Genomic DNA, 115343 nt, shown 5'->3' with positions numbered 1-115343 from the left:
GAAATAATTATAATCTAACGATGAGTTGTAAAGTCAATGGTATAGAAGTATCTCGTGGTAATATGGCTGATATGGATTGGACTTTTGCAGAAATTATAGAGCGATGTGCCTATGGAGTAGATATATATCCTGGAGATGTAATTGGATCCGGAACAGTGGGTACTGGATGCTTTTTAGAACTTAATGGAACCGGATTACTAAATGACCCTAGTTTTAAACCACAATGGCTACAAGACGGAGATACTGTAGACATGGAGATTACTGGTCTTGGTGTATTGAACAATACAATTAAAAAAGTGGATACCAATTTTTCTATTTTAGCATTAAAAAAAATATAACCAATTAGTACTATACTACTAAAAAAGTAAACATATGATTACGCTTAAATGTGAAGACCTTTCAACGGTAGAGCTGCAAAATTATTTACAGTACGCTATAGCTCCTAGACCAATTTGCTTTGCCTCAACAATTGATTTAGAGGACAATATCAATCTTAGTCCATTTAGCTTTTTCAATATGTTTAGCACAAACCCACCCGTTTGTATTTTTTCGCCTGCAAGAAGAGTTCGTGACAACACGATAAAACATACGCTTGAAAACGTAATGGAGGTCAAAGAGTGTGTGATCAATATTGTCAATTACGATATGGTACAACAAATGAGTTTAGCAAGTTCTGAGTATGCCAAAGGCATAAATGAATTTGAAAAATCGGGATTCACAATGTTACCTTCGGAAGTTGTTCGTCCGCCAAGAGTAGCAGAAGCTCCTGTACAATTTGAATGTGTTGTTAATCAGATAATTCCTCTTGGAGATCAAAATGGAGCAGGTAATTTAATTTTAGCTGAAATAAAATTAATTCACATTTCTGAAGCTGTACTTGGTGACGATGGAAAAATTGATCAAAACAAAATGGATTTAGTAGCACGTCTTGGAGGCGACTGGTATTGCAGAATAACAGAAGACAATTTATTCAAAATTCCAAAACCAATAACCACTAACGGCATTGGTGTTGATTCGTTGCCAGAATCAATTCGAAATTCTAAAATTTTAACCGGAAATGAATTAGGTTTACTAGGCAATATGCCCAATATTCCAAATCCAGTTGCAATTGAAAACAAAAGAGAATGGCCTCAACTAAAAGCCATTTTAAATACTTCAGATACTGATGTAGATGCAAAACAACTTCAAATTCACCAATTAATTAGTTCACTTTTGAAAAATTCTGAATTTGAAGCTGCTTTAGAAATTGCTTTTTTAACTATTTAGAAAAGCAATTTCTATTTCTTAACTTAAAGTTTCGATTACCATTAATCCATCAGAAATTAACTTACTAAAGTTAGGATTTTCTTTGATTTTTGTATTTAAATGATTTCGCAAATCAGTACTAAATGAGTGATCGAAATTAGCCGTTTTAGCAATTTCATATATTTCGAACAAGCTCAACCAATCTTGCGGATAATCTTCCTTAATTTCCTGAACCAACTCAGGTAGTTTTGTAAATTCTTCTTGTTTCTCTCTAATCTGACGAATTGTTGCATAAATAGCTTGTAATCTTAGCTCTTCAGCAGAGAAGCAAAGATTCTTGCTTTTTTGAGTGGCAACAGATTCTTGAATAATGCATTTTGACTTATCTGCAACTCCATTAAATACAGATACAATCTTCTCCCCCACTGCCATATCATATATCCCCCATTCTGGTAAAAACAATACTTTCAAATCTTGATCAAGGACAGTACAATTTTCAAAACTAATGAGAATAATTTTATCACCATTCTTAAGAATATTAAGCACGGTTCCACTAACTTGAATCCCACTTTCAAAAACCAATTGGGTAAAACTACCCATTGCAATATGGAGCTTTTCTAAATCTTCCGGAGAGGCGTCTTCTAATGAAACCTCTAAAGAATTCAACTTACCAACAGGAGACGAAAATCCAGCAGCATGATAATCACTTCCTTGATTGGGTAATTCTGTATCATTACACGCTAAAGAAGTAGGACCCTCTGTTTTAATAAAAGACAAATTATTGTTATGATCTGTATAGAACAAACTAAATACTCCCGTAACTTGAAGTCCTGAACTATATACTGCAGTGCAAGTATTTTGGCACTCAATAGCCTTTGAAATTCCCGACCAACCACCTGTTCTAAAAGCCATACTATTAGCAAAATCTTCCAGAACATCCATCAAATTTTGAAAATTAGGGGTCACAAATAATTGAGGTTGCGGTTTTGTAATATCGTATGAATAATGAATTGCATTAGAATCATATAGCAATTTTGGAACATCTTTGCTCATACAAGTAGCACTTTCGCCAATAGAGGACAACAAACCTGCTCCGTAAATTTTAGGATCGTCTAAAGTCCCAATTAAACCATATTCTACTGTCCACCAATGCAAACGACTTAACAATGCCATTTCTGAGGGTTCACCCATATTCTGTGAAATGGCCTTAAGTTTATTTTCTACAAGCTCAATTTCTTCTGGAGTAGAATCTAAAGCTTCTTTCAAAATAGACAACTCTCTAATTGCTTCATACAATTCAAAATCTTTTTTGGAAAACATAGCCTTGGAACCAATAGAACCAAAATAACTTAAATATGAACTGTATTCTGCATCAGCAATAATTGGAGCATGTCCAGCGCTTTCGTGAATAATATCGGGTGCTGGAGTATATTCAATATGATTAATCTGTCTAATATCTGCAGCAATAACTAAAACATGATAAGCTTGAAATTCCATAAAGGCCGCTGGAGGAATAAATCCGTCAACAGTAACAGCACCCCATCCAATCTTGCCCAAATTGTCATTCATTTTTTGCAAATCAGGAATAGACTCTATACTTAATCCAGCAATTTCAAGACCTTTAATGTATGGATAATAAGCAACATTTTTTAAATAACTGTAGTTTTGACGCATTACATAACGCCATACAGCATGATCTATCGAAGTATACGTATCGTAATTTTGATCAACAATAAATTGCTTCAAATGTGAGGGCAAACCCGCCACCTGAATATTATTAAAATCATTAAAGCTTTTCATATTTCAAAAATTAGCATTGCTAAATTAGTAATTTGAACTGATTTTTAATTGCTTTTTTTAAATAATCAATTAAATAATATGTTAAAAAATAATTATAATACAATTACTTCATAACAAAATTAAATTGGCACAGTAATTGGAAATATTTAAAAGCAATTTAAAACTAACGAATTATGAAAACGAAACTATTTTTTTGGAGCTTAGTTGGAATCTTAACTTTTCAAAATATTGAGGCTCAAAATAGAGCGAATATAAACGCTGTAAACTCTCAAATCAGTGCTGATTTAGATTTAAAATCAATTGCTAGAATTTTTGGAGAAGCACAAAATTTAGAAGATTTTGAAATACGATTGAATGATCCAGAATACCAAATATCCAATTTAGATTTAAATGAGGATAACGAAGTAGACTATCTTAGAGTTGTTGAATCTATAGAAAACAGATCTCATTCAATCGTAATCCAAGCTGTTTTAGACCATACACTTTTCCAAGATGTGGCAACTATTACTTTAGAAAAGAATAATTTGAATTCAGCACCAATTACTATTATCGGAAATCAAAGTTTGTTTGGTTCTAACTACTATTACAGACCTGTTCTTCATAGGAATCCAATTATTTTAAATCTAATATGGAAATCGAATTACAGACCCTATTATTCAAATTGGAGATGGAAGAAGTATCCAAATAGTTTTTGTTCAAGAAAACCTTTTGGCGCTATTAAATTCAGACACAACAAGAGGGCACCCTTCAATTTATATCATTATAGATCTATTCCAAAACAAAATAGAAACTACTATCCTGTAAGCAATCAGAGCAATTTCAACAAACGAATTGAAAAAACAAAACAGAACAATCGCAGAGCAAACTATCACACCAATTCGAGACCGATAGTACCTATACCGGAGCAAGAAAACAAGGTAGCATTAGAACTAAATGAAATAGAAATACATAAAAGAAGAACACAGTATGTAGACATCCCGAAAAACTCTGAAAACTCTAGACAAATTAGTCGACGAAATTAAAAATAACATCGCATCAATAAAAACACGATAAATCAATCGTGTTTTTTTTATATTTTTTGAACTCATATATGTAAAAAGAGTAAATTTGCCCTCTTTATAATTGAATATCATGAGCGTAGCGCACAAAGATCTGCACAGTAAATTAACACTTGGCGGATTATTAGTTTCATTGGGAATTATTTATGGTGACATTGGAACTTCCCCATTATATGTAATGAAAGCCATTCTTGGAAATCATATTATTGATGCCAACATTGTTTTAGGTGGAATATCTTGTGTTTTCTGGACACTTACCTTACAAACTACAATCAAATACGTACTAATCACTTTAAGCGCTGATAATCATGGCGAGGGTGGAATTTTTGCTTTGTACGCTTTGGTCAAAAAAACAAAAATCAGATGGCTCATAGTCCCTGCTATAATTGGGGGAAGCGCATTATTAGCTGATGGAATTATCACACCTCCTATCTCGGTATCATCTGCAGTTGAAGGAGTTAGAACATTTTACCCAGAAATCAATACAATCCCAATTGTTATTGGAATTTTATTTATTCTTTTTACCATACAACAATTTGGAACTAAATTAGTTGGAAAGTTTTTTGCACCAATGATGTTAATTTGGTTTAGCATGTTAGCTATTTTGGGAGGAATTCAAATTTTCAAGCACGTTGAAGTTCTTCAAGCCATTAATCCTTACTATGCTTATAAGTTATTATCCATTCACCCAGACGGTTTTTTTGTTCTTGGGTTTGTATTTCTATGTACAACTGGAGCTGAAGCATTGTATTCAGACATGGGGCATTGCGGAAGAAAGAATATCCGAATCAGTTGGATTTTTGTTAAAACTGCTTTAGTTCTTAATTATTTTGGTCAAGGGGCTTATTTAATTCATCACGAAGGAGAAACTCTTCAAAGTCTGGGTGGAAAAAATGGAAATCCTTTCTACTTAATTATGGCTGATTGGTTCCAACCCATAGGAATTGTAGTTGCTACATTGGCAGCTGTAATTGCATCACAAGCTTTAATTAGTGGTTCGTTTACCTTAATTAACGAAGCCATGCGTTTGAACTTCTGGCCTAAAGTGAAGATCAAATACCCTACAGAATTGAAAGGACAACTCTACATTCCTTCTATCAACTGGTTGTTGTTTGTAGGTTGTGTTGGAATTGTGTTGCATTTTGAGGAATCAAGTAATATGGAACATGCCTATGGATTAGCTATTATTTTATGCATGATAATGACGACATTACTTTTAAATTATTTCTTAATAATGAAAAGGGTGAAATGGTATTTATATGTTCCATTAATTGCGATTTATTTAGCAATTGAATTCAGTTTTCTATCGGCTAACATAACAAAATTTGCAGAAGGAGGTTATGTAACACTATTAATTGCAATTACTCTTATTTCAATTATGACGATCTGGTATGTGGCTAAAAAAATTAATAAAGCCTATACTAAAATTGTGAAAATTGAAGATTATAAAAAAGTGCTTAGTGAGTTAAGTGCTGATTTATCTATCCCGAAATACGCAACTCATTTAGTATATATGACTAATGCGGGAAGAATCGATGAAATAGAAGAAAAAGTAATGTATTCTATTCTTCAAAAAAGACCAAAAAGAGCTGATTTGTATTGGTTTGTTCATGTCAATATACTTACAGAACCGTACAAAACTGAATACAAGGTAACCGAAATTTTAAAAGATGATATCTATCGAGTTGATTTCAACTTAGGTTTTAGAGAACCAACTAAGATCAATTTAATGTTCCGAGAGGTTTTGAAGGATATGGTTAAAAATGGAGAAGTAGATATTACTAGCCGTTACGAATCATTGAATAAAAACAATATCCTCGGAGACTTTAAGTTTGTATTGTCTGAGAAATTCTTATCTAATGATAGCGATTTATTGTGGCATGAAAAATTAGTAATGAATTCCTATTTCTTTATCAAAAAACTAAGTTTATCTGAAGAAAGAGCATTTGGATTAGATAGTAGTTCTGTGAAAATTGAAAAATTCCCATTAGTACTTCATGCACCAGAAAATATAGGATTAACAAGACTAAAATAAAAACACTCTATTTATAGTAAACTTAAGACACTGTTTCACCACAGTGTCTTTTTATTTAAAGGATTAAATTTAGCTTTCCAATCAATAAATAGTACCTTTGCATTTCAATTTTTTACAATGAGATTACACAGAAATTTAGTTTATACTACCATTGACGCTTTAAATGCTATCTTCAATGAAGGAGAATATGCAGACAAAGTGGTAGCACGTTCCTTAAAAAAAGACAAACGTTGGGGAAGTTCCGACAGAAAGTTTGTTGCCGAAACCATATACGAAATAGTCCGCTGGAAGCGATTGTATTCTGAAATTGCCGAAGTTAAAGAACCTTTTGACAGAGACAATTTATGGAGAATTTTTGCGGTTTGGGCAGTTTTAAGAGGATATCCAATTCCTGATTGGCGCCAATTAGATGGCACTCCTGAACGAAAAATTAAAGGTCGTTTTGATGAATTGTCTAAAATTAGAACCTTCAAAGAGTCTATTCCTGATTGGATGGACGAAATCGGCGTGAAAGAATTAGGAGAAAAAGTTTGGTCAAAAGAAATTGCAGCTCAAAATCAACCAGCAAAAGTTATTCTTCGTGTCAATACCCTTAAAACTACCAAAGAGAAGTTAAAAGCTATCTTGATGGATTTGAATATTGAAACCGACTATTTGAAAGACCAGCCTGATGCTTTGGTTTTAAAAGAAAGAGCCAATGTCTTTTTAACAGACGCTTTTAAGCAAGGTTTCTTTGAAGTGCAAGATGCCAACTCACAATTAGTGGCTGCTTTCCTTGATGTAAAACCTGGAATGCGTGTAGTGGACACTTGTGCTGGTGCGGGAGGAAAAACATTACACATTGCCTCCTTAATGGAAAATAAAGGACAATTGATTGCTATGGATTTATACGAAAGTAAACTAAAGCAATTAAAACTGAGAGCGAAAAGAAATAGCGCTTTCAATATCGAATACCGTATAATTGACTCAACTAAAGTCATTAAAAAATTACACGAAAAAGCAGATCGCGTATTGATCGATGCTCCCTGTAGCGGTTTGGGAGTTTTAAAAAGAAATCCTGACGCTAAGTGGAAATTGCAACCTGAGTTTATTGATAACATTCGTAAAGTGCAATCTGAAGTTTTAGAAAACTATTCTAAAATTGTAAAACCAGGCGGCAAATTAGTCTACGCTACTTGCTCTATTTTACCTTCGGAAAACCAAGAACAAGTACAACGTTTCTTGACAACCGAAATCGGAAAACAATTTCAGTTTATTGAAGATCGAAAAATATTGGCTTCAGAATCAGGTTTTGATGGATTTTATATGGCGTTGTTAGAACGTAAAAACGCATAACCAATTTATATTAATCATAAAAAAAGTCCCAATTGGGACTTTTTTTATGCAATTATAGTTCAGAATTAATCATTCATTGAAATCAAAAATTCCTCGTTATTCTTAGTTTTTTTGAATCGGTCATTGATGAAATCCATTGCTTCCACAGGATTCATATCCGAAAGGTATTTACGCATAATCCACATACGTTGTAAGGTTTGTGGATCCAACAATAAATCATCTCTTCTCGTACTAGAAGATGTTAAATCAATTGCAGGGAAGATACGCTTGTTAGCAATTTTTCTATCCAATTGTAATTCCATATTTCCAGTTCCTTTGAATTCTTCAAAAATCACCTCATCCATTTTAGAACCCGTTTCGGTTAACGCTGTAGCAATAATACTCAACGAACCTCCATTTTCTACATTACGAGCTGCTCCAAAGAAACGTTTTGGTTTTTGTAAAGCATTGGCATCTACACCACCACTTAATACTTTACCAGAAGCGGGTTGAACTGTATTGTAGGCTCTTGCTAAACGAGTAATCGAATCCAAAAGGATTACTACATCGTGACCACACTCTACTAATCTTTTGGCTTTCTCTAAAACAATGTTGGCAATTTTAACGTGTTCTTGTGGTTCTCTATCAAAAGTAGAAGCGATAACTTCTCCACGAACACTGCGTTGCATATCCGTAACCTCTTCTGGACGTTCGTCAATCAAAAGAACAATTAAATAAACCTCAGGATGATTAGCAGCAATAGCATTAGCAATGTCTTTTAACAACATTGTTTTACCTGTTTTAGGTTGTGCTACAATCATACCACGTTGTCCTTTTCCTATTGGAGAAAACAAATCAATAATTCGCGTGGAAATAGTACTTTGCTTTTCAGCTAATTTGAATTTTTCTTTTGGAAAAACAGGCGTTAAATGTTCAAATGAAACTCTATCGCGAACCACTTGTGGATCATGACCATTAATTTTTAATACGCGTACTAATGGAAAGAATTTCTCTCCTTCTTTTGGAGGGCGTACCACTCCTTTTACAGTATCTCCAGTTTTTAAACCAAATAGACGAATTTGAGAAGTTGATAAATAAATATCATCTGGCGAAGCCAAATAATTATAATCAGAGGAACGCAAGAAACCGTAACCATCAGGCATCATTTCTAATACACCTTCACTTTCAATGATTCCATCAAACTCATAATCCGAGTGACCAAAATTACTTTTCTTGTTCTTTTGGTTCGGATTCTGATTCTGGTTTCCGTTTTGATTTGGATTCTGGTTTTGTTTATTTAATTGATTTGGATTTACTTTTTTAACAACCGCTGGAGTTTCTCCAGATTCATTAGTAGCAGTTTCCAATGGCAATTCAGGTGCTCCTGTAGTAACTTTTGTGGTTACTTTTTCTTTTTTTGCTATCTTTTGTTCGTAAGCCAATTTATTGAACTTAACTATTTTAGGAGCCTCACTTTCTGAAGTCTCAGAGGCAATTTCAGCTCCATTAGATGTTGTATTGAAAACCTCTTCGGTATCCTGAGTCGCTTGAATTGATTCTTTTTTTGAAGGAAGTATTCTTGCTCTTTTAGGTTTTTCAGTACCTACTTCAACTGATGTATTGTCTTCTTTTGAAGTTGCAAGTTGTTGCTCTACAATTTGAGCAATTAAATCTTCTTTTTTAACCCCAGCAAACTTTATGGTTTTAGCTAATTTAGCAATGTCTTGAAGCTCAGAAAGCTTCATGTTTTTTAATGCAGAAATATCAAACATGAATGTTCTTGTTTTAATTTATTTTTTTTTAGGAAAACTGTTGTGAAAGATAAGCAGTAAAGTTTATTGGATTGTCCGCAAGATGAAGTGCTTACGATATAACTATGCAATAATACGAATATTTTTTAATCATACAATAGTATTTATAAAAAAGAAAACTTTATTTTTGTTGTTCATTTAATTACAATGATACAAAGAATACAAACCTTATATCTTTTAATAGCTTTTATAGTTACAGGCGTACTCCCATTTGTTTTTCCATTATGGACATTAGCAAATGGCAATGACTTTTTATTTATGCAAAATCAGTTGTACGTTATCCTTTTTGGTTTGAGTACCACTATGAGTTTGTTAAGTATTATTTCGTATAAAAAAAGACAACATCAGTTTGTTATTGGCAGACTGAATATCATATTAAATTTAATTTTATTAGGATTATTTGTTTATCATTCACTAAATCTATCCGGAGAGACTCCAGCAGTTTCAGAGAAGGGTATTGGGATGTTTCTACCTATCTTGGCTATCGTATTATTAGGTTTTGCTAATAAGGCCATCAAGAAGGATGAAGATCTTGTAAAATCTGTGGATCGATTGAGATAAACCTATAAACTTAGTTTATTAGTGCGAGAAAAACCCGAATGTAACAATTCGGGTTTTTTATTTTTATTAAATTTCGAGCCAAAGAAGTTATATTCGTCAAATTTTCTTACATTTGAAATTGAGACACCCCCAGAACGAATGGAAAACAAAATAAAAATCTATCTCGCTGATGATCATCAAGTCCTTCTTGATGGACTTCTTATTTTGCTTAAAACAGTCGCTAATTTTGAAGTAGTAGGATTTTCTCTTAATGGATACAATCTGTATGAAGAAGTAGAAAAAACAAATGCAGATGTATTAATTCTTGATTTAAATATGCCAGAAAAAGATGGTATTGAAGTAATTAAAGAATTTGCCCAAAAAGGAATTCCCTGTAAAGTGATCATTTTATCTAGTTACGACGATTTAAAATTAATCAAGGAGGTGATGCGATTAGGAGCTAATGGTTATCTAACAAAACAATGTGCTGGAGAAAATATAGTTGAAGCCATACAAGCCGTTAGTAATGGAGAGGACTATTTTTGTAGATCTGTTAGAGAAAAAATATTTAATCTAGTTACTAAAGACAATCAAAAAGTAAACCCCAATTTTACTCTTGCCAATACAATTTTAACAGAAAGGGAATTGGAAGTAATCACCCTTATTTCACTTGAATTAAGCGGGAAAGAAATTAGTAATAAATTATTCATAAGTACTAATACCGTAGAAACCCATCGGAAAAATATTATGAAAAAAATTGGTGCTAAAAACACGATTGGATTGGTCAAATATGCCATTAAAAATAACCTTATTAAAGATTAATTTTTTTCTAAAATTTATGGCTTTTAATCGTATTTCATACCTTTTTATTCTTGTTTTACTTTTATGGAACTGTTCTGTTATATCTCAGAACAAAATAGTTTCTAAAAAAGAAACAGAGAAAGAATTGAAAGAGGCTATTCGATTAATGCGTAAAGGGAGCTATGATAAATCCCTTGTAAAATGCCGAACCATTCTTCGTAATGCAATAACACTAAAAGACAATGATATTATTGCGTCCACTTATAATACTATTGGAGGTAATTTTGATTTATTCTCAAATCCAGAAAAAGCCTTTTTTTACTATAAAAAAGGACTAATTTATGCAGATCGCACTAATAATTTAAAATTAAAAAATTTACTACATAACAATCTAGGAAATATCTACTGTTTCGATAAAAAGGAATATCAAAAAGGTATTGAACATTATAAACAATCTCTCGAATACAGTGAACAAATTAAAGATTCTGCTCGACTTGTTTTAACCAATTTAAATGTTGCGTGGGCTTACTTTGATATCAACGAGTTTGACAAAGGTATTCCCCATTTACAGTTTACTAAACTTCATCATGAAAAGCATGGAAGCGACTTAACTATTGTTGCTCTAAAAATGCTTAACGGTATCTACTATGGAGTAAAAAAAGAGCATTCTAAAGCTGAAAGTAATTTTAACGAAGCGATTCAGCTTGGCAATGCAGGTGATGAAAAATTTGACTTAGCTCTAACACATCAAGAGTATGCTAAATATCTAAATTCAGTTCAAAAACACAAAGAGGCTTTTGACCATCTAGCTACTTACAATACAATTACTGATGAGTTAAATGCAGAGGACAAATTAAACAAAGCAAAAAATGAAGGTCTTAATTTAGAAATTGAAGAATACAAGAGAGAGGTCGAAAAAATTGAATCTGAATTTAAAACACAACAAGACGTTTTAAATCAGGAAAAATTGATGACAAGACGAAAACTTATTGCTATAATTACGCTTTTCTTAATAAGTATAGTATTGTTTTATTTTTACTTACAAAATTCAAGACTTATCCAGAAAAATAGATTAAGTGGTTTGCGAAATAAAATCCAACAAAACATTATAAACGCAACTATTTCTGGCCAAGAAACGGAACGAAAAAAAATCGCATCCTTTTTACACGACAATATTAGTGCCCTGTTATCCTCAGCAGGATTGCATCTTAGTGTTATTAAAAAAAATAACAGTAACTCTAATGAAGATGAAATCACAAAAACGATTCATCTTTTAGAAGAAGCTCACAATAAAGTGAGAGATTTGTCTCACGAATTAATTCCTGCTCTCTTAGTTCGATTTGGACTTCTTTTTGCTTTAGAAGATTTATGCGAAAAGAATTCTAACTCTACTTTACAATTTCAGTTTGAATGTAATATCAATAATAGCCAGCGGTATACAGAAGATTTTGAAATTAAAGTTTACTTTATAATTTCTGAACTTATCAATAATATTGTCAAACATAGTAAAGCGACTACAGCTAAAATCATAATTAAAGAAAACGCAAATTACTTTAAAATTCAAGTTATTGATAATGGAATCGGTTTTGATACCAATCAATTTCAAATAATTGAGGGATTTGGTCTCAACCAGATTAGAGCTAGAATTAATGTGATGAGGGGAAATTTAAATATCGACTCAAAAATAGAAAAAGGAACAACAATTAAGATTGATATTCCAAATTCCAAAGCGTAATAGATTTACCGCTTGTCTATTTCGATAATTTCTAATTCTTTAATTGCATCCCCGTCAATTATAAATCGTAGCATCGTTCTCACTTGATGGAAACCACTTTTGCCCGCTGCACCCGGATTCATAAATAACAAATTATTCTTCTTATCAAATTGTACTTTTAGAATGTGCGAATGTCCGCAAATAAATAATTGAGGTGGATTTTGTTCTAATTCGGAACGAACAGCTTGATTGTATTTTCCAGGATAACCACCAATGTGGGTAATCCAAACCGAGACTCCTTCACAAAAAAACCGATGATGCAATGGAAATTCTAAACGAGCTTGTGCATCATCAATATTACCATAAACAGCGCGAAGTGATTTTAATTTTTTAATTGTATCCGTTACAACAAGGTCCCCAATATCTCCTGCATGCCAAACCTCGTCTGCTTGAGCGACATATTTAAGAATCGTATCGTCAATATGACTATGAGTATCTGAGAGTAAAAGAATTTTTTTCATTGTAAGCGAACTTAGTTCGTCAAAGTTACAAACTAAAAAGACGAAATAAAAAGCCAAGAATAACTTACATATTTGGCTTTGCCCAACCTAAAAACTTTGTACATTTGAAGCTTGAACTTTTTGACGAATCAACTTGAGATATTTCATACATTTAGCCTATAACGGTACCCGTTTTCATGGCTGGCAAATACAGCCAAATGCAACTTCTGTTCAGGAAAACCTGAACAAAGCATTTTCTGTTTTATTGCAAACTGAAATCAATTTGATGGGGGCCGGACGAACCGATACTGGAGTTCATGCAAGAGAAATGTATGCCCATTTTGATTCGGATACCTCTTTTGACATACCGACCTTAGTTCACAAACTCAATTCTTTTTTACCAAAAGACATTGTGATTTATGATATCATTCCAGTTCATGATGACGCACATTCTCGATTTGACGCCTTAAAAAGAACCTATGAATACCACATTCATCAATTCAAGAATCCATTTATAGACGAACTGAGTTGGTATTTTCATCAGCCTTTGGACATCGACTTGATGAACCAAGCTTCGCAATTATTATTTAATTATACCGATTTCGAATGTTTTTCTAAAGTCAATACCGATGTAAATACATTTGATTGTACTATTTTTGAAGCGTATTGGAAACGAGGTAAGAACGATCAACTTGTTTTTACAATTTCAGCAAATCGTTTTTTGAGAAATATGGTGCGTTCCATTGTCGGGACGCTTATCAATGTAGGGTTGCATAAGATTACATTAGATGATTTTACTAAAATTATTGAAAGTAAAAGCAGGGAAAAAGCAGGATTCTCTGTTCCAGCACATGGTTTATATTTAACGAAAATAGAATACGATTACATCAACCCATAGCCCTGATAGAAGCGGCATCCTTTTTATAGGAGGACTGAGGCTCTCGAAGTCCACACATAAAAAGATACAGCGGATAGCAGGAAATAGCTCCAAATAAAATGAAGGCAAAAGCATTCGATACACGATTATTCAAACGAATATTAAAATACACTAAACCCTATCAATTACGATTTAGAGGAGTGATTGTATTTGCCATATCATTATCTGTTTTTGCGGCTTTGCGTCCTTATTTGTTAAAACAAACTGTTGATGGTTACATCAAAACTCATGATCAACAAGGTTTATTATTCTATATAACTTTAATGGGAATTGTTCTTTTAGCCGAGGTTTTTTCACAATATTATTTTGTGTTTTGGGCCAATTGGCTAGGACAAGATATAGTAAAAGATATTCGAACTAAATTATTCAAGCATATTTTAAGTTTCAGAATGAAGTATTTTGACCACGTACCTGTTGGACAATTAGTCACACGTTCTGTTTCGGATATTGAAGCTATTGCCCGAATCTTCAGTCAAGGCCTTTTTATGATCATCAGTGATTTGATGAAGATGGTGGTAGTACTATTTTTCATGTTTTACATGAACTGGAAACTAACATGGATTGTCATTGTAGCTATGCCTGTTTTAGTATTTTTTACTCGTATTTTTCAACGCAAAATGCAAATTGCTTTTGAAGAAGTGCGAACAGAAATTGCCAACATGAATTCCTTTGTTCAGGAACGTGTTACTGGGATGAAAATTGTGCAATTGTTCAATCGTGAAGATATTGAATTGGACAAGTTTAAAAACATCAACGAAAAACATAGAAAAGCATGGATTAAAACAATCTTGTACAACTCCATCTTCTTTCCTATTGCTGATATAATTTCGTCGTTAACCCTAGGTTTTATTGTCTTATATGGCGGATTTAAAATTCTGAATGGTGATATGTTTACCACTTTTGGGGATTTATTTTCGTATACTATGTTTATTGGAATGTTATTCAATCCACTGCGCCAAATTGCGGATAAATTCAACGAAATGCAATTAGGGATGATTGCTGCCAATCGTGTTTTTGATATTTTAGATACCCAAGACCAAATTCAAGATACTGGAACTATTGAGGCTCCCGTTTTTAAAGGTGATATTGAATTTAAGGGTGTGCGATTTGGATATATACCTGATGAAGAAGTGATCAAAGGAATTGATTTAGAAGTTAAAGCAGGACAAACCATAGCTATTGTGGGTTCTACAGGTGCTGGAAAGTCAACGATTATTAATTTGTTAAATCGTTTTTATGAGATCAATAGCGGAACCATTTGTATAGACCACAATTCAATTGAAAATTACACATTGGACTCGTTACGAAAGCAAATTGCGGTGGTTTTACAAGACGTTTTCTTATTTGCAGATACCATTTACAACAACATAACCTTGAATAATCCAGCTATTTCTCGTGAAGAAGTTTTGGCTGCAGCACAAAAGATTGGCGTACATGATTTTATTATGAGTTTGCCTGATAATTATGACTTTGATGTAAAAGAACGAGGCGTAATGCTATCGTCTGGGCAACGCCAATTGATTGCTTTTTTACGTGCCTTTGTAAGTAATCCGAGTATTTTGATTCTAGATGAAGCTACTTCTTCTATAGATACCTATTCAGAAGAATTAATTCAACGAGCAACAGAAACAATCACACAAGGGCGAACTTCTATTGTAATTGCGCACCGTTTGGCTACAATTGTTAATGCAGATAAAATTGTAGTTATGGATAAAGGTTTGGTTGTGGAAGAAGGAACCCATCAAGAGTTAATTAATAAAGAAAGTGGTTATTATAAAAATTTATACGATTCCCAATTTTCGGTGGCCAATTAATAAATCAAATCATCCTTACATTTATAAGCTTATTTTGATATTTTGTTAGTTTTTTACTTTATGCAAATGAAAATTTCACAAAACAGAATAAATCCTTAAATTCGCACCATCAATTAATTTAGATAAAATTATACACATGAAATACGATATTATTGTTTTAGGAAGTGGACCTGGAGGATATGTAACTGCTATTAGAGCTTCGCAATTAGGTTTTAAAGTAGCCGTTATCGAAAAAGAAAATTTAGGTGGAGTATGTTTGAACTGGGGATGTATTCCAACAAAAGCTTTGTTGAAATCTGCACAAGTTTTTGACTACTTAAAACACGCTTCTGACTACGGATTGACTGTTTCATCATTTGATAAAGATTTCTCTGCGGTAGTAAACCGTTCAAGAGGAGTCGCTGACGGAATGAGCAAAGGCGTTCAATTCTTGATGAAAAAGAATAAAATCGACGTTATTGATGGTTTTGGTAAAATTAAACCAGGAAAAAAAGTAGATGTAACTGATAAAGACGGTAAAGTAACTGAATACAGTGCTGACCATATCATTTTAGCTACTGGAGCACGTTCTCGTGAATTGCCTAACTTACCTCAAGATGGTGTAAAAGTTATTGGATACCGTCAAGCAATGACCTTACCAAAACAACCAAAATCGATGATCATTGTGGGTTCTGGTGCTATTGGTATTGAATTTGCCCATTTTTACAACTCAATGGGAACGGAAGTTACTATTGTAGAATTTATGCCTAATATAGTTCCAGTTGAAGACGAAGATATTTCGAAACAAATGGAACGTTCTATGAAAAAAGCAGGTGTCAATATTATGACTAACGCTTCAGTGGAAAAAATTGATACTTCAGGAAAAGGAGTAAAAGCATTTGTTAAAACGGCAAAAGGAGAAGAAGTTTTAGAAGCTGATATGTTACTTTCTGCTGTTGGGATCAAAACCAACATTGAAAACATCGGATTAGAAGAAGTAGGAATCGCTACTGATAAAGATAAAATCTTAGTAAACGCATACAACCAAACGAATATCCCAGGTTATTACGCAATTGGAGATATTACTCCAGGACAAGCTTTGGCTCACGTAGCTTCTGCTGAAGGAATTAATTGTGTGGAAAAAATCGCTGGATTACATGTAGAACCTATTGATTACGGAAACGTACCAGGTTGTACCTATGCTACTCCTGAAATTGCTTCAGTTGGATTAACTGAAAAAGCAGCGAAAGAAAAAGGATACGAATTGAAAATTGGTAAATTCCCATTCTCAGCTTCAGGAAAAGCAAAAGCTTCAGGAGCTTCTGATGGTTTCGTAAAAGTAATTTTTGATGCTAAATACGGAGAATGGTTAGGATGCCACATGATTGGTGCTGGTGTAACCGATATGATTGCTGAAGCAGTTGTAGCGCGTAAACTAGAAACTACTGGACACGAAATCTTAAAGGCAATCCACCCACACCCTACTATGAGTGAGGCAGTAATGGAAGCGGTAGCAGATGCATACGGGGAAGTAATTCACTTGTAAAATAGCAATTGCATATTCAATTGCAAAGACAAAATTCAAAAATCCGATTGGCCAATGCTAATCGGATTTTTTTGTGCCAATTCTTAATTTTAATAAGCAAGTAGCATAATTTCAGTATCTTTATTTCAATTACCAATTAAATCACACAATTATGAAATGGAAAGCTACTTTGATATTGTTTATTTGTATTGTCTCTTTTGCTCATTGCCAGAAAATGGATGAAGAAACAGCCATAAAAAAACTATTAGAAAAAGAATCCGCTACCTGGAGAGCCAAAGATGTCAAAGGTCATGCAGATTGTTGGCACATTCAACCCTATAGTAGAATCTTAGTTTCTTTACCCGATGGACAAACCATAGACGTACCTCCTACTGTAATGAAGAATCAAAAACCAGAAACCATGGGCAATGGTGGATTTGCAGTGAATTCGAATTATAAAATGAGTATTGCTAAAAACAATGCTTGGGTAAGCCATGACGAATTATCTACAGATGTTGAAGGGAAACGCACTTGGTCTTATGAAATTCGATTATTAGTAAAAGTGAACGAACAATGGAAATTAGTAGGACAATCACTCCACATTTACAAACGAGAAAATTAAATATACAATAGCGTTTCAAAAGAAAAATTCAACCTAACTGTTGGATTTTTCCATTTTTATACGGTCTTAAAATGTTTATCTTTGTTTAAAATAAAATATCATGCAACATATTATAGATAGATTCATTAGTTATGTCACAATAGACACCGAATCTGATCCCAATTCAACAACAACCCCAAGTACTAAAAAACAATGGAATTTGGCAAACAAACTTGTCGAAGAATTAAAAACAATTGGACTTCAAGACGTAAGTATTGATGACAAAGCCTACATCATGGCAACACTTCCAAGTAATGTGGAACATAAAGTTCCTACTATAGGATTCATTTCGCATTTTGATACTTCTCCTGATTTTACGGGTGCCAATGTTAAGCCTCAAGTAATTCCAGATTACGATGGTGGTGATATTGTATTGAATGCTGATAAAAATATTGTTTTGTCTCCAAAATACTTTAAGGATTTATTGCAATACAAAGGACAAACGCTAATTACTACAGACGGAACTACATTATTAGGAGCCGATGACAAAGCTGGAATTACCGAAATTGTTACGGCCATGGAATACCTTATACAACATCCAGAAATCAAACACGGCAAGATTCGAATCGGATTCACTCCCGATGAAGAAATTGGACGTGGAGCGCATCATTTTGACGTTGCTAAATTTGGAGCCGATTGGGCGTACACTATGGACGGAAGTCAAGTAGGTGAATTGGAATATGAAAACTTTAATGCAGCTGGCGCCAAAATTACGTTCAAAGGAAAAAGTGTGCATCCAGGCTATGCTAAAGGTAAAATGATAAATTCAATGCTGATTGCTAATGAATTTATCAATGCCTTACCAAAAGGAGAAACTCCAGAGGAAACGAAAGGTTATGAAGGTTTTTTCCATGTACATCATGTCAACGGAAGTATTGAAGAAAGCGTAGTCGAGTTGATTATTCGCGATCATAACAAAAAGAAGTTTGAAAAACGCAAGGCCTTAATTCATAAGATTACTCAAAAAATCAATAAAAAGTTTGCCAAACAATTTGGAGAAGATATTGCTATTGCTGAAATCAATGACCAGTACTACAATATGAAAGAAAAAGTATTACCTGTCAAACACATTGTCGACATAGCTGAGAAAGCAATGAAAGAAGTAGGCATTAAACCTTTGATAAAACCTATTCGCGGGGGAACAGATGGTTCTCAATTGTCTTATATGGGATTGCCTTGTCCTAATATTTTTGCTGGCGGACATAACTTTCATGGAAAATATGAATATGTACCGGTTGAAAGTATTCAAAAAGCAATTGAAGTAATCATCAAGATTGCAGAATTAACTGCTGTTAAATAGTGGTTACAAAAAAAGCTCCCAATTGGGAGCTTTTTTTGTAAGTATCTATCTTTTATTTTTTGTTCAAAGCGGCACTCATTTCCATTGAAATAGCAGAACGCTCCATTTTCAATTTACCTGACATCGTTTCAACAACTACTGTAGTCTCAGCTAATTCAGCAATTTTACCGTGTAGCCCACTTTTAGTAATGATTTTATCACTTACTTTCAAGTTACTTTCGAATTCTTTTTCAGCTTTAGCTCTTTTTTGTTGCGGTCTAATCATAAAGAAATAGATCACTACAAACATTAATAAGAACGGCGCAAATTGACTTAATTGTTCCATAATTGTATTATATTATTAATTTAACATTACATCAAGCCTCTACCAGCTTTGATCATTTTTTTATTGGTTTGAAATTCCTTCACTAAGTTATCTAAAATTCCGTTGATAAAAATACTACTTTTTGGAGTAGAATATTCCTTAGCTAATTCTAAATATTCGTTAAGAGTTACTTTAACAGGAATTGATGGAAATTTCAATAATTCACAAATTGCCATTTTTAAAATAATCGTATCCATTTCTGCAATACGATCCATGTCCCAATTGGGTGTTTTCGAATCAAATTCTTTGGCTAATTCTTTTTCGTTCAAAACAGTTTTTCGGAACAAATCTTTTGCAAAATCTTTGTCGTCAGCATCTTTAAATAGTTTAGGAACTCTAAAACTGTCATCTTCAGCCGACTTCAGACTTTTTAATTGTTTAACAATGTTCGTGTTTACCACCGGAATATCGTCAATCCAAGTTAATTTATCATCTTCCAAATATTCGTATAGTTTCTCATTTGGAACAATTATCTCTGTAAAAAGATCGATTACAAACTGTTTGTCTTCTTCAAAAGATACAGTTGGATTACTCATGTATTTATCATACAATTTACTCTCTTTCAATGATGTTAGCAGCAATTGAATATAATCATCATGAATATTCCAATTATTAATTTTTCTATTCTCTAAAGCAATGCTCAAAGAATTATTATCTTCTAATAATTTGAAAATTGAATTGTTGATAAATTTAGTATTGGGATTTCGCTCTTCAGAAGTAGCTAAATGTTTCTGACTTGATAAATGCAAAAAAACTTTTTCTTTCTTGGCTAACTCAATTAAGGAAGAAACCATAACTAAGTATAAATCTTGTATCGAATCGATACTGTAAAATAGAAATTTCTCTTGACCTTCTAAATTATCCGAACCGTTTTGATGCATAGCATAAATCGTTTGCATGACCTTAACGCGAATGTGTCTTCTATTTACCACTGGGAAAGAACTTTTAATGAATTAGGCTGCAAAAATAGGTATTTCATACCTTAAAAGAAAATTTAAACCTCTTTTTTAATTCAAAAAAAACAGAGTCGGAATTAAAGTCCGCTTACTTTTACATTCAATTATTCCTTTTATTACTTTATATTTGCGAAGCTAAAAGTGCAGCGAAACAATGAGAGAATTAAGTTATTTAAATAAGTACTTCGTCAAATACAAATTCAGTTTTTTACTAGGAATAGTAATTACCATTGTAGCACAAATCTTTTCATTGTTCACACCAAAACTGATTAGTCAATCATTAGAAGCCATTGAAAAATTTGATCGCTTATCCATTCAAGAAAAATCCTCTGAATCTGTTCTATCGCATTTCAAAAGCGATTTGGTTGACAATATACTACTTATCATTGGAACCACTATTATTGCCGGTTTTTTGACCTTTTTAATGCGACAAACATTAATCGTAATGTCACGTCATATTGAATTTGATTTGAAAAATGAAGTCTTTAGACAATATGAAAACCTTTCCCAACAATTCTACAAACAAAATAGAACTGGTGATTTAATGAACCGAATTAGCGAGGACGTTTCCAAAGTCAGAATGTATGTTGGTCCCGCCGTAATGTACACTATCAACACTTTTATTCGCTTTGCAATTGTAATTGCTTACATGTACAATGTATCGCCAAGATTGACTTTATATACTATTTTACCCTTACCTATTTTATCTTATACAATTTTTAAATTAAGTACTGAAATCAACAAACGAAGTACGGTATTCCAACAATATTTATCGAAAGTCTCTAGTTTTTCTCAAGAAATTTTTTCTGGAATTCGAGTTATCAAAGCCTATTCCTTAGAAAATCAGCATCAAGATAATATGATTGCTTTAGCCAATGAAAGTAAAAGCAAAAGCTTGGATTTAGCACGAGTACAATCTTTGTTTGGGCCGTTAATGTTAGCGTTAATTGGTATTAGTAACCTTGTAGTGATTTATTTTGGCGGACTGATGTACATGGACGGAACTATTAAGAGTATTGGTACCATTGCAGAATTTATCTTATATGTAAATATGTTGACATGGCCAGTGGCTTCTTTAGGTTGGGTTTCTTCTATGGTGCAGGAGGCAGAAGCTTCTCAAAAACGTTTGAATGAATTTTTAAAAATCGAACCTGAAATTAAAAATGCAAATCCAAATCGTTCATCTATTGAAGGAAGCATTGTGTTTAATAACGTAAGCTTCACCTATGAAGATACCAATATCAATGCCATTCAAAATATTTCGTTTACTGTAAATAAAGGAGAGACTTTAGCTATTTTAGGAAAGACTGGTTCAGGAAAATCAACTATTTTATCTTTAATTTCCAGATTATATGATGTTAACGAAGGTGAAATTAATATTGACAACAGACCAATTGACACCCTTAACTTATTTGATTTACGAAATAGTATCGGAATTGTTCCACAAGATGCTTTTTTGTTTTCAGACAGTATAAAAAACAACATTAAATTTGGGAAAGAAGATGCCGCCGATGAAGAAATTGAATTAGCAGCAAAAAATGCGGTTGTTCATGACAACATCATGGGATTCAATAAAAAATACGATACTGTTTTAGGCGAAAGAGGAATTACACTATCTGGAGGCCAAAAACAACGTGTGTCAATAGCTAGAGCTATTATTAAAAATCCGCCTATCTTACTTTTTGACGATTGTTTATCTGCGGTTGACACCGAAACAGAAGAAACCATTTTAAACAATTTGTACGAAATTTGTAAAGATAAAACTACCATCATCGTCAGTCATCGTGTTTCCTCTGCAAAAAATGCAGACCAAATTATTATCATTGATGAAGGAAAAATCATCCAACAAGGTTCTCATAATCAATTACTAAATGAGAAAGGGTACTATGCCGACTTGTATTTGAAACAATTATCGGAAAAAGAATTAACATAATTTTTGGTTAATCAATTTTTTTTTATCATTTTTGAATGTCAATAAACCAATAAATGAAGAACGGATTATGAGAGAAAATGATATGTTAGAAAAAGAGGAAATATTTTCTAAAATTTTAAGAGCCGGAAGAAGAACGTATTTTTTTGATGTAAGGGCTACTAAAGCAGATGATTATTACATCACAATAACCGAAAGTAAGAAGTTTACTGAAGAGGATGGTTCTTTCCACTTTAAAAAGCATAAAATCTATTTGTACAAAGAAGATTTTGCAGCCTTTACTGAAATTCTTGGAGATATGACGTCTTACGTTTTAAATCATAAAGGAGAAGAAGTAATTTCAGAAAGACACCAAAAAGACTTTAAGAAAGAATACACATCTGAAAATACAGAAGACGAGGTTACTCCTCAAGTATCAAGCTTTACAGATATTGATTTTGATGATATTTAATCAAAATTGGAATTAATAAAAAAGCCCAAAATCAAAATGATTTTGGGCTTTTTTATTTCTAGTATTTAGCGGGAACACCTGGCTTTGGTAATGATTTTTGAATAAATATTCTTAAGTCTTCATTTCCTTTAATTAAATCTTCTTTACGAAGGTACATCATATGACCGCTTCGGTATCCTTCAAATGACATTCTATCTTTCAGTTTACCACTTGGATCCATTTGCCACATATTGTATTTGGCATTAAAATAATCACAAGCACCATCATAATATCCAGATTGAACTAAAACGTGTAAATAAGGATTCTGCGCCATAGCTTGTCTCAAATTCTCTCCAGTTTTGTCTCCTGAATTATCCCAAGGATAAACTGGTCCAAACATATTGTACTTTAAATCAGTTTTGTATCCTAAATTATTTCGTAAGTAAATATTAATTGCTGGCGTAAACGAATGCAACCAAGACGTCAACTCTGAATTAAAGTCAGGATTATCACCAGCATCTTTGCGATCAATTCCTTTATAACGAGAATCCAAACGACCTACAGTATATCCTTGATCTCTCAATAATTCTTTCCAAAAATAATCCAAAGGAACATCTAGGTTGTTTTGCAAAATCACTTTTTCTGACATTCCTGAATAACGGGCTATTTTAGCCGCTATAGCATTTCTTTGAGATGCTTCTAGAGAACCTCCTTTACTCAATGCCGGTATCAATTCGTTTAATGTGAAATTTTCTACTTCAGGCAACATAGCTGTTAAATCTTTGGATTGTAAGTCAGATGGCAGCATTTTGTGAAACCAAGCTGTAGCAGCATAATAAGGCAAACGTAAAGCGGCTTTAGAAACCACACCTCTCTCTATTCCTAAAGTAGTTGGTGATACCAAAACAACCCCATTCAAATACATCCATTGACTATTTTGTAATTCCAGAGCCAAGCCAGAAACTCTTGTTGTTCCATAACTTTCGCCAATAAGATATTTGGGAGAAGCCCAACGATTAGAACGCGTAACAAATGTTTTGATCCATTCAGCTAAATATTTCACATCTGCATTCACACCAAAGAAAGTAGATTTAGGAGTTTCTTTATTGGTAATTCTTGAATACGCTGTGTTTACCGGATTAACAAAAACAATATCTGCTACATCCAAAATAGAATACGGGTTTTCTTTAATTCCGTACGGTTGAACAGGATATCCTTCGTCATCTATATTCAATAAAGTAGGACCAGTATACGCTATTTGCATCCAAACAGAAGCTGAACCCGGACCTCCGTTAAAGGAGATTACCAAAGGACGACTAGCGCGATCTTTTACATCAGAACGCTCATAATAGGTATAAAAAATTCCTGCAATAGTTTTTCCATCTTCATCCCAAACAGGCATAGTTCCTGTTGTGGCTTGGTAAGGCACTTTTTGCCCTTTAATAGTCGTTAGATGTTGGGTAATTACTTTTTCGTCTGGATTGAATTTTATATTGGAAACTAAATTTTCTACTTTTTCAGCTGGAGTAGCAGCTGAACCCTCTGATTTTTTAGAAGGTGATTGTGCAGTAACAAATAAGAAAGAACCTGTTAACGCAAAAGAAAACAACATTTTTTTCATAATAATAGTATTTGTGTGGTTACATATATTTGATTAGATAAACAAATGTAAAATAAATTGAGAATAAATCACGCTACACAAACAAGTTAAATACAAACACAAAAAAATCCCAAAGCAAGGCTTTGGGATTCTAGTACATACTATAAAGATGGATTATTTTACATCCATTAATTCTACATCAAAGATTAAAGTAGCATTTGGCGGAATAACCCCTCCAGCACCACGAGAACCATATCCTAAGTGAGACGGAATTACAAAACGCGCTTTATCTCCTACTTGTAACAACGCAATCCCTTCGTCCCAACCTTCGATCACATTACCTCTTCCTAATGGAAATTCAATTGGTTTTTTACGTGCATACGAACTATCAAAAACTTTTCCGTCAGGTAATTGACCTGAATAATGAACAGAAACTGTCTTACCATCTTCTGCTTTTTTACCAGAACCTCTTTGGATAAATTGGTAACGCAAACCGCTTTCTGTTTTTTCAAAACCAGCTGCTAATTTTTCCATTTCAGCTTCAGCAGCAGCGCGTTCTGCCTCAATACGTTTTGCACGTGAACCTTCAAAAGTTCTAAACGCTTCTACCGCATTCCATTGCTCAGCCTCTGCACCCACTCTTAAAATTTCTAAAGTTTCCAAAACATCCCCTTGAGCAACAGCATCTACAACATCCTGTCCTTCAACTACATGTCCAAAAACTGTATGTTTCCCATCTAACCAAGATGTAGGAACGTGAGTAATGTAAAATTGAGAACCATTAGTTCCAGGACCCGCATTAGCCATAGCCAAAACTCCTGGACGATCGTGCTTTAAATTGGGATGAAATTCATCGTCAAATTTATATCCAGCGTCTCCAGTTCCAGTTCCTTGAGGACAACCTCCTTGTATCATAAAATCAGGAATCACACGGTGAAATGTTAATCCGTCATAATATTTTGTTCCTTGTGGTTTTACCTTGTTCTCTAAGTTTCCTTCAGCCAAAGCCACAAAGTTCCCAACCGTTCCAGGTGTTAAATCGTGTGTTAATTTTACTGTAATTGAACCCTTAGCGGTGTTGAATTTAGCGTATATTCCGTTTTCCATTTTTGTTGATTTTTATTGAAGTGCAAAATTACAACAATAATATAGAAATGACAAAAACTTCTTGGGCGTGCCCTCCGCAAACGCTTCGGTCGGGCTGTACGTTCTATCTTTTTAGGCGGTCTCGAATGCCTAGACCACCTAAAAAGGATGCCACTTCCATCCCTCACGCTAATGCAGACTTCGTAAAACAAATTCGTTATTAAAAGTACTTTAAACTTTGTACCTTTGTCGCTTTACAACTTTGCACACTTCACAATGCGTATAGATATTATTACTGTTCTTCCTGAATTATTACGAAGCCCTTTTGAAGCCTCTATTATGAAACGAGCTATCGACAAAGGCTTGGTAGAAGTTCACTTCCATAATTTACGTGATTATACAACAAACAAACAAAAAAGTGTCGATGATTATCCTTTTGGAGGTGGCGCTGGAATGGTGATGACTGTACAACCTATTGACGCTTGCATTACGCATTTAAAAAGTGAGCGAGAATACGACGAAATCATTTATATGTCGCCAGATGGTGAAACGCTGAATCAAAAAATGGCGAATACCATGTCCATGTACGAAAACATTATTATTTTGTGCGGGCATTATAAAGGAGTCGATCAACGAGTGCGTGATCATTTTATTACCAAAGAAATTTCCATTGGCGATTATGTTTTAAGTGGAGGAGAATTAGGCGCATTAGTTTTATCAGATGCTTTAATACGTTTAATTCCTGGGGTCTTAAGTGATGAAACCTCTGCCCTTACCGACAGTTTTCAAGATGGATTATTGTCAGGACCTATTTATACTCGTCCCGCAGATTACAAAGGATGGAAAGTTCCCGAAGTATTAACTAGCGGTAACTTTGCTAAGATTGATCAATGGAGAGAGGATAAAGCCTACGAGCATACAAAAAACCGTCGTCCCGATTTATTAGAAGAGTAATTGAATATTTTTTACTTTTTTTCTTTAATATTCAAAATTTATAATTAATTTCGCAGCCGCATTAGACCAACCTCTGGCGAGAACCGTGAATGTTGCTCTATATTAAACCATAATTAAAATTATCATGGCAGATTTAATGAAATTCGTTAAAGACGAATTTGTAACAAGAAAAGATTTCCCTGAATTCGGAGCTGGAGATACAATCACAGTTTTCTACGAAATTAAAGAGGGTGAAAAAACAAGAACTCAGTTCTTTAAAGGAGTAGTGATTCAAAGAAGAGGTTCTGGTAACACAGAAACTTTCACTATCCGTAAAATGTCTGGAGCTATTGGAGTAGAGCGTATCTTCCCAGTTAATTTACCAGCTTTACAAAAAATTGAAATCAACAAGAAGGGTGCTGTACGTAGAGCTAGAATTTTCTACTTCAGAGAACTTACTGGTAAAAAAGCGAAAATTAAAGATAAGAGAAGATTCTAAAATAATTTTCAAAATAGTTAAAGTCCCACAATGTTGGGACTTTTTTTTGTCAATAATTTAACTTAAAATTTTCAAATTAGGAATTTTACCCCTCTAAAAATAGCAATTAAGTAATTAGGTGTTAAAACCTCTAAAATATTCATTTTTAACAACTAACTCGAATCATTTTTACATCTGATTTTCCTATATTTGCCGCACTAAAAAAATTAACGCAAACGTTTTAGTTAATTATACATTAATTAAAGATTTATTTAATCATTATACAATGGCACAGAAATCCAAAATTTTTTACACGCTTACAGATGAAGCCCCTTTGTTAGCAACTTATTCTTTTTTACCTATCGTTCAAGCCTTCACTGGCACCTCTGACATTGAAATTGAAACAAGAGATATTTCATTGGCTGGTAGAATTTTAGCAAATTTCTCAGAGTATTTGACAGATAGTCAGAAAACAGGAGATGCATTAGCAGAATTAGGTCAGTTAGCAACAACTCCTGAAGCGAATATTATAAAACTACCTAACGTTTCTGCTTCTGTGCCGCAATTAAAAGCTGCCATTGCTGAACTGCAATCTCATGGATATGCATTACCTAGCTTTCCAGAAGATCCTCAGAATGAAGAAGAAAAAAACGTAAAAGCAAAATACGCTAAAATATTAGGATCAGCTGTAAATCCAGTTTTACGTGAAGGTAACTCGGATCGTAGAGCGCCAAAAGCAGTAAAAAATTACGCCAAAGCCAATCCACATTCTATGGGAGCTTGGTCGCCAACATCAAAAACCTATGTTGCCTCAATGGAATCGGGTGATTTTTACGGAAGTGAACAATCGGTTACCATTGCTGAAGCAACCGATGTAAAAATAGAATTTGTAGCTAAAGACGGAACAACTACCGTTTTAAAAGCTAGTACTCCATTAAAAGCTGGCGAAATTATCGATTCGTCAGTAATGAATGTAAACGCTTTAAAATCTTTTGTAAACAAAACAATAAACGAAGCTAAAGAACAAGGTCTATTACTTTCAGTTCACTTGAAAGCAACTATGATGAAAGTTTCTGACCCAATCATTTTTGGTGCTATAGTTGAAGTGTATTTCAAAGATGTTTTTGAAAAATATGCCGCTTTATTTGCTGAATTAAATATCGATACCAGAAATGGTCTTGGGGATGTTTATGCTAAAATTGCTGGTCATGCGAAACAAGCTGAAGTAGAAACTGCAATCAATAATGCTATTGCAAATGGCCCTGCTATTGCTATGGTAAATTCTGAAAAAGGAATCACAAATCTTCATGTTCCATCGGATGTAATTGTAGATGCTTCGATGCCAGCTATGATTCGTACTTCAGGCCAAATGTGGAACGCAGCAGGCAAACAACAAGATACTGTAGCCATTATTCCAGACCGTTGTTATGCTGGTGTATACACTGCTACAATTGATTTTTGTAAACAAAATGGTGCTTTTGATCCAACTACAATGGGAAGTGTTCCGAACGTAGGTTTAATGGCTCAAAAAGCAGAAGAATATGGGTCTCATGATAAAACATTCCAAATGCAAGCAGATGGGGTGGTACGTGTTGTGGATACTAATGGAAATGTTTTGATGGAACAAGCTGTTGAAGCGAAAGATATTTTTAGAATGTGTCAAGCAAAAGATGCTCCAATTCAAGACTGGGTTAAACTAGCTGTAAATAGAGCTCGTTTGTCTAACACACCAGCTATATTCTGGCTAGATGAAAATAGAGCTCACGATAGAGAATTAATTGTGAAAGTTCAAAAATATTTGAAAGACCACGATACAACTGGTTTAGATATTCAAATCCTTTCTCCAATTGCAGCTACTAAAGCAACTTTGGAAAGAATTATTAAAGGACTAGATACTATCTCTGTAACTGGAAACGTATTACGTGATTACTTAACTGATTTGTTTCCAATTTTAGAAGTGGGAACTTCAGCTAAAATGTTATCTATTGTTCCTTTGATGAATGGTGGAGGCTTATTTGAAACAGGTGCTGGTGGATCAGCTCCAAAACACGTGGAGCAATTTACTGAAGAAAGTTATTTACGTTGGGATTCACTTGGTGAGTTTTTAGCTTTAGGTGCTTCTTTAGAACATTTGAGCCAAACATTAAACAATCCTAAAGCTATGGTTTTAGCTGAAACATTAGACGTTGCAACTGAAAAATTCTTAGCGAATGATAAATCTCCAGCGCGTAAAGTAGGTCAAATTGACAACCGTGGTTCTCATTTCTACTTAACAATGTATTGGGCAGAAGCATTAGCAGCACAAGATAAAGACGCAGAATTAAAAGCAACTTTTACTCCTGTTGCGAAAGCATTTATTGATAATGAAGCTACTATTAATTTAGAATTAATTGGCGCGCAAGGAAAATCACAAAATATTGGTGGGTATTACCAACCAAATCCAGATTTAACATCAAAGGCTATGCGACCAAGCGCAACTTTTAATGCAATTCTAGCCACAATAAAGTAAAACTTGTAACTTATTTAAAAAAGGCAACTAACACAGTTGCCTTTTTTTATGTAACTTTATGTCTTCAATAATTAAATTGGGTTGATACAAAATAGTAACTATGAAATTGGAAAAATTGAAAAGAATTATTAAAAGTAAGCTAGTAATTTTTTTATTTTTATTTAGCTGTTTTTACACATCGGCTCAAGAAAAATATACTTTGAGTGGAACTATTAGCGATAGTAATAGTAATGAAACCCTAATTGGCGTTACTGTATTTATCCCTGAATTAAAAACAGGAGTTCTAACAAATGAATATGGATTTTATTCCATTACACTTCCTAAAGGAAAGTATTCTATTCGAATCAACTATTCTGATTATCAAAATCTTGATGAAGTACTAGAACTAAATCAAAATCTAAAAATAAATTACAAACTTATTCCGAAAGAAAACGTTTTACGAGAAGTAATCGTAACCAGTAGTAAAAACATTACTGATATTCGAAAGCCCGAAATGAGTGTAAACAAGCTTTCAATATCAACAATAAAAAAAATGCCTGTTGTATTGGGCGAAGTGGATATACTAAAATCAATCTTATTACTTCCTGGTGTAACCAATGCAGGCGAAGGTGCTTCGGGATTTAATGTTCGTGGTGGTGGAGCTGATCAAAATTTAATCCTTTTAGACGAAGCAATGATTTTTAATTCGTCTCATGTATTCGGTTTTTTCTCAGTCTTTAATCCAGATGCAATCAAAGATTTAAAATTATATAAAGGGGGGATTCCTGCTCGATATGGCGGAAGAGCCTCTTCTGTTTTAGATATTTATCAAAAAGACGGAAGTAGTAAAGGTTTTCATGCCAATGGCGGAATTGGTCTAATCTCCAGTCGTTTACTTCTTGAAGGACCAATTATAAAAGACAAAGGTTCGTTTTTAATAGGAGGTCGAAGTTCGTACGCACATCTTTTTCTTAAATTATCAGAAGACCAAAAAGATAACGCAGCTTATTTTTATGATTTAAATACAAAATTGAGTTACAAAATCAATCCTAACAATAATATTTTCTTATCCGGTTATTTTGGTCGTGATGTATTTAGTTTAGCAAATAGTTTTACTAATATTTACGGAAATTCAACACTAAACCTGAGATGGAACCATTTATTTTCTGACAAACTTTTTTCTAATTTGTCATTGATTTATTCCGATTACTATTATGGATTAGATTTGGATTTCGTAGGATTTAAATGGGATTCTGGAATAAAGAATTACAATATCAAGTACGATTTAAAAAATTATATTTCTGATAAATTCAAATTGAATTATGGAATAAACGCCATTTATTATGATTTTAATCCTGGAATTATTAGACCTTCAGATCCAAATTCAGGCATCAACTTTGCTCAACTTGACAAAAAATATGCTTTTGAACCAGCCGCTTATTTAGATGCTGAGCAAGAAATATCTGATAAAATTGCTATTTCTTATGGTTTACGATACAGTTTATTTTATCGTTTAGGTAATTCAAAAATAAATATTTATGAAAATAACAACCCTGTTTTATTTAATTCTGAAATGCAGATTTATGAAAAAGCAACTCCAATAGGGGTTCAGAATTATAGAAAAAATGAAACCATCACAAATTTCGGAAATCTAGAACCTCGTTTTTCACTAGCTTACCAAGTAAATGACTCTCAATCTATTAAAACGAGTTACAATAGAATGGTTCAATATCTTCAGTTAGTTTCCAATACCGCTTCTCCTACTCCATTAGATGTATGGACTCCAAGTGACTCATTCATAAAACCTCAAATTGCAGACCAAGTAGCGGTTGGATATTTTACGAATTTTTCAGAGAACAAGTATTCCTTAGAAATTGAAAGTTATTATAAAAAAATCCAAAACCGTATCGATTATATTGATGGAGCTGATTTAATTGCAAATAACGCATTAGAGCAAGTAATTTTAAACGGAAGAATGAGGGCTTATGGTTTAGAAATCATGTTAAAGAAAAATGAAGGGAAATTCAACGGTTGGATTTCATACACATTATCTAGATCTGAACAACAAACCCCTGGAAGAACAATTTTAGAAACAGGTATTAATAATGGAGAATGGTACAAATCAGCTTTCGATAAAACCCATAACTTAGCCATTACAAGTGCCTATGAGTTAAATAAAAAATGGTCTTTTGGTGCGAATTTCGCATTACAATCTGGACAACCTGTGACCTTTCCTAATGGACAATATCAATATTTAGGAATCACTGTACCAAGTTATGGATTACGAAATGAAAACAGGTTACCGGCATACCACCATTTAGATATATCTGCTACATTATCACCAAGTAAAAATAGTTCGCGAAGTACAAAAAGTGAATGGGTGTTTAGTATTTATAATTTGTACAACAGAAAAAATGCAGCTGCTATCAATTTTAGACAAAATAGTGACACAGGAAACAATGAGGCCATAAAAACCTCAATTTTCGGAATAGTTCCAGCTGTCAGTTATAATTTTAAATTTTAGAAAGTATGAAAAACATATATTATTTATCGTTCATAATATGGAGCTTCTTACTTGTTAGTTGCGAAGAAGTAATTCAGTTAGATTTAGACACTGCAGCCCCAAAATTAGTTATTGAAGCGGCTATCACATGGAAAAAAGGAAGTGCTGGAAATGTTCAAAAAATTAAACTTAGTACTACAACTAGCTTTTATAGCACTTCGCCTAATATAGCAAAGGGTGCAATTGTAAGTGTTGAAAATAGTAAAAATCAAAAATTTAATTTTGTTGAAGCTCCTAACACTGGTGAATACAGATGTTCGAATTTTGTTCCTGTAATTGGTGAAACTTATCGTTTGACAATACAATACAACGGGGATACATATACAGCAGAAGAAATAATGCAGCCAGTGGCAGAAATTACTAAAGTGGTACAAAATAATAACGGTGGCTTTGGAGGGAATAGTATAGAGCTTAAAGCACATTATATAGATCCCGCAGTTGTAAAAAATTTCTACCTCTACAGATTTACCTATGCGACTCAAGTTACTTCTAACTTTTATACAGATGAAGATGTGTTTTTTAATGGTAATGAATTCTTTAGCATTTCCCAAAATGACGACATTAAACCTGGAGACAAAGTAGAAATCAATCACTATGGAATTTCCAGAACCTATTTTAATTATATGTCTGTTTTGGTAAGTATTGCAGGTAATAGCGGAGGCGGCCCTTTTCAATCTCCACCAGCAACAGTTCGTGGTAATGTTATAAATACTACAAAAAAAGAGAATTTCCCATTAGGCTATTTTTCATTAAGTGAATACGATTCTGTTAATTATATTGTAAAATAATTTAATAGTAATTATTTTTTTAAATTCGCATTATTATTATCAACCCTAAATCTTTACAAAATGAAATTACAAATTTTGTCAATTGCCCTATATACATCAATTGTTTTTTACTCATGTGATTCTTCATTGATACAAAGTAGTAATGCTAAAAATGTAACCGAACAATCCATTACTAACAAAAAATGGAAAATTACACTTTTAAATTCCGAGAAAATTCAAGGAGACGAAAAAGACTTTTATCTTAAACTCAATTCTAATTCAAATCAATTAGAAGCCAAAGCAGGATGTAATCAACTATTTGGTGAGTTTCAAATAAAAGACAATTTTATCTCATTTTCAAAAATTGGATCAACAAAAATGTATTGCGGAGATACCATGGCTATTGAAAATTCTTTTATTGCAATTTTATCTCAAACTAGTAAAGTGGTAGTCATAGATTCATCCAAGTTCATATTACTTAAAGATGATATAGTTATTGCACAATTTGAACTAGTTAAATAAATTATCTTATTTAAATCCTGTAAGTTAAAATCTTACAGGATTTAATTCTTATTTAGTACTTTAAAAACAGATAATTTAATACATTTACGGTACTAAAAAACATCCAATGTCTTCACATCATATCGTTAGAGACGACCAAGAACCGGCTTTAATTATTGCTAATGGCGCCTCGTGCCAACCTGAATTAATAGGGCAATTACTAGAGTGGTCTCCGCTCGTAGTGGTATTAGATTCAGCTATGGAACGCGTTATGGAATTGGATATCAAAGTAGATGTTTTAATAGGTGATTTTGATCGTAATTTTGATCCAGAAAAGTACCAAGAAGAACAATTTCCAATTGAAATCATTCATACACCCGATCAAAACAAAACCGATTTAGAAAAGGCATTTGATTATTTGATAGCGCGAAATATCCCTGCAGTAAATGTCGTTTGGGCAACTGGTAAAAGAGCCGATCATACTATAACTAATATAACGACTATTTCTAAATACCGTAATGTTTTAAAAATTGTCCTTCTAGATGACCATTCCAAAATATTTTTATTACCCAAAAAGTTTGAAAAATGGTACACCGCTAACACTCCCATTTCTTTAATACCGATAGGAAATGTGACAGGAATTCGTTCTTCCAATTTATTTTACCCACTTCAAAATGATACCCTCACTTTAGGTTATCGAACTGGAAGTAGCAATCATGTAACTCAAGACGGCATTGTAACGATAGAGCATGAAGATGGTGATTTACTCTTGATGGAATGTATTGATTAATATAATACCGTCGAGATTGCTTACTTTTGTAACGAAATGGAAAAACAACAAGTACTAGCACCGATACTAAAACAAAAATTACACCCTCGAAATCTTGATAATTCAGGTTATCATTTTGACCAATTAATTAATTCCTGTTCTGAACTTGCTAATTTTGTTTTTACCAATCCGCATAACATTCAAACCATTGATTTTGCTAATCCTGAAGCTGTAAAAACTCTAAACAAGGCGTTATTAGCTTTCCATTATGGAATTCAAAATTGGAATATCCCTAAAAACTACCTCTGCCCTCCTATTCCAGGTCGTGCTGATTATATTCATTACATAGCTGATTTATTAGCTGCAAGTAACAACGGTAGTATTCCACAAGGTGAAACAGTTCAAGGTTTAGATATTGGAATTGGAGCCAATTGTATCTATCCAATTATAGGAAATGGATCTTACGGATGGAGTTTTGTTGGGACAGATATCGATGAAAATGCCATTCAAAATTGCAAAAAAATCATTCAAAATAACTCTAAACTAATTGATGCAATTAGTTTGCAACTACAAACCGAGTCTCGTTTTATTTTTAAAAACATCATTACTCCTGAAGATAAATTTGCCTTTACGATTTGTAATCCGCCCTTTCATAAATCGGAAGAAGAAGCAAACAAAGGAACGCTTCGGAAAATATCAAATTTAAAACAGCAAAAGACCAAAAAAGTGGCACTCAACTTTGGTGGTCAAAATGGGGAGTTGTGGTGTGATGGTGGCGAACTGCGATTCATCACTCAAATGATTTACGAAAGTGTAAAATATACTATGAATTGTATGTGGTTTACTACTTTGGTATCCAAAAAAGAAAATCTTGCTAGCATTTATAAAACTTTAAATATAGTAAATGCCGTCGAAATAAAAACTATCGATATGGCTCAAGGCCAAAAAACAAGTCGTTTTGTAGCATGGACTTTTATGACTTTGGAACAACGAAAAAATTGGCAATTTTAGATTGAGATAAACACTAATTTCACAAATTACACTAATAAATTGGATGAGTTGTAATTACAATTAGGTGATTACACCTCTTTTGTCTCTTGATTTGAATTAAGTATCTTTACCAAATGAATTTCCAAGTAGTATCTGATTACCAACCTAAAGGCGACCAACCACAAGCGATTGAAAAATTAGCTCGTGGCATCATTGAGGGCGAACAATTTCAAACATTATTAGGAGTAACGGGATCCGGAAAAACATTTACAGTAGCCAATGTCATTCAGGAAGTACAACGACCTACTTTGGTTTTGGCACACAATAAAACTTTGGCAGCGCAATTGTATTCTGAATTCAAACAATTTTTCCCCAACAATGCTGTAGAGTACTTTGTTTCCTACTACGATTACTATCAGCCTGAAGCTTTTATGCCAGTTACAGGAGTTTTTATTGAAAAGGATTTATCCATCAATGAAGAACTAGAAAAAATGCGTTTAAGCACGACCTCTTCCCTTCTTTCAGGCCGAAGAGATATTCTAGTAGTAGCTTCAGTTTCCTGTTTGTACGGTATTGGAAATCCGGTAGAATTTCAAAAAAATGTAATTGCCCTGGAACGCGACCAGGTGATTTCGAGAACCAAATTATTGCATAGTTTAGTTCAAAGTTTATACGCGCGTACCGAAGCTGATTTTAATCCAGGAACTTTCCGAATTAAAGGCGACACAGTCGAAGTTTTTCCAAGTTATGCCGATGATGCTTTTCGCATTCACTTCTTTGGTGACGAAATTGAAGAAATAGAAAGTTTCGATGTCAAAAATGCGCAGGTGCTAGAAAAGTTTGAAAAACTGACCATCTACCCCGCCAATATGTTTGTGACTTCGCCAGATGTATTGCAAAATGCTATTTGGGAAATCCAACAAGATTTAGTCAAGCAAGTTGATTATTTCAAAGAAATAGGCAAACATTTGGAAGCCAAGCGTCTTGAAGAGCGCACTAATTTCGATCTAGAAATGATTCGGGAATTAGGGTATTGTTCGGGTATCGAAAATTATTCCCGTTACCTTGACGGACGAGCAGCTGGAACACGACCGTTCTGTTTATTGGATTATTTTCCAAAAGATTTTTTAATGGTGGTCGACGAAAGTCACGTAACCCTATCTCAAGTTCACGCTATGTATGGCGGTGACCGAAGCCGAAAAGAAAACTTAGTCGAATACGGTTTTCGATTACCAGCAGCTATGGACAACCGTCCGTTGAAATTTGAAGAGTTTGAAGCAATGCAAAATCAAGTCATTTATGTCTCAGCAACACCTGCCGACTATGAATTGCAAAAAACTGATGGAGTTGTTGTAGAACAAGTTATTCGCCCTACGGGTCTTTTGGATCCAATTATAGAAGTGCGACCAAGCTTAAACCAGATTGACGATTTGATTGAAGAAATTCAGCAACGTTGTGAACTGGACGAAAGAGTTTTGGTGACCACCTTGACCAAAAGAATGGCAGAAGAATTGGCCAAATACTTGACCAAAGTGTCTATTCGTTGTCGTTATATTCACTCCGATGTCGATACTTTAGAGCGCATTGAAATTATGCAAGATTTACGAAAAGGCCTATTTGATGTGTTGATTGGCGTCAACTTATTACGAGAAGGATTGGATTTACCCGAAGTTTCTTTGGTGGCCATTTTGGATGCCGACAAAGAAGGTTTTTTGAGAAGTCATCGTTCGTTAACACAAACTATTGGACGTGCTGCCCGAAACCTGAATGGAAAAGCCATTATGTATGCTGACAAAATCACGGATAGTATGCAAAAAACGATTGATGAAACCAATTACCGAAGAACAAAGCAGATTAATTTCAATATCGAAAATAATCAAGTTCCTCAAGCTTTGAATAAGAAAATAGATTCGGCATTCACTAAAAATCCTTTGGTCGAATACGAATTAGGACATACTTTAAATGTAGCGGCTGAAGCTGAAACTGCTTATTTATCTAAATCAGAAATTGACAAATTAATTCGCGAAAAGCGCAAATCAATGGAAAAAGCTGCCAAAGAACTGGACTTTATGCAAGCCGCAAAATTGCGTGATGAAATCAAAAAATTACAAGAACAAGCCGACTAATAGTATTGCTGATGGAACTGATTTTAAAAGCCTACGACCTCAAATTGAAACATACTTTTACCATTTCCAGAAAGTCAATTGATGTACAACCTTGTGTAATTGTAACTTTAAGAGACGGTAAATTTGCCGGATTTGGCGAAGCTTCTTCCAATCCCTATTATAATATTACGGTACCTATGATGATAGCTGATTTAGAAAAAATCAGATCGATTATTGAATCCTCAGGAACTGAAACCCCAGAAGTATTTTGGACCAAAATATTTCCCTATTTAAAAGACAACTTATTTGCTTTGTGCGCTTTAGACAATGCATACAACGATTTATACGCGCGCAAAAAAGGAAAGAAGTTATATGAATTATGGGGATATACCACTGAAAAAAATCCATTGACAGATTATACTATCGGCATAGCACCTATTGAAAAAATGGTAGCCAAAATGGAAGAATTGCCTTGGCCGATTTATAAAATTAAATTAGGAACACAAGAAGACATAGCCATTGTAAAAGCACTTCGACAACACAGCAACGCCATTTTTAGAATTGATGCCAATTGCGGTTGGGGAATCGATGAAACAATTCGTAATTCAATTGAATTGAAAAAGCTTGGTGTAGAATTTTTAGAGCAACCCTTAAAAGCTGATGATTGGGACGGACATAAAAAAGTTTTTAAACATTCCGCTTTACCTATTATAGCAGATGAAAGTTGTATCAAAGAAGAAGATGTAGCGAAATGCTTTCAGCATTTTCATGGAGTCAATATTAAATTAGCCAAATGTGGTGGAATTACTCCTGGAAGACGCATGATTCAAGAAGCTAAACACTTAGGATTACGAACCATGGCAGGTTGTATGACCGAATCTACCGTTGGTATTTCTGCTATTGCGCATATATTACCTGAATTGGATTATGTTGATATGGATGGTCCTTTACTATTGAGTGAAGATATTGCTAGTGGAGTTACTATGGAATTCGGAAAAATTAGTTATGCAGAAGGTAACGGAACCGGAGTGCATTTATTCTAAATTAAATACTATTTAAATGTACCTTTGTAAAAAATAAAAACATGACCAATAACGATATCTTTAAAAAATTACGTGTCGCTTTGATGCTTCGTGATGACCAAATAGTTGAGATTTTAGAATTAGTTGATTTTAGAATTTCGAAATCAGAGTTAGGCGCTTTCTTCCGTGATGAAAAACACGAAAACTATATGGAATGTGGCGATCAAGTGTTGCGTAATTTCTTGAATGGTTTAGTGATTCATTTGAGAGGAACCAAAGAAAACCCAAAAAATCCTAATGAGGTTTTAGCCAAACACAAAGCTGAAATTCCAAAGAAAGAAAATTCAAAAGATCGACCTGAATTTAAAGCCAGTACTAAAGATCCAGAAAAAGCAAGAGGAGATCAAAAACCTAAATCATTTACTGGAGCAAAAAAACCGTTTAAAAAGAACAACAGTAAAGCTACTCCCAAAGGACAAGTGGTAGAAAAAGTACAATTCAAAAACGGTAAGAAAAATTCATAAAACAAAAAAATCCTGAGCTTTCACTCAGGATTTTTTTTTATAAATTGGTTTTCTAATTAAGAAAGTGCCGCTTGAACTTGGTCAGCTGCTTCTTGGAATTCAACAGCAGATAAGATTGGCATTCCTGAATTATCAATTAATTCTTTTGCAATGGCAGCATTAGTCCCTTGTAAACGAACAATGATTGGCACTTTAATTGCATCACCCATATTTTTGTATGCATCAACTACTCCTTGTGCCACACGGTCACAACGAACAATTCCGCCAAAAATATTGATTAAGATAGCTTTTACGTTAGGATCTTTTAATATAATACGGAAAGCAGTCTCAACACGTTTTGCATCAGCAGTACCACCTACGTCAAGGAAGTTAGCTGGTTCAAAACCTGCATATTTAATTAAATCCATAGTAGCCATCGCTAATCCAGCTCCGTTTACCATACATCCTACTGTTCCGTCAAGATCAACATAGTTTAATCCAACTTCTTTTGCTTCTACTTCAATTGGATTTTCCTCACGGATATCACGCATGTCAGCATATGCTTTTTGTCTGTATAAAGCGTTATCATCAATATTTACTTTAGCATCAACTGCTAAAATTTTATCATCAGATGTTTTTAATACAGGGTTGATTTCAAACATAGACGCATCTGAACCGATATATGCATTGTATAAAGAATCAATGAATTTTACCATTTCTTTAAACGCATTTCCAGAAAGACCTAAATTAAAAGCAATTCGTCGCGCTTGGAATCCTTGTAATCCAACAGCTGGATCAATTTCTTCTGTAAAGATTAAATGTGGAGTGTGTTCAGCCACTTCTTCGATATCCATTCCTCCTTCAGTAGAATACATTATCATATTGCGTCCCGTAGCTCTGTTCAATAAAACAGAAACATAAAACTCAGAAGTTTCACTTTCACCAGGATAATACACATCCTCAGCAATTAAAACTTTATGTACTTTTTTTCCTTCAGCAGAAGTTTGAGGAGTGATTAATTGCATTCCGATGATTTGCTCAGAAATCTCTTCTACTTGTTGTAAGTTTTTAGCCAACTTAACTCCACCACCTTTTCCACGACCACCTGCGTGGACTTGTGCTTTAACAACGTACCAACCTGTTCCGGTCTCAGCTGTTAATTGTTTTGCTGCAGCAACAGCTTCTACTGGACTATTAGCTACAATACCGCGTTGAATGCGAACTCCGTAACTAGATAAAATTTCTTTTCCTTGATATTCGTGTATGTTCATAATTAAGAATTTGTCTGCTTCACTGAAATTATTTTCAGAGTAAAAGTGGTACAAAAATAACAAAATAATACACAAACAATAAATTTTTTTTAATAAAAAAGGGCAATACACAAATAATCATCAATACAATTATAAAATGAGGTCAGTTCATTCTAAATTTAAATTTTTCAGACAAATTTGTTAGAAAAAAATAAATCTGAAAGAAACCTATCCTCTAATGCATAAAACCTAAAATAAAACACTAAAAATTATTACTTCAATTTGTCAAAAGCGTAATTCGAACTAGGTAAAAAAACAAAATCGTCATTTAAAGATGTCTTTTTTAGCATTATGGTAAAAATGAATAGAAACAAGGCTAGTAAGGCATTAACTACCCATAAATCTTTAATTTTGTAAAAAAATAATAAGCATGAGAGTTAAAGAACAAGGCCTTTATTTACCAGAATTTGAGCACGACAATTGTGGCGCTGGATTTATATGTAATTTGAATGGAATTAAGTCGAATGATATCATTCACAAAGCACTTGATATCCTAATTAAATTAGAACATCGTGGTGCTGTAAGTGCTGATGGAAGAACTGGTGATGGAGCTGGAATTCTATTTGATATCCCAGATGCTTTTTTTAAGAAAGTATGTGATTTCGATTTGCCAGAAGTTCGTGAATATGCTGTAGGTATGCTTTTTTTACCAAAAAGTCAAAATCAAGTAGATTTTTGTATCACTACTTTTGAAAGATGTGTTCAAGATCAAAATTTACAAATATTAGGTTGGAGAGATGTTCCTGTAGATGTTTCTAATTTAGGTCAAATTGCAGCAGAAAAAGAACCAACAATCAAACAAGTTTTTGTGGGTAAAAATGGTTTGCAATTGACTGAGCAAGAATTCAATGCCAAGTTATTTGCTGCGAGAAAAATTTCGGAGCATACTATTCGAAACTCCAAAACTTCAGAAAGTCACAGGTATTACTTCACTAGTTTATCGACTACAGTAATCATATATAAAGGTTTGTTGATGCCAGAGGACATTAGTAGATACTATACTGACTTAACAGATACAGATGTAGTTACCCGACTAGCTTTGGTTCACCAACGTTTCTCTACTAACACTTTCCCATCATGGGATTTAGCGCAACCATTTAGATACATGTGTCATAATGGTGAAATTAATACATTAAGAGGAAACGTGAGTCGTATGCGTTCTCGTGAAGAATTAATGGAAAGTCCAGTTTTTGGTGACGATATTAAAAAATTATTCCCAATTATATTAGAAGGAAAATCAGATTCGGCTTCCATGGATATGGTAGTTGAGTTATTGATTATGACAGGGCGTTCTTTACCAGAAGCTATGATGATGGTCGTTCCAGAAGCATGGGAGAAACACCAAACCATGTCGAAAGAAAAGAAAGCGTTCTATGAGTACAATTCTTGTATCATGGAGCCTTGGGATGGTCCTGCTTCAATTCCTTTTACAGATGGAAATGTAATTGGGGCATTATTGGATAGAAATGGATTACGACCTTCTCGTTATACGTTGACAAAAAGCGGATTTGTAATCATGTCATCTGAAATTGGCGTTTTGGATATTGATCCAGAAGATGTAATTCAGCACGGTCGATTAGAACCTGGAAAAATGTTCTTGGTTGACATGAACGAAGGACGAATTATTGAAGACGAAGAAGTTAAAAATGCCGTTGTAACTAAACGTCCATATCAAAAATGGTTGGACGAAAACTTGGTTCAATTAGCAAAAATACCATACACCAATAACCCAATTCCCACAGAAAGTATTGATTTTCATACTAGACAACGTTTGTTTGGTTACACTATTGAAGATTTAAAAACAATCATTAACCCTATGGGGGCCAAAGGAGCTGAGGCCATAAGTTCTATGGGTAATGACACACCGCTTGCTGTTTTATCTGAACAACCCCAACTATTATACAATTATTTCAAGCAATTATTTGCTCAAGTTACCAATCCCCCGTTAGATGGTATCCGTGAAGAGATTATTACAGATATCAGTTTAGCTATTGGCGGTGACTACAATATTTTTGACATTAGTGCTAAACACAGTAAAAAAATAAAAATTCAAAATCCAGTTATTTCTAATGAAGATTTAGATAAATTACGAAATATTGAACATTCTGATTTCAAATCTGTTACTATTTCTACATTATACAAAATAGAAAAAGGAGTTAATGGATTAGAACGTTCTTTGGAAAAATGTGTCCAGGCTACATTCAAAGCAGTAGCTGAAGGCTGTAATATAGTTATTCTCTCCGATAGAGGTGTTACCGAAAAACTTGCTCCAATACCGATGTTATTGGCTTGTTCATACATACACCACACTTTAAACAAATTAGGAGTACGTTCTAAATTCGGCATTATTATTGAATCGGCAGAACCACGTGAACCCCACCATTTTGCTTTATTATTTGGATACGGTGCCAGCGCCATCAACCCTTATATGGTGAATGAGATTATTCATGACCAAGTAAATGAAGGTCATATAACAGGAGTTAAAGCAGATTATGCTATTTCAAATTATAACAAAGCCATCGCAAAAGGAATTGTTAAGATTATGAATAAAATTGGTATTTCTACCTTACATTCCTACAGAGCTGCACAAATTTTTGAAATTCTAGGCTTAAACAAAACGTTTAGTACTAAATATTTCCCTTTCACTCCTTCACGAATTGAAGGTATTGGATTAATGGAAGTTGAAAAAGAAATCAAGAAAAGACATCAAAAAGCGTTTCCTAATTCTAAAATTGCCAACTTATTACCTTTAGAAATCGGTGGTATTTACAGATGGAGAAGATCAGGTGAAAAGCATATGTTCAATCCTACCACTATTGCTAAATTGCAGCAAGCGGTTCGTTTGAACAGCCCTGAAGCCTACCAACAATATTCTGATATGGTTAATAATCAAAGTCAAAACTTGATGACAATTAGAGGATTATTTGAATTCAATAATTTAGACCCTATTTCTATTGACGAAGTAGAACCTTGGACAGAAATCGTTAAAAAATTCAAAACCGGTGCCATGTCCTATGGATCGATCAGTTCGGAAGCACACGAGAATTTAGCCATTGCCATGAATCGAATTGGTGGAAAAAGTAATTCTGGAGAAGGTGGTGAAGATCCAAAACGTTTCCAAAAAGAATTAAACGGTGACTCAAGAAATAGTGCCATCAAACAAGTTGCATCAGGTCGTTTTGGGGTATCAATTAATTATTTGACAAACGCCAAAGAAATCCAAATTAAAATGGCTCAAGGAGCAAAACCTGGAGAAGGTGGTCAACTCCCTGGAGAAAAAGTAGTGCCTTGGATTGCAGAAACAAGAAATTCAACACCTTATGTTGGATTAATTTCACCTCCTCCACACCACGATATTTACTCAATTGAAGATTTATCACAATTGATCTTTGATTTGAAAAATGCCAACCGTGAAGCACGTGTAAACGTAAAATTAGTTTCTGAAGTTGGTGTTGGAACAATTGCTGCGGGTGTTGCCAAAGCAAAAGCTGACGTCATCTTAATTTCAGGATACGATGGAGGAACAGGTGCTGCACCATTGACTTCATTACAACATACCGGTATTCCATGGGAATTAGGATTAGCCGAAGCACAACAAACTTTGATTCTAAATGACTTAAGAAGTCGTGTCGTTTTAGAGTGTGACGGACAATTAAAAACTGGTCGTGACGTTGCTATTGCTGCTTTATTAGGAGCTGAAGAATTCGGATTTGCAACCGCTCCCTTAGTAGCTTCAGGTTGTATCATGATGAGAGCTTGTCACTTAAATACGTGTCCGGTTGGAATCGCTACACAGGATCCAGAATTGAGAAAGAATTTCAAAGGAACTCCAGAACATGTCATTAACTTCATGTATTTCATTGCTGAAGAGTTACGACAAATTATGGCGCAATTAGGATTTAGAACCTTGAAAGAAATGGTAGGTCAATCACAAAAATTAAATGTAAATAAAGCAATTGATCATTACAAAGCCAATGGTTTGGATTTATCAACTATTCTTTACAAACCAGAAAAAGCGAGTGTAGTTCCAAATCACAATACTACAACCCAAGATCACGCTCTAGAAAACGTATTGGATTTTGATATTATCAAAGCTGCTATTCCTTCTATTTATAGAAAAGAAAAAACAAGAGTTACTTTCAATATCAAAAATACGGATCGTTCAGTTGGTGCAATTTTAAGTAACGAAATTTCTAAAATATACGGTGCACAAGGCCTTCCAGACGATACGATCTTAGTAGACTTTACAGGTTCTGCAGGACAAAGTTTTGGAGCTTTTGCTACGAATGGATTGTCATTCAAAATCCACGGTAACTGTAATGATTACTTAGGAAAAGGACTTTCTGGTGGTAAATTAATTATCAAAGTGCCACCAACAGCAACTTTCAAACCAGAAGAAAACATCATCATTGGTAACGTTGCCCTTTACGGTGCGATTACAGGTGAAGCCTACATCAACGGTATGGCAGGAGAACGTTTTGCGGTTCGTAATTCGGGTGCAACAGCAGTTGTAGAAGGAATTGGAGATCACGGTTGTGAATACATGACGGGTGGAAACGTAGTCATTTTAGGCAAAACAGGTAGAAACTTTGCAGCGGGTATGAGTGGTGGTATTGCTTACATATACGACCCTGAAAGAAAATTCGATGCAACCGTTTGTAATATGGAAATGGTCGCTTTCGAAGAAAACGAAGCAGAAGATATTACAAAATTGAGACGTTTGATTAAAAATCATTCTATGTATACCAATAGCCCATTAGCAAAACGAATTTTAGCGGATTGGGAGAATCAACAAAAACACTTTATCAAAGTGATGCCAACAGATTACAAAAAAGCATTACAAAGATTGGCAGAAGAAAATAAAGTGGAAGAATTAATAGCGCAATAGTCATGGGAAAGATAGGTGGATTTAAAGAATACAGTAGAGCGGACGAAAGTAATATCGCTGTAGCAGAACGTGTTTCTAATTACAACGAATTTACAGTTCCGTTATCGAAAGAAAAAATAAAAGAACAAGGTTCAAGATGTATGGATTGCGGCATTCCGTTCTGTCACAGTTCCTGTCCGTTAGGAAATTTAATTCCTGATTTTAACGACATGGTGCACCAAGAAGAATGGGAAAGTGCTTTAGCTATCTTGCAATCAACTAATAACTTCCCTGAATTTACTGGAAGATTATGCCCTGCACCTTGTGAAAAATCATGTGTATTAGGCCTTATCAAAGAACCAGTTGCTATTGAAAATATTGAGAAAAATATTGTCGAAAGAGGCTTCGCTGAAGGTTGGATCAAACCACAAATTCCTACACAACGTACTGGTAAAACAGTTGCAGTTGTAGGTTCTGGACCAGCAGGTTTGGCTGCAGCACAACAATTGAACCGTGCGGGTCATACCGTAACCGTTTTTGAAAGAGACAATGCTATTGGAGGTTTATTGCGTTACGGAATTCCTAATTTCAAATTAGAAAAAGCAATCATTGACAGACGTGTTGCTATTTTAGAAGCAGAAGGTATTACTTTCAAAACAAATGTTCACGTAGGTGTAAACTTCAGCGTTGAAGATTTGAATGCGTTTGATTCTGTTGTACTTTGTGGTGGAGCTACTGAAAGAAGAGGATTACCGACCAAAGGAGCTGATGCTAAAGGAGTCGTTCAAGCAATGACCTTCTTAACTCAACAAACTAAAGTGGTAATGGGAGAATCAATTCAAGACCAAATTGTAGCTACTGGTAAAGATGTAATCGTTATTGGTGGTGGAGATACAGGTTCTGACTGTGTGGGTACTTCTAACAGACAAGGAGCTAAATCAGTAACTAACTTTGAGATTATGCCAAAACCACCAGTGGGAAGAAGCGAATCTACTCCTTGGCCTTACTGGCCGTTACAATTAAAAACATCATCTTCTCATGAAGAAGGTTGTAACAGAAACTGGTTGATTAACACCAAAGAATTTATTACCAATGATAAAGGCGAATTAACTGCTTTAAAAACAGTGGAAGTAGAATGGAAAATTGTTCCAGGACAACGCCCTGAGTTAATTGAAAAAGAAGGTTCAGAAAAAATCTGGCCTTGCGATTTAGCCTTATTAGCACTAGGATTTACTGGTCCTGAAAAAACATTGAGCGAGCAATTAGGCATTGAAACTGATTTAAGAACGAACTATAAAGCTACCAACTACAAAACTAATGTACCTCACATTTTCACTGCGGGTGATATGAGAAGAGGACAATCATTAATTGTTTGGGCTATCTCTGAAGGGCGAGAAGCTGCAAGAGAAGTAGATTTGTTCTTAATGGGTTCAACCAACTTACCTACAAAAGGAAACGGAGATTTACCAACACTATAACTAAACCAACAACACAACTCTCCGATAATCCCTTGATTCATTTCAAGGGATTTTTTTTGTAAAAAAAGGACTTAATGTTGTAAATTAAACATTTTGTTATATTTTGTTAAACAATCTTAATTTACTTGTATGAAGAAAATAAGTACTCTAAATTTGTACAAAATTTATATCCAATGCAAGGAAAAGACTTATTACAATTAGCAGAGCAATTTGGTAGCCCCTTATATGTTTATGATGCCGAAAAGATAGAATCACAGTACAACAGATTGACTAAAGCGTTTTCCAAAGTTGATACACTTCGTATTAACTATGCTATGAAAGCTTTGTCAAATGTTGCAATTCTTCAATTATTGAGAGATAAAGGAGCCGGATTAGATACGGTTTCTATTCAAGAAGTATTATTGGGATTACATGCAGGTTATTCACCTGAAAAAATATTCTTTACCCCAAATGGTGTTTCATTAGAAGAAATTGAAGAAGTGGCAGCAATGGGAGTCCAAATCAACATTGACAACTTGTCCATTTTGGAACAATTTGGAACAAAATATCCAGAAACTCCAGTTTGTATTCGTATCAATCCTCACGTAATGGCAGGTGGCAACACGAATATTTCTGTAGGGCATATTGATAGTAAATTTGGAATTTCAATTCATCAATTGCCACACTTAATTCGGATTGTAGAGAATACAAAGATGAATATTGTTGGCGTTCATATGCATACTGGATCTGATATTTTAGATATCGAGGTGTTTTTGTATGCAGCTGAAATCTTATTTGATGTAGCTAAAAATTTCAAAAAATTAGAATTCTTAGATTTTGGTAGCGGTTTCAAAGTACCTTACAAGAAAGACGATATTGAAACAGACATTGAAGAATTAGGTAAAAAATTATCCAAACGATTCAATGATTTCTGTGTAGAGTATGGTAAAGATTTAACATTAATCTTTGAACCTGGAAAATTTCTAGTAAGTGAAGCAGGCTATTTCTTAGCTAAAGTAAACGTAGTAAAACAAACTACCTCTACTATTTTTGCAGGAGTTGATAGTGGATTCAACCATTTGATTCGTCCAATGTTGTATGGATCACAGCACCACATCGAGAATATTTCTAATCCAAAAGGCAAAGAGCGTTTCTACTCTGTTGTCGGTTATATCTGTGAAACAGATACATTTGCCAATAACAGAAGAATCGCCGAAATCAATGAAGGAGATATTCTTTGTTTCAAAAACGCAGGAGCTTATTGTTTCTCCATGTCATCGAATTATAATTCAAGATACAAACCCGCAGAGGTTTTATGGATGAATGGTGAAGGACATTTAATTCGAGCGAAAGAAACCTTTGAAGATTTATTACGCAATCAAATACCGTTGCCAGTCGCTGCAACTGTTTAATAAAAAAATCCCGTTCTGAACTAGAACGGGATTTTTTGTTCAAGACTGTTTTTCTTTTATTTTCCCAACAATTCTTCTAAAACTTCTGAATCCGTTCCATTAGGAAATGGGATTTTCAACATTTGAGAAAGCGTAGGTGCAATTTGGGTAATCTGTTTTTTAGAATACGAATTCCCTTTTGGCACGTGCCAACCATAAAAAAGCATGGGTACATGAGTATCGTAACTATTCGGCGAACCATGAGTTGTTCCAGTTTCAATGTACTGCATATAACCTGCTTTATCTAAAAGAACTAGATCTCCATTTTGTTTTGGATCATAGCCTTTAGCGATAAAACTCAAAAAATAGTCATCTCCAGTCGAAGCTAAAATTTCTTCTTCGGTATAAACTCTTTTCACATGCTCTTGAGTCATTATGAAATCTTTAAAAATTTGTTTCACTTTAACTAACTCTAAGCTCTTATCTTTCAATATGTTTCTATCAAAATACAAATTGAAATTAGAATAATTCAACACTACATCGGTACCAAAAGTAGCAACTGAAAATTTTCTTAAAGCACTTTCAATTCCTCTTGATGGCACATTTTTGACGTTGTATTTATTATCTTTCAAATAATTAGAATTTTCTGCACCAGCATGGTCCGCTGTTAAAAAAACCAAATAATTATCTTTCCCAACTGTCTGATCCAAGTAAACCAACATTTTTTCAAGCGTTTGATCTAATCGTAAATACGTATCCTGCAACTCCATAGAACGAGGTCCAAAAGTATGTCCTACATAATCTGTAGAAGAAAAACTTACGGCTAAAAAATCGGTAAAATTGTCTTTACCCAAACTTTCTTTTTCAATAGCTTTAATTGCTAAATCCGCCAAGATATCATTCCCAAAAGGAGTAGAACGCAATACATCGGCTCCTTTTTCATCGTATATTTTCTTTAAATTATAAGGAAAAATAGGTTGGCTTGACTTGTCAATTTTTCCTTCGTATGGATTATCATCTACTAAACTTTCATCATAAGTAGCGATAGGTTTTAATAAATTCCAACCACCATTAATGTAGTTCATATAACGCTTTTCATTATTAAATTGAGTAACCCAATCTGGTAAATTAGCGCCGTAAAATGTACTAGAAATAAAATCCCCAGTTTTACTATACCAATAGGCATTATTAGCAAAATGACCTGCAGGCAAAATAGCGCCACGATCTTTTATGCTCATTCCGATGACTTTCCCTCTAAAATTAGTAGCCATTCGCAATTCATCTGTAATTGTTGTGGTCAATAAATTTCTTGGAGACATAGCACCCTCTTTATCCGTCCCTCCTCCTATTGTTGTAACAGATGCATCATCAGTGCAATATAATTCTTTTCCAGTGGCACGATTAAACCATTCATTCGCAACAATACCGTGACTTGAAGGTGTTGTCCCAGTATAAATTGACGCATGCCCTGGAGCAGTATAGGTTGGCGCATAATTGTAATGCATATTGTGAAAAGTATAACCTCCGTTCATGATTCGTTTGAATCCATTTGCAGAAAAGTCGTCTGAAAAACGGTACAAATATTCCATTTTCATTTGGTCCACTACAATTCCAACTACCAATTTAGGACGCTGCTGCGCTTGAACATTCAAAACAAAACTAAAAGTTAAAAACAAAACTAATTTCTTCATACTTAATAAATTTATTACACAAATTATATTACCAAAAATACGGTTTAAATTGGACAACTATTTTCAAAAAGAGAGTTTCTGACTAAATTTAATTAAAAAATAACATCAAATTAAGAATCTATCTTGGATTTTCCTCAAAATAACGTTGTTCAATGCGTTTGATGTCTTTGATGGAATTTTTGGCCCAAGCCAATCGTTTCTCCAAAATTTCGTCTTCAGATAATTGCCAATTAATATCCGAATTACGTAGTCTGTTGGTCAAATTCTGAATGATAATCGCAGCCGATACAGAGATATTCAAACTCTCTGTAAATCCGACCATCGGAATCTTTAAAAAACCATCGGCTTCGCGCATAATTTCTTCTGACAAACCGTCGATTTCGGTTCCGAAAAACAAAGCGCTAGGTTTCGAAATATCAAAATTTTCTAATAAACAATCGTTCTCGTGTGGTGTAGTCGCAATGATTTGGTATCCTTTATTTCGTAAAGTGTGAACGCAAGCAGAAGGCGATTCATAAGTATTGATGTCTACCCATTTTTGAGCACCCATTGCAATTTGTTTGTCGATACTTTTTCCGTAACGTTGTTCGATTACGTTCAATTCTTGGATTCCAAAAACTTCGCAGCTTCGCATTACCGCACTGGTATTGTGCATTTGAAAAACATCCTCCACTGCTATTGTAAAATGATTGGTTCTATTTTTCAAGACATTCAAAAAGCGCTCTTTTCGATTGTCTGTCAAAATATTTTCAAGAAAATTAAGGTAATCGATATCAATCATTGTCTCATTTTTTGGAGGCAAAAATACTAAAAAGGTTTATATTTGCACTTTCGAAAAAACAACACAAAAATGACTACTTTAAACGAATTGAATGCCATCTCACCTATTGATGGAAGATACAGAAATAAAACCCTTTCTTTAGCTCCTTTTTTCTCGGAAGAAGCTTTAATTAAATACCGTGTTTTAATTGAGGTTGAATACTTTATCGCTTTGTGTGAAGTACCTTTACCTCAACTTAAAAATGTAAATCCAAATGTATTCGAAAATTTGCGTGCTATTTACAAAAACTTTTCTACCGAAGATGCACTTTGGATCAAAGAAACAGAGAAAGTGACCAATCATGATGTGAAAGCGGTAGAATATTTCATCAAAGATGCCTTTGAAAAATTAGGTTTGTCTGAATACAAAGAGTTCATTCACTTTGGGTTGACTTCTCAAGATATCAATAACACTGCAATTCCTCTTTCGACCAAAGAAGCGTTTGAAAAAGTATACCTACCTTCTTTAATTGGATTAATTTCAAAATTAAAAGAATTAAGCACCGAGTGGCGTGACATTCCATTGTTAGCTCGTACTCACGGACAACCGGCTTCTCCTACTCGTTTAGGAAAAGAAATTGGTGTTTTTGTAGAACGTTTGGAAGAGCAAATGCGTTTGTTATTCAATATTCCGTTTGCAGCTAAATTTGGCGGTGCCACTGGAAATTACAATGCCCACCACGTAGCCTATCCACAAATCGATTGGAAACAATTTGGAAATACTTTTGTAGAGACTAATTTAGGGTTACACCACTCCTTCCCAACTACACAAATTGAACATTACGATCACTTTGCAGCATTTTTTGATGCCTTAAAGCGAATCAACACCATTATCATTGACTTAGATCGCGATATCTGGACTTATGTATCTATGGAATATTTCAAGCAAAAAATCAAAGCAGGAGAAATTGGTTCCTCGGCTATGCCACATAAAGTAAATCCTATTGATTTTGAAAATTCAGAAGGAAATTTAGGCATTGCTAATGCTATATTCGAACATTTATCTGCTAAATTACCTATCTCAAGATTACAACGTGACTTGACTGACAGTACCGTTTTACGAAATATTGGTGTACCCATGGGACATACTATTATTGCTTTTGAAGCTACCTTAAAAGGATTGAACAAATTATTGCTTAACGAACCAAAATTCCACGAAGATTTAGAGAAAAACTGGGCGGTTGTAGCTGAGGCTATCCAAACGATTTTACGTCGTGAAGCCTATCCAAATCCGTATGAGGCCTTGAAAGGTTTAACAAGAACCAACGAAGCAATTACAAAAGAATCGATTCATAGTTTCATTGCTACTTTAGACGTTAGTGAGGCTATTAAAACAGAATTATTGCAAATTACACCAAGTAACTTTGTGGGAATTTAAATTCAGTTATCAGCTATCAGCATAACAGTTATCAGCTAATCCTACTAATTTAGTTTAGTAGGATTTTTTTATTTAATAAACTGAAACTTTAGCATAAAAAAACCTGATACGGAATACATATCAGGTTTATAAATTAATGAACACTACTCAATGAGCACTGAACACTTATGTTATCTTGAATAATTAGGAGCTTCTTTAGTAATTGTCACATTGTGTGGGTGACTTTCTGTAATTCCACTTGAAGTAATACGAACAAAACGTCCTGTTTCTTGTAATGTTGGAATGTCTTTAGCGCCACAGTATCCCATTCCGGCACGAAGACCTCCAATGAATTGCAACATACTTTCGTTCAATTCTCCTTTATAAGGCACACGACCTACAATTCCTTCTGGAACTAATTTCTTCACATCATCTTCTACATCTTGGAAATAACGGTCTTTTGAACCACCTTGCATGGCTTCAACAGAACCCATTCCTCGGTATGATTTGAATTTTCTTCCTTCAAAAATAATCGTTTCTCCTGGAGATTCTTTTGTTCCTGCCAAAAGTGACCCTAACATCACACAGTCGGCACCTGCAGCAATCGCTTTAGGAATATCTCCCGTATAACGAATACCTCCATCAGCAATAACTGGAACACCAGTTCCTTTGATAGCAGCTGCTACTTCTAAAACCGCTGAAAATTGAGGAAAACCAACACCCGCTACGATACGAGTAGTACAAATCGAACCTGGTCCAATTCCTACTTTTACTCCATCAGCACCATTTTCAACCAAATATTTGGCAGCTTCTGGCGTAGCAATATTTCCAACAATTACATCAATTTTTGGAAATTTAGTTTTTACTTCTTTCAACACATTCACCACACCTTGAGTGTGTCCGTGAGCTGTATCAATAATAATAGCATCAACTCCAGCATTCACTAAAGCTTCTGCTCTTTGAACTGCATCTCCAGTAACTCCAATAGCAGCAGCTACACGCAAACGTCCGTAAACGTCTTTGTTGGCAATAGGTTTCTGTGTTAATTTAGTTATATCTCTAAAAGTGATTAATCCTACTAATTCGTTTTTATCGTTAACCACCGGTAATTTTTCGATTTTGTTTCCTTGTAAAACTACTTCTGCTTGCTCTAACGAAGTTCCTTCAGCAACAGTGATTAAGTTTTGAGAAGTCATTACCTCTACAATAGGACGTGCCCCATTTTTTTCAAAACGTAAATCACGATTGGTTACAATCCCTTTCAATATTCTATGTTCGTCTACAATTGGGATTCCACCAATTCCGAATTCTTTCATTGCATTTTTAGCATCTGCAATAGTTGAAGTCAAAGGTAAAGTTACTGGATCTATAATCATTCCAGACTCAGCACGTTTCACTTTTCGCACTTTAGCAGCTTGTTGCTCAATAGTCATATTCTTGTGTAGCACCCCAATTCCGCCCTCTTGCGCCATAGCAATTGCCATTGCACTTTCTGTAACCGTATCCATAGCTGCAGCTACAATTGGAACATTTAACGTAATGTTTCTTGAAAATTTGGATTGAATACTTACTTCTCGTGGAAGTACGTCAGAATAGTTAGGAACTAATAGAACGTCGTCGTACGTTAATCCTTCGCCGATAATCTTTGAATTGTGTGCGATCATTGCAATTTGTTGTAGTTGTTAAATTGCATGCAAATGTACAAAAATTTAATCAATAATATACAACCAACAAATTGGTAAATTTAATACTGATTATTAATGAAACTCCCCAAATACTTTTGATGCTTCATTATAAGCACTTTCAAAACTCATTGGACTTAAATTGGTATTTGCTTTTTTTGCAGTAAAGTAAGAAAGTAATTTTTCTGTAGGCATATTTCCAGTCAAATGATTGGTCGCCATTGGACAACCACCAAAACCTTGAATAGCTCCATCAAAACGAAAACACCCAGCTTGGTATGCTGAATCTACTTTTTCATACCAAGAATCAGGTGTGGTATGCAAATGCGCCCCAAATTCAATCGATGGATAAGCTGAAATCAAATTAGAAAATAAATATGAAATAGTTTCAGGAGTAGAACTTCCAATAGTGTCTGAGAGTGAGACAATTTTGACTCCCATAGCAGCTAATTTTTCAGTCCACTCTCCTACAATTTCAGTATTCCAAGGATCTCCATACGGATTACCAAATCCCATTGAAAGATAAGCGACAACTTCTTTATTATTGGCATCAGCCAAATTCAAAATTTCTTCTAAACTGATCATAGATTGCGCAATCGTTTTGTGAGTATTACGCATTTGGAAATTCTCCGAAATAGAAAATGGAAAACCTAAATACTGAATTTCAGAAAAATTACAAGCCGCTTCTGCGCCTAGTGTATTGGCGATGATTGCCAATAACTTACTTCGGGTTTTCGACAAATCCAATTGGGCCAATACCTCGGCGGTATCTTGCATTTGAGGAATGGCTTTTGACGAAACAAAACTTCCGAAATCTATGGTGTCAAAACCAACACGTAGTAAAGACTGAATATAAGCCACCTTAGTTGCAGTAGGAATAAAAGATTTTATTCCTTGCATAGCATCACGTGGACATTCGATAATTTTTACTGTTTCCATAGAAATTCAAAGGTAGGAAAAATCAATAGTTCGAATGTAAAGAAAAAATTATTTGTTTCGCAAAATGGCTTTGTTGATTGCTTTTACTAAAGCAGGCCCTTCATAAATAAATCCTGTGTACAATTGAACCAAACTGGCTCCGGCTTCCAACTTTTCTATAGCGTCTTCGGCAGTGTGAATTCCACCAACACCAATAATTGGAAACGATTTGTTGCTTTTCTCAGATAGAAATCGAATGACTTCAGTTGAACGTTTTGCCAAAGGTTTCCCTGACAATCCACCTGTTTCTATTTTATTTTCAGAAGCCAAGCCTTCACGAGACAAAGTGGTATTAGTCGCTATAACTCCGGCTATTTTGGTATCATTAATAATATCAATAATATCCAATAATTGTTCATCTGTTAAATCAGGTGCGATTTTTAACAAAATTGGTTTCTGCTTTGGCTTAGCCAAATTCTTATTTTGTAAAGTTTGCAACAAGTCAGTTAAAGGTTCTTTATCTTGTAAAGCACGTAAATTAGGGGTGTTTGGCGAACTCACATTGACCACAAAATAGTCCACATAATCAAACAGCGCCTCAAAACAAATTTCATAATCCGAAGTAGCTTCTTCGTTTGGAGTGACTTTATTTTTTCCAATATTTCCTCCTATTAAAACTCCGTTATTTTGCTTCAAACGCAATACTGCCTCATCCACTCCGCCGTTATTAAAACCCATTCGGTTAATAATGGCGCTATCTTCTTTTAAACGAAACAAGCGTTTTTTTGGATTTCCATCTTGTGCTTTTGGAGTAATAGTACCTATTTCGATAAATCCAAAGCCGAAATCAGACAATTCTTTGTACAAAACGGCATTTTTATCAAAACCTGCTGCTAAACCCACTGGATTTTTAAATTTCAATCCAAAAACTTCCGTTTCTAATCGGCTATCTTTGACTTCATATAAAGCACGAAAAAGTAATGAAAAACCAGGAATTTTAGCAAGTCTTCGAATTAAAGAAAAGGTAAAATAATGTACTTTTTCGGGATCAAAACAGAAAAGTATCGGACGAATTAGTAGTTTGTACATAGTGTTGTAATTGTGTGATGCAAAAGTAAAGAATAGTTTTCAGTATCGAAACTTCTCGAGTCAATTTTAGAATAAGCTTGTGTTTTTATAATTATATGGGATTTATTTGCCGAAAACCACGAAAAACCGCTCACAAACCCTGCTTATATTTTGTAAGTGTTTTTTCAATAGTCTATATTTGCATTCCTAAAAATAGTTAAAAATGATTAAGATTACTTTACCCGATGGGTCTGTGAAAGAATTTGCAGCTGGGATTACCCCAATGGACGTTGCAAAAAGCATTAGCGAAGGATTAGCTAGAAATGTAATTTCTGCTTCATTCAATGGTACTACCGTTGAAACCGTTACGCCTTTGACCACAGATGGTAGTCTTGTTCTTTTTACTTGGAATGACGAAGGAGGAAAAAAAGCGTTTTGGCACTCTACTTCGCACGTTATGGCTCAAGTTTTAGAGGAAATGTACCCAGGTATCAAATTAACCCTTGGACCTGCAATTGCCAACGGATTTTATTATGATGTTGATTTTGAAGATCATAAAATTACCGATGCCGATTTCAAAAAAATTGAAGACCGCGTATTAGAAATTTCAAGAGACAAACACGAATTCAAATTGCGCCCTGTTTCAAAAGCAGAAGCACTTGAAGTCTACAAAGACAATGTTTATAAAACTGAATTGATTTCGAACCTAGAAGACGGAACTATTACGTTTTGTGACCACTCGACTTTCACCGATTTATGTCGTGGAGGTCATATTCCAAATACTGGAATTATTAAGGCAATGAAAGTGATGAGCGTAGCCGGTGCTTACTGGCGAGGAGACGAAAAAAACAAACAGTTAACTCGTGTCTACGGAATATCATTCCCAAAACAAAAAGACTTAACTGAATACCTAGAATTGTTAGAAGAGGCGAAACGTCGCGACCACAGAAAACTAGGAAAAGAATTGGAATTATTTGCTTTTTCAACTAAAGTTGGACAAGGTTTGCCTTTGTGGTTGCCAAAAGGAGCTGCTTTGCGTGATCGTTTGGAGCAATTCTTGAAAAGAGCACAGAAAAAAGCAGGATACGAACAAGTGGTTACACCACATATTGGTCAAAAAGAATTGTATGTAACTTCTGGTCACTATGCTAAATATGGTGCCGATAGTTTTCAACCCATCAATACACCAGCTGAAGGTGAAGAGTTCTTGTTAAAACCAATGAACTGTCCTCATCACTGTGAGATTTATAATGTTCGTCCTTGGTCATACAAAGATTTACCAAAGCGTTATGCGGAATTTGGAACGGTGTATCGTTACGAACAAAGTGGTGAGTTGCACGGATTGACTCGCGTTAGAGGATTTACTCAAGATGATGCGCATATTTTCTGTACACCAGAACAATTGGACGAAGAATTCAAAAAAGTAATTGATTTGGTATTGTATGTTTTCGGTTCATTAGGATTTGAAAACTTTACCGCCCAAATTTCATTACGCGACCAAGAAAACAGAGAAAAGTATATTGGTACTGATGAAAATTGGGAAAAAGCAGAAAATGCGATTATCAATGCTGCTAGAGATAAAGGATTAAATACTGTTGTGGAATATGGTGAAGCGGCTTTCTATGGTCCAAAACTGGATTTTATGGTGAAAGATGCTTTAGGAAGACAATGGCAATTAGGAACTATTCAGGTAGATTATAACTTACCGGAACGTTTCGATTTGACTTACAAAGGATCTGACGATCAATTACACAGACCGGTAATGATTCACCGCGCTCCATTTGGTTCAATGGAACGTTTCATAGCTATTTTATTAGAGCATACTGCTGGTAATTTCCCATTATGGTTAATGCCAGAACAAGCTATTATCTTGTCATTGAGCGAGAAATACGAAATATATGCTAAAAAAGTTTTAGATTTGCTAGAAAATCACGAAATTCGCGCCCTAATTGACAACCGAAACGAAACAATCGGGAAGAAAATTAGAGATGCTGAAATGCAAAAAACGCCTTTCATGCTGATTGTGGGTGAAGAAGAAGAAAAAAACGGTACAATTTCTATTCGACGTCACGGTCAAGAAGGAAAAGGAAATATAACAGTTACCATAGAGGAATTTGCCGCTATTGTTACTGAAGAAATCAACAAAACATTAAAAGTATTTACAGTTTAACTTAAATTTTAAAGCCATAGCAATAAGAAGCAACAGAGGTTACCAACCTCGAGTAGAAAAGAAAGATGCACACCGAATTAATAATTTTATTCGTGTACCAGAAGTACGTCTTGTAGGTGAAAATATTGAGCCTGGAGTTTTTAAAACTGCAGATGCTTTGAAATTAGCTGACGAATTTGAATTGGATTTGGTTGAAATTTCGCCAAATGCAGATCCACCCGTTTGTAAAATCATGGACTACAAAAAGTTTGTCTATGAGCAAAAGAAACGCGAAAAGGTTTTGAAAGCTAAATCAACACAAGTGGTGATTAAAGAAATTCGTTTTGGTCCTCAAACCGATGAGCATGATTACGAATTCAAAAGAAAGAATGCTGAAAAATTCTTGAAAGAAGGTTCTAAATTGAAAGCTTTTGTTTTCTTTAAAGGACGTTCTATCATTTATAAAGATCAAGGTCAAATCTTATTATTGCGTTTGGCAACTGATTTAGAAGAATTTGGTAAAGTAGAAGCAATGCCCGTTCTAGAGGGTAAAAGAATGATTATGTTCATTGCTCCTAAGAAAAAGAAATAGTTACTAGTCAATAGCTAATAGGCAAAAGTTTTAAAACTAATTGCCATTGGCTTGTGGCTAATGACTCAAAAATAAGTAAGTAAGATAAATTAAAAACACTAGGAAAAAATGCCTAAAATGAAAACCAAATCTAGCGCCAAGAAACGTTTTAAAGTTACTGGTTCTGGAAAGATTAAAAGAAAGCATGCTTTTAAAAGTCATATCTTGACTAAAAAATCTAAAAAACGTAAATTAGCTTTGACTCACTCAGCGTTAGTTCACCAATCAGATGAAAAAAGCATCAAACAACAATTAAGAATTATCTAATCGACGATTTATTGTCAATTACAAAAATAATTCTTTAGGTTAAAAACAATTTAATAACCTTGGAGTATGGCCTTAAGTTCTCTTGATTAAATTCGGGACGCCTGCTACAAAAAAAACAGTAAAATTATGCCAAGATCGGTAAATTCAGTTGCTAAAAGAGCAAGAAGAAAAAAAATAATGAAGCAAGCCAAAGGTTTCTTTGGTAGACGTAAAAACGTTTGGACAGTTGCTAAGAACGCGGTAGAGAAAGCAATGTGCTACGCTTACCGTGACAGAAAAGTGAATAAAAGAAATTTCCGTGCTTTATGGATTCAACGTATCAACGCTGGAGCTCGTTTGGAAGGAATGTCTTATTCTCAATTCATGGGAAAAGTTAAAGCTAATAATATCGAATTGAACCGTAAAGTTCTTGCAGATTTAGCTATGAACCACCCAGAAGCTTTCAAAGCAATAATTAATAAAGTAAAATAAACGTTTTATCAACTCAATTTAGATTACTTACTTATAGAAAAACCTCAATCGAAAGATTGGGGTTTTTTGTTGGAAAAATATAAAATTCAACCGCAGATTCGCAGATATAAATATTTTTTTGAAATCCTTTTTAATCTGTGGCAAAATAATATTATTAATTTCATCCCAAAGGCTAAAATTCTTAATCAACCTATCTCCCAATATTTAGCTGCTAAAGATGCTTATTTAGTTTTAAATAAATTTAAATCTTAATGCCTTTGTGTCTTTATATCAAATAAACTATTTTTGAAGTAACCCAAATTCAGTCTTATGAAAAAACTAATTATTCTATTATTCCTTTTCCTATATTCTTCTGGCTTTAGTCAAGTTAAAATGATCTCTTGGAATATTGAAAACTTTGGCAAATCAAAATCTAATGAAGAAATAGCCTATATCGCCACTCAATTAAATAAATACGATGTAGTTGCAGTACAAGAAGTCGTAGCGGGTTACGGAGGCGCACAAGCTGTTGCACGGCTCGCTGACGAACTCAATAGAAAAGGAAACAAATGGGAGTATACCATCAGTGATCCAACTACAAGTACGCCTAGCAAAACCGAACGCTATGCTTTTCTTTGGAAATCAGCAATAATTAAGAAAATAGGAAAAGCTTGGCTCGAAAAAAAATACGCTTCGGTTATGGAACGCGAACCCTATTTATGCACTTTTGAATACAACAAAAAGCAATTTACAGTTGTATCCTTTCACGCCATCACTAAAAGTAAGCAACCTGATAGAGAAATTAAATATTTCAAATATTTTCCTTCAGCATATCCTAAACTTAATCTAATTTTTGCGGGAGATTTCAATTGTCCACAATCACATTTTGTATTTGATCCTTTACGAAAAATGGGATATTCTTCGGCTTTAGTGAACCAAAAAACTTCGTTAAAACGCAGTTGCAAAAATGGAGTTTGCCTCGCCTCTGAATATGACAATCTATTTTTTTCAAAATCAAAAATCAGAAAGTTAAATTCAGGTGTAATTCCGTTTTACCAAAACTTTCAATCGTTAAAAGAGGCTAGAACTATATCTGACCACTGCCCTATTTGGATGGAGTTTAGTTTGAATTGATTACGTTTTCTGTTTTTTCTTCTTGGCCGCAGGAAATAAAACATTGTTTAAAATTAATCTGTAGCCTGGCGAATTCGGATGTAAATCCAAAACTGTTGGTGGATCACCTACTTGGTGCTGAAAATCTTCTGGATCATGTCCAGAATAAAAACTGAACATTCCTTTACCTTTTTGCCCATGCAAATAACGCACTTCACTATTCAACTCACAACTTCCTAAAACCAAGACATTAGACTTTACAAAATTTGTATCAAAAGCCGTAGTTTGTCCCATAAAACCTTTGATTAATTGCGTATGATTTTGACATAACATACTTGGAATAGGATCCCATTTAGCTGAAAATTCCATTAAAGTAAAGTAATCCTTGTCTGGTGGGATTTGTCTTTTAGAAGTCATGTCAATATCGGAAAACTCATATTGCTCAGGTTTTCGTTCCAAAGTAAAATTTTTAAACGCAAACGTATTGTCGTAATTCAATTTGGACTGATAACTAGGTTCACTTGGATCTCCATCAAACATAGCTTCACATATATCAATTCCGTCAGCAGCCAAAGCAATATCAAAACTATCTGTAGCAGAACACATCGCAAACATAAAGCCCCCACCAATGACAAAATCGCGAATTTTTTTGGCCACCGCACCTTTTTCTTGCGAAACCTTAGAAAACCCTAATTGCTCTGCCAACTTTTCTGCTGCTACCTTTTGCTCTATATACCAAGGAACGTTCCGATAGGCTGCATAAAATTTTCCGTATTGTCCTGTAAAATCTTCATGATGCAAGTGCAACCAATCGTATAATAGCAGTTGGTCAGATAATACTTCTTGATCATAAATGGGAGTAAATGGAATCTCAGCATAGGTCAGCACTAAAGTTACTGCATCGTCCCAAGGTTGTTTACCTTTGGGAGTATAAACCGCAATTTTGGGGGCTTTTTCTAATAAAACCGACTCCATATTTTGTGAGGGACTCGAAATTTCATTCAAAATAGCTTCTTGTTCTCCATCCGAAAGGATTTCAAAACTTACTCCACGAATCTGGCATTCTTTTCGGATTTCGTCAGCATCAGGTAATAAAAAGGAACCACCTCTATAGTTTAGTAACCAATTAACCTTATAACTTTTATCCAAACACCAATAGGTAATTCCGTAGGCCTTTAAATGATTTTGTTGAGTCGTTTCATCCATTGGCAACAAAATATAAGAGGCCTTTCCTGAAAAAGAAATCAGGAACAGCAATACCAAAATTATTTTTTTGAAGCACATGGTGTTTTTATTTCAAAGATAAATAGTCAAGTTAATGAACTTATTTACACCTAATTTACATAATTTAATCCAAGATAACTTAATCCATTAATCTTAAATTCTAACTATCTAATATTCTTAAAACGGAACATCACTGTCCTCATCATCGTCATTTAGATTACTACCAAAGGCTTCATTTGCCGATGGCAAGTTTTTAGTAATAAAAGGATTATCGTCACTATTCATACTAGAAGGTAAGTCATCAAAACTACCTGAATAATCATCTAAATTGTCGAATTTCCCTAAGTGACCAATAAATTTCAAACGAACATTTTCGATACTACCATTACGGTGCTTGGCGATCATAATCTCGGCTTGACCAGCAGTTGGCGAAGCTTCATCATCATCCCATTCGTCAATTTTATAATATTCCGGACGGTATAAGAACGAAACAATATCGGCATCTTGCTCAATCGCTCCCGATTCACGCAAGTCAGACAACAAAGGTCTCTTACTTGAACCACGAGTTTCCACAGCACGAGATAATTGAGAAAGTGCAATAACTGGAACATTTAATTCTTTTGCTAATGCTTTTAAATTTCGAGAAATAGTTGAGATTTCTTGCTCTCTATTTCCACCACCTTTTCCGTTCCCTCCAGCAGTCATCAATTGTAAATAATCGACAATGATGATTCTAATGCCGTGCTGAGAAACTAAACGTCTCGCTTTGGCCCTTAAATCAAAAATAGAAAGCGATGGTGTATCGTCAATATATAATGGTGCTTTTTCAAGATTCTTTACTTTGGTACTCAATTGCTCCCATTCGTGTTTTTCTAATTTTCCTGTACGTAATTTTTCAGATGACAAACCTGTTTCCGAAGAAATCAAACGTGTAATCAATTGTACAGACGCCATCTCTAAAGAAAATAGCGCAACAGGCATTCCGAAATCAATAGCCATATTTCGCGCCATAGACAAAACAAAGGCGGTTTTTCCCATTGCAGGTCTAGCTGCAATAATAATCAAATCGCTTGGTTGCCAACCAGAAGTAATCTTGTCCAATTTTTCAAAACCAGTCGCCACTCCACTTAATCCTTCTTGACCGGCTATTTCTTCAATTCTTTTCTTGGCTTGTAGAACTAAACTTTGTGCAGTTTCAGAACTACGTTTAATGTTTCCTTGCGTTACTTCATACAATTTAGATTCAGCTCGATCCAACAAATCGAATACATCTGTAGTTTCGTCATACGAATCTTCTATAATTTCAGAGGATATTCGGATCAAGCTTCGCTGGATGAATTTTTGTAAAATAATTCTTGAGTGAAATTCGATATGTGCCGAAGAGGAAATTTTTTGAGTCAACTGAATCAAATAATAATCACCACCGGCTAAGTCTAATTTTCCATTCTTTTTAAGCTGAGCCGAAACTGTTAATAAGTCAATAGGTTGGGTTTCTGTAAACAATTGAACAATTGCTTCAAAAATATGTTTGTGAGCATCTTTATAAAAGGCATCGGCTTGTAAAATATCAATTACCTCATCCACTCCTTTTTTATCAATCATCATTGCCCCCAATACAGCCTCTTCAAGATCTAAAACCTGTGGAGGTAATTTCCCTTTTTCGAGATTAATGATAGTTGTATTATCTACCTTAACTGGCGCTATATTCCTAAAATTTTCCATGTAGCGAAAATAAGAAAAATTAAAAAAAAGTAGACAAGGACTTATTACAAAAGAATGTTGATAACTAACTATTTTTTGTTTATAAGTCAAAAAAAATCCGAAACTGTAAGGTTTCGGATAAACTGAATTTTTGTAAGATTATTAGTCTTTAAAATGCCCCATTGCAAGGTATTTCTCGTATCGTTGGGCTAATAAATCTTCTGTTGATAAGTCTTTCAACTCGTTGTAGCCTTTCATGATATATTGCTCTACAGTTTTAAATGTACTCTCTCTATCAAAATGCGCTCCTCCTAAAGGCTCTGGAATAATATCGTCAATTAATTTTTGCTTTTTCATGTCAGAAGAAGTCAATTTCAAAGCTTCGGCAGCTTGCTCTTTGTACTCCCAACTTTTCCAAAGGATAGACGAACATGATTCTGGTGAAATTACAGAATACCAAGTATTTTCTAACATATACACTCGGTCTCCCACACCAATTCCTAAAGCACCACCAGAAGCACCTTCTCCTACAATAATAGTAATTACAGGAACTTTTAAGCGAACCATTTCGAAAATGTTTCTAGCAATCGCTTCCCCTTGTCCGCGTTCTTCAGCTTCTAAACCTGGATAAGCTCCCGGTGTGTCCACTAAAGTCACCACAGGAATACCAAATTTCTCTGCCATTTTCATTAAACGTAATGCTTTTCTATATCCTTCTGGATTAGCCATCCCGAAGTTACGGTATTGACGAGTTTTAGTATTGTATCCTTTTTGTTGACCAATAATCATAAACGATTGACCCGCAATTTTACCTAATCCTCCCACCATTGCTTTATCATCTTTGAACCCACGATCTCCATGCAATTCTAAAAAAGTATCACCACAAAGCGCATGAATATGGTCTAAAGTATAAGGTCTATTTGGGTGTCTTGACAATTGAACGCGTTGCCAAGCTGTTAGGTTTTTGTATATGTTACGTTTTGTTTCTTCTAACTTTTTATTGATTTGTTTGCACGTATTGGTAACATCTACATCAGATTCTTTACCAATTACAACACATTTTTCTAACTGATCTTCTAGTTCTTTTATTGGAAGTTCAAAATCTAAATATTCCATGGAGTTACTGTGTTATTTATTTTTTCGATTAGAGATGCAAATATAAAATTTAAAATCGTTTGATAGTTGTTATTTACCATTTAAGTATAAAAACTAGTTCGATTTTGACTACTTTTTTGGTTTGTAATAATGTTTAATTATCCCATTTAAAATCACGGTGATTACAATTATTAAAGCTCCGATATAAAATTCTGTACTCATTTTTTCTTTTCCGCCAATGATAAAATACGCAAGTACAATTCCGTAAACCGGCTCTAAATTAGTGGTTAGCATAACCGTGTAAGGAGTTAATTTACGCATTACTTTTACCGAAGCTGTAAAAGCATATGCCGTACAAACGGAAGCCAAAATAAAAAGGAAAAACCAATTATTGAGAGACAAAACAAAAAAATCAAGTGTAAACTTTCCTTGAAAAACAAAATAAAAAGATATGAAAAATACGCCCGAGAGGAATTCATAAAATGTAATTACTGATGGGTCGTGTTTCGCTATCAACTTTCCATTGATTAATGTAAATAAAACCCCTAAAATAATCGATACCAAAGCATAATAAAACCCATATATATAGCCGCTTTCTACTTGAAGAATCAAAAATAATCCTGCTATTATTATTAAACCAAAAAACACTTCGTACCACAAAACCTTTCTCCCGTAAAAAATGGGTTCTAATAATGATGCAAAAAAAGCACCTAAGGAAAAAACAGAAAGTGTTATAGATACATTAGAAATATGTATGGCTTGAAAAAAGAAAATCCAATGCAAGGCGATCAATAACCCTACGAAAACCAATTGCATCAACTCTTTAATTGGAATACGAAATGATTTTTTCTTTACAATTAAAAACAAACCCAAGAATCCACTTGCTAACACCATTCGATACCAAACTAAATTATCAGCAGGAATAGTAATTAAAGCACCTAAAATAGCAGTAAAACCCCATATAAAAACAATTAAATGAAGGTTAAGGTAACTTGTTAAATTATCGTTTCGCATTTCGTAATAAATAAAAAGCTAGGATTCCAAAAAATAAATTGGGTGTCCAGACAGCTATAAAAGGTGAAAAACTTGTTTTCTCAGCCAAAACACCAAAAATTTTATCGAAAAACACATATGAAAATGCCACTGCAATTCCGATAGCTAAATTCATACCCATTCCCCCTCTTCGTTTCATTGCTGAAACTGAGACTGCAATTATTGTTAGAATGAACGCAGAAATAGGAATGCTAAATTTTTTATAGTAAACAACCAAATACATATTGATATTAGAAGATCCTCTTTTCTTTTCTTTATTGATGAACTCGTTTAATTTTCCCAAAGGAAGAGTCTCTGCTATATAAACTACAGGAGCTAAATCTTCTAGATCAAATTTAAATTTCATTTTTTTCTCGGGCGCTTTTTCAATCTTATCACCTAATGGACCTACTGTTCTTTTAGTATATTCAAAAAGGGTGTAGTTTTTCTCTTTTGGATTCCATTGAATTCGTGAGGCAGTAATTTTGTATACCAATTTTTCATTATTGCAGTTTTCCAATGAAAAATTATACGCAGTTTTAGTTTCGGTATTGAAGCTATTAACATAGATGAATTCCGTGTCACTAATTTGTCGATATACATCAGTATTATCGCCCTGCATTAATTGTTGACCGCCTGTTTTTAAATACGTATATCTAAAATTATTAAATCCTTCACTGGCAATGGGAACCAAATAAAAGCCCATAATTAAAACCACGAATGAAACTATAGAAGCGCCAATAATAAAAGGTCTTAAAAAACGTGTAAAAGATATTCCTGAACTTAAAATAGCAATAATTTCAGTGTTGTTTGCTAACTTTGATGTAAACCAAATTACCGATAAAAACAAAAATATCGGAAATAACATATTCGCCCAATAAATGGTAAAATGAAAATAGTAGATAGCAATTTTATTGAAAGGGACTTGATTTTTGATCATCATGTTAACCTTCTCCGATACATCAACAACAATTCCAATTGGAATAAACAACAATAGCATCACAGAAAAAGTGGCTAAATACCGCTTTAAAATATATTGATCTAGAATTGTTAATTTATTCATGAGAAAATTATAATCGTTGGCTCATATTTTTAACCATCATTTCTTTCCATGGTCTAAAATCTCCTGCTAAGATATGCTTTCTTGCTTCGCGAACCAACCACATATAAAATCCTAAGTTGTGAATGGTTGCAATTTGTTTTCCAAGAAATTCATTAGCAGCGAATAGATGACGTAAGTAAGCTTTTGTATATTCAGTATCTACAAAAGTGATTCCCATTTCATCAATGGGAGAAAAATCTGCTTCCCATTTTTTATTTTTGATATTGATTGTTCCATTAGCAGTAAATAACATCCCGTTTCTAGCATTACGTGTTGGCATTACGCAATCAAACATATCGATTCCCAAAGCAATATTTTCCAAAATGTTAATAGGAGTTCCTACGCCCATCAAATAACGTGGTTTGTCTTCAGGCAAGATTTCGCAAACTACTTCCGTCATGGCATACATTTCTTCTGCAGGTTCTCCTACTGAAAGTCCGCCAATCGCATTTCCTTGCTGACCAGAATTAGCAATATATTCTGCTGATTGTCTTCTTAAATCTTTATAGGTACTTCCTTGAACTATTGGAAAGAAAGTTTGTTCGTAACCGTATTTGAAAGGTAAATTATCCAAATGATTGATACAACGATCCAACCAACGGTGCGTCATGTGCATTGAGCGTTTGGCATAATTATAATCGCAAGGATATGGCGTACATTCGTCAAAAGCCATAATAATATCGGCCCCAATTGTACGTTGAATTTCCATTACATTTTCAGGTGTAAAAAAGTGGTACGAACCGTCAATATGCGATTTGAATTTCACCCCTTCTTCTTTAATTTTTCGGTTTGCCGAAAGCGAATATACTTGGTAACCACCCGAATCAGTCAAAATATTACGATCCCAATTCATAAATTTATGCAAGCCACCTGCTTTTTCTAAAATTTCAGTTTGAGGGCGCAAATACAAATGATAGGTATTCCCTAAAATAATATCAGGATTGATATCATTTTTTAATTCGCGTTGGTGCACTCCTTTAACAGAAGCAACTGTCCCAACAGGCATAAAAATAGGAGTTTCAATCACCCCGTGATCAGTAGTGATACTTCCAGCTCTAGCTTTCGATTGTGGATCTTTTTGTAATAAATCAAACTTCATAATGGCTTTTTTCAGTCGGCAAAGATAGGCTAATTTGAATCCTTTTTAAAAAATTTTGCCAAATTGAATTTATAAAACCATTCAAACACTTATTTTTGCGCTATGGCAAGAAAAAATACAGACAAAGTTGTCTTTCATCAAATAAAAGTCCTTGATGCTGGTGCAAAAGGCGTATCGGTAGCAAAAGCGCCCGACGGAAAAGTAATTTTTATCCCTAATGTAGTTCCTGGAGACGTTGTAGATGTGCAAACATTCAAGAAACGTAAGGCTTTTTACGAAGGAAAAGCAGTAAAGTTTCACGAACTTTCAGAACATCGAATAGAACCTATTTGTGAACATTTTGGAGTTTGTGGTGGTTGTAAATGGCAAAATATGAACTACAGCCAACAATTGTTTTACAAACAAAATGAGGTAAAAAACCATTTGCAACGTATTGGAAAAATTGAACTTCCAGAATTTGATCCCATTTTAGGTTCAGAGAAACAATTCTTTTACAGAAACAAAATGGAATTTTCATTCTCGAATAGCCGTTGGTTAACCGAAAAAGAAATCGAAAGTACCGAAGACTTAGGCAATCGAAATGCGTTAGGATTTCACATTCCAAAAATGTGGGACAAAATCTTAGACATCAACAAATGCCATTTACAAGAAGATCCTTCTAATGCAATTCGTAATGAGATTAGGGCTTTTGCTAATGAAAACGGATTGACTTTCTTCAACCCAAGAGCGCACGAAGGTTTGTTGCGTACGTTAATGTTACGAACTGCTTCAACCGGAGAAATCATGGTTTTGATTCAGTTTTTTGAAGATGATAAAGCCAATAGAGAATTAATTTTAGATCATATTTACAAAAAATTCCCTCAAATTACTTCGCTTCAATTTGTGGTGAATAATAAAGCAAACGATACTTTATACGATACCAATATCCAACTATATAAAGGTCGTGATTACATTTTGGAAGAAATGGAAGGTTTGAAATTTAGCATAAATGCGAAATCTTTTTACCAAACCAATTCCGATCAAGCCTACGAATTGTACAAGATAACACGCGATTTTGCTGGACTTACAGGAAATGAAACCGTATATGATTTATATACAGGTACAGGAACTATTGCACAATTTGTATCTAAAAAAGCCAAAAAAGTTATTGGTGTAGAAAGCGTTCCGGAAGCGATTAGCGATGCGAAAGCCAATGCCAAACGTAATGAAATTACCAATTGTGAGTTTTTCGTGGGAGACATGAAAGTGGTTTTTAACGAAAGTTTTATTGCTCAACACGGTAAACCAGATGTGATTATTACTGACCCACCTAGAGACGGAATGCACAAAGATGTTATTGAGCAAATTCTTAAAATTGAACCTCAAAAAGTGGTGTATGTGAGCTGTAACTCGGCTACACAAGCACGTGACTTGGCATTAATGGACGAAAAATACAAAGTAACCCGTGTGCGCCCTGTGGATATGTTCCCGCAAACGCATCACGTAGAAAATGTTGTACTTTTGGAGAAACGATAATCAAATGAAAAAGCGAATTCTTGTTGTAGTTGTGCTACTTTCGGTGTTTTTCTCAGGATGTGAGAAAGACGACATTTGCGATGCTGCTACAATTACCACTCCCCGATTAGTTTTAACTTTTTATGATATCAATAACCCAAGCGTTGTAAAGAATGTATCGCAATTAAAAGTGGTTGGAGAAGGAATGACCGAAGGGATTATCTTTAGTCCAAATGCGATAGGTGATTCAAAATACGTTACCAATGGAAGTAGCATTTCTATTCCGTTGAAAGTAGATCAAGATGTAACTACTTATAATTTGATTTTTAATTCGGGTAACACAAACCCTGCTTTGGTATTTACTGACAAAATTCAAATCAATTATACCCGAACTAATACATTTGTCTCTAGAGCATGTGGCTACAAAACTACGTTTACTTTACGACCAACAAATCCAATAATTCACTCTGCATTATCTTCAAATAAGTGGATCCGATTCATATCAGTAGATAAAACAACAATAGTAAATGAAAATGAAACACATATTAAACTATTTTTCTAGTGTTTGTTTTTTGGTTGCGTTCACTTTAGTGCAGGCACAAGAAAAATCTACTGTAAAAACAAATTTTGAGACTAAGACCCTAGAACAAACTGAAGATAGCATTCCAGTAAAAAAAGATCGTTATGGACTACGATTAGGAATAGATCTATTTAAATTCTCAAGAGGTTTTTATGATAAAAATTATAAAGGAATAGAACTTACAGGTGATTTTAGATGGAATAAAAAATACTTTTTAGCAGCCGAACTCGGAAATGAAAATAAAACTACTGAAGACGACCGATTAACATCAACGAGCAAAGGTTCGTACCTAAAAGTGGGTTTCGATTACAATTTATATGAAAATTGGTTGGATATGGAAAATATCATTTCAATTGGTTTGCGTTATGGATTCAGTACGTTTAGTCAAGAATTAAATGGATATAAAATTTATAACCCGCATCCCTATTGGGGAGAATTACCACTAATTCCTGCCAATCAAGAATTCAATGGCTTAAGTGCGAGTTGGATTGAAGTAGTAACCGGAATGAAGGCTAAAATGTTTAACAATGTCTTTGTTGGATTTAGTGTTCAATTAAAAACATTAGTTACCAATAAAAAACCAGACGGTTTTGATAATTTATACATTCCGGGATTTAACAGGACCTATAATGGAAATTTCGGAATTGGTTTTAACTACACTGTTAGTTATTTTCTCCCGTTGTATAAAAAGAAAGTAATCTCTAAATAATAGTGCTGCCTTTTGGCAAAAGCCAAAGATTACAACTCCTTTATACCTTTAATAAAAAGCCAAGACATAAAGAGTTTCTCTCCATCTTTAGTTTTAACGGATTGAAATTTTGGAGAAAGAATTGTCCCTACTACAAAAGCGGTAAACGGAATAAATAACCCTGTCAAATTAGTGTAGTTATGAATCAAATATCGAAAAGCAATAAACAAAATAGCAAAACTTCCCAACTGATACATAAAGGCTCTTAATTGTAATTTAGTCATATCATTTATTTTTTATTCTTTATCGGCTACTTGAAATTTAGTTCTTTTGCTGCCTTCGTACATTTCGTATTTCACTAAACGGGCTTCTAAACTTGCATTGAACAATTTAATTTTACGTGAAGGTTTCAATCCTACAAATTTCAATGCTTCCAGATTGGCGGTAATAAACCATGCGTTAGTTCCTGGATAACTCTTTTTCAACGTATCTCCAATATTCTTGTAAAACTCTTCCATATGAATGTCCAATCGTTCATCATACGGCGGATTGAAAACCATGTGTAATTTTACTTGAGAGTTCTTTTCAGTATCAAAAAAGTTATCTTCGGCAATGCTGATGTAATCTTCTAAGTTCGCATTTCGAATATTGTCTTTGGCTTTACTCACGGCACTTGGCGCCTTGTCATATCCTTTTATGGTATAATGAAACTCTTTTACTTTTTTCATTAAACTGTTGACAATTTGGTCAAACAAATCATTGTCCCAATCGTTCCATTTTTCGAAAGCAAACTCTTTACGATTGATATTGGCCGGAATGTTGCACGCAATCATAGCGGCTTCCGCCAAAAAAGTTCCTGAACCACACATTGGGTCAAGAAAATCGCTTTGTCCTTCCCAACCTGAAAGGATTAAAATTCCTGCTGCCAAAACTTCATTAATAGGGGCAATATTCGTTGCAGTTCGGTAACCACGTTGGTGCAATGAATTTCCAGAAGTGTCCAAAGCTACCGAGACTTGATCTTTACCAATGTGAATATTGATTCGTAAATCTGGAAAAGCTTTGTCGATACTCGGACGCTGCCCTGTTCTTTCTCTAAATTGATCTACGATCGCATCTTTACATTTTTGAGAAACAAATTCAGAATGGTTAAAATGATCCGAATGTACCGTCGCATCAATTACAAAAGTCTGATTGGCATTCAAATACTTCGACCAATTAATTCCTGAAATTCCTTTGTATAAGGCGTTTTCATTATTGGCTCTAAAAGTATAAATCGGTTTTAAAATTTTCAAAGCAGTTCGTAATGACAAATTGGCTTTGTACATAAAACCTTTGTCTCCTTTGAAACTAACCATTCTAATTCCTTGTTCTACATCTTGTGCGCCTAATGCTTTTAATTCATTGGCTAATATTTCTTCAAAACCAAAAAAGGTTTTGGCAATCATTTTAAAATTATCTTCCATTTTTTTCTGTTCAATTCAACTACTTCTGTTTTATTTTAAAAAAAGCAGCGGCAAAAACCTATTTATTGAACTTTGAATTCAAATAATAGGGTTTATTTGTGCAAAAATACACTAAATTTGCGGACTTGATTTAATTGAAAAAGAATAAATGTCTGAAGATTTGATACCAACAGTTTTAGATAGTCAAAAGCCAACACAAAACTGGTTTGCTTCTTGGTTTGATACCCCGTATTACCATATCCTATATAAAGAACGCAATTACCGTGAAGCGCAAATTTTCATGGATAACTTGACGCACTATCTTAATCTTCCAGAAAAAGCCAAAGTATTGGACTTAGCTTGTGGAAAAGGACGTCATGCTATCTATTTAAACCAATTGGGGTTTGAAGTTATTGGTGCTGATTTATCAGAAAACAGTATTGCAGAAGCTAGTAAAAATAGCAATAGTAGTTTGCATTTTCAGGTACATGATATGCGCGAAAAATTCGAGGATCAATTTGATGCTATTTTCAATTTGTTTACGAGTTTTGGTTATTTTGAAAATGATGCCGATAACTTGAAAACGCTTATTGCCATTAAAGAGAGCTTAACCGAACACGGATTTGCAGTCATTGATTTCATGAATGTGAATCAAGTAATCGCTAATCTAGTCCCTGAAGAAACCAAAACAGTAGAAGGCATTGATTTCTATATAAAACGCTATGTGAAAGACGGACATATTTACAAAGAAATTGCCTTTGAAGATCAAGGTGAATCGTTTCATTTCACAGAAAAAGTACAAGCTTTGACTTTACAAGATTTTCAAACGATGATGGATGAAGCTGGTATCTATTTATTAGATATCTTTGGGGATTATAAACTGAAGAAATTCCATAAAACTGAAAGCGAACGATTAATCATGATTTTTAAATAATGAATTATCTTTTACCCTTACTTTCTGTATTAATTGGCTATTTATTTGCTTTGGTTTTCCAACCAAAAGACAAAGCGAAACTCAAATTGCTTTTAGCGTTCAGCGGTTCTTTTTTATTGTCACTAACAGTAAGCCATTTGTTACCGGAAATCTATGAAAGTAATAATAATCGAATTGGATTATTTATTATGGTAGGGATTTTGTTCCAAATTATTTTAGAATATTTTTCGCAAGGTGCAGAACACGGACATGTTCATGGACATGACAAGATGAATCATATTCCATGGTTGTTGTTTATCAGTCTTTGTATTCATGCTTTGGCAGAAGGTTTTCCTGTAGCTCATAATCATGATTTAGCAATTGGTATTGCCATTCATCATTTACCCATCGCTATCATTTTAACTACCTTTTTCATCAATGCTAATTTGAATAAAAAAGCTATTTTTATATTTATGATTAGCTTTGCTATAATGACCCCTTTAGGCACTATTCTGTCAGATTATTTACCGATACTTAATACATATTACACCGAAATAACAGCAATAGTTATTGGGATTTTATTTCATATTTCTTCGACTATCATTTTTGAAAGTAGTGAGGGACATAAATTCAATATTGCTAAAATATCGATGATAGTATTAGGATTTGGATTGGCCTATTTAATTTAACTTAAAACAAACCATTATGGGAATTTTTTCTGCTTTACTAGGAAATGCTGGAGCTGTAGATCAAGAAAGTTTAATGAATGACTACGGAAAATTACTAATCGAAGGGGAATCGATAGAACTTGGTTTCAAATTAATTAGAGATACATTTATCTTTACATCCAAACGATTGATATTAATTGAAAAACAAGGAATTACAGGAAGTAAAATTGAATATAAATCAATTGTTTACAAAAGTATTTCAAGATTTAGCATAGAAACTGCCGGAACATTCGATTTAGAGGCTGAACTAAAGATTTGGGTTTCTAGTGAAGTAAATCCTAGTATAGTGAAACAATTTAACAAATCTGTTAATGTTTACGATGTTCAAAATATCTTAGCATTTCATGTTTTAAAATAAATTCAATAATTTATTTATGACTTTTACTAAAACTACAGAACAATCCTCAAAATACGACCATTTAGAAAAAATGTCGGTGCAGGAATTGCTGTTCAATATCAATCAAGAAGACCAAACGGTGCCATTGGCTGTTGCCAAAGCAATGCCATCTATCGAGGCTTTAGTAACTCAAATTGTGGCTAAAATGAAATTAGGAGGTAGATTGTTTTACATTGGAGCCGGTACTTCTGGACGATTGGGAATTGTTGATGCTTCTGAGTGTCCGCCTACTTTTGGAGTTCCTTTTGACTTGGTTAATGGAATTATTGCAGGTGGGGACAAAGCCATTCGTCGTGCGGTTGAAAATGCTGAAGACAATACTACACAAGCTTGGATAGATTTACAAGAATACAACATTAACTCCGATGATGTGGTAGTTGGAATAGCGGCTTCTGGAACAACTCCATATGTTATTGGCGGTTTACAAGCTTGCAACGAAAATAATATCATCACTGGAAGCATTTCGTGCAATGCCGAAAGTCCACTTTCACAAACGGCTACATTCCCAATTGAAGTAATTGTTGGCCCGGAATTTGTTACTGGAAGTTCGCGAATGAAAGCCGGAACAGCACAGAAATTAGTGTTGAATATGATTTCTACAGCAACTATGATTCAGCTAGGGAAGGTCAAAGGAAACAAAATGGTAGACATGCAATTGAGCAACACCAAATTAGTAGATCGCGGAGTAAAAATGATTATGAGTGAAATTCCTGTTTCCTATGAAGAAGGAAGCCAATTACTATCTCAATTAGGCAGCGTTAGAAAAGCGGTTGATTTTTACCAGCAGCAAAAAAACTAAATAATGGCAACCAACAAAGCTCTTTTGGCGAAAGCCTTAAAATATTTATCTGGCGCTTTACCTTTATTATTCATTGGTCCTGCGATAATTCATAATGCGTTTATGAACCAAGGAAATAATTGGCATTACCTTGTATTAGGAATTGGAATTGCTTTATGTATTTATGGAGTATATTGCCTGTATGTTGGATTAAAAACTATTATGAACAGTTTATTCAACGATTAATGGAAAACCTCATCAACATTCAAAAAACATTTGAAAAAGTCATAGCTATTGATAGCCGAATCAATCATCGTGAATTTGAAGACTGCATCTTTAAAAACTGTGATTTTTCCAATTCTGATTTAAGTAACAATACCTTTATGGATTGCGAATTTATTGATTGTAATTTATCCATGATTAGCCTTGTTGGAACCAGTTTAAAAACTGTTCATTTCAAGAATTGTAAGTTATTAGGAATTCATTTCAATACTTGTACTGATTTTTTATTCCAAGTCAGTTTTCAAGATTGTGTTTTGGATTATGCCTCGTTTGCCAATAAAAAAATGCCTAAAACAAACTTTATAGCTTGTTCAATGAAAGAGACAGGTTTCATAAATACTCAATTATCCAATGCAATTTTTGATAATTGTAATTTAGATAACGCTATATTTAATGATAGCCAATTAGCAGGGGCTGACTTTAGAACTGCTTTTAACTACAAAATTGATCCAGAGTTCAACCCAATGAAGAAAGCGAAATTTTCAGCTCAAGGTATTGTGGGACTTTTAGATAAATACGATATAAAAATAGAATAATCATGAAGAATATAATCGCTTTATTTGGTTTGCTATTACTAGCCTCTTGTTACAGTACCGAGAACAATTGTAAAGATTTCAAAACAGGGAAATTCAAATTCGAACATGAAGTAGACGGTGTGAAAAAAGTTACATTTTTTGAACGCAAGGACAGTATTGAGATCGAAACTTTTGAAGGAAAAACAGACACTGCAATTGTACGTTGGATTAGTGATTGTGAATATGTCCTAAGAAAAAAACATCCTAAAAATAATCAAGAAAAAAGGGCAATAAGCATGAAGATTTTGACCACCTCAAAAAATTCATATACCTTTGAATTCGGAATGGTTGGTGTAGATAGTAAACAGCGAGGTACGGTTATCAAAATTGGAGAAACTAACCTAAAATAAACAGAACATTTAATTCACTATAATGGAAGTATTTTTAAATCCAGATGCTTGGATAGCCCTTTTAACCTTAACATTTTTAGAGATTGTATTAGGAATAGATAATATTATTTTTATTTCTATCGCTACCGGAAAACTTCCTGAAGAAAAACGAAAAAGAGCGACCAAAATTGGTATGTTCCTAGCTATGTTTATGCGTATAGCGTTGTTGTTTGGAATTAATCTACTAATTCAAATGAAAGAACCTTGGTTCCATATTGACTTAAGTTGGTTCTCCGCAAATATTACTGGTCAAAGTATTATTCTTTTGCTAGGAGGCTTATTTTTAATTTATAAAAGCACCAATGAAATTCGTGAAAAAGTAGAAGAAAAAGGACAAGAAGAAAAAGAAATAAAAAAATCAGCTACAAAATCATTTAGAAATGTAATTTTCCAAATCATATTGATAGATATGGTGTTTTCTTTTGATAGTATTTTAACGGCTGTAGGTATGACTAATGGTGTTGAAGGTGCTATATACATTATGATTACAGCTGTTATCATTTCTGTATTTATAATGATGCAATTTGCAGTTCCAGTTGGTAATTTTGTAAATAAACATCCTTCTATACAAGTATTAGGTTTAGCATTTCTAATTTTAATTGGAATGATGTTACTTACCGAAAGCGCGCATTTAGCCGACGCACTTATATTTGGTAATCATGTTACCCCAATTCCAAAAGGATATTTATATTTTGCCATATCATTTTCATTAGTTATTGAAATGCTAAATATGAAAATGACTAAAAAGTAAACCTAAAAAAAGCTCCTGAAATAGGAGCTTTTTTTATTTTAATCTAAACTTAAAGTAATTTGACCGTCATCATTTGTGTCTGTAGGAATGTCTTCTAACTCAGTTGATTCTTCTGTGCTTGTCTCCTCGACTTCTTTTTCAGGTTCTTCGTATGGCAATGACTCTAACAAATTCACTTGTTTTAACTTATCTGTTGTCAATTGATTACCAATAGCTTTTATTCCTTTAACCGCTATGAATTGTTCCAAATCAATCGTTTGATTTTCTTTTTGAACACCTTTCACTTTCGCAAATACAATTTCTGCCATTGGACGCCAATCAGTTGAAACAATTTCTAACTGTGATTTTTCGTGTTCAGTAATAAAAATTTCTTCTTTATTTTCATTTTCTACTAAGAAACGTTTTACAAAATAACGCTCTTTTTCTCCATCATAATAAATGGTAGCAATTGGTTTCTTAGGATTCCATTTTTCTAACACAATCATATCCTCGTCAAAATGCGTAGTCAATTCAGGAATAATCGTTTTAAGCTTACCTGATTGATTGATAATCAACAAACGATCATTAGGTCTAAACTCTCCTAACAACTCCCCTCTTCCGTCTACGTTCAATCTTTGGACCGTATCATCAAACCAAACTTTTCTTGGACGCAAAGTTGATATTCCTTTTTCTTTCAACTCAATTTTCTTAATTGGGTATTTAGAAACGGTATTACCTCTCGAAGCACGTCCTTTTATGGCAATATCAGAAAAATCGACATCCCATTTTAATTTCTTAACACTTCCAACCTGACGCAATAAAATAGTCACGACTTCAGCTTCTCCATTTGGATTGGCTGAAAAATACAAGACCATAGATCCAGCATTCTCTTGAGTCAAATCGTAGAACTTATCACGTGTCACTCCAGAAACATTGAAACGTTTGATAAAGGTTGATCCATTTTTACCATCTCGGTAGATCATATTGTAAATGGTACGTTTGTCGTTTTTGTCAAACACCGCAATATGTATAATGTCTTTGCCAATGAATTTCTTTTCATCCACTTTGGTAATCATCATTTTCCCATCGCGAAGGAAAACAATCACATCATCAATATCGGAACAATCGGCAACGTATTCGTCCTTTTTAAGTCCAGTTCCCAAGAAACCTTCCTCTCTGTTGACATATAATTTGGTATTACGCAACACCACTTTGGTAGCTTCAATAGTATCAAAACTTCGCAACTCCGTTTGGCGTTCTCGTCCTTTTCCGTATTTGTCTTTTAATTTTTGGAAAAAGTCAATGGTAAAATCAATGATGTTATCCAAATGATGTTTCACTTCTTCCATTTCGGCTTCCAACTTAGCAATTGCATCATCCGCTTTATCCGAGTCGAAACGCGTAATACGAATCATTGGAATTTGCGTTAATTTTTGCAAATCATCATCATTGGTTTCACGCACAAATGATTTTTTGAAAGGTTCAAATCGGTCGTACATATATTTGTACAATGATTCTCTATCTCCATACAATTTGAAATCAATATACATTTCTTCACGAATGAAAATTTTCTCCAAAGTAGAAAAATGCCATTTGTTTTCCAGTTCGTCCAATTGGATTTCTAGTTCCCGTTTCAACAAATCTACCGTGCGATGTGTGGAGATTTTCAACATTTCAGAAACACCAATAAACAAAGGCTTATTATTTTCAATAACACAACCTAACGGCGCCACAGAAGTTTCACAAGCAGTAAATGCATATAGGGCATCTATCATTTTATCAGGCGAAACACCTGGCGGGAGGTGAATCAAGATTTCTACCTCAGCAGCTGTGTTGTCCTCAATTTTCTTGATTTTGATTTTCCCTTTTTCATTCGCCTTCAAAATACTATCAATCAAGGTAGAAGTATTAGTTGAAAACGGAATTTGAGTAATCACCAAGGTTTGTTTATCCAATTGTGCAATTTTGGCACGAACACGAACACGCCCGCCTCGCAAACCATCATTATAATTAGAAACATCAGCAATACCTGCTGTTGGAAAATCAGGATATAAGGTAAATGATTTGCCCTTCAATACTTTGATAGAACAATCAATTAATTCATTAAAATTATGAGGTAAAATTTTAGTTGAAAGACCCACCGCAATTCCCTCAGCACCTTGTGCTAACAATAAAGGAAATTTAACAGGAAGATTGATAGGCTCAGCTCTACGTCCGTCATACGACATTCCCCATTGCGTGATTTTAGGCGAATATAAAATATCGTGTCCTAACTTACTGATTCGAGCTTCAATATAACGGGAAGCTGCAGCACTATCTCCAGTGAGAATGTTACCCCAGTTTCCTTGCATATCAATAATCAAATCTTTTTGACCAATTTGCACCATAGCGTCTCCGATACTCGCATCTCCGTGTGGGTGATACTGCATAGTGTGTCCTACGATATTAGCTACTTTATTGTAACGACCATCATCCAACTCTTTCATAGAGTGCATAATACGACGTTGCACAGGCTTAAAACCGTCTTCAATAGCCGGCACAGCACGCTCCAAAATTACATACGAAGCATAGTCCAAAAACCAGTCTTTGTACATTCCGGTTACTTTGGTAATCGTATCTTCGGGATTTTCATTATTTTCATAAAAATGATTCCCACCAAAAGCAACGATGTCGTCAAAACCTTCCTCGTTTTCGTTTGCCGTTGTATCCAAAGAATCGTTGGTTTCGTCTTCGTTTGGAATGATGTTATCTTCTTCTTCGTCTTTCATTTTTTTGTAGCACTAAGTTTCACAAAGTTTTACACTAAGTTTCACAAAGTTTATAATTATAATTTTACTTTATGCTATTTTTTACACAATGTTATTCAAAGTATTTCACTAAGTTCCACAATGTTTAAAATTCCTTCGAGAGACTTTACGCTATACTTGGTGTTACTTTGTGCTCCAATTAACTATTTCTCCACAACGTCTAATTCCACCTTCAAATTATTGATGATGAACGTTTGACGGTCGGGTGTATTTTTACCCATATAAAACTCCAATAACGTTTCGATTGAAGTCGCTTTATCCAGCATTACTGGATCCAAACGAATATCGGCTCCAATAAAGTGTTTGAACTCGTCAGGCGAAATTTCTCCCAATCCTTTAAATCGGGTAATTTCTGGTTTTGGTTTCAATTTTTCAATAGCGTTAACACGCTCTTCTTCACTGTAACAATAAATAGTTTCTTTCTTGTTTCGCACACGAAATAAAGGAGTTTGCAAAATATACAAATGGCCGTCTTTAATTAACTCTGGGAAAAATTGCAAGAAGAACGTAATCAATAACAACCGAATGTGCATTCCATCGACATCGGCATCGGTTGCGATAACAATATTATTGTAACGCAAATCTTCCATAGATTCTTCAATATCCAAAGCGGCTTGCAATAAATTAAACTCTTCGTTTTCGTACACAATTTTCTTGGTCATTCCATAGGAATTCAATGGCTTACCACGCAAACTGAAAACTGCTTGTGTATTCACATCGCGCGATTTAGTAATCGAACCCGAAGCCGAATCTCCCTCAGTAATAAACAAGGTACTTTCTAAATAACGTGGATTTTTAATGTCGGGTAAATGCACGCGACAATCACGTAGTTTTTTATTGTGTAAACTCGATTTTTTAGCACGATCTTTGGCTAATTTTCGAATACCTGATAATTCTTTACGCTCTCTTTCGGCTTGTAAAATCTTACGCAACAACAAATCGGCAACTTCTGGATTTTTGTGTAAGAAGTTATCTAATTTGGTGGTAATAAAATCGTGGACAAAAGTACGCACTGTTGGGCCATTCGGACCAATATCTGTTGAACCTAATTTGGTTTTGGTTTGACTTTCAAAAACAGGTTCTTCTACTTTGATCGACACAGCCGAAACAATTGATTTTCGGATATCCGAAGCCTCAAAACCTTTGTTGTAATAATCACGAATGGTTTTCACGACTGCTTCTCTGAAGGCATTCAAATGCGTTCCTCCTTGAGTTGTGTTTTGTCCGTTAACAAACGAATGGTATTCTTCTGAATATTGCGATTTACTGTGCGTTAACGCAATTTCAATATCTTCTCCAATCAAATGAATAATTGGATATACTGAATCTTCTTCGGTAATGGTTTCTTCTAACAAATCTTTCAATCCGTTATCCGAATAGTATTTTTCGCCGTTATAGTAAATGGTCAATCCAGTGTTGAGGTAACAATAGTTCTTCAACATTTTTACCACATACTCGTTACGGTATTTATAGTTTTTAAAAATCTGCTCATCCGCAATAAAAGCAACTTTTGTTCCTTTACGTTTGGTTGATTCTTGTACTTCTTCTTCCAAAACCAAATTCCCTGCCGAGAATTCTGCTGCTTTTTGTTGGTTGTCACGAACCGATTCAACACGGAAATAATTCGATAAGGCATTCACTGCTTTGGTACCTACCCCATTCAAACCAACTGATTTTTTGAAGGCTTTAGAATCGTACTTCCCTCCTGTGTTCATTTTGGAAACTACATCAACTACTTTACCTAATGGAATTCCACGACCGTAATCGCGCACTGTCACCATTTTGTCTTTGATAGTAACTTCAATGGTTTTTCCTGCTCCCATTACAAATTCATCGATACAATTATCTAATACTTCCTTGAGCAAGATATAAATACCATCGTCTGGCGAAGAACCGTCACCGAGTTTTCCAATATACATACCAGGACGCATACGAATATGTTCCTTCCAGTCGAGTGATCGAATATTATCTTCGTTGTATTGATTTTGTTCAGACATTTTAAAAAGTATCGATTTTGTGCTAATTTAAGATAATTTGATACATTCTTAAACAAGCGAAAGCCAAAGTTATTAAGAATTATATTGACAATAAAAAGTGTGATTTACGAGGTGCGATATACGAAGTACGATTTATGGAGTACGAAGTACGATTTTCGAATTGGAGATAAAAAAACCGCTAAATTACTTTAGCGGTTTTTTGTTATTATTACTATTATTAAATGGCGGACTACACATTAAATCTAAAGTGCATTACGTCTCCGTCTTTAACTATATATTCTTTTCCTTCTACTTTAAATTTACCTGCTTCCTTACATTTTGCTTCTGAGCCGTAGTGAGTAAAATCCTCATACGAAATAACTTCAGCACGAATAAACCCTTTCTCAAAATCAGTATGAATAACACCCGCCGCTTGTGGTGCAGTAGCTCCAATATTAATTGTCCAAGCGCGCACTTCTTTTACACCTGCTGTGAAATAGGTTTGTTGTTTCAATAATTTGTATGCTGCACGAATCAAAACAGAAGCTCCTGGTTCAGTCAATCCCATATCTTCTAAGAATACTTGACGCTCTTCGTAGCTCTCCAATTCGTTAATATCAGCTTCAGCACCTACAGAAAGAATAATAACTTCGGCATCCTCGTCTTTTACCAATTCGCGAACTTGATCTACATATTTATTTCCGTTTACTGCCGAATTTTCATCCACATTACACACATACAAAACCGGTTTATTGGTGATTAATTGGAAACTTTCCATTAATTCTTCTTCATCTTGATTTGCAGGCGAAACTGTTCTTGCAGATTTAGCCTGTAATAAAGCTTCGCGAATTCTATTCAACAACGATTGCTCGGCTTGTGCTTCTTTATTACCTGTTTTAGCTGCACGATTTACTTTTTCCAAACGTTTTTCAACCGTTTCTAAATCTTTCAGTTGCAACTCGATATCAATAGTTTCTTTGTCACGAATAGGATTTACATTCCCATCTACGTGAACAATATTATCATTATCAAAACAACGCAACACATGAATAATCGCGTTACACTCTCTAATATTTCCTAAGAATTGGTTTCCTAAACCTTCCCCTTTACTTGCACCTTTAACTAAACCAGCAATATCTACAATATCTACAGTTGCCATTTGAACACGCTCTGGTTTTACCAATTCTTCCAATCGATTGATTCTTGGATCAGGTACATTAACCACCCCAATATTAGGTTCAATTGTACAAAATGGAAAATTCGCACTTTGTGCTTTGGCATTAGACAAACAATTAAATAAAGTTGATTTTCCTACATTAGGCAATCCTACAATTCCTGCTTTCATGATAATTTATTTTCGAAAAGTGGTAATAACCACAAATATTAGCAATTCTATTAATAAAGGATGCAAATATAGGATTAAAAAAAGGTTCGTTAAACAAAAACATGGAATTCTTGCATTCTTTGTAAAATTACTGTCTTCAATGAAAAAATGTTAATTTATTCTTAAATAAACAGTAAATTGCGACTTCATTAAACCAATTAAAAACCAAACCAATTATTTATGAAAAAGTACAGTCTTTTTTTGTTGTTAATCAACATCACTTATCTTTTTGCGCAAGAAAAAACCAATACTGATGCAAAGGAACTAAAAGAAGTTCAAATTGTTGGATCAAGAAACACAAAACGAACAGTTGTTAATTCTGCAGTACCTATCGATATCATAAACGTTAAAGATGTTACAACCCAAAGTGGAAAATTAGAAATTAACGAGTTGTTACAATATGTAGCGCCTTCATTTAATGCAAGTAAACAATCCGGATCTGATGGAGCCGATCACGTAGATCCAGCCTCATTGAGAGGAATGGGACCTGATCAGACATTGGTTTTGATTAACGGTAAAAGAAGACATCAATCTTCATTAATCAATTTATTTGGAACAAGAGGTAGAGGAAATACAGGAACTGATTTAAATGCAATCCCAGCAACTGCTATTAAACGAATTGAAATCTTAAGAGATGGAGCTGCAGCACAATATGGTTCTGATGCTATTGCAGGAGTAATTAATATTGTATTGAATGACAATGTAAATGAACTAACAGGAGCTGTAACTTATGGTGCTTTCAATACCAATGCTCAAGGAAATTTTTTACCTGGAACTGCTAACACAAAAAACAATTTTCTTGATGAAAATAGTTTTGGGAACACATTAGGGCAACAAAGAAATTTTGATGGACAGTCATTGAAAGTTGGGGCAAATTATGGTGTTACCGTTGGTAAAAAAGGAGGTACAGCAAATTTCACTGCAGAATATTTAAATAAAGAAAAAACCTTACGTCCTGGATATGATTTCAGAAAAGGGTTTGGTGAAGCAGCAATTCAAGGACTTAACCTTTTTGGAAATTTAAATTTACCAATATCTGACAGGACTGAGTTTTATGCTTTTGGAGGTAGAAATTTCAGAGATACTGATGCCTATGCTTTCACAAGAAATGGAGGAGAGAGAGTTGTTGAATCTATATTCCCAGGGGGGTATACGCCAAGAATAACTTCAGAAATTGTTGATAATTCTATAGCCGCTGGTATTAGAACAAAAACAGCATCAGGATGGAAAATAGATTTAAGTAATACATTCGGAAGAAATCTTTTTCATTACTACATTAAAGGTACACTTAACGCATCTTTGGCTGGAAATTCTCCAACAGAATTTGATGCTGGAGGACATAGTTTAAATCAAAACACTACTAATTTAGATTTTTCTAAAAACTATGAATCGGTTTTAAATGGGATGAACCTGGCTTTTGGTGCAGAATTTAGAACAGAGCAGTTTAGCATTTTTGCTGGAGAAGAAGGTTCTTATTCGACTTACGATGTTGCTGGAAGACCAATTACCAATCCAGCTACTCAAACTGCACCAATTGATCCAATAAGTGGAGAGTTACGACCAGGTGGTTCTCAAGGGTTTCCAGGATACAGTCCTGCAAACGAAGTAAAGAAAAACCGAAGTAACGTATCTTTATATACAGATGCAGAATTTGACGTTACTAAAAGCTTATTAGTAAGTACTGCTGTCCGTTTTGAAAATTATAGTGATTTTGGAAGCACATTGAATGGTAAATTGGCAGCTCGATTGAAAGCGACAGACAATATCAACTTCAGAGGTTCTTTGAGTACAGGATTTAGAGCGCCATCATTGGCTCAGGTATATTATAACTTGCGATTTACAAACTTTAATTCTGGTGGTGCAACAGAAGTACTTCTTTCTCCAAACAATAGTCCAGTTACACAAGCATTCGGAATAAATAAATTAAATGAAGAGAAAGCCGTTAACGGTTCTTTAGGAGTAACTGCTAGTTTCGGAGCTTTCACAGCAACTGTAGATGGATACTTTATAAATGTTCAAGATCGTATCGTACTAACAGGCTATTTTGATGCATCAGCTTTAAATTTAGGAGTATCTGAAGCTCAATTCTTTTCAAATGGTGTGGATACTAAAACTGCTGGTGTTGATTTAGTTTTTGCATGGAAAAAAACAATTGGAGATGCAAAATTTGGAGCAACTTTAGTCGGAAACATTAATAACATGGAGATTAGTAATGTTAAAAATGGTAGTTTAGATGAAGGTACTTTCTTTGGAAAAAGAGAAAAAGCTTTCTTATTGGCTTCAGCTCCTCAAAGTAAATTTGGTTTGAATTTAAATTATTCAAAAAATAAATTTGACGCAGGTTTAGCTTTTACCAACTTTAGTAAAATAGTTCTAGTTGATTACGCTGATGAAGATGATGTATATACTGCTAAAACAGTAACTGACTTAACTTTCGGTTATAAACTATCTAAACAATTAAAGTTGAGTGTTGGAAGTAATAACTTATTCAATATTTATCCAGACCAACAAGATGAGCAAGGTAACACAGAAGCAGGTGGATACTGGGACTCAGTACAAATGGGATTCAGTGGAGCCTATTACTATGCTAGATTAGGATTTACTTTCTAATTCAAATTCTCTTAAACGAAAAAATCCTGAGCAATTGCTCAGGATTTTTTTTTATTTTTTATTTAATAAGGAATATAATCAATAGGCAACATATCACCCACTCTTTTTTCGCTTATATCTCCAGAAAATTCGATTTTATCCACCGGAAAAAAATTCCCGAATTCGTCAACTTGAAATTCGTTTATTTTAAAATTGATTTTAGATTGTTCTCGATTGTTATATAATATGTTGAAACTATTAAAGAATCCAATTTTTGAATTCTGAATTGCTTTCAATTTATTATTTAAAACCGTGATCGTATACAAATTAGCTATTTTATCTACCTTAAATTGAAGGTTAGGATCAGTTACAAAACTCCCTTCAAAAAGTAGAAAGCTTTTTTTATCCCATTTTTTTTCCACCAAGTTTTTAAATAAATGATTGTAGGATCCTAAATAAGACTTTATCCTATTCTTGTTTGTAATTTCAGCTTTATTATTAGTAAGATCGGTAAAAAAAGAAGTCCCAGCAAAGAAACTTGATTTCACATATTGATTGGAAATTGATTTTTTTGAAAACTTTAAATTAAAATCTTGTAATTCAAAAACCAATTTATAACCAAGATGTTTATTGATAATTACTAATTTAGAATCAGAATGTGCATTAAGTTGATTTTTAGAACCATCATAATCCAATTGAATCGCAGATTCATTTTCAATAAAACAACTTCTTCCCGCCTTTGTTTTACCTAGAAAATGGTCTTTAAAGGCTGACATCATTTGCTTTCTGGTAAAATACGGTTTAGATACTATTACTTCCCTTAATTGTGTAATACTGGGAGAAAGTTTAATCGATAGGAATGAAGAGCTATAGTTTTGAATACGTTGTGTTTCATAGCCTAAATAACCTACAACAAGAACAGATTGAGGCAAAACACTTTTTTCAAAATAAAAATTACCAGTCTCATCTGTCAAAAAACCAATTGTAGTTCCATCTAAAAAAAGAGAAACACCTACCATCGGGTTATTATTTTCGTCAACCACTTTTCCTTGAATCTTATTTTGAGAAAAAAGTAAAATAGAAACGCAGAAAAAAGAGATTGAAAAAAATAACTTCATAGGTTCATTTTAATACTATTCGTTATGTAAAAAAGCTTGTCGGTTTAACAATGTTTCTTCTGACTCTACATGATTATCGTCGGGAATACAACAATCAACTGGACAAACTGCAGCACATTGTGGTTCATCATGAAAACCTTTACATTCTGTACATTTTCCTGGAACAATGTAATACACATCGTCAGAAATAGGTGTTTGAGGCGCATCAGAATCTACTTCAGTACCATCAGGCAAAATTACTTTACCCGTAAGTTTAGTTCCGTCTTTATATCTCCAGTCATCAGCTCCTTCGTAAATTGCAGTATTTGGACATTCTGGTTCACAAGCCCCACAATTAATGCATTCATCTGTAATTATTATTGCCATATTTTCTTGTCTTTTATTTGGGTATAGAAAGTATCAAAATTGTCTTTTTGACTTTCGTCTATTTTATGCTTAATTTTGCACAAAATTACAATCAAAACCATTCATAAACAAACATTCATGGACTTAGAAACAAAAAAAAATGTTTTTGTTACATTAGGACGATTTTTAGAACAATTTAAAGAAGATAAATCTTCTAAAGACCTTAGCGTTCCTTTAAACGATTTGTTTTATGATGACTTTTTAAATTTGATTCATTTATCACAATCACATAATGGATGGTATACTCCTGAACAAGTCTATTTTTCTATCCAATCTTGGGCTAAAGCATTGACAGAAGAGAACCTCAACAAATGGCTATCCAACTATGATTTCACCCATGTAGAACCAAAAAAAATAGCATTAATTCTAGCTGGAAATATTCCGTTAGTTGGGTTTCATGATTTTATTTCAGTATTAGTTTCCGGACATAATACCTTGGTAAAAACATCCTCTGACGACCAACATTTATTACCTTTTTTAGCAAAATACATTATCGCTATCCAACCCGAATTCGCTCATAGAATCGAATTTGTATCCGGAAAATTAGAAAATTTTGATGCTGTTATTGCTACAGGAAGTAATAATACAGCACGCTATTTTGACTATTATTTCAAAGACAAACCTTCCATTATTAGAAAAAACAGAAACTCTATTGCTGTTTTGGATGGAAATGAATCCAAAGAACAACTAATAGCTTTGGGTGAAGATATTTTTAGGTACTTTGGTCTAGGTTGTCGCAATGTGTCTAAACTTTTTGTGCCAAAAGGCTATTCATTTGATGCTTTTTTTGAAGCCATTTTTGAATACCAAGATGTAATACATTATGAAAAATACGCAAATAATTACGACTATAATAAAGCGGTATTTTTGATGAGTAATTTTAAATTATTAGATAATGGTTTTTTAACATTGAAAGAAGACGAAAGTTTTGGCTCTCCTATTTCAAGTGTGTTTTATGAATTCTATGACACTATTGAATCTGTAAAAGAAAAGATCAGCAGTCAAGCCGACGCTATTCAGTGTATAGTAAGTTCAAATTTAGTTCCAAATAGCATTCCTTTTGGCCAAACGCAACGGCCTGAATTATGGGATTATGCGGATAATATCGATACTATTTCGTTTTCGTTAACAATAAACTAGTAAATTGTTTAAATGTTTCCATTATTTTAATTGATTTTAAGAAATGAATGTCGAAATTTGTAATCTTTAAATTTGGAACAAACAACTACCATGAAAAAACACAACTACAGCGCAGGTCCCTGCATTTTACCACAAGAAGTTTTTGAAAAATCATCACAAGCCATTTTAGATTTTAATAATTCAGGTTTATCCATTTTAGAAATTTCCCACCGAAGCAAAGATTTCGTTGCAGTAATGGATGAAGCTAGATCCTTAGCGCTTGAATTACTAGGACTAGAAGGCAAAGGATACCAAGCACTTTTCCTTGCAGGAGGAGCTAGTTTGGAGTTTTTAATGGTTCCGTATAACTTAATGAAAGTGAATGGAAAAGCGGCTTATTTAGATTCAGGAACTTGGGCTTCGGCTGCTATCAAAGAAGCTAAATTTTTTGGAGAAACCGTTGTTGTCGCTTCATCAAAAGATCAAAACTACAATAATGTACCTAAAGGATATTCTATACCTGCAGACGCAGATTATTTCCATTGTACAAGTAACAATACTATTTTTGGAACTCAAATGAAAGAAATTCCAACTACTAACATTCCAGTAGTTTGCGATATGAGTTCTGATATTTTTTCACGTCAATTGGACTTTACTAAATTTGACATTATCTACGCTGGAGCTCAAAAAAATATGGGGCCTGCTGGAACCACTTTAGTAGTAGTTAAAGAAGAAATTCTAGGTAAAAACGGTAGAGAAATCCCTAGTATTTTAGATTATGCAAAACATATTAAAGCAGAGAGTATGTACAACACGCCTGCCGTTTTCCCTGTATATGCTTCGCTGCTAACACTACAATGGTTGAAAAATTTAGGCGGAATAGCTGCAGTAGAAAAACTCAACAATGCTAAAGCTAATTTACTTTACACAGAAATTGACAGAAATCCATTATTCAAAGGAGCGGCGGCTGTTGAAGATCGTTCGGTTATGAATGCTACTTTCTTATTGAACAACCCAGAACACGCAACTGTTTTTGATGCTATGTGGAAAGAAGCGGGTATATCTGGATTGCCAGGACACCGTTCAGTGGGGGGTTACAGAGCCTCTATGTATAATGCGATGCCAATTGAAAGCGTTCAAGTATTAGTTGACGTAATGCAAGCTTTAGAAAAAGCAGTTTAATAAATAATTTATCAATTTGAGGATAAAATTACTTCCTTCCTCGCAATGAAATAAACACAATGAAAGTATTAGCAAATGACGGAATTTCTAAAAGTGGAATTCAAGCATTAGAAAAAGGCGGATTTGAAGTGATTACTACTAAAGTAGCACAAGAACAAGTAGCTAACTTTATTAACGAAAATAACGTAAGCGTTATCTTGGTTCGAAGTGCAACTAAAGTTCGTAAAGATATTATCGATGCTTGTCCTGGTATCAAAATCATCGGACGTGGTGGTGTTGGAATGGATAACATTGATGTGGATTATGCAAAAAGCAAAGGAATCAATGTAATCAACACACCTGCTTCTTCATCTGAATCAGTTGCGGAATTGGTTTTTGGACATTTATTTAATGGAGTTCGTTTTTTACACGACTCTAACAGAAATATGCCTTTGGAAGGGGATTCTAACTTTGAAGGTTTGAAAAAAGCATACGCTAACGGAACTGAATTAAGAGGTAAAACTTTAGGAATTGTAGGTATCGGTCGTATTGGCCAAGCTACTGCAAAAATGGCTCTTGGTTTAGGAATGAAAGTTATCGCTGCGGATAGTTTCATTGACAAAGTAGACGTAAAAGTAGAATTTTTTGACGGACAATCTGTAACGACAACAATTGTTTCACAATCTTTAGAATCTTTATTCAAAGAAGCTGATTTCATTTCGTTACACGTTCCTGCTCAAAACGGATACATTATCTCAAAAGCGGAATTGGCAATAATGAAAGATGGCGTAGGAATTGTAAACTGTGCTCGTGGTGGCGTAATTGACGAAATCGCTTTAATCGATGCTTTAGATAGTGGTAAAGTAGGTTTTGCTGGATTGGACGTTTTTGAAAGCGAACCAAAACCAGAAATTAGAATACTTATGCACCCAAAAATCTCTTTAACTCCTCACATTGGAGCTGCCACAGGAGAGGCTCAAGATAGAATTGGAACGGAATTAGCCCAACAAATCATCAGTATTTTAGGTTAATTTATTCAACTATACTCACAAAAAGGATGTCAAAAAAAGACATCCTTTTTTTATGCTTTACTTCGTTCGAAAATCATAACTTTGTATTGCTTTATTCCATAATAATGAAAAAATTAAAAGAGCGTTGGGGAGTGCAATCCAATTTCCAACTGACAATTATTTTTATCGTTTTTGCAATCACCGGTTCAGCTTCAGCAATAGCGTCGAAACCTGTTTGTGTATGGCTTGGAATTACTAAAGATGATTTTGGATTTTTCTTCACTCCCATCCGACTACTATTGCTATTTCCCTTATACCAAGTGTTGTTAGTTTCTATTGGATTTCTTTTTGGGCAGTTTGCCTTTTTTTGGGAGTTTGAAAAGAAAATGCTTCGTAGTATAGGTTTAGGATTTTTATTTAAAGAAAAATAAATCCAATCGACAATTACAATTCGAATAACTTTCTACTCTCATTTACCACATAGAAACATAGTTTTTTATCATTTCAAAAGAAATAGATAGACGTTTCACTCTTCACATAACCGCTATGTGGAAATAGTACTATTCTATACAATCTTATATTTATAACTCAATTTCTATGTTTCTATGTGGTTATAAAATTAAAACCTTTATATAATCCATTGCAAAAAATCTTTTCATTATCTCCATAATCTTTGTTTCTTTGTAAAAACTAGTTTCAGATGATACAAGCGAAAAACCTACATAAATTCTACGACCAATTAGAAGTACTAAAAGGAGTAGATTTACACATTAAAAAAGGTGAAATTGTATCTATTGTTGGAGCTTCAGGAGCAGGAAAAACCACTTTGTTGCAATTATTAGGTACTTTAGATCAACCTTCTTTACAAGAAGGAACAGAGTTGTTCATCAATGGAGAAAATGTGTTGACGATGAACGACAAAGCCTTATCCAAATTCAGAAACCTAAATCTGGGTTTTATCTTTCAATTTCATCAATTACTACCGGAATTTACGGCTTTAGAAAACGTATGTATTCCGGCTTTTATTGCCAATAAAAACAAAGGAGAAACGGAGACTGAAGCGAAACGATTATTGGAGTATTTAGGTCTTTCGCATCGAATGGATCATAAACCCAATGCGCTTTCAGGCGGAGAACAACAACGTGTAGCTGTAGCGCGTGCTTTAATCAACAAACCCGATGTGATTTTTGCTGACGAACCTTCTGGAAATCTGGATACGACTTCGGCAGAGAACTTACACCAATTGTTTTTTAAATTGCGTGATGAGTTCGGGCAAACTTTTGTGATTGTCACTCATAATGAAGAACTCGCTAATATGGCGGATAGAAAATTAATCATGGTAGACGGACAGATTAGCAATCCTTAATTACAAAATCTTTTCTTTTTTTTCACCACATAGAAACATAGAAAAAATTGTATTAAAAGATTAAGATAGACGTTTCACTCTTCACATAATAACTATGTGAAAAATAGAACTATTTCTATACTTTCTTTTTTTATTTACCTTATCTATGTCTCTATGTGGTTGAATATTTTACACCTCACTGTATTATTTGATGCTTTAGCACACCTTCAAAATTATATAAATAACCTATCTTTGAAATCCCTTTATTTTCGATAACCATATGAATTCCGATGAACTAAAATCTTTTCTAGACGAAAAAGTTATCCAATACAATACCCGAGATTTTATCGATAGCGACCCCGTTCAAATTCCGCATTTATTTTCTCAAAAAGAAGACATTGAAATAGCTGGATTTTTAGCAGCAACTATTGCTTGGGGTAACCGCAAGATGATTATCAAAAATGCACATCGCATGATGGAATTGATGGGCAACTCACCTTATGACTTTGTGCATTCGCATCAAGAAAAAGACTTAAAAGATTTAGAATCATTTGTACACCGAACTTTTAACGGTCAGGATTTTATTGTATTCATCAAAGGGTTGCAACACATTTATCAAAATCACAACGGACTAGAAGCCGTTTTTGCCAAAAATCAAGAAACGTTGTCTATGCAAAAGAGCATTCATGAATTCAAGAAAGTCTTTTTTAATGTTCCGCATGCAACACGTACTCAAAAACACATTTCAGATCCACTTAATAATTCGGCAGCCAAAAGAATTAATATGTATTTGCGCTGGATGGTGCGCCAAGATACTAAAGGAGTCGATTTAGGTATTTGGAAAAGCATCTCACCCGCTGCGCTCTCTTGTCCACTTGATGTACATTCGGGAAATGTGGCTCGAAAACTAGGTTTATTGCATCGCAAACAAAATGATGGTAAAGCTTTAGCTGAACTTGATGCTCAGTTACGTATTCTTGACGCAAATGATCCCGTGAAATATGATTTTGCGTTATTTGGTTTAGGCGTATTTGAAGGGTTTTGATTTGACACGAACAACTTAATACACCAAAAATCCCCCTTTTTAATGTACCTTTGCACAAAATAGCAATTTATGAGCACTTTTGAGCAATTCAATCTTCCTAAATCGGTACAAAAAGCCATTGACGAGTTAGGCTTTACTACGCCTACTCCTATTCAAGAAAAATCATTTTCTGTGATTATGTCGGGTCGTGATATGATGGGAATTGCACAAACGGGAACGGGTAAAACCTTTGCTTATTTATTGCCGTTGTTAAAACTATACAAGTTTACCAATACCAACACACCAAAAATTGTGATTTTAGTACCTACCCGAGAGTTAGTCGTTCAAGTGGTGGAAGAAGTTGAAAAATTGACCAAATACATGTCGGTTAGCACTCTCGGAATTTACGGGGGTGTAAACATCAATACTCAGAAAAAAGCCGTTTACGAAGGAGTTGATATTTTAGTTGGGACGCCGGGTAGAACGATGGATTTGGCATTAGATGCTGTAGTTCGATTTGACGAAACTCAAAAGTTAGTCATTGACGAATTTGATGAAATGCTGAATTTAGGGTTTAGAACCCAATTGACTGCCTTATTGGCAATGATGAAAACCAAACGTCAAAATATTCTATTCTCGGCTACAATGACCGAAGAAGTAGATGCTGTTTTGAATGACTTTTTTGATTATCCAGAAGAAGTAACACTTTCGGCTTCGGGTACACCATTAGAAAAAATAACTCAAATTACTTACCAAGTTCCTAATTTCAATACCAAAGTCAATTTATTAATACATTTATTGACTACGGATGAAAGCATGAGTCGAGTTTTGGTTTTTGTAAACAATAAAAAAATATCAGATTTACTTTTTGAAAGCATCGACGAAGAGTTTGAAGGACAGTTTGGAGTAATTCACTCCAACAAATCACAAAACTACCGTTTGAGTACGATGGCCGAATTTCAAGAAGGCAATTTGCGTGGTTTAATCACAACCGATATAATGGCGAGAGGTTTGGATATTTCCAATATCACCCACGTTATCAATTTCGAAATGCCTGAACTTCCTGAGTTATATATGCACCGTATTGGTCGTACCGGTCGTGCTGATGCCGAAGGAACTTCCATTAGTTTTGTTACTCCTCGTGAAGAAGAATCTTTTGTAGAAGTAGAAGTATTAATGAACAAAGAACTTGAAATCACTCCTTTTCCAGAAGAAGTGGAAATTTCAATTAAGTTGATTGGCCCTGAAAAAGACCGCCAACCGGTGAAGTTTTTAATGAAAAAGGTGAAATTAGAGGGTGATGGTGCGTATCACGAAAAAGCCAAAAAGAACACCAAAGTCAATTTGGGCGGACCATCAAAAACTAAAAAGAAAACCCACGGTTCTGTCAACCGAAATATGCTCAAAACTAGAGCTCAAAAGAAGAAGAAAAAGTAAATTTTATCTTCTAATTTCCAAAAACCATACAAACCGGAGAACATAATTCTAGGCGTTTACCTGAATCAATTATAGCTCCTGAAACAGTATCTCTTTTAAAAACAACCACTTCATTAGAGTATTGGTGCGCTACTAAAAGAAATTTCCCTGTTGGATCAATGACAAAATTACGAGGTCCTTTCCCCAAAGAAGAAACCACTGATTGCGTTTGCAATTGACCATTTTTCAGGATTTTAAAAATAGAAATCGTATTCGCTTCTCCTCTATTCGAAGCATATAAAAATTTTCCGTCAGGCGAAATATGAATATCTGCTCCGGTAAAATTCCCTTTAAAGTCTTTTGCTAAAATTGTAGTTTCTTGAATTTTATGTAACTGCCCATTCGCAAAACTAAAAACCGACAAAGCGCCGTTTAATTCTTGCAACAGATATACAAACTTGCCGTCTTTACTAAAAGTTAAGTGACGTGGCCCACTTCCTGATTCAACTGTAACTGTACTTTTAAATTTCATTATTTCAGAAGCTGCATTGGGATGATATTCATAGATATAAACAGCATCCGTTCCTAAATCGTTACTCAGAATGTATTTTTTATCTGGCGAAAAATAGACCATGTGCACATGTGCGCCTCCTTGGCGAGGATGGATTCCTTTTCCTTTATGTTGCAGTACTTGTTTCGCTTCGGTCAAACTACCTTTGGTATTTTTGCCAAAAACAGCGATGTTTCCACCCGAATAATTGGCAACAATCACATTATTGTCATCGTTGATTATATAACATGGATCAGCACCTTCGGCTTTTTGCTTATTCAACTCTGTTAATTTTCCGCTACCAGAGTCAAACTGAAACGAACTCACGGTACTTTCGGCTCCATTTTCATTAACCGAGTATACTATTTTTTGGTCTTTAGAAAGTGCTAAATAACTTGGATTAATTACTTTTTCGGTTGCGTTTTTGTATACAAAATCTCCTGTATTAGTGTCAAAATCGTATACATAAATCCCTTTGCTATCGCAACTATTAGTATACGTACCAATTAATAAAGGAAGTTTTTGAGTTTGAGCCTGTACAAAAGAAAAAAGGAAGAATACTACGATTGCTATACAATATTTCATTTTCTTGTGAATTGAATTGCTAAAATTAACAATAAATGAACACGAATTAAGATTAAATTGTAATCATTCTAGCTACTTAACTAATTTCAAATTTGTAATTTTGAATGCTATGCAATTTTAATACAAAAAACCAATGCAATTCAAACATCCCGAAATCCTGTACTTTCTTTTTCTTTTGGTAGTACCCTTTTTGGTTCATTTGTTTCAATTGCGTCGTTTTAAAAAAGAATATTTTACTAATGTTCGCTTTCTAAAAGCTCTTACCATTCAAAGTCGGAAAAGTTCTCAAATTAAAAAATGGTTGTTGTTAGTTACACGATTACTCTTTTTAACTGCATTGGTTTTGGCCTTTGCCCAACCTTTTTCATCCACAAATGAAAGTTCCAAATCACAAAAGGAATTGTACATCATTCTTGACAATTCGTATAGCATGCAAGCTAAAGGAAAGAAAGGGGAACTATTACAAAGAGCTATTCAAGAGTTACTTGAAAATCTCCCACAAGAGCAAAATTTTTCTTTATTAACTGCTAATGAATCCTTTTGGAATACCGATATTCAATCCATACAGAAAGAAGTTCAAAATCTAGATTATTGCGCAACAGCTTTTGAATTAGAGCCAATTTTAACTCAGATACAAGCGCGACCATCATTAAACAAAAAAGAAATTTTGATTATTACCGATGGTAAAGGTGTAACAAGTAAAACACTGAAAACTATCAAAGATAAAGAAAACATCACATTTCATATTCCAAAAGTAGAACAACAATATAACGTGTCTATTGACAGTGTTTTTATACGTCAAACTTTAGATGACTTTTATGAAATTGGAGTTCAAATTAGCAATTATGGGGAGAATAGCAAAGCTGTTTCGTTAGGAATATATGACCAACAAAAATTGGTAGCTAAATCAATGATTAAATTAAACAAACAAAAACAAGTCTTCCCTTTTACAATTCCTAAAAAGGCGTTTCATGGATATATTTCAATAATCGACAATGGTTTAGCTTTTGATAACACTTACTATTTTAGTATTGGCGAAAGTCAAAAAACTAAAGTAATCAGTATTGGTGAAGCTTCAAAAAGCACTTATTTATCTCGAATTTATACCAACGATGAGTTTGAATATCAAAACAGTAATCTATCACAATTAGACTTTACTAGATTAGAAGTACAAGATGTCATAATTGTTAATGAAATTGATGAAATTTCGCAAGCTCTTCAAACTACGTTACAGTCTTTTGCTGAGAAAGGCGGGACTGTGATAGTAATTCCATCTGCAAAAACAACAATTTCAAATCTAAATTCATTGTTGAATCCAACAAAAACTATCCAATATAAATCCTTAAATAAAACAGAGAAATTAATTACCAAAATTCACTTTTCAAATCCTGTTTTCAAAAATGTTTTTGACAAACAAATAAGTAATTTTCAATACCCAAAAACTAAAGTAAATTTTGATTTCAATTACTTTGGCGCATCGATTTTATCCTACCAAGATCAAAGTCCATTTTTACAATCTGCTAACTTGGGAACAGGAAAAGTATTTGTTTTCTCAGCACCTTTGAATTCTGACAATTCTAATTTCCAACAATCTCCTTTAATTGTCCCTGTCTTTTATAAATTAGCGCAAAACGAAGAAAAAAATGGGATTATAGCAAGAACTATTGGAAATTCCGAACCTTATTTTGTACATACCAATAGCAGTAAAGATGGGGTATTACGAATTAAAAATAAAAAGGAACAATTCATTCCTGTACAACAAATTTTGAATACTAAAGTCAAAATGGACTTGGGTAATTATCCTAAAAAAGATGGTAATTTTGAGATTTTTAACAATGATATAAAAATTGAAAATTGTAGTTTCAACTATAATAGAGTCGAAAGCAATCCCTTTGAAGCAGATCAAAAATGGCTTTCAGAATACCAGCAAATCGATTCAATAAATACTTTTTTTGATAGTATTCAAACCGAAAATAACGATAGTCAAATATGGAAATGGTTTCTTATATTTGCAGTGTTATTTCTACTTACAGAAACTGCAATTATCCGATTTGTAAAATAAATTTATATGAAAACAATCATCCGAAGTGCAAAAATTATAGATCCAAAAAGTCCTTATCATAACAAGACTGTAGATATTTTAATTGCCGATGGATGTATTTCAAAAATTGATTCAACACTATCAAATTCTGAAAATTACAACGAAATAAAGCGAGATAACTTACATATATCCGTTGGATGGTTTGACAGTAGTGTATCTCTAGGGGAACCTGGTTATGAAGATAGAGAAACCATAAAAAACGGATTAGAGGTTGCTGCAAAAAGTGGTTTCAGCGGAATTGCTTTACAACCAAACTCCCACCCTATTATTGACAATCAATCGCAAGTTCTTTTCGTAAAAAGTAAAGCTCAAGAAGCAGCAACCGAATTGTTCCCAATTGGTGCCTTAACCAAAGAGAGCGAAGGAAAAGATATGGCCGAACTATACGATATGAAAAATGCAGGAGCGATAGCTTTTGGAGATTACAATCGTAGTTTGTCAAATGCCAATTTATTAAAAATTGCCATGCAATACACCCAAGACTTTGATGGTTTAGTTATAGCATTTGCCCAAGATGATAAAATCAAAGGGAATGGAGTGGCTAACGAAGGAATAGTATCAACACGGTTGGGGCTTAAAGGAATTCCGAATTTAGCCGAAGAAATAGAGGTTGCAAGAAACTTATTCTTGTTAGAATACACTGGAGGAAAATTACATATTCCAACCATCTCTACAGCAAAATCAGTTACTTTAATTCAAGAAGCAAAAGCAAAAGGATTACAAGTAAGTTGTAGTGTTGCGGTGCATAATTTAGTTTTGAATGATGAAAAATTGGAAGAATTTGATACTCGCTATAAAGTGACACCTCCATTACGTTCTGAAGCAGACCGATTGGCTTTGATTGAAGGTGTTAAAAATGGAATTATCGATACCATAACATCAGACCACAACCCAATTGATATCGAACATAAAAAAATGGATTTTGATACAGCAAAAAACGGAACCATTGGACTTGAAAGCGCATTTGGGGCATTACTTACTGTTCTTCCTGTAGAGACCGTTGTTGAAAAACTAACTTCTGGAAGAGCATTATTCGGGTTAAAAACACCATCTATAATCGAAGGTACTCCAGCTAATTTATGCTTATTCAATCCTGATGGAAAAAGTACATTTACTTCGGATAAAATCCTTTCAAAATCAAAGAACTCAGCTTTTATTGGTTCCGAAATTAAAGGAGAAGTATATGGAATTCTGAATCAAAATCAACTGATTCTAAATCAATAAATCATGAATAAAGAGACCATTGAAGCAGGTAAAGCAACTGCCATAACGAGTTATATTTTAGGAATTGGGGTATTCATAGCTATGTCAATGAATGCGGATACTAAAAATCCATTTGCTTCATTTCATATTCGTCAAGGATTAGGATTAACTTTGACTTTTATTTCTTTAGGTTTAATTATCAGCAATTTTGATAGCTTGTTAATTTCATTTCCCATGTGGATTTTCATTTCTGTTTTATGGACTTATGGTATTTTTACAGCTATAAAAGGAGAAACTAAACCAATTCCTCTTCTAGGAAACTATTTCCAAAAGGGGCTATCAAATATTTCATAAACCATGAATTTATCTTTAGAATACCTCATCAGAGAACCAAAAATAAAAAAAGATTTCAATCCACTTTTACTTTTATTGCACGGATACGGCAGTAATGAAGCAGATTTATTTTCTTTTGCATCTGAACTTCCTGAAGAGTATTATGTGATAGCAGCTCGTGCTCCTTACGACTTACAATACGGAAGCTATGCTTGGTATGCGATTAATTTTGATGCCGACGAAAATAAATTCTCCGACTACGAACAAGCTAAAGTTTCAAGAGATTTGATAGGAACGTTTATCGATGAACTAATTGAGAACTATCCAATCAACCCGAAAAATATAAACTTACTTGGCTTTAGCCAAGGAGCAATCTTAAGTTATGGTGTAGCCCTTTCAAATCCAAGCAAAATCAAAAATGTAATTGGACTGAGTGGCTATGTAAGCGAACCCATTTTAAAAGAAGGTTTTGAAAACAATGATTTTTCCGATTTAGGAATTTTTGCCTCACATGGTACAGTTGACCAAGTAATCCCTATTGATTGGGCGAGAAAATCCGATGCTTTTTTAACACAAAAAGGAATAGTACATACCTACAAAGAATATCCAATTGGACACGGTATCTCTCCTCAGGTATTTTTTGATTTCAAGAATTGGCTACAAGAGCATTCGTAAAGAACCTAATTATTTTTGATACAAAAGAGATTGATTTACTTCAAACGAAATGGTTTCATCATCATTAACAAAATACTTCAATAAAACTTCACCCCATATTTCGCCATCACTAAAATCTGCGATAATCCATCTGTGATTTAGTATTTTTACTTTATTGATGATGAATTTATTCGCACCAATTTGATCTTGACCTGTGTATGGGTTTCCTTTAGGATTGGAATTGTAATCCAATAACTTTTCTGTAACTACTGGAATTAGCTTCTCGTATTGAATCGTCTTATTTGAGTTTTGAGAATCAAAATAATTTTGAGCATTTTCATTTTTTTCTAAAGAAAAATAGTTGGCATCAGCTAATTTATTTGAAACAGCTGTCAAACTATCTCTCAACTTTGTAGTGGTTTTCTCAAAACGCTTTTGTTCAAATTGTACTTCACTATTTAAAAATGCATAGGTAAACAAGGTTGTCAAAGCAAAAAGTATTGTTAAATAAAGTAATAAAGATCGTTTCATAGTAGGTATTATATAGTAATTTCTAAATTATCGTAAGCCAGAAAAACATTTTCAGGAAGCTTTTTTTGAACTTCTTCGTGAAAACCTAAAAGATGACTAATGTGCGTCAAATAGGTTTTTTCAGGTTGAATCAAAGTTATGAAATCCAAAGCTTCTTTCAAATTAAAATGAGTTTGATGTGGCTCCTCACGTAATGCATTTATTACAAGCACTTTGAGTCCTCTTAATTTTTCAATCTCTGATTCTTGAATGGTTTTCACATCAGTTAAATAAGCAAAATCCTCCACGCGATAACCAAACACCTGTAAATCTCCGTGCAAAACATCAATTGGAGTAACCATTTTATTTCCAATAGCAAAAGGGACATTATTAACAACCTCCTGAGTAGTTACCGATGGAGCGCCAGGATACTTATTGACTGTTTCAAATACATAGTCAAAGCGTTTCTTTAAATTTTGAATTACTCGAGAATGAGCAAAAAAAGGTAGGGGTCCTTGACGAAAATTAAATGGCCTGATGTCATCAATTCCTGCAGTATGATCAGCATGTTCGTGGGTGAATAAAATTCCGTCAACTTTTTGGCAATTCGAAGCCAACATTTGTTGCCTAAAATCAGGTCCACAATCCAAAACAAAGGAATAATCCTCCCAAGACAGCCAAACCGATACTCGCAAACGTTTGTCTTTTGAATCAGTACTTTTGCACACAGGATGATCACTCCCTATAACAGGAATGCCTTGAGATGTTCCAGTGCCTAAAAAATAAACTTTCAAAAAATAGAAGGTGTTGAAATTAAAATACTAACAAAAATAAAAAAAACCATATCGAAAACTAGTGATTCTACATTTCATTCCAAGAAAATTGTTGTTTTCATAATTTTATCGACAAAATGTTATTTTTTTACAAAAATAAGGTTAATATTCTTTACACAAACTGCTAATTTATTAACTTTGTAACTAATAAGCATTCATATACTAAAGATGTACAGCAAAAAGATAAAATTAAAAGGCGATAAAGCTATAGAGCAAATTCCTTCAATAAAGGACAAAGCGCTTCGTATCAACTTAAATGAAAATATTTATGGAACATTTGCTGAAATTGGAGCTGGACAAGAAACAGTAAGACACTTTTTTAGAGCTGGTGGATCGTCTGGAACTATAGCAAAAGCAATGTCGGCCTATGATAAAGACTTTAGTGATGCTGTCTATGGAATAGAAGAAGATGGCCGTTATGTTACCGAAAGTCGATTAAAAAAGATGCTTTCTCATGAGGTTAATTTGATCGAAAAAAGGTTGAGCAGAGACAAACATCCTAACAAAATGTTTTTTAGTTATGCGAATACTGTAGCAACAATCGATTTTGCAAAACAATTTAAGGGGCATGGATGGGTTGGAATTAGTTTCCAAATTGAACCTGACGAAGCTTACAACGAAATCATTCTTCACATTCGTTTCAAGGAAACTGATTCAAGATTACAACAAGAAACCTTAGGTATTCTTGGTGTTAATTTAATTTATGGAGCCTATTACAAATACAATGATCCTAAAAAATTATTGCGCTATTTGTATGATCATTTAGATAAAGACCAATTAGAGATTGACACCATCAACTTCTCAGGACCTCGTTTTGCAGATGTAGATAACCGTCTAATGAGTTTACAATTGGTTAAAAATGGCATGACAGATGCCGTAATGTTCAATCCTGAAGGAAAAAACATTTTACCTGCCTCCATATTATACAAGAAAAACATACTAGCTTTTAGAGGAAGTTTTCGTCCAGTAACTAAGGTAAACATGGACATGTATGAGAAATCTCTAAAAATGTTTTTAGATGAAAATAAAGTCGAAAAAGACAATACGTTAGTCATTTTTGAAATTACTTTATCGAATCTTCGCTCAGACGGAGAAATTGACGAAAGAGATTTCATGGATCGTGCTGAATTACTATGTTCTCTGGGACAAACTGTAATGATTTCAAATTTTCAAGAATATTATAAAGTAGTAGAATATTTTGCTAACTATACCAAAGCCCGTATGGGATTAGCTATGGGAGTAAATAACTTAGTAGATATTTTTGATGAAAAATACTATCGCCACTTAAGTGGTGGAATTCTTGAGGCATTTGGAAAATTATTCTATCGAGACATGAAAGTCTTCTTGTATCCAATGATAGGTGAAAATGGAGAAATCATAACTTCAGAAAACTTAAAAGTACATCCTCGAATGAAAGAATTGTACAAATTCTTTAAATTCAATGGAAAAGTAATTGACATTGAAGATTACAATCCAGATATATTAGAAGTGTTCTCACGAGAAGTTCTAAAAATGATCAGTCAAGGAAAAGAAGGCTGGGAAGAAATGCTACCAAAAGGAGTATCTGAAATTATTAAAGAACACCGTTTATTTGGCTTTGAACCTAACAAATATTTAAAAGAAGTTTAAAAAAAAATCCCAATGAAAATTGGGATTTTTTTTAAACAATATATTATTTACAATTTTTATCTAAGTGCTTCTTAATTCGCTGACTGTTAGTGGTGTTTCCGCTACAATCAGGGATGTTATCAAAAGTATACAATTGATTCAGCCCATTAGAATCTTTATAAGTTAATTCCAAACGAGTTGTGAAATTATCTCCGTCATCATCAACATCTAAATGATTTGGGAATCCATCACCATCTGTATCATCAGGATTAACGGTTGGTGTAATTGGATAACTAACTTTATTTCTAAAATCGTACATATATCCGTCTCCATTCAGATCTTCTAAATAAGAAGGAATTCCATCGCCATCTTGATCTGCTCTTTGAATTTCGTATAATTTAAAGCTAAACACTAATGGAGAATAAGAAGGTATACTTCCGCTTCCTGATGCAAAATAGGCTAAGCCTGAAGGAAGAAACATTACTCCAGCTCCAAAATTAGAATAGGATATAGTTCCGTCTGCATTCGTAGTATAAGTACCTTTTCTAAATTGTGGGAATATTTCACCCCAACCTGTAATGGTATTTAACAAGCTGAAAAAACTCTGAGGAAATTTAGACTCTTCAAATTGAGTAACTCTTAATTCAGCAGCTGTTGTGGTTGTTGCCGCAACTTGCGTTAAATAGTCACCCCTGTATGCAGCTAAAACTCCATCTACATTAGATGGTTTTTCACCCGTACCTTCTCTTAAAACTAGGTAGTAAATTTTATAAGTAATGCCATGAAAATTTACATCTCTAGATAATAACTTTGGAAAAGAAGTTGCATTTAAATAAGACCACATGGATCGTTGATTACCTCCGGTTGGTATCTTAGTAAAAACCACATCTTGATCATCATTAAAACCAGGTCTGTTAGTAACTGTAATGTAATACGATTTAAGATACTCTTCAATTGTAGCTATATCTGTAGTATATTGAATCGAATATTCTCTAAGTGGAACAATTTCAGCAGGATTGTCTTTAGAACATGAAAAAAATGAAATGGTTGTAACTAATACAATAAAATAATACTTAAATTTGTTCATTATGGCGAATTTTTAGATGCGCAAGATACAATATTGATTTATTTTTGTAAACTATTTAACTCCGATTTTAGAAAATTTATGCGAATAGATAAATATTTATGGTGTGTGCGTTATTACAAGACCAGAAACATGGTTACTGAGGCTTGTAAAAAAAACCATGTAACTGTAAATGGCCAAATTGCCAAGCCTTCAAGAGAGGTTTTCCCTACCGATAAAATTACATTTAGAAAAGACCAAATAACTCAAATAATCACTGTTTTGGATATTCCAGAAAGCCGAATCGGAGCAAAATTAGTCGATTTGTATCGAAGAAATGACACTCCTCCAGAAGCTTTCGCCCATTTAGAATTATTAAAATTATCCAAAGAGCATTATAGAAAATCAGGGACTGGAAGACCTACAAAAAAAGATCGTAGAGATATTGATGAATACGGAAACGAAATTCCAGAAGATTTATACGATACCACTTTATAATATTTGACATATTAAATTTATACCATGAGCAAGAATACTATTTTAACGCATCAAGAAATTGAACATAAAATTAAACGAATAGCCTACCAGATCTACGAAACATTTGTTGATGAAGAAGAAATTGTAATTGCAGGAATAGCAAGTAATGGTTTTATTTTTGCCGAAAAAATTGCGGCTTCCTTAAAAGATATTGCCAACTTGAATATTCTACTTTGTGAGGTTATTATAGACAAACAACATCCCGAATCTGATGTACAAACATCTATTCCTAAAGAACAATATGAAAACAAAGGATTAATCTTGGTAGATGATGTACTCAACTCAGGTACTACTCTAATTTATGCGGTAAGACATTTTCTGGATGTACCGCTAACTAAATTTAAAACGGCTGTTTTAGTAGATCGAAATCATAAAAAATATCCTGTAAAAGCAGACTTTAAGGGAATATCATTATCTACATCACTTTTAGAACATGTGAATGTAGTTTTTGATGACAATGGTCAAGATTCAGCTTATTTAAGCTAATATTGATTTAATATCTTCAACTGTTTCATCGATAGTTTTACCATCAACGTTTACTTTGAATTGAGCCTGGTGGTAATAATAATTGCGGTCAAACAAATGTTTAGCGATAAATTCTTTCAATTCTTCATCTGATTTGTTAGCAATAATTGGACGCTTAGTTTTATTATTTACTAATCTTTGAAAAAGAGTATCAACCGAAGCTTTTAAATATATAGAAGTAACCCCATCTCCATTCAATAATTCATGATTATTTGCATAACAGGGAGTTCCTCCTCCTAAACCGATAATCTGTTTTTCAGACGAAGCCAAAAGTTCGACAAAAACTTCGTGTTCTAACTTCCTGAAATAAATTTCTCCATACATTTCAAAGATTTGATTGATGGTTAAATTGGTTTTATTCTCGATGCTCTCGTCAAGATCGATATAGGGAACCTTCATCAAACTGGAAAGTTTTTTGGCAATAGTAGATTTGCCACACCCCATATATCCTAATATAATTATTTTTTTCATTGGAATAAAACCTTACTAATTAAGGCGTTAAAGACTTTTGTTTAAAAAAGACAAATTTAAAATAAAATAGCTTTGAAATATCAAAAATAAGGCCTTATATTTGCACCCGCATTCAAGAAATGAAAATGACTCGATAGCTCAGTTGGTAGAGCACATCACTTTTAATGATGGGGTCCTGGGTTCGAGCCCCAGTCGGGTCACAAATAGTAATACATTTCATTTCTTGAGTCAACGACTCGATAGCTCAGTTGGTAGAGCACATCACTTTTAATGATGGGGTCCTGGGTTCGAGCCCCAGTCGGGTCACAAAAGGTTGTTCGATTATCGAATGACCTTTTTTCATTTTTTGGCCACGTGGAGAAACGGTAGACTTGCCATCTTGAGGGGGTGGTGCTCGTAAGGGCGTGTGGGTTCAAATCCCACCGTGGTCACGAATAAAACAAAACGCATAAAAAATAATCAAGCTTGCTTGAAATTATTTTTTATGCGTTTTGTTTTTCAAAGCGGAGCTTTATTGGGAAAGACGTAGTCAATCCCATGTGAATGCTTAAAATTATTTTTATTCTTTTTGTTTTTCAAAGCGGAGCTTTGTTGGGAAAGACGTAGTCAATCCCTATTGATTACTTGAATTATTTTTTACCCGCCTTTCTCAATTCGGCACTTCCGGGAATTTTCATTTTATCGGTTAAAGCAGGCACTTCATTCAAATCAAAATCACCAATTATTGACATTAAAACCGTTTCTTTCGTTTTTGGATCTTCAATAAATAGTAATAACTCTTTTAATTGAGTTTCACTACTACCCTGCTTAGAGTGGATTCGAACCAATTTACCTCCGTCATTTATTGCCATTAGCTCACTCAATCCTATTGCTTTAGTATATTTTTCAGAAGTAAGTCTCATTTGCATAGCAATTCGTTCATTTTGTGTTCGATATACCTTAAGATTATCTATCTTTTTAATTAAGCTCATGTATTGTAAAGTTTCTTTATCAGATGTATCTAATTTAACTTTACTCATTAGCTCAAACATTTTCTTATTAATATTGATTGCGCTAACACTTTCAATTCCTTCAAATTGATCAAAAACGGATTGCGAAAAAACTGGGCTTGCCAATACCAAAAGAATTATTGAAACAATATATTTTTTCATAATTTACTTACTTTTATAATAGTCGCATAAATGTATTGATAAAAGTTATTTTAATAAACATAATACGCTACTTTTTTGTTCTAACTAAAACAAAAGTTTGTATTTTTACTTGACAAACCCAAATTACACGAGCATACTATGAAAAAAATTATTCAGCTTTCGATTTTAGTATTTATTTCATTCTTTGTATTTCAAAGTTGTCAAAAAGATGCAGATGACGAAATAATTAGTACCCCAGAAGATGTTTCTATTCAAAATTTTATTTGGAAAGGATTAAATCAATACTATCTATGGCAACCAGATGTACCTAATTTAGCTGACAACCGATTCAGAACTCAATCGGAGCGTGATGCATTTTTAAGCAATTACAAAGTACCCGAAGAATTGTTTGATGCACTGCGAGTGAGCCCTACTATTGATCGATTTAGTTGGATGGTAGATGATTATGTTACTTTAGAACAATCGCTTCAAGGAACATCAAAAAACAATGGTGTAGAATTTGGCTTGAGTTATAAACCTAATAGTACTACAGAGTTATTTGGCTTTGTTCGATATATCATTCAAGGTTCAGATGCTTCAAATAAAGATATAAAAAGAGGTGATATGTTTACTGCCGTTAATGGTACTCCATTAACGACAGCTAATTACCAAAGTTTGTTATTTGGTTCAAATGAGAATTATGTTTTAAATATGGCTGAATTTAACGGAACAACTGTTGTTTCAAATGGCAAAACTATATCACTAACAAAAACTACATTAACTGAAAATCCGATTTTAGTCAAAAAAGTAATTTCGGTAGGAACTAAAAAAATTGGTTATTTAATGTACAATGGGTTCTATGCTGATTTTGATTCACAATTGAATACTGTATTCGGAGAATTCAAATCCCAAGGAATTACAGATTTAGTACTGGATTTACGCTACAATAGTGGAGGATCTGTTCGTACTGCAACCTATTTAGCCAGTATGATTACAGGGCAATTTACAGGTAAAGTATTTGCAAAACAACAGTGGAATCCTAAAATTAACGACTATTTTGAAAAAAATGACCCAGATGGATTAAGTAATTTCTTTACAGATAAAATTGGCTCTACTCCTATTAACAGTGTGAATATGACAAAAGTATATATTCTAACTACTAAATCGTCCGCTTCTGCGAGTGAACTTGTAATTAATGGTTTAAAACCTCATATAAATGTCGTACAAATTGGAGATGCAACTACAGGTAAAAATGTTGGATCGGTAACTTTATATGATTCTCCAGATTTTACAGAAAAAAATAAAAACCCAAAACACAAATACGCCATGCAACCTATAGTATTAAAAATTGTTAACTCAGCAGGTTTTGGCGATTATTTTAATGGCTTAGCACCAACACATGAGTTAAAAGAAACCATTAGTACATTTGGCATTCTTGGAAATGAAAATGAACCTTTACTAAAACTAGCAATTGCAAAAATTACAGGTACAGGAAAATTAACCCCACAAAGTTCAGGTAAAGAATTTGAGTTTTTTAAAGATTCTAAATCTAGCAATCCATTTGGAAACCAAATGTATTTGGACAAAGCACCTAGAGGTCTTCAAAAAGCATTAGACTAGCAAGGTATACAGTACAAAAGAGGCTTTCTAAAAAATAGAAAGCCTCTTTTTTTTATTAATTAAAATTAATCCCTAAAAATTAAATACGAAACCTACTTTGAAATTTCTTCCCAAAGTGCTGTATCCAATATTTTCTACAAAATTTACATTAAATACATTATTCACTGAACCAAAAACAGACAAGCTATTTTTCACTAATTCGTATCGAGCTAAAGTATGTAGCAATTGATATGAACCTAGATTAACATTTGCTAAAGCAAAAGTATTTCCATCAAAAAAAGCATCTTTTCTAGCATCCACATATTGGTAATTCATGTTCCAATAAAAACGATCTGAGATTTTAAAATCCAATGATGAATTGATTTTGTTTTTAGGAATTAATCGATTTAAGGCTTCGTCTACATAAGTAAATGTATAATTCCAATTCCATGTGATGGAGTTGCTTACAATAAATTGGAATTCAGATTCAATTCCTTTGGCTCTATTCAGCCCAACAATATTTACATAATTGGAATCAAAAGTACTCGGATTAAAATAAAACCCAATGGAATTAGTTTGTTCGCGGTAAAATCCAATCACATTCCATCGTATTTTTTTGTTTACTAAATGCGTTTCAAACCCCGCTTCAACTGTGCTGTTTTTTTCGGGTGTCAAATTTCTATTTCCAAATTGAGAATACAATTGGTATAAACTTGGAGTTACAAAAGCAGTACTAAAGGAACTTACTAACTTAAACGGAAAAGACTTAAAATCAAATGAAGGATTGATATTATAGACTAATTGATTACCATACTCACTATGACTATTCCATCGAGCCCCAATATTCAAATTAAATCCAGATGCGGTTGTCAAAACTCCTGTGAGGTAGGGATCAATCATATTAAATTTGGTATTCTCTCTAGCACTGTTTCCAAATGGAGTACTACTATTAGCATCATGAAACTGGTATTGAACACCCGAAACTAGATAGAAAGTTGGAGTAAATTTGTATTTATTATATCCATCAACTACTACAGTTCGAGATTCATATTCAGAAAAACCTACTGTATTGGAATACGGATCAAACTCGTTATAAGAACGAATAATTCTATTTAAACTAGAATTCAAAATGAATTCGCCCTTATCATATTGGAACTTTGGCATAAATCCAAAACGAAATTGCTTTGAACTAGTTTTATTTAGTTCTGTATCGCTCATTCCTGTATTATCATAACCGCCATCATAATCATTTTTGATTTGATCGTAATTTCCAAAAAAATCAAATGACAATTTATCGGTTACGGCATAACCCACTTTGGCTAAATAATTCAAACGCGAAAAAGGATCATCTTCATACAAATCATCCGAATTAGTTGGAGCAATTTGAGACTTTCCTTTTGTTTCTGTACTATTTAAAGAAGTGAAATAGGTAAGTTTTTTACTTGATCCGTGTAAAGAAAAACCTTGATTAAAATCAGCTAATTTTTGACTTTGATAGGATGCTGTTGCGTTAGTTCCAGTATTTAGATAGGCATTTCCTGCAATAGACTTCTTACTCCCTTTCTTCAATTTAATAGAAATTACTCCTGTAGCAGCACCAGAACCATAAAGCGTGCTTGCTGCCCCTTTCATAATCTCAATGCTTTCTACTTGCTCCACTGGCAACAAACGCAAGTCATATTCCATATTTATTCCTGACGCATCGTTTACAGGGATTCCATCAATTAAAATCAAAACTTGATTGTTTTTTCCTCCCCTAATGTAATAGCCTAAATTTTTCCCAGCAACACTTTGATTGCCATTAATTTCTAGTCCCGCAACGGTGTTTAAAACGGCAGCGATACTTTGACCCGGTCTGTTCTTTAAATCATCCGCTGTAATTTTTGAAATTACCTTTCCTGATTTTTCTTTGGCTAAAGCAAATTTAGAATCAGATACCACTACTTCTTGTAACTCGTTTTGAGAGTTAGCATTTTCTTTTTCTTGCGCAAAAGCACAAGCAGATACTAGCGCAAACAATGCGCTAATCCGAACGTTTTTCTTGTTCATTATACATTAAACATTTTGCAACAGCTGAACTGTTACTTTACTAATAATGGGGAGAAAAGCATAGAATTACCCATACCCAAACCTTTTTTCCCGAAAGTTTGATACTCGATGTAATAGGCAGGTCTCCTGGCTTGCGTCTTGTTGTTCACCTTCTCATTCGCAAAGCGAACAATGGTTTTGTAGATAACAACAAGCTTTTTAGCTTACAGTTGCGGGTACAGCGTAAGATTTTTGAATTTTGATTGTTGAATTCTAAATTTCAGATGTTGTTGATTCTATCTAAAATCGTTAATCAGCGATCTTCAATCACTCACTTCCCTTTTAATGCTATTTTGAAAAACAAAAAGCAACCTCAATACGATTGCAAAGATACCACTAAGATTGGGATAAAAAATTAAATTTGATTTTTAAATCCGTTTACACCTACCTTTGCATATCTTGTAATCAAAGCGATGAAATCATTTTTTTTAAAATTTATTTTCCTTTTGTATATTCTGCTTCTTGGCGGATGCAAACAAAATAGCGCCAATTCAGTAGTTTCAAAAAGTACTGCCAAAAATGAAATTCAGCACGCTAAAGGATTAGAAATATACCATTACCAAGGCTATTCTATTCTTAAGATTACACGTCCTTGGCCTGATGCCAAAACACCATTTACTTATATTTTACAAGAAAAAAATGGCAGTATTCCCGATAGTTTACAACAATACACACGAATTTCAGTTCCCATCCAATCCATAGTAGTTACCTCTACAACACACATTCCAGCATTGGAATTATTAGGCGTTGAGAATACCTTGTTAGGTTTTCCCAGTACTGATTTTATTTCGTCGGCAAAAACCAGAAAGCGAATTGACGCTGGACTTTTGAAAGAAGTAGGAACCAATGAAACCTTAAACACCGAAATACTGATTGATATGGCTCCGGAGGTTATTGTGAGTTTCGGTTTGAATAACAGCAATCCAACTTTGGATAACTTACAAAAGAGTGGTTTGAAAGTACTTTTAAATGGAGATTGGAATGAACAATCTCCGCTAGGTAAAGCAGAATGGATCAAGTTTTTTGGTACTTTGTATGGTTTGGATGCCAAAGCCAAGGCAATTTTTTCATCCATCGAAAAAGAATACCAAACCACTTTGGCTTTGGCCCAAAAAGCAAAGCAAAAACCTACAGTTTTGAGTGGTGCTATGTATCAAGATCAATGGTTTGTTCCCCAAGGCGAAAGTTGGATGGCTTTATTTCTCAAAGAAGCGCAATCCAATTATTTATGGGCTAATACAACTGGGACTGGAAGTTTGACTTTACCTTTTGAAACGATTCTCGAAAAAGCACAAAAAGCAGAATTTTGGATTGCTCCAGGTGATTTTACTTCTCTAAAAGAGATGAATAACAGCAATCCGCATTATGCGAAATTTGACGCGTTTAAAAATAAAAAAGTATATTCGTACGCTTTACACAAAGGCGCTAAAGGTGGAATTTTGTTTTTCGAATGGTCTTCTACCCGACCGGATTGGGTATTGAAAGATTTGATTGCTATTTTTCATCCTGAACTGCTACCAAAACATCATCCGTATTTTTTTGAGAAATTAAATTAATTTGAATACAACTAAACGAAATACGTTACTCTTTATTTTCCTGAGCATAGGATTGGTTTTTCTATTTCTAATTGATATTAGTGTAGGTGCCGTTGCCATTCCCATAAAAGAGGTGTGTAATAGTTTAATTGGTTCGGGTGCAAGTAAATCTTCTTGGGAATACATCATTATGGATTACCGCTTACCCAAAGCGATTGTAGCAATCCTTGTTGGTATGGGATTATCGATTAGCGGCCTTTTAATGCAAACTTTGTTTCGCAATCCGCTAGCAGGGCCTTATGTTCTCGGACTGAGCTCGGGAGCTAGTTTAGGTGTAGCATTAGTGATATTAGGTTCGGCATTTTTACCTTCTTTTGCAAGTGAATTGGTACTTTCTTCTTACGGAATAGTTATCGCTTCAAGCTTAGGTAGTTTCCTAGTTTTGTTAGCCGTTTTGGCTGTTGCCCAACGTTTGCGAGACACTATGGCAATTCTAATTGTCGGATTAATGTTTGGCAGTTTAACCAACGCTTTGGTGGGTACACTCACCTATTTTAGTACGGCTGAGCAATTGCAAAAATTCACTTTCTGGTCTTTAGGAACTTTAGGCAATTTATCTTGGACGTCAATTGCTATTTTATCTATTTGTGTATTGATTGGATTACTATTGAGTTTGATTAGTATCAAACCTTTAAACACTTTGCTTTTAGGAGAAAATTATGCAAAAAGTTTAGGATTGAATTATGCTAAAGCACGCTTTATAATCATCTTAGCTACCAGTATTTTGGCAGGAAGTATCACTGCTTTTGCTGGACCAATAGCTTTCGTTGGTTTGGCTGTACCACATATCGCTAAACTAGTTTTTCAAACGAGTAATCATCTAATTCTATTTTGGAGTACCGTCCTATTTGGCGCTATGATTATGTTGATTTGTGATACTCTTTCACAATTACCTAACTCAGCAATTGTAATTCCTATCAATGCAATAACTTCTATTTTAGGTGCGCCAATTGTAATTTGGTTACTCATCCGCAAACGTAAAATGATGAACTAATGGAGAATGCTAAAATAATTTCTCAAAAATATTTGGACGAACTTACTTATGAAGTTTTAGGTGCTGCAATTGAAGTTCATAAAACTATGGGAAGAGGGTTGCTCGAAAATATTTATCATCACTGCTTAATTGAAGAATTATCAACAAGAAATATACGTTTTTCTACAGAAATGAATATTCCGGTAGTCTATAAAAATAAATCGTTGAATATCGATTATAAATGTGATTTATATGTAGAAAATTGCTTGGTGGTAGAACTAAAATCAGTAAATGAAATAAATGCAGTACATAAGGCGCAGTTATTAACTTATATGAAGTTGTTACATTCACCCAAAGGCATATTAATTAATTTTAATTGTTTTAACCTTTTTAAAGAGGGACAAATTACTTTTGTTAACGAACATTTTAAAACATTGCCTAAATTTTAAAAATGTGAAATTAAATTTAACCACATAGAAACATAGGTAATTAAATAAAAGAAAAGAATGGATAGAAATAGTACTATTTCTCACATAGCTATGTGAAGAGTGAAACGTCTAACTCCATCTTCATAAAACTATCAAGTCTATGTCTCTATGTGGTAAAAAACTTTCTGATGATAATTAAAAAAAGTAAATGAGCATTAATTAAATTTTACCACATAGAAACATAAGTAATTAAATAAAAGAAAAAATGGATAGAAATAGTACTATTTTCTACAAAGCTATGTGAAGAGTGAAACGTCTAACTCCATCTATATAAAACTATCAAGTCTATGTCTCTATGTGGTAAAAAACTTTCTAAAACTAATGAAAAATATTATTTTAAGCGCTTCTAACATCAGCATAGGCTATTCCAACAAAAAGGAAACTACGACAGTAGCATCAGAAGTTTCTGTTTCCCTAGAAAAAGGAAAATTAACCGCTTTGATTGGGGCTAATGGTATTGGAAAATCAACCCTTTTGCGAACCTTAATTGGTATTCAATCACCTCTTTCTGGGAAAGTCCTTTTAGAAAATAAAGACATTCATTCCATTGATAATTTGACTTTAGCCCAACACTTAAGTGTGGTACTAACCGACAAATTACCTCCAAGTAATTTAACAGTTTTTGAACTGGTTGCTCTAGGTAGACAACCGTATACGAATTGGATTGGCAAACTTACTTCAGAAGATATTGAAAAAGTAAAGGAAGCTTTAGAACTAACACAAATTACTCATCTTGCTGACAAAAAACATGATGAAATTAGCGATGGGCAATTGCAAATTGTACTTATTGCAAGAGCATTGGCACAAGATACTCCGCTTATTGTTTTAGACGAACCCACTACTCACTTGGATTTATTACATAAAGTAACACTTTTGAAGCTCTTGAAAAAATTGACTCAAGAAACTGGAAAGTCCATCTTGTTTTCTACTCACGATATTGATATGGCTATCCAATTGAGCGATGAAATGATTATTATGACTCCTGAATCAGTGGTACAAGACCAACCTTGTAATTTGATAATGAAAGGAAGTTTCAATACCTTATTTCAGGATGAACATATTCTTTTTGACGCCGAAAAAGGAAAATTCGTTATCAAAGGATAATAATTTTAAGACTTCAAACCGATTTGTCTTTTGGCTTCGCCAATAACAAAAGCCACCGAATTAGCGACGTTAAAACTTCGAATTAATGATGACATTGGAATGGTTAAATGATTATCAAACAGATTTAAAACTTCTTCGCTTAAACCCACACTTTCTTTACCAAACACTAACCAATCTCCATCTTGAAATTGAGTTTCCAAATATGATTTTGAAGCACGAGCACTCATCAAAAATACTCGAGAACGATCTGGAATTTGATTCAGCCATTCGTCTACATTTTGATATTCAGTGACATCCAAATGGACCCAATAATCCAAACCCGAACGTTTTAAATTCTTGTCATTGATTACAAATCCAAAGGGATGAATCAAATGTAATTTACTTTCTGTTCCAACACAAAGTCGGCCAATATTGCCAGTATTATTTGGTATTTCTGGTTCTACCAATACGATGTTTAACATATCTTTATTTATTTTCTATTTGAAAATCAGCTACTTCAATAACTTCGCCTGCTTGTAAATCATTCAAATGTACATTTCCCACACGAACACGTATTAAACGCAAAGTAGGAAAACCTACACAAGCAGTCATTTTACGAACCTGTCTGAACTTCCCTTCATTAATTGTAATGGAAACCCAAGAAGTAGGTCCGTGACGTTCATCTCGAATTTTTTTTCCTCTTACGCCAAAAGCAGGAACTTCATCAATTAAATAGGCTTTGCAGGGTTTAGTGATGTATTTTTTACCGTTAAATCCTATTTCAACACCTTTTTGCAATTGTTCCACCGCTTCTTGATGAATTACACCATCTACTTGCACATAATATTCTTTTTCCACTTTCTTGCTACGAACGATTTCGCTCATCATGCCGTCCGTAGTCAACAATAATAAACCTTCCGAATCTTCATCCAAACGACCGATAGCCATTGTGCCTTTTGGAAATGGGTATAACTCTCCCAAAAGTCGTTTCTTTCTTTTTAATTCATACACAAACTGGCTCAAATAGCCGTAGGGTTTATGAATAATAAAATGCTGATGCGACATATGGTTTCAATTTGTAGCAAAAGTACATTATTATTGAAGAAAAAATAATTATTTTAAAGCAGCAAATTCAGAGAATTCCCTACTTTTACTACTTACTAAATTCATCCTTTTTATGACAGCTATACTTCCTGTTTTATTCAGTTTTATAATCGCATTAGCCATTGGTATTTACATTGGCAAACTCATTTTCTCTGCCAAAATGCAGGCTGAAAAAATCAGTTTAGAAGAAAAAGTATTGGCAAGTCAAGCTCAAATTCAGAACTTGAAAGAAATCCTAGAAAAAGAAAGAAGCGAGAAAGAAGTGATTCGGAAAGAGAAGGACAGTTTGGCTATTCAATTGTCCAAAAAAGAAGTTGATTTTGAAAATCTATGGGAACGCAATAAAGAACAAAAACAAGAAGTAGAACAGCTTCAGGAAAAATTCACCAAAGAATTCGAGAATTTAGCTAATAAAATATTAGACGAAAAATCGAATAAGTTCACTGAGCAGAACAAAGAGAATATGCAAAATATCTTGACACCGCTACAAGATAAAATTCAATTATTCGAAAAGAAAGTCGAAGACACTCACAAGGAAAGTATCGATTACCACGCGGCGCTTCGTCAACAAATTTTGGGGTTACGTGAAATGAATCTTCAAATGAGCAAGGAAACCATTAACTTGACCAAAGCATTAAAAGGCGACAGCAAAATGCAAGGGAATTGGGGTGAATTGGTATTGGAGCGTGTTTTAGAAAAATCAGGTTTAGAAAAAGGTCGTGAATACGAGGTGCAACAAGCATTTACAACAGAGGAAGGTAATCGTGTATTTCCAGACGTAGTGATTAATTTGCCCGATGGCAAAAAAATGATTGTCGATTCAAAAGTATCGTTGACCGCTTACGAAAAATACATCAATGAGGAAGACGAAGAATTGAAATCCAACTACCTCAAAGAGCACGTCAACTCGATCAAACGTCACGTAGAACAATTGGGGAACAAAAACTACCAAGACTTGTACCAAATTGAAAGTCCTGATTTTGTGTTGTTATTTATTCCAATCGAACCGGCATTT

At 34.0% G+C, this 115343-nt stretch carries 102 protein-coding genes, 3 tRNA genes and 1 riboswitch (2 of these 106 running past the window's edge); of the genes, 70 read left to right on the top strand and 35 right to left on the bottom strand.

Features of this window, described 5'->3' with window-relative positions; all coding sequences use genetic code 11:
• Window positions 1-338 carry the 3' end of a fumarylacetoacetate hydrolase family protein gene (locus LPC23_RS06505; RefSeq protein WP_229328985.1) on the top strand. It extends 661 nt beyond the left edge of the window, so 338 of the gene's 999 nt are visible here — the last part of the coding sequence; its start codon lies beyond the left edge, outside the window; it ends in the stop codon at window positions 336-338.
• Between the two features lie 34 nt (window positions 339-372).
• Window positions 373-1266, top strand: a complete 894-nt coding sequence (locus LPC23_RS06500) for a flavin reductase family protein (RefSeq protein ID WP_229328983.1) — start codon at window positions 373-375, stop codon at window positions 1264-1266.
• 18 nt (window positions 1267-1284) lie between these two features.
• Here the strand turns inward: LPC23_RS06500 and LPC23_RS06495 are convergent, their stop codons facing one another.
• Window positions 1285-3045 (bottom strand): aromatic amino acid hydroxylase, encoded by a 1761-nt coding sequence (locus LPC23_RS06495; protein WP_229328981.1) that lies wholly within the window; start codon window positions 3043-3045, stop codon window positions 1285-1287.
• 173 nt (window positions 3046-3218) lie between these two features.
• Between LPC23_RS06495 and LPC23_RS06490 the strand changes: the two genes are divergently transcribed.
• The 3 genes from LPC23_RS06490 (at window position 3219) to LPC23_RS06480 (ending at window position 7473) form a co-directional block, all read left to right on the top strand.
• Entirely contained in the window at window positions 3219-4067 is an 849-nt protein-coding gene (locus LPC23_RS06490) for a hypothetical protein (protein WP_229328979.1), read from the top strand.
• A 109-nt stretch (window positions 4068-4176) separates the two neighbouring features.
• Window positions 4177-6138, top strand: coding sequence for a KUP/HAK/KT family potassium transporter (locus tag LPC23_RS06485; protein WP_229323771.1), 1962 nt, complete (start codon window positions 4177-4179; stop codon window positions 6136-6138).
• Window positions 6139-6255: 117 nt separating this feature from the next.
• Window positions 6256-7473 carry an RsmB/NOP family class I SAM-dependent RNA methyltransferase gene (locus LPC23_RS06480; protein ID WP_229328977.1) on the top strand — a complete coding sequence of 406 codons (1218 nt, stop codon included), beginning with the start codon at window positions 6256-6258 and terminating at the stop codon, window positions 7471-7473.
• Window positions 7474-7538: 65 nt separating this feature from the next.
• Here the strand turns inward: LPC23_RS06480 and rho are convergent, their stop codons facing one another.
• Window positions 7539-9224 carry a transcription termination factor Rho gene (gene rho, locus LPC23_RS06475; protein ID WP_229328975.1) on the bottom strand — a complete coding sequence of 562 codons (1686 nt, stop codon included), beginning with the start codon at window positions 9222-9224 and terminating at the stop codon, window positions 7539-7541.
• A 186-nt stretch (window positions 9225-9410) separates the two neighbouring features.
• Here rho and LPC23_RS06470 point away from each other — a divergent pair, with 186 nt between their 5' ends.
• The 3 genes from LPC23_RS06470 (at window position 9411) to LPC23_RS06460 (ending at window position 12339) form a co-directional block, all read left to right on the top strand.
• Window positions 9411-9824, top strand: coding sequence for a DUF4293 domain-containing protein (locus tag LPC23_RS06470; protein WP_229323766.1), 414 nt, complete (start codon window positions 9411-9413; stop codon window positions 9822-9824).
• A 138-nt stretch (window positions 9825-9962) separates the two neighbouring features.
• Window positions 9963-10625, top strand: a complete 663-nt coding sequence (locus tag LPC23_RS06465; protein WP_229328973.1) for a response regulator — start codon at window positions 9963-9965, stop codon at window positions 10623-10625.
• Window positions 10594-12339, top strand: a complete 1746-nt coding sequence (locus LPC23_RS06460) for a tetratricopeptide repeat-containing sensor histidine kinase (protein ID WP_229328971.1) — start codon at window positions 10594-10596, stop codon at window positions 12337-12339. The genes LPC23_RS06465 and LPC23_RS06460 overlap by 32 nt, the downstream gene beginning before the upstream one ends.
• Window positions 12340-12344: 5 nt before the next feature.
• Here LPC23_RS06460 and LPC23_RS06455 read toward each other — a convergent pair whose 3' ends face one another.
• Window positions 12345-12839 (bottom strand): metallophosphoesterase family protein, encoded by a 495-nt coding sequence (locus LPC23_RS06455; RefSeq protein ID WP_229328969.1) that lies wholly within the window; start codon window positions 12837-12839, stop codon window positions 12345-12347.
• A 133-nt stretch (window positions 12840-12972) separates the two neighbouring features.
• Here LPC23_RS06455 and truA point away from each other — a divergent pair, with 133 nt between their 5' ends.
• The 5 genes from truA to pepT all read left to right on the top strand — a co-directional run bounded on the left by truA (window position 12973) and on the right by pepT (window position 19034).
• Complete coding sequence (truA, locus tag LPC23_RS06450) at window positions 12973-13716, top strand: tRNA pseudouridine(38-40) synthase TruA (RefSeq protein ID WP_229328967.1); 744 nt, start codon at window positions 12973-12975, stop codon at window positions 13714-13716.
• A 98-nt stretch (window positions 13717-13814) separates the two neighbouring features.
• Window positions 13815-15569: an ABC transporter ATP-binding protein gene (locus LPC23_RS06445; protein ID WP_229328965.1), complete on the top strand. Its 1755-nt coding sequence runs from the start codon at window positions 13815-13817 to the stop codon at window positions 15567-15569.
• 136 nt (window positions 15570-15705) lie between these two features.
• Window positions 15706-17094 (top strand): dihydrolipoyl dehydrogenase, encoded by a 1389-nt coding sequence (gene lpdA / locus LPC23_RS06440; protein ID WP_229328963.1) that lies wholly within the window; start codon window positions 15706-15708, stop codon window positions 17092-17094.
• 151 nt (window positions 17095-17245) lie between these two features.
• A complete protein-coding gene (locus LPC23_RS06435; protein WP_229328961.1) occupies window positions 17246-17695 on the top strand; it encodes an endo-arabinase in 450 nt (149 codons plus the stop codon).
• A gap of 100 nt (window positions 17696-17795) precedes the next feature.
• Window positions 17796-19034: a peptidase T gene (gene pepT, locus LPC23_RS06430; protein ID WP_229328959.1), complete on the top strand. Its 1239-nt coding sequence runs from the start codon at window positions 17796-17798 to the stop codon at window positions 19032-19034.
• Between the two features lie 52 nt (window positions 19035-19086).
• On the opposite strand, the gene yajC is transcribed toward pepT, so the two are convergent.
• Both yajC and nusB read right to left on the bottom strand, forming a co-directional pair.
• Window positions 19087-19359 carry a preprotein translocase subunit YajC gene (yajC, locus tag LPC23_RS06425; RefSeq protein ID WP_229328957.1) on the bottom strand — a complete coding sequence of 91 codons (273 nt, stop codon included), beginning with the start codon at window positions 19357-19359 and terminating at the stop codon, window positions 19087-19089.
• 26 nt (window positions 19360-19385) lie between these two features.
• The gene (nusB, locus tag LPC23_RS06420) at window positions 19386-20297 is read right to left on the bottom strand and encodes a transcription antitermination factor NusB (RefSeq protein ID WP_229331583.1); all 912 of its coding nucleotides are present in this window, start codon (window positions 20295-20297) and stop codon (window positions 19386-19388) included.
• A 211-nt stretch (window positions 20298-20508) separates the two neighbouring features.
• Between nusB and LPC23_RS06415 the strand changes: the two genes are divergently transcribed.
• Both LPC23_RS06415 and LPC23_RS06410 read left to right on the top strand, forming a co-directional pair.
• Window positions 20509-22287, top strand: coding sequence for an ABC transporter ATP-binding protein (locus LPC23_RS06415; RefSeq protein ID WP_229328955.1), 1779 nt, complete (start codon window positions 20509-20511; stop codon window positions 22285-22287).
• Window positions 22288-22354: 67 nt separating this feature from the next.
• The gene (locus LPC23_RS06410; protein WP_229327138.1) at window positions 22355-22735 is read left to right on the top strand and encodes a PUR family DNA/RNA-binding protein; all 381 of its coding nucleotides are present in this window, start codon (window positions 22355-22357) and stop codon (window positions 22733-22735) included.
• A 58-nt stretch (window positions 22736-22793) separates the two neighbouring features.
• Here LPC23_RS06410 and LPC23_RS06405 read toward each other — a convergent pair whose 3' ends face one another.
• Together LPC23_RS06405 and LPC23_RS06400 are read right to left on the bottom strand one after the other, a co-directional pair.
• On the bottom strand, window positions 22794-24335 hold the full coding sequence (locus LPC23_RS06405; RefSeq protein ID WP_229328954.1) for a S10 family peptidase: 1542 nt from the start codon (window positions 24333-24335) through the stop codon (window positions 22794-22796).
• 153 nt (window positions 24336-24488) lie between these two features.
• Window positions 24489-25421 (bottom strand): peptidylprolyl isomerase, encoded by a 933-nt coding sequence (locus tag LPC23_RS06400; RefSeq protein WP_229328953.1) that lies wholly within the window; start codon window positions 25419-25421, stop codon window positions 24489-24491.
• A gap of 255 nt (window positions 25422-25676) precedes the next feature.
• Between LPC23_RS06400 and trmD the strand changes: the two genes are divergently transcribed.
• From trmD to LPC23_RS06345, 11 genes are all read left to right on the top strand, one after another.
• On the top strand, window positions 25677-26354 hold the full coding sequence (gene trmD, locus LPC23_RS06395) for a tRNA (guanosine(37)-N1)-methyltransferase TrmD (protein ID WP_229323730.1): 678 nt from the start codon (window positions 25677-25679) through the stop codon (window positions 26352-26354).
• A gap of 124 nt (window positions 26355-26478) precedes the next feature.
• Window positions 26479-26832, top strand: a complete 354-nt coding sequence (gene rplS, locus LPC23_RS06390; protein WP_229323728.1) for a 50S ribosomal protein L19 — start codon at window positions 26479-26481, stop codon at window positions 26830-26832.
• 265 nt (window positions 26833-27097) lie between these two features.
• Complete coding sequence (locus LPC23_RS06385) at window positions 27098-29320, top strand: NADP-dependent isocitrate dehydrogenase (protein ID WP_229328952.1); 2223 nt, start codon at window positions 27098-27100, stop codon at window positions 29318-29320.
• A gap of 100 nt (window positions 29321-29420) precedes the next feature.
• Entirely contained in the window at window positions 29421-31823 is a 2403-nt protein-coding gene (locus LPC23_RS06380; RefSeq protein ID WP_229328951.1) for a TonB-dependent receptor, read from the top strand.
• Window positions 31824-31828: 5 nt separating this feature from the next.
• Window positions 31829-32650 (top strand): DUF4249 family protein, encoded by an 822-nt coding sequence (locus tag LPC23_RS06375; protein WP_229328950.1) that lies wholly within the window; start codon window positions 31829-31831, stop codon window positions 32648-32650.
• A gap of 60 nt (window positions 32651-32710) precedes the next feature.
• Complete coding sequence (locus tag LPC23_RS06370) at window positions 32711-33151, top strand: META domain-containing protein (RefSeq protein WP_229328949.1); 441 nt, start codon at window positions 32711-32713, stop codon at window positions 33149-33151.
• Between the two features lie 106 nt (window positions 33152-33257).
• On the top strand, window positions 33258-33920 hold the full coding sequence (locus LPC23_RS06365) for a thiamine diphosphokinase (protein ID WP_229328948.1): 663 nt from the start codon (window positions 33258-33260) through the stop codon (window positions 33918-33920).
• Window positions 33921-33956: 36 nt separating this feature from the next.
• Window positions 33957-34910 carry a 23S rRNA (adenine(1618)-N(6))-methyltransferase RlmF gene (gene rlmF, locus LPC23_RS06360; protein ID WP_229328946.1) on the top strand — a complete coding sequence of 318 codons (954 nt, stop codon included), beginning with the start codon at window positions 33957-33959 and terminating at the stop codon, window positions 34908-34910.
• 113 nt (window positions 34911-35023) lie between these two features.
• Window positions 35024-37015 carry an excinuclease ABC subunit UvrB gene (uvrB, locus tag LPC23_RS06355; protein WP_229328944.1) on the top strand — a complete coding sequence of 664 codons (1992 nt, stop codon included), beginning with the start codon at window positions 35024-35026 and terminating at the stop codon, window positions 37013-37015.
• 11 nt (window positions 37016-37026) lie between these two features.
• Window positions 37027-38037: a dipeptide epimerase gene (locus LPC23_RS06350; protein WP_229328943.1), complete on the top strand. Its 1011-nt coding sequence runs from the start codon at window positions 37027-37029 to the stop codon at window positions 38035-38037.
• A 41-nt stretch (window positions 38038-38078) separates the two neighbouring features.
• Window positions 38079-38540, top strand: coding sequence for a DUF1456 family protein (locus tag LPC23_RS06345; RefSeq protein WP_229328941.1), 462 nt, complete (start codon window positions 38079-38081; stop codon window positions 38538-38540).
• Between the two features lie 56 nt (window positions 38541-38596).
• Here the strand turns inward: LPC23_RS06345 and sucC are convergent, their stop codons facing one another.
• The gene (gene sucC / locus LPC23_RS06340; RefSeq protein WP_229323708.1) at window positions 38597-39790 is read right to left on the bottom strand and encodes an ADP-forming succinate--CoA ligase subunit beta; all 1194 of its coding nucleotides are present in this window, start codon (window positions 39788-39790) and stop codon (window positions 38597-38599) included.
• Window positions 39791-40199: 409 nt separating this feature from the next.
• On the opposite strand from sucC, the gene gltB reads away from it, so the two are divergent.
• From gltB to lysA, 3 genes are all read left to right on the top strand, one after another.
• Entirely contained in the window at window positions 40200-44717 is a 4518-nt protein-coding gene (gltB, locus tag LPC23_RS06335; protein ID WP_229328939.1) for a glutamate synthase large subunit, read from the top strand.
• A 2-nt stretch (window positions 44718-44719) separates the two neighbouring features.
• Window positions 44720-46174, top strand: coding sequence for a glutamate synthase subunit beta (locus LPC23_RS06330; protein ID WP_229328937.1), 1455 nt, complete (start codon window positions 44720-44722; stop codon window positions 46172-46174).
• A 173-nt stretch (window positions 46175-46347) separates the two neighbouring features.
• Window positions 46348-47565, top strand: a complete 1218-nt coding sequence (lysA, locus tag LPC23_RS06325) for a diaminopimelate decarboxylase (RefSeq protein ID WP_229328935.1) — start codon at window positions 46348-46350, stop codon at window positions 47563-47565.
• Window positions 47566-47621: 56 nt separating this feature from the next.
• Here lysA and pafA read toward each other — a convergent pair whose 3' ends face one another.
• Together pafA and LPC23_RS06315 are read right to left on the bottom strand one after the other, a co-directional pair.
• Window positions 47622-49235 carry an alkaline phosphatase PafA gene (gene pafA, locus LPC23_RS06320; RefSeq protein WP_229328933.1) on the bottom strand — a complete coding sequence of 538 codons (1614 nt, stop codon included), beginning with the start codon at window positions 49233-49235 and terminating at the stop codon, window positions 47622-47624.
• Between the two features lie 118 nt (window positions 49236-49353).
• Complete coding sequence (locus LPC23_RS06315; RefSeq protein WP_229328931.1) at window positions 49354-50016, bottom strand: TrmH family RNA methyltransferase; 663 nt, start codon at window positions 50014-50016, stop codon at window positions 49354-49356.
• A 69-nt stretch (window positions 50017-50085) separates the two neighbouring features.
• On the opposite strand from LPC23_RS06315, the gene purB reads away from it, so the two are divergent.
• On the top strand, window positions 50086-51432 hold the full coding sequence (gene purB / locus LPC23_RS06310) for an adenylosuccinate lyase (protein WP_229328929.1): 1347 nt from the start codon (window positions 50086-50088) through the stop codon (window positions 51430-51432).
• Between the two features lie 170 nt (window positions 51433-51602).
• Here the strand turns inward: purB and guaB are convergent, their stop codons facing one another.
• The 3 genes from guaB to LPC23_RS06295 form a co-directional block, all read right to left on the bottom strand.
• Complete coding sequence (gene guaB, locus LPC23_RS06305) at window positions 51603-53075, bottom strand: IMP dehydrogenase (protein ID WP_229328927.1); 1473 nt, start codon at window positions 53073-53075, stop codon at window positions 51603-51605.
• 93 nt (window positions 53076-53168) lie between these two features.
• Window positions 53169-54032 carry a hydroxymethylglutaryl-CoA lyase gene (locus tag LPC23_RS06300; RefSeq protein WP_229328924.1) on the bottom strand — a complete coding sequence of 288 codons (864 nt, stop codon included), beginning with the start codon at window positions 54030-54032 and terminating at the stop codon, window positions 53169-53171.
• 48 nt (window positions 54033-54080) lie between these two features.
• Window positions 54081-55100, bottom strand: a complete 1020-nt coding sequence (locus tag LPC23_RS06295; RefSeq protein WP_229328922.1) for a quinone-dependent dihydroorotate dehydrogenase — start codon at window positions 55098-55100, stop codon at window positions 54081-54083.
• Window positions 55101-55302: 202 nt separating this feature from the next.
• On the opposite strand from LPC23_RS06295, the gene thrS reads away from it, so the two are divergent.
• The 5 genes from thrS to LPC23_RS06270 all read left to right on the top strand — a co-directional run bounded on the left by thrS (window position 55303) and on the right by LPC23_RS06270 (window position 59710).
• Window positions 55303-57249 carry a threonine--tRNA ligase gene (gene thrS, locus LPC23_RS06290; RefSeq protein WP_229328920.1) on the top strand — a complete coding sequence of 649 codons (1947 nt, stop codon included), beginning with the start codon at window positions 55303-55305 and terminating at the stop codon, window positions 57247-57249.
• A 16-nt stretch (window positions 57250-57265) separates the two neighbouring features.
• On the top strand, window positions 57266-57820 hold the full coding sequence (gene infC / locus LPC23_RS06285) for a translation initiation factor IF-3 (RefSeq protein ID WP_420842319.1): 555 nt from the start codon (window positions 57266-57268) through the stop codon (window positions 57818-57820).
• 108 nt (window positions 57821-57928) lie between these two features.
• The gene (gene rpmI / locus LPC23_RS06280; RefSeq protein ID WP_229316965.1) at window positions 57929-58126 is read left to right on the top strand and encodes a 50S ribosomal protein L35; all 198 of its coding nucleotides are present in this window, start codon (window positions 57929-57931) and stop codon (window positions 58124-58126) included.
• A 126-nt stretch (window positions 58127-58252) separates the two neighbouring features.
• Window positions 58253-58597: a 50S ribosomal protein L20 gene (gene rplT, locus LPC23_RS06275; RefSeq protein ID WP_229328917.1), complete on the top strand. Its 345-nt coding sequence runs from the start codon at window positions 58253-58255 to the stop codon at window positions 58595-58597.
• Between the two features lie 309 nt (window positions 58598-58906).
• Complete coding sequence (locus LPC23_RS06270; protein WP_229328916.1) at window positions 58907-59710, top strand: endonuclease/exonuclease/phosphatase family protein; 804 nt, start codon at window positions 58907-58909, stop codon at window positions 59708-59710.
• On the opposite strand, the gene LPC23_RS06265 is transcribed toward LPC23_RS06270, so the two are convergent.
• The 6 genes from LPC23_RS06265 to tgt all read right to left on the bottom strand — a co-directional run bounded on the left by LPC23_RS06265 (window position 59711) and on the right by tgt (window position 66942).
• Window positions 59711-60973 carry an asparagine synthetase B gene (locus LPC23_RS06265; protein WP_229328915.1) on the bottom strand — a complete coding sequence of 421 codons (1263 nt, stop codon included), beginning with the start codon at window positions 60971-60973 and terminating at the stop codon, window positions 59711-59713. It abuts the gene before it with no gap.
• A gap of 117 nt (window positions 60974-61090) precedes the next feature.
• Window positions 61091-62635, bottom strand: coding sequence for a replicative DNA helicase (dnaB, locus tag LPC23_RS06260; protein ID WP_229328914.1), 1545 nt, complete (start codon window positions 62633-62635; stop codon window positions 61091-61093).
• 141 nt (window positions 62636-62776) lie between these two features.
• Window positions 62777-63730 carry an acetyl-CoA carboxylase carboxyltransferase subunit alpha gene (locus LPC23_RS06255; protein WP_229323678.1) on the bottom strand — a complete coding sequence of 318 codons (954 nt, stop codon included), beginning with the start codon at window positions 63728-63730 and terminating at the stop codon, window positions 62777-62779.
• Between the two features lie 108 nt (window positions 63731-63838).
• The gene (locus LPC23_RS06250) at window positions 63839-64723 is read right to left on the bottom strand and encodes a DMT family transporter (protein WP_229328913.1); all 885 of its coding nucleotides are present in this window, start codon (window positions 64721-64723) and stop codon (window positions 63839-63841) included.
• A complete protein-coding gene (locus LPC23_RS06245) occupies window positions 64710-65804 on the bottom strand; it encodes an LptF/LptG family permease (protein ID WP_229328912.1) in 1095 nt (364 codons plus the stop codon). Before LPC23_RS06245 ends, LPC23_RS06250 begins: the two co-directional genes overlap by 14 nt.
• Before the next feature lie 7 nt (window positions 65805-65811).
• A complete protein-coding gene (tgt, locus tag LPC23_RS06240) occupies window positions 65812-66942 on the bottom strand; it encodes a tRNA guanosine(34) transglycosylase Tgt (RefSeq protein ID WP_229328911.1) in 1131 nt (376 codons plus the stop codon).
• A 102-nt stretch (window positions 66943-67044) separates the two neighbouring features.
• Here tgt and rlmD point away from each other — a divergent pair, with 102 nt between their 5' ends.
• From rlmD to LPC23_RS06225, 3 genes are read left to right on the top strand one after another with little or no spacing between them, the layout of a single operon-like run.
• Window positions 67045-68457, top strand: coding sequence for a 23S rRNA (uracil(1939)-C(5))-methyltransferase RlmD (gene rlmD / locus LPC23_RS06235; protein WP_229328910.1), 1413 nt, complete (start codon window positions 67045-67047; stop codon window positions 68455-68457).
• A 4-nt stretch (window positions 68458-68461) separates the two neighbouring features.
• Window positions 68462-68998, top strand: coding sequence for a DUF6452 family protein (locus tag LPC23_RS06230; protein WP_229328909.1), 537 nt, complete (start codon window positions 68462-68464; stop codon window positions 68996-68998).
• On the top strand, window positions 68970-69725 hold the full coding sequence (locus LPC23_RS06225) for a DUF6048 family protein (protein ID WP_229328907.1): 756 nt from the start codon (window positions 68970-68972) through the stop codon (window positions 69723-69725). Before LPC23_RS06230 ends, LPC23_RS06225 begins: the two co-directional genes overlap by 29 nt.
• A gap of 29 nt (window positions 69726-69754) precedes the next feature.
• On the opposite strand, the gene LPC23_RS06220 is transcribed toward LPC23_RS06225, so the two are convergent.
• Together LPC23_RS06220 and LPC23_RS06215 are read right to left on the bottom strand one after the other, a co-directional pair.
• Window positions 69755-69988 (bottom strand): hypothetical protein, encoded by a 234-nt coding sequence (locus tag LPC23_RS06220; RefSeq protein ID WP_229323664.1) that lies wholly within the window; start codon window positions 69986-69988, stop codon window positions 69755-69757.
• 12 nt (window positions 69989-70000) lie between these two features.
• Complete coding sequence (locus LPC23_RS06215; RefSeq protein WP_229328905.1) at window positions 70001-71170, bottom strand: THUMP domain-containing class I SAM-dependent RNA methyltransferase; 1170 nt, start codon at window positions 71168-71170, stop codon at window positions 70001-70003.
• Window positions 71171-71318: 148 nt separating this feature from the next.
• Between LPC23_RS06215 and LPC23_RS06210 the strand changes: the two genes are divergently transcribed.
• The 8 genes from LPC23_RS06210 to LPC23_RS06175 are packed head-to-tail and all read left to right on the top strand — an operon-like array spanning window position 71319 to window position 75962.
• Window positions 71319-72083 (top strand): class I SAM-dependent DNA methyltransferase, encoded by a 765-nt coding sequence (locus tag LPC23_RS06210; protein WP_229323660.1) that lies wholly within the window; start codon window positions 71319-71321, stop codon window positions 72081-72083.
• Window positions 72083-72751, top strand: a complete 669-nt coding sequence (locus LPC23_RS06205) for a ZIP family metal transporter (RefSeq protein WP_229328903.1) — start codon at window positions 72083-72085, stop codon at window positions 72749-72751. Before LPC23_RS06210 ends, LPC23_RS06205 begins: the two co-directional genes overlap by 1 nt.
• Window positions 72752-72767: 16 nt before the next feature.
• Entirely contained in the window at window positions 72768-73148 is a 381-nt protein-coding gene (locus tag LPC23_RS06200; protein ID WP_229323656.1) for a PH domain-containing protein, read from the top strand.
• 16 nt (window positions 73149-73164) lie between these two features.
• Window positions 73165-73986, top strand: a complete 822-nt coding sequence (gene murQ, locus LPC23_RS06195) for an N-acetylmuramic acid 6-phosphate etherase (protein WP_229328901.1) — start codon at window positions 73165-73167, stop codon at window positions 73984-73986.
• Window positions 73987-73989: 3 nt separating this feature from the next.
• Window positions 73990-74211: a DUF6095 family protein gene (locus LPC23_RS06190; RefSeq protein ID WP_229323652.1), complete on the top strand. Its 222-nt coding sequence runs from the start codon at window positions 73990-73992 to the stop codon at window positions 74209-74211.
• Window positions 74211-74783, top strand: a complete 573-nt coding sequence (locus tag LPC23_RS06185; RefSeq protein ID WP_229328899.1) for a pentapeptide repeat-containing protein — start codon at window positions 74211-74213, stop codon at window positions 74781-74783. The genes LPC23_RS06190 and LPC23_RS06185 overlap by 1 nt, the downstream gene beginning before the upstream one ends.
• 2 nt (window positions 74784-74785) lie before the next feature.
• Complete coding sequence (locus LPC23_RS06180; RefSeq protein WP_229328897.1) at window positions 74786-75172, top strand: DNA topoisomerase IV; 387 nt, start codon at window positions 74786-74788, stop codon at window positions 75170-75172.
• Between the two features lie 22 nt (window positions 75173-75194).
• Window positions 75195-75962, top strand: a complete 768-nt coding sequence (locus LPC23_RS06175; protein ID WP_229323646.1) for a TerC family protein — start codon at window positions 75195-75197, stop codon at window positions 75960-75962.
• Between the two features lie 38 nt (window positions 75963-76000).
• On the opposite strand, the gene LPC23_RS06170 is transcribed toward LPC23_RS06175, so the two are convergent.
• From LPC23_RS06170 to ychF, 3 genes are all read right to left on the bottom strand, one after another.
• Window positions 76001-78709 carry a DNA gyrase/topoisomerase IV subunit A gene (locus tag LPC23_RS06170; protein ID WP_229328895.1) on the bottom strand — a complete coding sequence of 903 codons (2709 nt, stop codon included), beginning with the start codon at window positions 78707-78709 and terminating at the stop codon, window positions 76001-76003.
• Window positions 78710-78891: 182 nt separating this feature from the next.
• The gene (locus LPC23_RS06165; protein WP_229323642.1) at window positions 78892-80745 is read right to left on the bottom strand and encodes a DNA topoisomerase IV subunit B; all 1854 of its coding nucleotides are present in this window, start codon (window positions 80743-80745) and stop codon (window positions 78892-78894) included.
• A gap of 229 nt (window positions 80746-80974) precedes the next feature.
• The gene (gene ychF / locus LPC23_RS06160; RefSeq protein ID WP_229328893.1) at window positions 80975-82069 is read right to left on the bottom strand and encodes a redox-regulated ATPase YchF; all 1095 of its coding nucleotides are present in this window, start codon (window positions 82067-82069) and stop codon (window positions 80975-80977) included.
• A gap of 219 nt (window positions 82070-82288) precedes the next feature.
• Here ychF and LPC23_RS06155 point away from each other — a divergent pair, with 219 nt between their 5' ends.
• Complete coding sequence (locus tag LPC23_RS06155; RefSeq protein ID WP_229328891.1) at window positions 82289-84718, top strand: TonB-dependent receptor plug domain-containing protein; 2430 nt, start codon at window positions 82289-82291, stop codon at window positions 84716-84718.
• A gap of 62 nt (window positions 84719-84780) precedes the next feature.
• Here LPC23_RS06155 and LPC23_RS06150 read toward each other — a convergent pair whose 3' ends face one another.
• Both LPC23_RS06150 and LPC23_RS06145 read right to left on the bottom strand, forming a co-directional pair.
• Window positions 84781-85815 carry a carboxypeptidase-like regulatory domain-containing protein gene (locus LPC23_RS06150; RefSeq protein WP_229328889.1) on the bottom strand — a complete coding sequence of 345 codons (1035 nt, stop codon included), beginning with the start codon at window positions 85813-85815 and terminating at the stop codon, window positions 84781-84783.
• Window positions 85816-85830: 15 nt separating this feature from the next.
• Window positions 85831-86181 (bottom strand): 4Fe-4S dicluster domain-containing protein, encoded by a 351-nt coding sequence (locus tag LPC23_RS06145; RefSeq protein WP_229323634.1) that lies wholly within the window; start codon window positions 86179-86181, stop codon window positions 85831-85833.
• Window positions 86182-86298: 117 nt separating this feature from the next.
• On the opposite strand from LPC23_RS06145, the gene LPC23_RS06140 reads away from it, so the two are divergent.
• From LPC23_RS06140 to LPC23_RS06110, 7 genes are all read left to right on the top strand, one after another.
• Window positions 86299-87360, top strand: a complete 1062-nt coding sequence (locus LPC23_RS06140) for an acyl-CoA reductase (protein ID WP_229323632.1) — start codon at window positions 86299-86301, stop codon at window positions 87358-87360.
• Window positions 87361-87450: 90 nt separating this feature from the next.
• Complete coding sequence (gene serC, locus LPC23_RS06135; protein ID WP_229328887.1) at window positions 87451-88521, top strand: 3-phosphoserine/phosphohydroxythreonine transaminase; 1071 nt, start codon at window positions 87451-87453, stop codon at window positions 88519-88521.
• Between the two features lie 59 nt (window positions 88522-88580).
• Window positions 88581-89531 carry a D-2-hydroxyacid dehydrogenase gene (locus LPC23_RS06130; RefSeq protein WP_229323628.1) on the top strand — a complete coding sequence of 317 codons (951 nt, stop codon included), beginning with the start codon at window positions 88581-88583 and terminating at the stop codon, window positions 89529-89531.
• A gap of 104 nt (window positions 89532-89635) precedes the next feature.
• Window positions 89636-89941 carry a DUF6787 family protein gene (locus LPC23_RS06125; RefSeq protein WP_229328885.1) on the top strand — a complete coding sequence of 102 codons (306 nt, stop codon included), beginning with the start codon at window positions 89636-89638 and terminating at the stop codon, window positions 89939-89941.
• Between the two features lie 269 nt (window positions 89942-90210).
• Complete coding sequence (locus tag LPC23_RS06120; protein WP_229328883.1) at window positions 90211-90876, top strand: ABC transporter ATP-binding protein; 666 nt, start codon at window positions 90211-90213, stop codon at window positions 90874-90876.
• 259 nt (window positions 90877-91135) lie between these two features.
• Window positions 91136-91900, top strand: coding sequence for a TIGR02757 family protein (locus tag LPC23_RS06115; protein WP_229328882.1), 765 nt, complete (start codon window positions 91136-91138; stop codon window positions 91898-91900).
• 69 nt (window positions 91901-91969) lie between these two features.
• Window positions 91970-93316: a DEAD/DEAH box helicase gene (locus LPC23_RS06110; protein WP_229328881.1), complete on the top strand. Its 1347-nt coding sequence runs from the start codon at window positions 91970-91972 to the stop codon at window positions 93314-93316.
• Between the two features lie 10 nt (window positions 93317-93326).
• Here LPC23_RS06110 and LPC23_RS06105 read toward each other — a convergent pair whose 3' ends face one another.
• On the bottom strand, window positions 93327-94430 hold the full coding sequence (locus LPC23_RS06105; RefSeq protein WP_229328880.1) for a lactonase family protein: 1104 nt from the start codon (window positions 94428-94430) through the stop codon (window positions 93327-93329).
• Window positions 94431-94563: 133 nt separating this feature from the next.
• Between LPC23_RS06105 and LPC23_RS06100 the strand changes: the two genes are divergently transcribed.
• The 4 genes from LPC23_RS06100 to LPC23_RS06085 are packed head-to-tail and all read left to right on the top strand — an operon-like array spanning window position 94564 to window position 98742.
• Complete coding sequence (locus LPC23_RS06100; protein WP_229328879.1) at window positions 94564-96492, top strand: vWA domain-containing protein; 1929 nt, start codon at window positions 94564-94566, stop codon at window positions 96490-96492.
• A 6-nt stretch (window positions 96493-96498) separates the two neighbouring features.
• Entirely contained in the window at window positions 96499-97755 is a 1257-nt protein-coding gene (locus tag LPC23_RS06095) for a dihydroorotase (protein ID WP_229328878.1), read from the top strand.
• A gap of 3 nt (window positions 97756-97758) precedes the next feature.
• Window positions 97759-98088 (top strand): hypothetical protein, encoded by a 330-nt coding sequence (locus LPC23_RS06090; protein ID WP_229323611.1) that lies wholly within the window; start codon window positions 97759-97761, stop codon window positions 98086-98088.
• Window positions 98089-98091: 3 nt separating this feature from the next.
• Entirely contained in the window at window positions 98092-98742 is a 651-nt protein-coding gene (locus LPC23_RS06085) for an alpha/beta hydrolase (protein ID WP_229328877.1), read from the top strand.
• A gap of 9 nt (window positions 98743-98751) precedes the next feature.
• Here LPC23_RS06085 and LPC23_RS06080 read toward each other — a convergent pair whose 3' ends face one another.
• Both LPC23_RS06080 and LPC23_RS06075 read right to left on the bottom strand, forming a co-directional pair.
• Window positions 98752-99252, bottom strand: a complete 501-nt coding sequence (locus tag LPC23_RS06080) for a hypothetical protein (protein ID WP_229328876.1) — start codon at window positions 99250-99252, stop codon at window positions 98752-98754.
• 8 nt (window positions 99253-99260) lie between these two features.
• Window positions 99261-100025, bottom strand: coding sequence for an MBL fold metallo-hydrolase (locus tag LPC23_RS06075; protein ID WP_229328874.1), 765 nt, complete (start codon window positions 100023-100025; stop codon window positions 99261-99263).
• 207 nt (window positions 100026-100232) lie between these two features.
• Between LPC23_RS06075 and LPC23_RS06070 the strand changes: the two genes are divergently transcribed.
• Window positions 100233-101693, top strand: a complete 1461-nt coding sequence (locus LPC23_RS06070; protein WP_229323603.1) for a TonB-dependent receptor — start codon at window positions 100233-100235, stop codon at window positions 101691-101693.
• A 43-nt stretch (window positions 101694-101736) separates the two neighbouring features.
• On the opposite strand, the gene LPC23_RS06065 is transcribed toward LPC23_RS06070, so the two are convergent.
• Window positions 101737-102759 (bottom strand): BamM family beta-barrel-assembly machinery protein, encoded by a 1023-nt coding sequence (locus tag LPC23_RS06065; protein WP_229328872.1) that lies wholly within the window; start codon window positions 102757-102759, stop codon window positions 101737-101739.
• 78 nt (window positions 102760-102837) lie between these two features.
• Here LPC23_RS06065 and LPC23_RS06060 point away from each other — a divergent pair, with 78 nt between their 5' ends.
• Together LPC23_RS06060 and LPC23_RS06055 are read left to right on the top strand one after the other, a co-directional pair.
• Window positions 102838-103233, top strand: a complete 396-nt coding sequence (locus tag LPC23_RS06060; RefSeq protein ID WP_229328870.1) for an RNA-binding S4 domain-containing protein — start codon at window positions 102838-102840, stop codon at window positions 103231-103233.
• 24 nt (window positions 103234-103257) lie between these two features.
• Complete coding sequence (locus LPC23_RS06055) at window positions 103258-103758, top strand: phosphoribosyltransferase family protein (protein ID WP_229328868.1); 501 nt, start codon at window positions 103258-103260, stop codon at window positions 103756-103758.
• Here LPC23_RS06055 and LPC23_RS06050 read toward each other — a convergent pair.
• Entirely contained in the window at window positions 103750-104268 is a 519-nt protein-coding gene (locus tag LPC23_RS06050; RefSeq protein WP_229328866.1) for a shikimate kinase, read from the bottom strand. The two genes, LPC23_RS06055 and LPC23_RS06050, sit on opposite strands and share 9 nt — an antisense overlap.
• Before the next feature lie 127 nt (window positions 104269-104395).
• Here LPC23_RS06050 and LPC23_RS06045 point away from each other — a divergent pair.
• The 3 genes from LPC23_RS06045 to LPC23_RS06035 all read left to right on the top strand — a co-directional run bounded on the left by LPC23_RS06045 (window position 104396) and on the right by LPC23_RS06035 (window position 104699).
• Window positions 104396-104468, top strand: a tRNA-Lys gene (locus LPC23_RS06045).
• A 33-nt stretch (window positions 104469-104501) separates the two neighbouring features.
• Window positions 104502-104574: transfer RNA gene (locus tag LPC23_RS06040), tRNA-Lys, on the top strand.
• Window positions 104575-104616: 42 nt separating this feature from the next.
• Window positions 104617-104699: transfer RNA gene (locus tag LPC23_RS06035), tRNA-Leu, on the top strand.
• Window positions 104700-104897: 198 nt separating this feature from the next.
• Here LPC23_RS06035 and LPC23_RS06030 read toward each other — a convergent pair.
• A complete protein-coding gene (locus LPC23_RS06030; RefSeq protein ID WP_229328864.1) occupies window positions 104898-105419 on the bottom strand; it encodes a DUF4252 domain-containing protein in 522 nt (173 codons plus the stop codon).
• 138 nt (window positions 105420-105557) lie between these two features.
• Here LPC23_RS06030 and LPC23_RS06025 point away from each other — a divergent pair, with 138 nt between their 5' ends.
• Window positions 105558-107018 carry a S41 family peptidase gene (locus LPC23_RS06025; protein WP_229328862.1) on the top strand — a complete coding sequence of 487 codons (1461 nt, stop codon included), beginning with the start codon at window positions 105558-105560 and terminating at the stop codon, window positions 107016-107018.
• A 72-nt stretch (window positions 107019-107090) separates the two neighbouring features.
• Here the strand turns inward: LPC23_RS06025 and LPC23_RS06020 are convergent, their stop codons facing one another.
• Window positions 107091-109046 (bottom strand): TonB-dependent receptor plug domain-containing protein, encoded by a 1956-nt coding sequence (locus LPC23_RS06020; protein ID WP_229328860.1) that lies wholly within the window; start codon window positions 109044-109046, stop codon window positions 107091-107093.
• Window positions 109047-109145: 99 nt separating this feature from the next.
• A riboswitch (cobalamin riboswitch) is annotated at window positions 109146-109418 on the bottom strand.
• Between the two features lie 80 nt (window positions 109419-109498).
• Here LPC23_RS06020 and LPC23_RS06015 point away from each other — a divergent pair.
• From LPC23_RS06015 to LPC23_RS06000, 4 genes are all read left to right on the top strand, one after another.
• The gene (locus tag LPC23_RS06015) at window positions 109499-110641 is read left to right on the top strand and encodes an ABC transporter substrate-binding protein (protein ID WP_229328858.1); all 1143 of its coding nucleotides are present in this window, start codon (window positions 109499-109501) and stop codon (window positions 110639-110641) included.
• A 1-nt stretch (window position 110642) separates the two neighbouring features.
• Complete coding sequence (locus LPC23_RS06010; protein ID WP_229328856.1) at window positions 110643-111674, top strand: iron ABC transporter permease; 1032 nt, start codon at window positions 110643-110645, stop codon at window positions 111672-111674.
• Window positions 111674-112102, top strand: coding sequence for a GxxExxY protein (locus LPC23_RS06005; protein WP_229328854.1), 429 nt, complete (start codon window positions 111674-111676; stop codon window positions 112100-112102). Before LPC23_RS06010 ends, LPC23_RS06005 begins: the two co-directional genes overlap by 1 nt.
• A gap of 360 nt (window positions 112103-112462) precedes the next feature.
• Window positions 112463-113245, top strand: a complete 783-nt coding sequence (locus tag LPC23_RS06000; protein ID WP_229328853.1) for an ABC transporter ATP-binding protein — start codon at window positions 112463-112465, stop codon at window positions 113243-113245.
• Between the two features lie 5 nt (window positions 113246-113250).
• Here the strand turns inward: LPC23_RS06000 and LPC23_RS05995 are convergent, their stop codons facing one another.
• Both LPC23_RS05995 and LPC23_RS05990 read right to left on the bottom strand, forming a co-directional pair.
• Window positions 113251-113706, bottom strand: coding sequence for a tRNA (cytidine(34)-2'-O)-methyltransferase (locus LPC23_RS05995; protein WP_229328851.1), 456 nt, complete (start codon window positions 113704-113706; stop codon window positions 113251-113253).
• A gap of 4 nt (window positions 113707-113710) precedes the next feature.
• Entirely contained in the window at window positions 113711-114289 is a 579-nt protein-coding gene (locus LPC23_RS05990; protein ID WP_229328849.1) for a pseudouridine synthase, read from the bottom strand.
• A 112-nt stretch (window positions 114290-114401) separates the two neighbouring features.
• On the opposite strand from LPC23_RS05990, the gene LPC23_RS05985 reads away from it, so the two are divergent.
• Window positions 114402-115343: the 5' portion of a DNA recombination protein RmuC gene (locus tag LPC23_RS05985; RefSeq protein ID WP_229328847.1), read on the top strand. It continues 396 nt past the right edge of the window; 942 of the gene's 1338 nt are visible here — the first part of the coding sequence; it begins with the start codon at window positions 114402-114404; its stop codon lies off the right edge, out of view.

Source organism: Flavobacterium ammonificans (assembly GCF_020885975.1).
In the GTDB taxonomy this organism is placed as follows: Bacteria; Bacteroidota; Bacteroidia; order Flavobacteriales; family Flavobacteriaceae; genus Flavobacterium; species Flavobacterium ammonificans.
This window is presented reverse-complemented; position numbering and strand designations above follow the sequence as displayed.

What these genes read in the sequence shown, in the direction of transcription:
- purB (WP_229328929.1), top strand. Translation starts at nt 50,086, where the DNA reads ATGACTACTTTAAACGAATTGAATGCCATCTCACCTATTGATGGAAGA.
- LPC23_RS06405 (WP_229328954.1), bottom strand. Translation starts at nt 24,335, where the DNA reads ATGAAAAAAATGTTGTTTTCTTTTGCGTTAACAGGTTCTTTCTTATTT.
- pepT (WP_229328959.1), top strand. Translation starts at nt 17,796, where the DNA reads ATGCAACATATTATAGATAGATTCATTAGTTATGTCACAATAGACACC.
- LPC23_RS06300 (WP_229328924.1), bottom strand. Translation starts at nt 54,032, where the DNA reads ATGGAAACAGTAAAAATTATCGAATGTCCACGTGATGCTATGCAAGGA.
- LPC23_RS06100 (WP_229328879.1), top strand. Translation starts at nt 94,564, where the DNA reads ATGCAATTCAAACATCCCGAAATCCTGTACTTTCTTTTTCTTTTGGTA.
- rpmI (WP_229316965.1), top strand. Translation starts at nt 57,929, where the DNA reads ATGCCTAAAATGAAAACCAAATCTAGCGCCAAGAAACGTTTTAAAGTT.
- guaB (WP_229328927.1), bottom strand. Translation starts at nt 53,075, where the DNA reads ATGATCGCACACAATTCAAAGATTATCGGCGAAGGATTAACGTACGAC.
- LPC23_RS06130 (WP_229323628.1), top strand. Translation starts at nt 88,581, where the DNA reads ATGAAAGTATTAGCAAATGACGGAATTTCTAAAAGTGGAATTCAAGCA.
- LPC23_RS06250 (WP_229328913.1), bottom strand. Translation starts at nt 64,723, where the DNA reads ATGCGAAACGATAATTTAACAAGTTACCTTAACCTTCATTTAATTGTT.
- LPC23_RS06415 (WP_229328955.1), top strand. Translation starts at nt 20,509, where the DNA reads ATGAGAGAATTAAGTTATTTAAATAAGTACTTCGTCAAATACAAATTC.
- LPC23_RS06470 (WP_229323766.1), top strand. Translation starts at nt 9,411, where the DNA reads ATGATACAAAGAATACAAACCTTATATCTTTTAATAGCTTTTATAGTT.
- LPC23_RS06255 (WP_229323678.1), bottom strand. Translation starts at nt 63,730, where the DNA reads ATGGAATATTTAGATTTTGAACTTCCAATAAAAGAACTAGAAGATCAG.
- LPC23_RS06170 (WP_229328895.1), bottom strand. Translation starts at nt 78,709, where the DNA reads ATGAAAGACGAAGAAGAAGATAACATCATTCCAAACGAAGACGAAACC.
- LPC23_RS06445 (WP_229328965.1), top strand. Translation starts at nt 13,815, where the DNA reads ATGAAGGCAAAAGCATTCGATACACGATTATTCAAACGAATATTAAAA.
- LPC23_RS06205 (WP_229328903.1), top strand. Translation starts at nt 72,083, where the DNA reads ATGAATTATCTTTTACCCTTACTTTCTGTATTAATTGGCTATTTATTT.
- LPC23_RS06375 (WP_229328950.1), top strand. Translation starts at nt 31,829, where the DNA reads ATGAAAAACATATATTATTTATCGTTCATAATATGGAGCTTCTTACTT.
- LPC23_RS06365 (WP_229328948.1), top strand. Translation starts at nt 33,258, where the DNA reads ATGTCTTCACATCATATCGTTAGAGACGACCAAGAACCGGCTTTAATT.
- LPC23_RS06490 (WP_229328979.1), top strand. Translation starts at nt 3,219, where the DNA reads ATGAAAACGAAACTATTTTTTTGGAGCTTAGTTGGAATCTTAACTTTT.
- LPC23_RS06095 (WP_229328878.1), top strand. Translation starts at nt 96,499, where the DNA reads ATGAAAACAATCATCCGAAGTGCAAAAATTATAGATCCAAAAAGTCCT.
- LPC23_RS06055 (WP_229328868.1), top strand. Translation starts at nt 103,258, where the DNA reads ATGAGCAAGAATACTATTTTAACGCATCAAGAAATTGAACATAAAATT.
- LPC23_RS06015 (WP_229328858.1), top strand. Translation starts at nt 109,499, where the DNA reads ATGAAATCATTTTTTTTAAAATTTATTTTCCTTTTGTATATTCTGCTT.
- LPC23_RS06270 (WP_229328916.1), top strand. Translation starts at nt 58,907, where the DNA reads ATGAAAAAACTAATTATTCTATTATTCCTTTTCCTATATTCTTCTGGC.
- LPC23_RS06150 (WP_229328889.1), bottom strand. Translation starts at nt 85,815, where the DNA reads ATGAAGTTATTTTTTTCAATCTCTTTTTTCTGCGTTTCTATTTTACTT.
- LPC23_RS06370 (WP_229328949.1), top strand. Translation starts at nt 32,711, where the DNA reads ATGAAATTACAAATTTTGTCAATTGCCCTATATACATCAATTGTTTTT.
- LPC23_RS06210 (WP_229323660.1), top strand. Translation starts at nt 71,319, where the DNA reads ATGTCTGAAGATTTGATACCAACAGTTTTAGATAGTCAAAAGCCAACA.
- LPC23_RS06295 (WP_229328922.1), bottom strand. Translation starts at nt 55,100, where the DNA reads ATGTACAAACTACTAATTCGTCCGATACTTTTCTGTTTTGATCCCGAA.
- LPC23_RS06030 (WP_229328864.1), bottom strand. Translation starts at nt 105,419, where the DNA reads ATGAAAAAATATATTGTTTCAATAATTCTTTTGGTATTGGCAAGCCCA.
- LPC23_RS06090 (WP_229323611.1), top strand. Translation starts at nt 97,759, where the DNA reads ATGAATAAAGAGACCATTGAAGCAGGTAAAGCAACTGCCATAACGAGT.
- LPC23_RS06350 (WP_229328943.1), top strand. Translation starts at nt 37,027, where the DNA reads ATGGAACTGATTTTAAAAGCCTACGACCTCAAATTGAAACATACTTTT.
- LPC23_RS06120 (WP_229328883.1), top strand. Translation starts at nt 90,211, where the DNA reads ATGATACAAGCGAAAAACCTACATAAATTCTACGACCAATTAGAAGTA.
- rho (WP_229328975.1), bottom strand. Translation starts at nt 9,224, where the DNA reads ATGTTTGATATTTCTGCATTAAAAAACATGAAGCTTTCTGAGCTTCAA.
- LPC23_RS06495 (WP_229328981.1), bottom strand. Translation starts at nt 3,045, where the DNA reads ATGAAAAGCTTTAATGATTTTAATAATATTCAGGTGGCGGGTTTGCCC.
- LPC23_RS06125 (WP_229328885.1), top strand. Translation starts at nt 89,636, where the DNA reads ATGAAAAAATTAAAAGAGCGTTGGGGAGTGCAATCCAATTTCCAACTG.
- LPC23_RS06025 (WP_229328862.1), top strand. Translation starts at nt 105,558, where the DNA reads ATGAAAAAAATTATTCAGCTTTCGATTTTAGTATTTATTTCATTCTTT.
- LPC23_RS06020 (WP_229328860.1), bottom strand. Translation starts at nt 109,046, where the DNA reads ATGAACAAGAAAAACGTTCGGATTAGCGCATTGTTTGCGCTAGTATCT.
- LPC23_RS06230 (WP_229328909.1), top strand. Translation starts at nt 68,462, where the DNA reads ATGAAAAAGCGAATTCTTGTTGTAGTTGTGCTACTTTCGGTGTTTTTC.
- thrS (WP_229328920.1), top strand. Translation starts at nt 55,303, where the DNA reads ATGATTAAGATTACTTTACCCGATGGGTCTGTGAAAGAATTTGCAGCT.
- LPC23_RS06080 (WP_229328876.1), bottom strand. Translation starts at nt 99,252, where the DNA reads ATGAAACGATCTTTATTACTTTATTTAACAATACTTTTTGCTTTGACA.
- LPC23_RS06465 (WP_229328973.1), top strand. Translation starts at nt 9,963, where the DNA reads ATGGAAAACAAAATAAAAATCTATCTCGCTGATGATCATCAAGTCCTT.
- LPC23_RS06225 (WP_229328907.1), top strand. Translation starts at nt 68,970, where the DNA reads ATGAAACACATATTAAACTATTTTTCTAGTGTTTGTTTTTTGGTTGCG.
- uvrB (WP_229328944.1), top strand. Translation starts at nt 35,024, where the DNA reads ATGAATTTCCAAGTAGTATCTGATTACCAACCTAAAGGCGACCAACCA.
- LPC23_RS06060 (WP_229328870.1), top strand. Translation starts at nt 102,838, where the DNA reads ATGCGAATAGATAAATATTTATGGTGTGTGCGTTATTACAAGACCAGA.
- lysA (WP_229328935.1), top strand. Translation starts at nt 46,348, where the DNA reads ATGCAAGGAAAAGACTTATTACAATTAGCAGAGCAATTTGGTAGCCCC.
- rplT (WP_229328917.1), top strand. Translation starts at nt 58,253, where the DNA reads ATGCCAAGATCGGTAAATTCAGTTGCTAAAAGAGCAAGAAGAAAAAAA.
- LPC23_RS06400 (WP_229328953.1), bottom strand. Translation starts at nt 25,421, where the DNA reads ATGGAAAACGGAATATACGCTAAATTCAACACCGCTAAGGGTTCAATT.
- serC (WP_229328887.1), top strand. Translation starts at nt 87,451, where the DNA reads ATGAAAAAACACAACTACAGCGCAGGTCCCTGCATTTTACCACAAGAA.
- rplS (WP_229323728.1), top strand. Translation starts at nt 26,479, where the DNA reads ATGGCAGATTTAATGAAATTCGTTAAAGACGAATTTGTAACAAGAAAA.
- LPC23_RS06435 (WP_229328961.1), top strand. Translation starts at nt 17,246, where the DNA reads ATGAAATGGAAAGCTACTTTGATATTGTTTATTTGTATTGTCTCTTTT.
- LPC23_RS06105 (WP_229328880.1), bottom strand. Translation starts at nt 94,430, where the DNA reads ATGAAATATTGTATAGCAATCGTAGTATTCTTCCTTTTTTCTTTTGTA.
- LPC23_RS06315 (WP_229328931.1), bottom strand. Translation starts at nt 50,016, where the DNA reads ATGATTGATATCGATTACCTTAATTTTCTTGAAAATATTTTGACAGAC.
- LPC23_RS06140 (WP_229323632.1), top strand. Translation starts at nt 86,299, where the DNA reads ATGGACTTAGAAACAAAAAAAAATGTTTTTGTTACATTAGGACGATTT.
- LPC23_RS06115 (WP_229328882.1), top strand. Translation starts at nt 91,136, where the DNA reads ATGAATTCCGATGAACTAAAATCTTTTCTAGACGAAAAAGTTATCCAA.
- LPC23_RS06455 (WP_229328969.1), bottom strand. Translation starts at nt 12,839, where the DNA reads ATGAAAAAAATTCTTTTACTCTCAGATACTCATAGTCATATTGACGAT.
- rlmF (WP_229328946.1), top strand. Translation starts at nt 33,957, where the DNA reads ATGGAAAAACAACAAGTACTAGCACCGATACTAAAACAAAAATTACAC.
- LPC23_RS06380 (WP_229328951.1), top strand. Translation starts at nt 29,421, where the DNA reads ATGAAATTGGAAAAATTGAAAAGAATTATTAAAAGTAAGCTAGTAATT.
- LPC23_RS06215 (WP_229328905.1), bottom strand. Translation starts at nt 71,170, where the DNA reads ATGGAAGATAATTTTAAAATGATTGCCAAAACCTTTTTTGGTTTTGAA.
- LPC23_RS06200 (WP_229323656.1), top strand. Translation starts at nt 72,768, where the DNA reads ATGGGAATTTTTTCTGCTTTACTAGGAAATGCTGGAGCTGTAGATCAA.
- LPC23_RS06070 (WP_229323603.1), top strand. Translation starts at nt 100,233, where the DNA reads ATGTACAGCAAAAAGATAAAATTAAAAGGCGATAAAGCTATAGAGCAA.
- LPC23_RS06000 (WP_229328853.1), top strand. Translation starts at nt 112,463, where the DNA reads ATGAAAAATATTATTTTAAGCGCTTCTAACATCAGCATAGGCTATTCC.
- rlmD (WP_229328910.1), top strand. Translation starts at nt 67,045, where the DNA reads ATGGCAAGAAAAAATACAGACAAAGTTGTCTTTCATCAAATAAAAGTC.
- LPC23_RS06500 (WP_229328983.1), top strand. Translation starts at nt 373, where the DNA reads ATGATTACGCTTAAATGTGAAGACCTTTCAACGGTAGAGCTGCAAAAT.
- LPC23_RS06185 (WP_229328899.1), top strand. Translation starts at nt 74,211, where the DNA reads ATGGAAAACCTCATCAACATTCAAAAAACATTTGAAAAAGTCATAGCT.
- dnaB (WP_229328914.1), bottom strand. Translation starts at nt 62,635, where the DNA reads ATGGAAAATTTTAGGAATATAGCGCCAGTTAAGGTAGATAATACAACT.
- LPC23_RS06110 (WP_229328881.1), top strand. Translation starts at nt 91,970, where the DNA reads ATGAGCACTTTTGAGCAATTCAATCTTCCTAAATCGGTACAAAAAGCC.
- LPC23_RS06145 (WP_229323634.1), bottom strand. Translation starts at nt 86,181, where the DNA reads ATGGCAATAATAATTACAGATGAATGCATTAATTGTGGGGCTTGTGAA.
- yajC (WP_229328957.1), bottom strand. Translation starts at nt 19,359, where the DNA reads ATGGAACAATTAAGTCAATTTGCGCCGTTCTTATTAATGTTTGTAGTG.
- LPC23_RS06165 (WP_229323642.1), bottom strand. Translation starts at nt 80,745, where the DNA reads ATGTCTGAACAAAATCAATACAACGAAGATAATATTCGATCACTCGAC.
- LPC23_RS06220 (WP_229323664.1), bottom strand. Translation starts at nt 69,988, where the DNA reads ATGACTAAATTACAATTAAGAGCCTTTATGTATCAGTTGGGAAGTTTT.
- pafA (WP_229328933.1), bottom strand. Translation starts at nt 49,235, where the DNA reads ATGAAGAAATTAGTTTTGTTTTTAACTTTTAGTTTTGTTTTGAATGTT.
- ychF (WP_229328893.1), bottom strand. Translation starts at nt 82,069, where the DNA reads ATGAAAGCAGGAATTGTAGGATTGCCTAATGTAGGAAAATCAACTTTA.
- LPC23_RS06175 (WP_229323646.1), top strand. Translation starts at nt 75,195, where the DNA reads ATGGAAGTATTTTTAAATCCAGATGCTTGGATAGCCCTTTTAACCTTA.
- LPC23_RS06460 (WP_229328971.1), top strand. Translation starts at nt 10,594, where the DNA reads ATGCCATTAAAAATAACCTTATTAAAGATTAATTTTTTTCTAAAATTT.
- gltB (WP_229328939.1), top strand. Translation starts at nt 40,200, where the DNA reads ATGAGAGTTAAAGAACAAGGCCTTTATTTACCAGAATTTGAGCACGAC.
- murQ (WP_229328901.1), top strand. Translation starts at nt 73,165, where the DNA reads ATGACTTTTACTAAAACTACAGAACAATCCTCAAAATACGACCATTTA.
- LPC23_RS06485 (WP_229323771.1), top strand. Translation starts at nt 4,177, where the DNA reads ATGAGCGTAGCGCACAAAGATCTGCACAGTAAATTAACACTTGGCGGA.
- LPC23_RS06245 (WP_229328912.1), bottom strand. Translation starts at nt 65,804, where the DNA reads ATGAATAAATTAACAATTCTAGATCAATATATTTTAAAGCGGTATTTA.
- LPC23_RS05990 (WP_229328849.1), bottom strand. Translation starts at nt 114,289, where the DNA reads ATGTCGCATCAGCATTTTATTATTCATAAACCCTACGGCTATTTGAGC.
- LPC23_RS06180 (WP_229328897.1), top strand. Translation starts at nt 74,786, where the DNA reads ATGAAGAATATAATCGCTTTATTTGGTTTGCTATTACTAGCCTCTTGT.
- LPC23_RS06050 (WP_229328866.1), bottom strand. Translation starts at nt 104,268, where the DNA reads ATGAAAAAAATAATTATATTAGGATATATGGGGTGTGGCAAATCTACT.
- LPC23_RS06345 (WP_229328941.1), top strand. Translation starts at nt 38,079, where the DNA reads ATGACCAATAACGATATCTTTAAAAAATTACGTGTCGCTTTGATGCTT.
- tgt (WP_229328911.1), bottom strand. Translation starts at nt 66,942, where the DNA reads ATGAAGTTTGATTTATTACAAAAAGATCCACAATCGAAAGCTAGAGCT.
- LPC23_RS06265 (WP_229328915.1), bottom strand. Translation starts at nt 60,973, where the DNA reads ATGTGCTTCAAAAAAATAATTTTGGTATTGCTGTTCCTGATTTCTTTT.
- LPC23_RS06155 (WP_229328891.1), top strand. Translation starts at nt 82,289, where the DNA reads ATGAAAAAGTACAGTCTTTTTTTGTTGTTAATCAACATCACTTATCTT.
- lpdA (WP_229328963.1), top strand. Translation starts at nt 15,706, where the DNA reads ATGAAATACGATATTATTGTTTTAGGAAGTGGACCTGGAGGATATGTA.
- LPC23_RS06085 (WP_229328877.1), top strand. Translation starts at nt 98,092, where the DNA reads ATGAATTTATCTTTAGAATACCTCATCAGAGAACCAAAAATAAAAAAA.
- sucC (WP_229323708.1), bottom strand. Translation starts at nt 39,790, where the DNA reads ATGAACATACACGAATATCAAGGAAAAGAAATTTTATCTAGTTACGGA.
- LPC23_RS06065 (WP_229328872.1), bottom strand. Translation starts at nt 102,759, where the DNA reads ATGAACAAATTTAAGTATTATTTTATTGTATTAGTTACAACCATTTCA.
- trmD (WP_229323730.1), top strand. Translation starts at nt 25,677, where the DNA reads ATGCGTATAGATATTATTACTGTTCTTCCTGAATTATTACGAAGCCCT.
- LPC23_RS06330 (WP_229328937.1), top strand. Translation starts at nt 44,720, where the DNA reads ATGGGAAAGATAGGTGGATTTAAAGAATACAGTAGAGCGGACGAAAGT.
- LPC23_RS06005 (WP_229328854.1), top strand. Translation starts at nt 111,674, where the DNA reads ATGGAGAATGCTAAAATAATTTCTCAAAAATATTTGGACGAACTTACT.
- nusB (WP_229331583.1), bottom strand. Translation starts at nt 20,297, where the DNA reads ATGCAAACGATTTATGCTATGCATCAAAACGGTTCGGATAATTTAGAA.
- LPC23_RS06385 (WP_229328952.1), top strand. Translation starts at nt 27,098, where the DNA reads ATGGCACAGAAATCCAAAATTTTTTACACGCTTACAGATGAAGCCCCT.
- LPC23_RS06190 (WP_229323652.1), top strand. Translation starts at nt 73,990, where the DNA reads ATGGCAACCAACAAAGCTCTTTTGGCGAAAGCCTTAAAATATTTATCT.
- LPC23_RS06410 (WP_229327138.1), top strand. Translation starts at nt 22,355, where the DNA reads ATGAGAGAAAATGATATGTTAGAAAAAGAGGAAATATTTTCTAAAATT.
- LPC23_RS06480 (WP_229328977.1), top strand. Translation starts at nt 6,256, where the DNA reads ATGAGATTACACAGAAATTTAGTTTATACTACCATTGACGCTTTAAAT.
- LPC23_RS05995 (WP_229328851.1), bottom strand. Translation starts at nt 113,706, where the DNA reads ATGTTAAACATCGTATTGGTAGAACCAGAAATACCAAATAATACTGGC.